This window comes from Actinocatenispora rupis (assembly GCF_016861975.1).
GTDB lineage: Bacteria > Actinomycetota > Actinomycetes > Mycobacteriales > Micromonosporaceae > Actinocatenispora > Actinocatenispora rupis.
Genome location: NZ_BOMB01000027.1, coordinates 1 through 103,209 on the forward strand (window position 1 = coordinate 1; position 103,209 = coordinate 103,209).

Sequence of the window (103,209 nt, forward strand, 5' to 3'; positions counted from 1 at the left end):
CGGTCCCCGTCACCAACCACTGTGGTCAGTACACCTAGGGCAAGCTGCCCTGCTCCGTTCGACGTTCCAGTATCTGCGCCAGGCTCCGGCGGCCGCTCAGGGTGGTTGGGTGCTCAGCGCCCAGAACCCGCGTACAGGTCTCGAGCTGGGCCCGTAGCTCGGCCTCGGCCTCATCAAACCGGCCCAACTCGCACAACACCATCGCCAAGTTGCCACGGCTGGTCAGTGTGTCAGGGTGCTCGGCACCCAACACCCGCGTACAAGTCTCCATTTCGGCGCGGTGCTCCGCCTCAGCCTCGTCAAACCGGCCCAGATCCGACAGCACCATCGCGAGGTTGTTGCGGCTGGTCAGAGTGCTTGGGTGATCAGGGCCCAGCAGTCGCGTACGTGCCTCCAAGACAGCGCGGTGCTCGATCTCCGCCTCGTCATACCGGCCCAACTCACACAAGACCGTAGCGAGGTTGCCGCGAGCGGTCAGAGTGTCAGGGTGCTCAGCGTTCAAGAGCCGCGCACATGACTCGACCACGGCGCGAAGCTCGGCCTCCGCCTCGTCATACCGACCCATTTGAAACCTCACCGTGGCCCGGCTGTCGCGGCCGGACAGAGTGTTCGGGTGGTCAGCGCCCAACAGCCGCGTACACGACGCCACCACGGCCCGAAGCTCGACCTCCGCCTCGTCATATCGACCCAGGTCAGACAACACCATTGCCAGATTGTGGCGACTGAGCAGGCTGTCTGGATGGTCAGCACCCACCAATCCTGTACGTGCCTCCACGACAGTGCGGTGCTCAACCTCCGCCTCGCCATACCGACCCAGGTCAGACAACACGACTGCTAGGCTGCTGCGGCTTGCCAGAGTGTTCGGGTGGTCGGCACCCAGCAACCGCGTGCTTGCTTCCACCACGGCGCGAAGCTCGACCTCCGCCTCGTCGTACCGGCCCAGCCGAGTCAACGCCGTCGCCAGGTTGTCACGGCCCGTCAGAGTGTTCGGGTGGTCGGCACCCAGCAGCCGCGTGCTTGCTTCCACCACGGCGCGAAGCTCGACCTCCGCCTCGTCGTACCGGCCCAGCTGGGTCAGCGCCATCGCCAGGTTGTTGCGACTGGTCAGGGTGTGCGGGTGCTCGGCGCCCAAGGCCCGCAAGCGTGCCTCCAGCACGGCCCGATGCTCAACCTCCGCCTCGCCATACCGACCCAGATTAGACAACGCCACTGCGCACCTGCTACGACCAGTCAGAGTCTCTGTGTGTTCGGGACCGAGAGCTTCGCGTGCATGCCGAAGGGCACGATCAAATGCGTCCTTGGCGAGGCGATAACGGCCCTGCGCTTGGGCAGTGTCTCCTATGGCGATGGCATCGCGATAGCTGGCTTTGCGCAGTGCGGCGTCGATTGTCACCTCCGGGACGTGGTTGTCGACAGGTCGGGTGCGTTGTGTGACGTCGACCAGGTAGTCGAAAATCTCGACCATGCCGGCGCCGTGGGGTTGAAGGAGCGCAGTGGTGGCACGGCGCGGCTGTGTGGCCCACTCCCATGCCTCCTCGAGAGGTTCGGGGCGCAGGACGTGACCGCCCAGGCGCTCGAGATTGGCGGTGTGGACAGTCTCTAGTACCGCTGTCGGAAGAGGCGATAGGTACCCGGCGCAGCGTAGGTCGATGGCGGCTGCGACAAGCGCTGCGCCACGGGGATGAGTGGGTCGCTTGGGGTCCGTGTTCGCGTCTTGGGCCGCCTCGTAGGCCGCCCACAGCTCCGGGCCGGCCGAGAGGTACTCGGCAATGCCGAACCGGTCGGCATGCTCCACCGCGTCCGCGATCCGCGGGTCCCACGCCCGGGAACGCGCTCGGTCAAGCTCGTCTGGGCTGAACCGGCGCGGCAACCGGATCCGGTATGCCTGGTCCAGGACTGCACGTGCGTCCTGCTGCAGCTCGCGATCGGCTTCATCGGTGGAGGTGGTCAGCCGGTCGTACTCGGCGGCCCGGAGCGTCGCGAGGACGACCCGATGCGCCTGCTTGTCGGTGAACAAGCTCGCAAGACTCGTTGCGGTCAGCTGTGTGCCGTTGAGAAATCGCTCCAGGTCATCGAGCCACACCACACACTTGCGCATAGACCGCGCTTCAGACAGTGCCGCGGTCACCGCGTCCGGGTTCATCGGGTCGGGCGCGAACAGCACGTGGTCTCGCAGGGTTGCGGTGATCGCCTCGAACGCCGTCCTGGACTTGCCGGCGGTGGAGTCGCCAACCAGCAGTACCAACCCGCCTCGAGCGAGCCGTTCCCGAAGGTGAGGGTCCTCATCGCGCGGCACGTACGGCGGCATACGTTCCTCGGACACATCCTCTGGATCGGCAAGCTGTTGGGCCGGGTGCACACCGAACTGCACCGGATCGGTGTACTGAGCCACCCGACCCAGTCGGCCCGACACGGTCACTGACCCATCCACCACCACCCGGCGTCGGTCAGCAGATGACCGCACCGCGGCCTTCCACCATTCCTGCGCCACCCCCGACCCCGCCACAGCCGCGGCGCCTACCGCACCCACTGGCAGCAGCACCCACCACTGCTTCCATCCCGCTGTGGCGGCCGACGCCGCCGCGCCTCCGGCCGCGGCCAGCACCACACCAGCCACCGCCACAACCGGCCTCGACAGCCCCCGCCCCATTGGCCACCTCCACACACGAGGGTCCCAACAGAACACAATCCCCCGCCATCCTCCGACGCTGCGTGTCGGCTACCCGACACGCACACGGGCTGTCAGCCTCTCCGCTCGCGTCATCCGTGCCAAGGAAACCAGGACTCGACGCCAGGACATCCATTAATAATGGATGTCGTTTTCTATAAGCTCCTGGCCTGGATCGTGGCAGCGTGCTTCGTGTTGCCGGTGTCCGTGCTGCTTACCGGTTGCGGACGGTCCCAGAAGGTGGCGACGGACCGCCTGCCGGTGGTCACGAACTTCTATCCGGTGCAGTTCCTCGCCAGGCAGGTGGGCGGCGGGACTGGGCCGGCTCCGCTCGCGTGATCAAAGCCAAGGACAACCAGGACTCCGGACGCCGGCTCGGCTCCCAGTTCTACCTGCCGAACCGGCTCCTTGAAGGCGATGCGTTCTACGTCGACGTGCAGCCCTAGCTGATAGCCTCGGGCCCGGTGTTTCACGACCCCACGTCGCACACCGGGCCCACCGGAACGACCGAGGGGACCGGCATGGCCACCCTGATCACCCGCCACAACATGTCGGTGTCAGCCGAAGACCCCGCCATCGCCCTGGACTCATACCCGCCACTGGACACCCACATCGGACCAGTCATCGGCAACGCCCTGCGCGACATCGCCGCCACCGACACCGGCGTGGTCTACATCAGCACCATCCAGAACATGGCCCACATCCTCGTCACGGTCGAAGTCTGGGACACCGAGCCCAAGTCCGACCCGGCCCGCGAAGGATGGCACGTGCTGCCCACCATGGATGTCGAGTGGCCGACCCGAGCGGTCATGCTCCGCGCGCCCTACGATGTCGCCGGTCCGAACGCCAGCATCGAGCTCCCCACGACCGGCCTCTACCGCGTCTCAGTCGCGCACCGGGGACGAGACGAGGCGTCCGAACGCGACCGGCAACTGAACCAGCGGCTGGACGCTCTCAGCCTCGCCGAGATTCGCCAAGTCACCAGCGAGTACCACGACCTGGAGCAGTACCTGATCCGGATGTGGCGCCATGCAGCCCACTAAGCCCACCACCTCGCGTCGACATCGTTCCCGTCGATGCATCCTCAGCGCGACGGGCGCGATCGTGCTCGCACTCGCCACTCCCACCGCATGCGCCGAACACCCACCGCACCCAGCAGGCCCCAGCCCACGACCGAGCCCCAGCCAGTCCTACGGCTGGTACGCAGCCTCACCCGCCCCGTCGACGGACCTGGACGGAGCGTTCGTGGACACCGCGCAAACAGTCATGCCCGGATCCCGACAGGCAGTCCTCGCCGTCGGCAAAAGCGTCTGCACCCAGCTGCGCACCACCACCATCACCCCCATCGCCCAACAGATCACCCGACGACACCACGTCCGCGGCGGCAACGGCGAATACGTCGTCAACGCCACCATCCGCTTCGTGTGCCCACCGCTGGACCGCACCGACGCCGACCGCGCCTACCTGACCGCCGCCGACCACCTCGACATCCAGCTCACCGCCCGACCCGAACTCGCCCTCTACCGAGGCCGCGACATCTGCTACCTGATCGACCACTCCAACGCCGACGGCGCAGTGACCATCACGCAACGACGCGAACCGACCAGCCACACCACCGCCGGCAAACTGGTCGCGATCGCGCACCAGACTCTCTGCCCCTCCTGACCGGCCTCGCCGCCGCGGACGGTTCAACACACTGTCTGCAGCGAAGGTTGCGTCGGCGCGGGACGGATGACGGTGTCTACGCTGCGGCACGCCGTTCCCCAGACCCGGCGGCTCGTACCCCCAGTCGGGAGACAGCCGACGCCGGCAGGGCCACGGTGCCAGCGCGCTCCGACCCTGATCCCGTTGCTACAGAACGAATCCACGAGAGCCGCGAGCCCCGCCGATACAGGCCGGCCAGGCCGAGCCCTCGCGCCGGCCGATCGGCCGGGACTTCAGAGCACGGTCCGAACCACCCTGGCGGGGGCACCACCCTCGACGACCATGGCAAGCCGGGCAACGCGCCACTCTCATGCTCTGCAGTCTCAACGTCAGTCGTGACAGCCGCGGTGAAAGGCTCGCCCGCTTGGGCGGCGTCCATCGCGCGCTGCGCGGTCCGCGCCGCCCGGCACGGATACACCTCCCCCGAACACAACAGGCTCCCGCAACTACCGGCACCCTCATCCTGATGCTCGGCCAGCACATCAACCGCCAACCGCCACAACAACACATCCGCCACACCATCCGGAACAGCAACCTGCTCCGACCGGCGCACCCTCGCCGTCCAGGCCACACTCCACCCCCACGTCCCGATGACCACCGGCCCGCAGGTGCAGGCGCAGTTGCCGGACCAGATGAGCGCTCCACTCGACGACGTCTGTCAAGGCGCCGTCGTTAGTGGATGGGTCGGACCACTCGTTGGAAGAGGGCGTGCCGTTTCGGTGTTGCGATGTGTGTGGTCCGTGATGACGTCGTTCGCGCTCTGCTAGACATGGGTGTCCCACCCAGCATCCTTGAGGACTTTCCCGAGGTGCCCTCGGAGGTCGAGGGGTTGATGGTCTACGGAAGCCAGGCGCGCGGGGATGCGGTGTCTGGCTCAGATCTCGACGTCCTTGCGCTGGTTCCCGCTGCCCGGCCCAGTACTTTCGCAGGCGACGTGAACATCAGCTACTACACCAACGGCCAACTCGCGACCGGCGTCGGCACCCTGTTCGGGTCCCACCTCAAGCGCGACGGCAAGATCATCTGGGATCAACACGGCCGCTTGACGCGCGCGGTCGGAGCCATGGGTGATGTCGACACCGACCGCCTCCTCACCCGCGCATGGCACATGTGTGAGCTTTTCACGAGCCCAGAAAGAGATCTTCCGAGGTACCTTCTCGGACTCTTGCGCGAAGCTCGATACTTGCTGCGCAGTTGTTTGTACGCCCGCGCGATCGCCGACGGGAATCCGTGCTTCTCTGTTCGTGAGCTCGCAGTACGACTCGACGACCCTCATCTGGCTGACCTGCTTGCCTCCCGACAGTCGACACCAGCTGCAGCTGGCGATTTGAAGGACTGCCTCTTGCGACTGCGCGCGATACTCGGCGAATTCCCGCCTAGTCGACACGGCTCTCTTGAGGCAACGATCGTCAACGACTGGGGGAGCCCAAGCGATCTTCTCTCCATGGGATTCATGGCCCTAGGGAGCACGGGGAATGGAACTGATTACGCGGAGGTAGAAAAGATTCTACTATGAAGACTAAAACAGCATTCGTTGGGGACGTACATGGGAATCTGACGGCACTTAACGCGATGCTTCGCATCCTTGCGGCACAGGACCTAGCACACGTGGTATTCCTTGGTGACTACATAAACAAGGGTAAGGAATCACGCGAAGTGTTGCAAGAGCTAATTTCGGTAGCGCGCTCCGGAACTGTCACACTTCTTCGAGGAAACCACGAGACCGCTTTGCTCGATGCCTTGGACACTGGCAACTTGGGACCCTTCCTGAAAATGGGTGGGGCAGTGACAATTCGGTCGTATGTCGGCGGCAGGAACGTGCGCGCTGACGTTCTATCGGACTTTCGAGAAAATCTCCCAAGGGAACATGTTGATGCGATACGGAATATGCCGGAAACTTATGAAACCGAGGACTTGATTGCTAAACACGTTCCGCCGCCTGTGTCGGGTTCGAAGTTCCGGATTAGCGCACATCTGCCGATCGGCGAACTCCCAGTAGTTCGAGAGGGTTCGGCCCAACTCGACACAGGATGTGACGGTACTGGCGGGCGACTGACGGCTCTACTCTGGCCCACCCTCGACTTCGTTCAAGTCGAATCCAGCGGAGATATCGTTAGGCCGTAAGGCCAGATGGTCGGCGCGACTCACCGTTGAAGTTCGTCTAGAATCCACTGCGCTTTACTCGCTCCTCTTTCGTCCTTCATTATTCCGTTCAGCTCACGGCAAGCGTACGCATACTCTTTCGCGTCGTCATTCTCGCCAATCGCACGGCAGCACTGAGCGAGTAAGAGTAAAGAGATAGCTTGGCCGCGCCGACTTGCGATTTTCTTGTTCAGAGATAGTGCCCGTTTCGCGTTCGATAAACCCTCTTCAGCCCTTCCCAAGCGGAGCCGCACCTGGGCGGCCAGTACCTCCGCATTAGCGGACAGTGCTGTCGGAGGAACGCGACGAAGGAGCTCCGATGCCTCGTCTGAATACTCAGCCGCTCGCTGCAAGTTGCCTGCACGGACTTCCAACCTGGCTAGATTGACGAGTGACTGACACAGATCCAGATCCTGATGGAATTCGCGTCGAAATCTGAGTGCGTCCTCGAAGTCTCGCCGAGCCGATTCAAGGTCGCCTGTGGCCTGGCGCGCGAGTCCGAGCTGATCGAGTATTTGACAACTGACCTTCATGGCGTATTGGTCGCGCTGTCCGTCAATGAGTGTTAACGCATGCAGCAATCGACCAATGGCGTCGTCATCGCGTCCCTGCAGACGCAGCACGCCTGCTTGGGCAGCGAAGGCTTCGGCCGCGGGTGGGGTGTACAACGACGATCCTCCATCAACGAAGGTATCAATCGCCTTCTGCGTTAGATCCCGTGCTCCGTCGAAATCGCCGTGCCGTGCAAGGAACCTCGCGTACGCCAGGTGTTCAGTCGGACCCCCTAATGCCGCTGCCTTCTCGAGCGAAGACTGACCCAATTCGGCCTGGCCGAGCTCGACGAGTTTCTCGCCATTCAAGCGTAGGTTCGCGGCGCTGAGCACATCTTTGCCGGAAGAGGGGAGCAGACTTATTCGCCGAACAACCTTGGCGCCTCCGAGTGCTTCCCAAGTCTCTAGTCGCTGAGCCAACTTGATCTTGAGTTCCTGGATGTTGGCGATGGTCTCGTACATCATCGAGTGCCGCTCGGACATCTGTTTGCGAAGCTGTTCAATCCGTTCATTGGGTGACGCATGATCAAGAAAAGCAACCCATATGTCCCTCATCGGTCGCTCAGCTTCGCCGAGCTCAAGAAGGGCCGTGAATAGTTCCTCCTCGGTGCCAGAGGTGTATCCCCATGGGCTACCTGGCTCACTGCCCCAAGATCCCTTGAACAAAGCAATAAGGAAATGACTCTCAGCGATCAGTTCGTTGATCGATTCCTGTGGTCGGCGAGCAGTTCCGCGCGTCTGCTCCCAGCCGATGACTTCATAGGTCATATTCGTCTCGCGCTCGCGCCGGGAATTGTGTTCATCGACGCAGGCGCGAACGGCCGCGCGCTCATCACGGGTGTCACCAGGGGATGCGAGGAAGATACGAAGAGGCAGCGCATCGTTCATGTTGCATAGGATAACCGATGCCCGGGTTTCTCACGATCCGTTGGTTCGGACTCGGAGTGCCTAGGGTGCCTTGTTCGCTCGCCAATTGCGAAGACACGTGCGAAACAGATCGCCCTTCCGCACTCAGAGCGCTGGGCTCGACGTTAACAGCTAGGTGGTCCTACATCCCAAGTTGGTTCTGGAGAGCGGTGCCGGCGATCTGGCCCGCGACGGTTATCCCGAGAGGAAGCAGTACATCCTTAAGGATCTTAGTCCACGCACTGCGCCGGTCTTCAGACGTTGATTCGTTGGCGGCGGCAAGGATGGCGCCGCCGAGCTCAGCGCTGATCGATCGCAGAGCGGATGTCCCGAACAGTTCGATCTCTTCAACCGCGTTGCGGGCCTCCTTGATGAGCGCGAGCACATATCGACGCAACGAGGGGCTAAGTCCTGTGTCTTCTCGCGCAAGATCCTCTGCCTCAGCCAGAGTTGACATGAGCGTTCGTGTGACATTCTCGCTGAGCTCAACGCCGAGGCCCATTGCGTCGATCTGTCCGCCGAGGGCCTTCAGAAAATACAGTGGATCTTCGGCGATCGCTGGCCGCGGCCCGTTCTTACCGCCATCGCGCCAAGGCACGGTGTATGAAAAGACTGCCTCATACCATCGAGGCAAGGCTCGTTGGAAGGGTGAAATGTCGTTTCCGAGGGCCTCCATGCCGGCTAACGTACGCTCGACGTCTCGGAGCAATGCAACGGCCATCGCTTGCTTCCGCCAGAAGCTGAGTTCCTGACCGCCTCGGAGGCCCCGCGACTGCTCGGGTGTGGCGCCCGAGGCGACCTGCCAGCTCTCGAGGAGCGCCGCGAGTTGGGAGGCTGAGTTGGGCATCCAGAGATCCTAGTTTGGGGCGGCCTGCCGAATCCTTCGGCCGTTCGGTCATTCACGGTCACAGCTACCAGCTTGTCGAGTTGGGCATAGATCCGCCACTAAAGGCTGTCCAGTGATCGTTGATCGGCCTGGTCGTTGATCTTGATGCGTAGCAGACGATCATGGCGGTCAGCTGCAGTGAATCCCGGTGCCAGGGGCTGTCGCCGCGGACGTCCGGCTGGCTGGTGGGCATCGTCACTGGTCGGGGTGGCGAGCAGCTGGTGCGGCTGACGGTGCCGGTTGGGGAATCCGTTTCCCGGCACACCACATGACTGCCGAGCGTTACCGAGTTGGGTGTCGACCAACAGCGGTAGGGCGCAGCGGTCATGGAAGACGGGACTCGGGTAAGCACACCACGTTTGCCGTTCCCGCACAGGACCGTAGAGAAGACGATCCAGAAACTCGCTACGCAGCGTAATGGTTCTGCGGACAGCAGTCAGACTCGTGATCCGAGCCAAAGTCCGGAGGTGCAGGCGTCGAGCACCCATCGAGCACCCATCACAAGATCACTATGTAACTAAGAGCTATAGATGCTGCTCATAGGCCCGGTCGCGTGGGGCTCTAACCCACAACCACGGATTAAAAGTCCGCAGCTCTGCCAATTGAGCTAGCACCCCGGCATCGACGCTACGTGCCGCCAGTGACCTCTCGCTGCCCGCAGCTATCGCCAGTCGGTCATACTAGCCGACAGCCGACGCACTCCGGACAGTGAGCAGCGCGGCAGGCAGCGGCAGCGACCGGCAGGTTCGCCCGGCATTGTCGCCCTTGCCGCAGCCACGGCGCTCCCCGCGATCGGGCAGCGGCGGGCTACGACCCGCCACCGGCGACCCGATCGACCGGGGGGTCGCCGGCGCAGCGCTGGCCACGGTGACCAGGAGGGTCGCCTACCATGACGGGCGCTCGCCGCCACGGCGCGGCTCATGCCCACCGCCGACCCGACCGCAACCAGGTGCCGCTGCGCGTCCCACGCCGACCTTCCAGACCTGGTACGGGCGGGAGCCGGCGGGATCGGGCGCGGATCCCGGCACGGCCATGGCGTCGGGCCGATGTGCGGCCGTCAGCCGCGGCGGGGGAGCTTCGCGACGTGCGCGGCGACGAGCCTGGCGATGGCCACGAGCGTCGCCCGGCTGGCGTCCGAGTGGCCCGAGTAGTTGATGACCACGGCCAGGTTGGCCAGCTGGACTCCCGCCTCGTACTGGCCGGCGATGGCGTTGTCCGTGCCCGGGATGTCGACGCTCGTCTCGTCGCCCCAGTAGCTCAGCCCCTGTACGAGCGACGCGGCGTCGTAGACGCACGAGCCGACCTCGCACGTCCCGGCGCTTTCGCTGAAGCGCTTGACCCCGATCTCCAGTGTCGCGGTTTTCTTCGGGTCCTTGTCGTCGCCCCATACGTACCCGGGGACGCTGAGGTCGCCGCCGTTGGACTTCACGGTTTCCTTGTGCGACCAGGCGACCGGTGACACGTACCTGCCGACCTCGGTCCTGGTGAGGAGCGAGGCGGGGTTGGGCGTGGTGGTGAACAGCGCCGGCGGACCGCTGGGAGACGGGCTCGCCGTCGGGCTCACCGACGCGCTCACCGTCGGACTCGTCGTCGACCCGCTCGCGCCCGCGGCTCCGCCGCCGTCGTTCCGGTTGCCCTTGTCCGCGAGCAACGAGGCCCCGATGACGGCCAGCACGAGGAGTACCACCGCACCGGCGACTGCCGGCAGCGCCCACGGTCGTTCCGCGGTCGGCCGTTGCGTCGGTACCTGCGGCGCGTACGCGGGTGGCACCGGCGCCGCCGAGTCCGGGTGATCCGACGTGGCGAATCCGGCCGGGGACACCGGTGGCGCCGCATCCGGCGGACCGGACGGCGGGGTCGGCATCGCCGAAGCCACCGGTGGTTCGACGACGAGCGGGGCCGGGGCGGGTGCGGCCGCCTGCTGCGGCGAGGCGTGCAGCGCGCCCTCCGCGACGACGAGTTCCGGCTGCTCCAGGACGGTCGGGGCGATGCGGGTGACCTGGTGCAGGACGGTGGCGGCCAGCGGTACCCGGGACGAGCCGCCGACCAGGAACAGGCCCGCGAGGGCGTCCACCGGTACGCCGGCCTGGCCGAGTACGGACGTGGTGAGCTGGGCGGCGCGGGTGAGGCGGGGCCGGGCGGCGGCCTCGAAGGACTCGCGGCTGACGACCGCGTCCCGGTCGACCAGCGGCAGCGGCAGCGCGGCGCTGGCGGTACGCGACAGCATCTCCTTGGCCGTGCGCGCGTCGTCCCAGAGCGCCCGGAAGTAGCGCCGGTCGGCGGGATCGGTGGGTGCGGTGATCCGCTGCCAGGTCGCGTCGTCCACGGCCGCGCGGGCCTGCTCGACCACGAGCGCGTCCAGGTCGAGGCCGCCGAAGTCGGGCAGCCCGTCGACCGCGACCACCTCGAACCCGGTCGGGGTACGCCGGACGGCGCTGACGTCCAGCGTGCCGGCGCCCATGTCGTACACGACGACGACGTCGCCGGGGGCGACCCGGTGGCCGAGCATCGTGGCGAAGTACGCGGCCGCGGCGACCGGCTCCGGTACGAGGGTGGGCGCGGGGAGGCCGGCGAGGGCGGCGGCCTCGACGAGCACGCCGCGGCGCAGTGCCGCCCAGGCTGCCGGGTACGTGATCGTCACGTCCAGCGGCGCCGGGCCCGCCGTGCGTACCGCCTCGTCGCGTACCCGGCGCAGGGTCGCCGCGACCGCCTGTACCAGTGGCAGGTCGTGGCCGCCGAGCAGCAGGCTGCCATCGCCGATGTGCCGCTTGGGATTCGGCTCGTACCGCGTCGGGTCCAGTCGGGTGCTGTGCTGCGCGTCCCGGCCGCACAGCAGCGCGCCCTCGGGTGTCAGGTAGACGGCCGACGGCAGCAGCGGCGAGGAGTCGAACAGCAACGGACGGGTACGCCCGTCCGGCCACCGCAGCATCGCGACGGTGGTGGAGGTCCCGTAGTCGACACCGAGCCGGAATCCAGACACGCGGGCAGGGTACGAGGTCGCGGCCACCGGAAGGCGGGCCGGACGGGGACGGCCTCGGACTGGTCGCCGGCGGTACGCGGTGGTTGACTGCGCGCATGGTTGCCACGCCGAAGGACGTACTGACGGGCTACCTGCAGGGCGCCCGGGACGTACTGCTGTGGAAGCTGGCCGGGCTCTCCGAACGCGACGTGCGGTTGCCGCGCACGCCGACCGGTACGAACCTGCTCGGCATCGTCAAGCACGCGCTGCACACCGAGGCGCTCTACTTCGGGCCGACGTTCGGCCGCGACTGGCCGACGCCCGACGAGCTCGTCCCGCCCGACGGCCCCGACCCGCAGGCCGACTGGTACGCGACCGAGAGCGAGACCGCCGCCGGCATCGTCGACCTGTACCGCCGGGTGTGGGCCTTCGCCGACCGGACGATCGACGACCTGCCGCTCGACGCGGTGGGGCACGTCGCGCACTGGGGCGGCGAGCAGGTCACCCTCCACCAGATCCTGGTACACGTGATCGTCGACCTGCAGCGCCACGCGGGCCACGCCGACATCCTGCGCGAACGGATCGACGGCGCCGTCGGCCTGCTTCCCGGTCGTGGCAACGTTTCCGACACCACCGACTGGCCCGCGTACACCCGGCGGCTGACCGCCATCGCCGACCGTTTCGCCTGAGTCCGGTACGAACCCGGCGCCGTCACGACCCGAGCGTGTGCCGTACGAGGTCGGTGCCGAGGTCGAACCGCACCCCGTCCGGGTTGGTGAGGTGGGCGTCGGCGTACCAGGTGCGGTCGGCTTCGGGGTGGGGGCCGACGACGCCGACGCGGCCGCTGCCGCACGGGGCGACGAGCGCGGCGACGGCGCCGGTGTCGTACCGCGCGAGGACGGTGGCCCGCGCGGTGACGCGGAACAGCGGGCCGTCCTGGAAGTACAGGTGGCGGCGGTGGCCGCGCCAGGAGACGGCGATGACGGTGTCGCGTTCGTCGGGGACGGTGGCGCCGGGCGACCCCACGTACTCGTCGCTGTCGCCGGGCAGCAGCGCGAAGCCCGGGTCCGCGCCGGCGAGGTACCCGCCGAGGCAGATGCCCAGGTAGCGGCCGCCGGTACGGACCCAGTGCCGCAGCGCCGGGGCGTACCGGCGGGTCTCGCGCCACGCCGGGTCGAGGTCACCGCCGCCGGGCTGCACGTACAGCACGGCGGAGGCGAGGGTCGCGGCGGTCAGCGGGCGCCGTTCCCCCGGCCCGCAGTACGCGACGCGCAGGTCCGGGCGCGCCCGCCGTACCAGGTTCGCGGCCGCTTCCGGACAACCCGGCAGCGACACCGGCCCCCGGTACACCAGCGCCAGCCCGCCGTGCCGTTCCCCGGGTCCGCAGCCGGCCGCCGCGACCGCCGCACCCACCGCCCCGAGTACCACCGCCCTGCGCCGCATCCCGACACTCTCCCACCGCCGCGGTCAGGCGGCGCGCGGGAGGAAGTAGTGCGGCTCGTCGAGGTCGGCGAGCAGGCCGGGCCCGGTGGGCCGCCAGTCCAGGAGGTCGCGGGTGAGGTCGGCGGAGGCCGGGACGTCCGCGCCGATCAGCATGCTGAGCCAGCCGAAGTGCGCGTCGACGTCGGCGGGCGCGACCGACCCGACCGGTACGCCGAGGTGGCGGCCGATGACCTCCGCGACGGACCGCAGCGGTACTCCCTCGTCGCCGACGGCGTGCAGGACGGAGCCGGCGGGGGCGTGTTCCAGCGCGAGCCGGAACAGGCGCGCGGCGTCGCTCCGGTGTACGGCGGGCCAGCGGTTCGCGCCGTCGCCGACGTACGCGGAGATGCCGGTGGCGCGGGCGACGCCGACGATGGCGGCCAGGAAGCCGTTGTCGCCGTCGCCGTGCACGGTCGGCGGGAGCCGCAGGACGGACGACCGGACCCCGCGCCCGGCGTACGAGAGGGTCAGGTGGGCGGTGGCCTGCCGGCCGCTCGGGCCGTCGGCGGAGGCGGGGTCGGGTGTGCGGCCGTCGGTTTCGGTGAGCACGCGGCCGGCGGCGAGCCCGGCGAGTCCGGACGCGAGGACGAACGGCCGGCCGGTGCCGGTGAGCGCGGCGCCGAGGGTCTCGACGGCGCGGCGGTCGGCGGTGACGGCGCCGGCGAAGTCGCCGGTGAAGGCGATGTCGTGCTTGAACGCCAGGTGGATCACGCCGTCGGCGTCGGCGGCCGCGTCCCGGAGGACGTCGAGGTCGTCGAGGCTGCCACGGCGTACGTCGGCGCCGGCGGCGGTGAGGGCGGCGGCCGAGGCGTCCGAGCGGGCGAGCCCGACGACGGTGTGCCCGGCGCCGATCAGCTCGGGTACGACGGCGGAACCGATCCAACCGGACGCTCCGGTGACGAATACGCGCATGAAGACCTCCAGGTGACGGCTCGCCGCGGTACCCGAGCGAACCGATGTCAGTGTCTGACATCAACGTAGCACTCGATGTCAGGCACTGTCATCACTATGATGCGGAGCATGGGCCGGTGGGAGCCGAACGCGCGTGGTCGCCTGGAGCGGGCGGCCCTCGCGCTGTACCGCGAGCGCGGGTACGAACGGGTCACCGTGGCCGAGATCGCCCGCGAGGCCGGCCTCACCGAGCGCACGTTCTTCCGGCACTACGCCGACAAGCGCGAGGTGCTGTTCGGCGGATCCGCGGCGCTGCAGGAGTTCCTGGTCGGCAAGGTCGCGGCGGCCCCCGCCGACACCTCCCCGATCGAACTGGTCGTCGCGGCACTCGCCGCCACCGGCGAGGTGTTCGACGAGCGGCGGGACCGGGCGCGGCAGCGGCAGACCGTCATCGACGCGCATCCCGAGCTGCGGGAACGCGAGCTGATCAAGCTGGCGACGCTGGCCACGGCGCTCGCCGGCGCGCTCCGCGAGCGCGGCGTCGAGGAGTCCGCGGCGATCCTGGCCGCGCAGGCCGGCATCGCCGTCTTCCAGGTCGCGTTCGTACGGTGGCTCGCCGACGGGGAACGGGACATGGCGGAGCTGGTGCGCGGGGCGTACGAGGAGCTGCGGACCGTGACCGCGGGCGGCTGAGCGGGGTCGGGCGTGCCCCGCGGCGCGCACCCCTCGTGTCCACTGTGGACAGTGGTACTCAGCCGGGCGGGCTCACCAGGCCCATCTCGTACGCGATGATGCAGAGGTGGACGCGGTCGCGCGCGTCGAGCTTGGTGAACAGGCGGGCCACGTGTGCCTTCGCGGTGGCGACGCTGATGTGCAGCTCGGCGGCGATCTCGGCGTTGGCGAGGCCGCTGCCGACCAGCGTCAGTACCTCGCGTTCCCGGTCGGTGATCGCCGCCGCCGACCGGTACGCCGGGGTGGTGCGCGGCCGGCCCACGAAGTCGGAGATGAGCCGGCGGGTCACGCTCGGCGCGATCAGCGCGTCGCCGGCGGCCACCACCCGGATCGCGCTCAGGATCTCCTCCAGCGCCATGTCCTTCACCAGGAACCCGCTGGCACCGGCGCGCAGCGCGCCGTAGACGTACTCGTCGTCGTCGAAGGTGGTGAGGACGAGGACGTGCGGCGGGTCGGGCTCGGCGGTGATCCGGGTGGTGGCCTCGATGCCGTCCATGCCGGGCATCCGGATGTCCATCACGACGACGTCCGGCGCCACCTCGCGCACCAGGCGTACCGCCTCGGCGCCGGTGCCGGCCTCGCCGACGACGTCCAGCCCGGGGTCGTCGGCGATGAGGACCCGCAGGCCGGCGCGGATCAGCGGCTGGTCGTCGGCCAGTACGACCCGGACGGTCACGCCGCCACCGCCGGCAGCGGCAGCGTCGCGGCCACCCGGAACCCGCCCTCCGGCCGCGCCGCCGCGCTGAACGTGCCGTGCAGCAGGCCGACCCGTTCCCGCATCCCGATGATCCCGTACCCGGGATCGCTGACGCCGGGCCCGATCCCGTCGTCGCTGACGTCCAGCGCCAGTACGGTGTCGCGCTGGTCGATGGTCACGGTGCAGCGCGCGGCACGGGCGTGTCGTATCACGTTGGTCAGCGCCTCCTGGACGATCCGGTACGCGGAGAGGTCGATCTCGGCGGGCAGCGGCGCGGTCTCCCCGGTGCGCCGTACGGTGACGCGGACGCCGGCGTGGGCGCAGCGCTCGACGAGCGTGTCCAGGTCGGCGAGTCCCGGGGTCGGGTCGAGCGGCGCGGATCCGGCGCCGGAGTCGGCGCCGCGCAACGTGACGAGCATCCGGCGCAGCCCGGCGAGCGTGTCCCGGCTGGTGTCCTCGATGGCGGCCAACGACTTCCGAGCCTCGGCCGGCTGGGTGTCGATGACGCGGCGGCCGACGCCGGCCTGGATGGCGATGACGCCGATGCTGTGCGCGATCATGTCGTGCAGCTCGCGGGCGATCCGCAGCCGCTCCGCCTGTACGGCCTGGACCTCGGCCTGTTCCCGTTGCACCGCAACGTACTGCCGGCGCTGGCGGACCATGCTGCCGATCGCCCAAGCGCTCGCCGCGACCAGCACCATGACCAACGCCTGCGTCTCCACCCGCCGGTACGGGAACGCGAACAGCAACACCAGTTGCGTCGCGAGGGTGGCCGCGGCGGCGGGGACGCTGGTGCGGCGCGGCCGGATCGCCGCGAGTACGCTGATGAGGGCGTCGGCGAGCAGTACCTGGATGTCGCGGATGTCGCTGACGAACCACGGCGTGAACGGGCTGCGGAACTGCGTGGCGACGACGAGCAGCCCGACGTTCATGAGTACCAGGGACATCACGGGTCGGCGCCGCACCACGACCAGCGGTACGAGCAGGACGAGCAGCGGCAGGCCGAACGGCGGCCCCACCGGGTCGCCCCCGTGCAGCACCTCGAACAGCAGCAGCGGCGACACGAACGCCACGAACCAGACGATCCCGGTGCCGACCGTCGACGACACGCGCCGTACTCGGGGCACACGGGGGGCGGCTGACATGCGGCGATGGTAGCCAGCGGCGGTCCGGGCGGGCATCGGCCCGCGGGCGTACGCCCCGGGGCTGCTCCGCCCACCGCACGACCCGACCCCGGGCAGACGCGGACGGCACGGGGGAAACGGCACCGTGGTCGGCATGAGCGAGACCGACACCCCGGCACGCCCGGCGTACGACGAGCCGCGGGCGCGGTTCCGGGACCTGCTGGCGGCGGAGTGGCTGCGGTTCCGGTCGCTGCGGTCGACCCGGTGGGGCGTCCTGCTGAGCGCCGTCGTCGTGATCGGCATGAACGTGAACGCCGCGTTCGCCGACTACCGCAACTGGCCGCACTACGACGCCAACCTCCGACACCAGTTCGTACCGGGCTGGGCGATGAACGACGCGTTCAGCAACGGTGCCGCGTTCGTGCTGGTGTTGACGGTGGGCACGCTCGGCGCGCTGACCATCGTCAGCGACTACGCCAGCGGGCTCGCCCGCACCACGTTCGCCGCGGTACCGGCGCGCCGGTCGGTCGTGGCCGCCAAGGCCGCCGTGCTCACCGCGATCATGACCACGTACGGTGCGGTCGTCTCGGTCGTGTCGTTCCTTGCCACGCAAGCGATCCTGGCCGGTCGCGGCGCCGGCCTGACCCTCGCGTACCCGGAGGCGGGGCGGGCGGTGGTCGCCTCGGCGCTGCTGGCGCCGGTGTGCGCGCTGGTCGGGCTCGGGCTCGGCGCGGTCGTCCGGCACACCGCGGGCAGCGTGGTCGCCGCGGTCGCCGTCCTTCTCCTGCTGCCGAACCTGATCGACCAGAAACACCGCGTCACCGCCGCGGTCGTACACGCGCTGCCGCTGTCCGCGTGGCAACGGCTGTCCGAGCCGGGCGTCGTACCGTTTCCCGGAAACCCTTATCCGGCAACGGTTCCGGCCTCATGGCTGGTGTACGGGGCGTGGGCGCTCGCCGGTGTCGTCGCCGCCGTCCTCGTCGTGCACCGGCGGGACCTGTGACGGCAGCGTCAGCGTGAGCCGCACGTCCTCCTCGACGTACCCGAGGGCGGCGTAGAAGGCGCGGGCGGTGGCGTTCGCGGCGCCCGTCTCCAGCGTCACCCGGCGCAGCCCCCGGCCCGCCGCCCACTCGTGTACGGCGGCCATCAACGCGCGCCCGACGCCCGTACGTCCCGCGTCGGCGGCGACCGCCAGCTCCCCCACGTACCCGTCGCGTTCGCCGGTGAAGTGCCGGCGTTCCGCGGCGTGCACGAACCCGACGAGCGCGCCGTCCCGTACGGCGACCCAGATCGGCTCCGTACCGGCGATCGCGTCGGCGACCCAACCGGTCACCGCGACCGCGACGGCCGCCTGGTCCCGCCACGGCGCCACCCCGACGGTCAGCCGGTACGCCAGCGCGCGCACCGCGTCGGCGTCGCCCGGTGCGTACCGGCGGACGGTGGTGGGCACGGTTCCCGGCATGGCCGCGAGTCTGGCACGGCGCCCGGCCGCAGGTAAATCGAACGCGTCACCGTCAGGTCATGCGGTGTTCGCCCTGGCCCGGTAGGACCGGGGACATGGCCGCACGGCGGCGATCCCCCACGTACGGAGGTTGGCGGTGTCTCAGCGGGACAGGGAGGCGACGGCGGTGAGTCGGCGCGCGCTCGTGCGCGGTGCGCTGCTGGCCGGCGGTGCCCTCGCGGTACCGGTGCTGGGCGGTCGGCGCGCGTCGGGCGCACCGGCGCTGGTCCGGTCGGGTCGACCGGTACTGACGCACGGCACGCAGGTCGGCGACGTCGAGTACGGCACCGGGACGGTGTGGACGCGGGCGGACAAGCCGGCGCGGATGGTCGTGGAGGTGTCGACCGACCCGGGGTTCCGGCGGGTGCGGCGGGTCCGCGGCCCGCTGCTCACCCCGGACACCGACCTGACCGGAAAGGCCGTGCTGCACGGCCTTCCGGACGGGCGCGACATCCACTACCGGGTCACCGCGGTCGATCCGGACGACGACACGCTCGCCTCGGAGCCGCTCACCGGCCGGTTCCGTACGGTGCCGGCGAAGCCGCGGGACGTCTCGTTCCTGTGGTCCGGCGACCTCGGCGGCCAGGGGTGGGGCATCGACCCGTCGCGCGGCGGGTACCGGATCTTCGACGCGATGCGGTCTCTCGACCCGGACTTCTACCTCTGCAACGGCGACAACGTGTACGCCGACGACCCGTTCGAGTCGCAGGTGACCCTGCCGGACGGCAGCCTGTGGCGGAACATCGTCACGCCGGAGAAGTCGAAGGTCGCGGAGACGCTGGCGGAGTACCGCGGCCAGTACAAGTACAACCTGCTGGACGAGCCGCTGCGCCGGTTCTACGCGCAGGTCGCGCAGGTGCAGCAGTGGGACGACCACGAGACCCACAACAACTGGTACCCGGGCGAGCTGCTCGACGACGACCAGTACACGGAGAAGCGCGTCGACGTGCTGAAGTACCGGGCGCGGCAGGCGTGGCACGAGTACACGCCGATCACGCCGAAGTACGACAAGGACGGCCGGATCTACCGGGTGCTGCACCACGGGCCGCTGCTCGACGTGTTCGTGCTCGACATGCGCTGGTACCGGGACGCGAACTCGACCGACCGGCAGGACTTCAACGACGGCGGCATCCTCGGCCGCGAGCAGGCCGAGTGGCTCAAGCGCGAGCTGGCCGCGTCGAAGGCCACCTGGAAGGTCATCTCGAACGACATGCCGCTCGGCATCGTCGTCAAGGACGGCACCGAGGGCAAGCCGAACTTCGAGGCGGTGTCCCAGGGGGACAACGGAAAGCCGCTCGGCCGCGAACTCCAGATCGCCGAGATCCTGTCGTTCCTCAAGCGCGAGGACATCCGCAACGTGGTGTGGCTGACCACCGACGTGCACTACACCGCCGCGCAGTACTTCGACCCGGCGAAGGCCGCGTTCACCGACTTCAACCCGTTCTGGCAGTTCGTGTCCGGGCCGCTCAACGCGGGCTCGTTCCCGGCCGGCGCCATCGACGGTACGTTCGGCTGCCAGCAGGTGTTCCTGAAGTCGCCGGCCACCGCGAACGCGTCGCCGGCCACCGAGTACCAGTTCTTCGGGCAGGTGTCGATCGACGCGGCCTCCCGCGAGCTGACCGTACGGCTGCGCGACAACTCGGGTGCGGTGCTGTGGACCCGGGCGATTCCGCCGCACCGCCGCTGAGCCGGGGTAGCCTGCGCAGGTGGCTGACGACGCGGTGACGACGGGTCCGGAGCACACCGACGAGCCCGTACGGGTGGGGCTGGTCGGCGCCGGCCCGTGGGCGACGATGACGCAGGCGCCGATGCTGACCGGCGGGCCGGAGACCCGGCTCGTCGGGGTGTGGGCGCGGCGGGCGGAGGCCGCCCGCGAGCTGGCCGAGCCGTACGGGGTGCCCGCGTTCACCGAGTACGGTGCGCTGCTCGACGAGTGCGAGGCCGTCGCGTTCGCCGTACCGCCGGACGTGCAGGCGCGGATGGCGACCGAGGCGGCCCGCGCCGGCAAGGCCGTCCTGCTGGACAAGCCGATCGGCCTGACGCTCGCGGAGGCCGCCGGGCTCGCCGAGGCGATCGACTCGGCCGGCGTGGTCAGCCAGCTCATGCTCAGCAACCGGTACCGGCCGCGGATCCGCGAGTTCCTGGCCCGGGCGGCGCGGTTCGACACGCTCGGCGCGCAGGCCCGGCAGATCACCCGGGCGTTCGTGGCGGGACCGTTCGCGTTCGGCTGGCGCCTGGAGTACGGGGTGCTGCACGACGTCGCGCCGCACTCGCTGGACCTGCTGGACGCCGCCGTCGGCAAGATCGACCGGGTGCACGCCACCGGCGACACGCGGCGCTGGGTGGCGCTCACCCTCGAACACACGAACGGCGCGGTCAGCCAGCTCGCCCTCACCGGCGAGGTACCCGAGGGCGGGTACACCGAGCTGGCCATGTTCGGCCCGGCGGGCGAGCTCCGCCTCGACTTCCGCGACCTGGCCGGCGACGAGGCCGACTCCGCCGCCGGCTGGGCCACGGTACGACGCGAGTTCGCGGCGGCGGTCCGCTCGGGCCGACCGCACGCGCTCGACGTACACCGGGGGCTGCACCTGCAGCGGCTCATCGACCAGGCCCTCGCCGGCCTGCGCTGACGCACCGCAGACGGCCCGCCCCGCGGCGCACCGGCCAGCGGCGTGCCAGCCGGGCCGTCCGCCAGCCGGCGTCAGGAGACGTCGAGGACGGCCTTGCCGCGTACCCGACGGGCGGTCAGCGCGTCGGCGGCCGCGCCGATCCGGGTCCAGTCGCCGCGCCAGTCGACCTGCGGGTCGATCGCGCCGTCCGCCAGCAGCCCCACCAGGTACGCCAGGTCGTCGGCGAGATCCGTACCGAGCTGGAAGGACTCCAGCCGGCGGCGTGCCGGGGCGCCGAGGGTCGAGCCGCGCGGGAAGACGGTGTCCTCGCCGGACGCGGCGCCGATCGACTGCACCGACGCGTCCGAACCGAGCAGCGCGAACGCCTGCGCCAAGGCCGGACCGCCGACGGTGTCGAGCGTGCCGCCGAGCGTACCGGTGATCTGGTCGAGGTCGGTGACGATCTCGTCGGCGCCCAGCTCGGTCAGGCCGGCGCCGCGGGCGGCACTGCCGACCTGCGCGATCACGTACGCCCCGGCGCGCGCGGCGAGCTGCACCGCGAACCGGCCCACCCCGCCGGACGCGCCGGTGACGAGGACGCGGCGGCCGACCAGCGGCCCGAGCCGGCGCACCGCGCGCAGTGCCGTACCGGCGGCGACCGGCAGCGCGGACGCGGCACCCAGGTCCACCCCGTCCGGTACCGGCGCGAGGTTGCTGGTGTCGGCGGCGCGCAGCTCGGCCCAGGCCGCGCCGTACCCGAAGGTGAGGACGCGGGTGCCGGCGGCGGGGCCGGTGCCGTCGGCGGCCGGGGCGACGACGACGCCCGCCGCGTCCCACCCGGGTACGGTGCCGGCCGGTCGGCCGGCGAGACCGGTGAGTTCGCCGCGGTTGAGCGACACCGCCGCGACCCGTACGAGGGCCTGGCCGGGAGCTGGTACGGGGTCGGGCGCCTCGCCGAGGCCGATGCCCGCCGCTGTCGAAGGATCCACCACGAGTGCTCGCATGCACCACCCAACCGACGACCGCGCGGATTATTCCGGGTAGGGGACGAGCCACGAACAGTCACGCGGCCGGGGTGATTTCGCACACCGGGCAACCCCGCCGCGCGGCCGGTGGCGCGTACCCGGTTCACTGTCGGCGTGTCCAACCAGACCCCGTACGTGGAGCTGAGCCGCGCGCAATGGCGCACGCTGCGCAGGTCCACGCCGATGCGGCTGACCGCGGACGAACTGAGCGGCATGCAGGGCCTCGGCGACGTCGTGTCGCTCGACGAGGTCGCCGACGTGTACCTGCCGCTGTCCCGGCTGCTGAACCTCCAGGTGTCCGCCCGGCAACGGCTCAACCAGGCCACGTCCGTGTTCCTGGGCGAGCCGCCGAGCCGGGTGCCGTTCGTGATCGGCATCGCCGGCAGCGTGGCGGTCGGCAAGTCGACCATCGCCCGGCTGCTGCGCACCCTGCTCGCGCAGTGGCCGGACCATCCGCGCGTCGACCTGATCACCACCGACGGCTTCCTCCACCCGAACGCCGAGCTGAAGCGCCGCGGTCTGATGGAGCGCAAGGGTTTCCCGGAGAGCTACGACCGGCGCGCGCTGGTCCGGTTCGTCTCGGACGTGAAGTCCGGCCGCCCCGAGGTGGCCGCACCGGTCTACTCGCACCTCACGTACGACATCGTGCCGGGGGAGAAGCGGGTCGTGCGGCAGCCGGACATCCTGCTCGTCGAGGGCCTGAACGTGCTGCAGCCGGCGCCCCGGCTCGCCGTCTCCGACCTCTTCGACTTCTCCCTGTACGTGGACGCGCACACCGACGACATCCGCCGCTGGTACGTGGAGCGGTTCCTGCAACTGCGGGAGACGGCGTTCGCCGACCCGGCCTCGTTCTTCCACCGGTTCGCGGTGCTGTCGGACGCGGAGGCGGTCGAGACGGCGACCGGGATCTGGGCCGCCATCAACGAACCCAACCTGGTCGAGAACATCCGCCCGACCCGCCCGCGCGCCACCCTGGTGCTCCAGAAGGGCCCCGACCACGCCGTCGCCCGGGTACGCCTGCGCAAGCTCTGACCGCCGCGCGAAAGCACGTTGTCCGCCGGTGCGGCGCGGCGCTAGCGTCGCCGGCGTGGACGAGCTGGCGGAGATCCTCGGCGCACCCGTCGTCCGGTACTCGACCGAGCCGGTGTCGAGCGCCGGCGCCGGCACCGTCGCGGTGGAGCGGGTGACCGGGACGACCACCGCCGGCCCGTTCCGCCTGGTACGCAAGCGGATCCGGCCGCCGGTGGGCGCCCGCGCCGCCGCCGCCGACGACCCCCACCACGTCACCTACTGGCGGCGCGAGGCCCACGCGTACCGGTCGGGGCTGCTGCCGGCGACCGGCCTCGTCGCACCGGAATGCGTTGCGGTACACGAGGATCCGGCCGAGATCCGGCTCTGGACGCGCGAGGTCACCGCACCGCCCGCGTACTCCTGGCCCGAGTCCCGGTACGCGCGCGCTGGCCGCCGTACCGATCGGGTGACCCGGGTGCCGGTTCGAACATGTGTTCGATATAGTCGCAGGTCATGACGGTAGTACGGGCCTGGTGGAACGGCCGGCACGACGGCGACGCGCGCGAGCAAGTCGCCATCCACGAGACCGGCGGACGCTGGCGCGTCGACCACCTCGGACCGCACGGCCGCTGCGAGTACGTGACGTGCCTGACCTCGGCGCAGGCCGACGCCGAGGCCGCCCGCTTCCTCGCCCGCGGCGCCGCCTGGCGACCCCTGTCGCACTGAGACGGCGCCGCGCGAGTACCACCGGACGACCCGCCGGGACGGTACGGCGGCCGGACGGCGCCGGCCGGTCCGGCACACGAGGTCGGGCGGCGCGGTCAGGTGGTGCGGCGCCAGTGGCCGAAGATGCCGGGCAGGGCGTCGAGGGTGCGCTCCAGCTCGGCGTACAGCGCGCGCGGGTCCAGTTCGCCCGGCTCGTTCCGCTGACACGTACTCGCCACCTGGAGCGCGGCGTCGAACACCGCGGCGGCGAGCCGGGGGCGCGGGTCGGCCACCGGGTCGACGCCCTCGCGTTCGGCGACGATCGCGGCGATCTGCGCCTCCCGGTCGGCGACCCGGCGCAGGTGCGTCGCGTGCAACGACGGCGTACGCACGATCAGGTCGAAGGTCTGGCCGAGCGCCCGCAGCCGGCGCGGCCCCGACTCGTCGTCGGCGTACCCGGAGAAGACGCTGCCCATCGCGGCGCGCATCGCGGTCATCGGCGTCTCCCGCCGGGGACGCGCGCGCAGTGCCGCGGCGAAGCTGTCCTGCGCCTCGTCGAGGGGCGCGAGGGCCACCTCGTCCTTGTTCGCGAAGTACCGGAAGAGGGTGCGCTGGGAGACGTCGACGGCCTCGGCAATCTGGCCGGTCGTGGTCCCCTCGTACCCCTGGGCGGCGAAGAGTCGCTGCGCCGACGCGATCAGCGCGTCCCGGGTCTGCTGCTTCTTCCGCTCGCGCAGGCCACTCACCGTTGCCGCTCCGACCACGTCGTCGCCACCTCCGACAGGCGAGTCTAGCCGTCAGCGACGGTCATCTGTCTCACATTGTCACTTGTCAGCGACTGACACTAAAATCCTCCCGGGGGTACGACTCGATCACCTGGGGGAGCACGTGAGCACCACGGTCGCCGGCGCGCCGGCAACGACAGGACAGGCGACCGGCCGCGGCGGTCCCTGGGCCACGCTGGTCGCCGTCGCGCTCGGCGTCGTCATGGTCGCGCTCGACGGCACGATCGTCGCCATCGCCAACCCGGCCATCGGCAAGTCGCTCGACGCGTCGCTCCCCGACCTCCAGTGGATCACCAACGGATACCTGTTGGCGCTGGCCGTCTTCCTCGTCACCGCCGGCAAGCTCGGCGACCGCTTCGGCCACAAGAGCACGTACCTCACGGGTGTGATCGGCTTCGCCGCCACCTCCGCGGTCATCGGCCTGTCCCACAACATCGGCCTCATCATCGCCTTCCGCGTACTCCAGGGCGTGTTCGGCGCGCTCCTCCAGCCGGCCGCGCTCGGCCTGCTGCGCAGCGCGTTCCCGGCCAACCGGCTCAACATCGCGATCGGCATCTGGGGCGCCGCGATCGGCGTCTCCACCGCCGCCGGCCCGATCGTCGGCGGCCTGCTCGTCGAGCACGTCAGCTGGCAGTCCGTCTTCTTCATCAACGTTCCGGTCGGTGTCGTCGCGCTCGCCGTCGGCCTGCTCGTCCTGCCGCGCAACCGCGCCGTCGACCGCGACTCCCGTACCGACGTGCCCGGGATCGCGCTGCTGTCGGTCGCGATGTTCGCGCTGGTGTTCGGCGTCATCAAGGCGTCCGACTTCGGCTGGTCGAGCTGGCGGACCATCGGGCTGTTCGCCGGCGCGCTCGCGTTCGGCGTGCTGTTCGTCATCCGCGAGCGGTACGCGGCGCACCCGTTGCTGCCGCTCAGCCTCTTCCGCTCGGTACCGCTGTCGATCGGCACCGCGCTGATGATGCTGATGGCGTTCGCGATGTTCGGCGCCCTCTTCTTCGTCACGTTCTACCTGCAACTCGTCGACGGGCTCAGCCCGGTCGAGAGCGGCGTACGCATCCTGCCGATGACCGCGGGCATGGTGTTCGGCTCACCGATCGCCGGCATCCTCATCGGCAAGGTCGGCCCGCGGTTCCCCGTCGCCGCCGGCATGGCGGGTGTGGCCGTCGCGCTGTTCGGCCTCTCCCGGCTGCCGCTCGACGCCGGCGCGGGCACCACCTCGATCTGGTTCGTACTGCTCGGTCTCGGCCTGTCCGTCGTCATGGTCGGCGCCACCGAGGTCATCGTCGGCAACGCACCGGTCGAACTGTCCGGCGTCGCGTCCGGGCTCCAGCAGTCCGCCATGCAGGTCGGCGGCGCCCTCGGCACCGCCGTACTCGGTGCCCTGATGACCGCCAGGGTCGGCAACGTCCTCAATGGACACTGGACCGACCAGCACCTGCCGAAGCTCACCCCCGACCAGGTCGACCAGGCCAAGAAGGCCGTCGCCGGCGGCGTCGCCCCCATCCCGGAGCACGCCGACGCCGGCCTAGCCGCCGCGATCACCAAGGCCACCAACCTGTCCTTCCTCGACGGGATGCACCTCGCGTTCACCGTCGCGGCGGCCGTCGGCGTGGTCGCGGTCGTCCTCGCCCTCTTCGTCTCCCGCCCCAAAAACCCCGCCACCACCCACACCCCGCACATCTGACCCACCGGGTACTCGCTGCGCATCGGCACGCGGGGTTGGTTGGTGGCGGGCGCGTACCGGGGCCGCACGGGTGTGGTTGAGCCGTTGCGGGAAACGAGCGCCGGTCGACCGCGGAACCCCGGCGCGCGTACGCCTCACTGCCAGGGGTCGAAGTCGACCTCCAGCTCCTCCTGCCCCGGCCGTTCCGCTTCCGGTACTCCGCTGAGGTTGATGCGGATCCGCGTCCACGTACTGGATCGGCCGCGCATCGAGTCGACGAGGACGTCGGACGGCGCGAGCAGCGGCCAGACGGCGGGATGCCGCGCCTTCCAGCGTTCGAGCCCGGCCATGGCCTCGTCCCTGGTGCGTGCCCGCGCGATCTCGATCAACGGCACCGTGGTACGCCGGCGTCCGGTGGGCCCGCTCGCCTTCCCCGGCGCCGGCTCCGGTACGGTCCCGGCGCGGCGCCGCGCGGACGGCCGTACCCGGGTGTCCTCGCCGGACTGCTTGGTGAAGTGCGGCGGCCAGGGCGCGTCGGCCAGGCCCGCCTCGGTGTCGTGCTCGGCGAGAGCGAGCAGCGCGTCGAGGGAGCCGGGGGCGTCGTCGATGCCGGCCCACGGATCGCCGATCTCCGCGTACCGTGCCGGCACCGTGCCCATCGTGTACGCCGCGGGATCGCAGCCGGGCACCTCGTCCCAGCGCAGCGGCGTCGAGACCCGGCCGTCCGGGGTCGGCCGCACCGAGTACGCGGCGGCGGTGGTGCGGTCCTTGGCGTTCTGGTTGTAGTCGACGAAGACGCCGTGCCGCTCCTCCTTCCACCACTTGCTGGTGGCGAGGTCCGGCGCGCGGCGCTCGACCTCGCGGGCGAGCGCCACCGCGGCCCGGCGTACGTCGGTGAAGGTCCAGCGGGGCGCGATCCGGCAGTACACATGGAATCCGCGGGAGCCGGACGTCTTCGGCCAGCCGGTGAGGCCGACGTCGGCGAGCACGTCGCGGACGACGAGCGCGACGGCGAGCACGTCGTCCCACGGCACGCCCGGTACCGGATCGAGGTCGACCCGCAGTTCGTCGGGATGGTCCAGGTCGCCCGAACGGACCGGGTGCGGGTGCAGGTCGACGCAGCCGAGGTTGACGACCCAGGCGAGCTGCGCGGCGTCGGTCAGTACGATCTCGTGCGCGGTACGCCCGGACGGGAAGCGCAGCTCGACCGTGTCGATCCACGGCGGACGGTTCTGCGGGGCGCGCTTCTGGTAGAAGGCATCGCCCTCGACACCGTTGACGTACCGCTTGAGGGCCATCGGCCGGTCGCCCACCGCCTGCAACGCACCGCCCGCGACGGACAGGTAATACCGCACCAGGTCCAGTTTCGTGGTGCCGGAAGCGGGAAAGAAGACCTTGCCCGGGTTGGTGACGGTCACCTCCCGGCCCGCGACGTCCAGAATCTCCTGCCGGGCGGCCATTCCCCCACCATACGACGCGCCCGGCCGGGCCGTAGCCCGATGCGTCAGGCGATCTCGCGCGCCAGCTCCAACAGCCGCAACACCGTACGCCAGTTGCGGCCCGTACCACCGGCGCGGTTCACCGCCGCCGCCAGTTTCGAGGAGTGCACACCGTTCGGCAGCCACAGGTAGATCTCCCGCCCGACCACCGCGTACCGCTCGGCTCCGGTCGCGGCGGCGGCCAGCGGCGCCGGATCCGGCGCGGTGTCGCGGAACTGCACCAGATACCGCGACGGGTCGGTCGCCGCGGACCCGAACGGATCGGCCGCCACGACGTCCGCCAGCTCGTCGACCGTGCGTACCAGAACGGGAATCGCCGCCCCGTACTCCCGCGCCAACTCGGCCGAGATCCGTTCCGCCGTATCGTCCGCGGCGGTGTCGGCGGTGAGCACGACGTTTCCACTCTGCAGATGAGTACGGACGGATCCGTATCCCGCGGCGGTCAGCAACTCGCGCAGCCGAGCCATCGCGACCCTGTTGTGCGCACCCAGATTGACGCCCCGCAACAGGGCGATCTGACTCTCCATCGTGGACTCCCGGGCTCCGACGCACGCACCCCCGAACGGCTGAATCCGGCTAGCCGGCAGGGTATTCGCGCTGTCCTGTTTGGTCAGTGGGATAGTGGTGTGCATACTTGCCTGCGAAAGCAGCGTATCGAGCGTTGAAATCCGAACAGGAGTCTGTTGTGAACAAGGCTGAGCTGATCGACGCACTGGCCGCACGGCTGGGCGACAAGAAGACCGCCACCACGGCGCTGGAGGCGGTGCTGGAGGAGATCCAGCGCACCGTTGCCAAGGGCGGCAAGATCTCCCTGGCCGGCTTCGGCGTCTTCGAGAAGCGGGCGCGTGCCGCCCGTACCGCGCGCAACCCGCGCACCGGTGAGGCCGTCAAGGTGAAGAAGACCTCGGTGCCGGCGTTCCGTGCCGGGCAGGGCTTCAAGGACGTGGTGACCGGCAAGAAGAAGATCGCCGCGGTCAAGAAGACCACCGCGAAGAAGGCCGCGCCCGCCACCAAGGCGACCACCGCCAAGGCCGCCGCCACCAAGGCGACCGCGAAGACCGCCGCCAAGAAGGCGACGGCGACCGCCGCGACCAAGAAGGCCACGGCCGCCAAGAAGACCACCGCCCGGTCGACCGCGGCGAAGAGCACCGCGGCGAAGTCGACCGCCGCCAAGAAGACCACCGCGGCCAAGAAGACGACCGCGGCGAAGAGCACGGCGGCGAAGAAGACCGCTGCCAAGAAGACCACCGCGCGCAAGACCGCCACCAAGTCCGCGGCCCGTCGGGCCCGCTGACGTACGGCGGGGCGTCCCACCGCCGCGGCCGCGAGGCGCGACGACGGGGCGACCGCCGGTGTTTCCGGACGGTCCCGGCCCTCCGGTGCGTACCACGATTGTGCCGGCCACCGCACAGGTGGCCGGCACGGTGCTGTTTCCCACCCGGCCCAAAGCACAGCACCAACGTTCCAGCGTCGTGTTGTTCATGCTGCAACGCAGTACCGGGGGCCGCGCCGTATCGCAGCAGCGGTGGCACCGTCCGCAATGGACGGTCCCGTCCGATCGGCGCCGTGCGTCCTGCTCCTAGACTGCGGCCATGCCCACCCCCGCCCTCGGCATCGACTTCGGTACCTCCACGACGATCGCGGTGCTCCGGCGCGCGGACGGCACGGCACGGCCGCTGCTGTTCGACGGCACGCCGCTGCTGCCGTCCGCGCTGTACCTGGAGACCGACGGCCGCCTGCTGTCCGGGCGGGACGCGGTGCACTCCGCACGCCTCGACCCGAGCCGGTACGAGCCGAGTCCCAAGCGCCGCCTCAACGACGGCAGCGTGCTGCTCGGCGACCGGGAGGTGCCGGTGGTCGAGCTGGCGACGGCGGTGCTGCGCCGGGTTGCCGTGGAGGCCGCCCGCGTGCACGGCTCGGCCGTACCGGACGTCACGCTGACGCATCCGGCGAACTGGGGCTCGTCCCGCCGTGACCTGCTCGTGGAAGCGGCCCGCCGCGCCGGTTTGGCGCATCCGCGGCTGGTGCCGGAGCCGGTCGCCGCCGCGCACTACTTCACCGACGTGCTCGGTCACCGCATCCCCGTCGGCTCCGCCGTCGTGGTGTACGACTTCGGCGCCGGCACGTTCGACGCCAGCGTGGTCATCCGCGGTACCAACGGTTTCGAGACCGCGGTCGTGGACGGCCTGGACGTCGGCGGGCTGGACATCGACGCGGCGATCGTCGACTGGCTCGGCACCCGGTACGGGGAGCGTGACCCCGCCGCGTGGCGCCGTCTCGGCACACCCACCGGTACGGCGGAGCGCCGCGCCCGCGAGCTGCTGTGGACCGACGTGCGTACGTGCAAGGAGCAGTTGTCGCGGTCGTCGTCGGCGCGCCTGGCCGTACCGCTGCTGGAGGTCGAGGCGCACCTCACCCGTACCGAGATGGAGGAGTTGGCGGGGCCGATCGTCGGGGAGACGGTGCGCACGACGGCGGGCGTGATCCGGCACGCGGGCGTGACGCCGGACCGGATCGTCGGGCTGTTCCTCGTCGGCGGGTCGAGCCGGTTGCCGCTGGCGGGATCGCAACTGCACCGCCGTCTCGGCATCCCGTCCACCGCGATCGAGCAGCCGGAGGTGGTGGTCGGCGAGGGCAGCCTGCGGGTGCCGACCACCGAGCAGGGCTTCTCGCACACCCGCATCCTTCCGGTCGTCGCCGGCCCGCCGTCCGGCCCGCAGGGCGCACCGGCCCATCCGATCGCGCACCAGTCGGGCTGGCAGCAGGCGGGTGGGTACGGGCCAGTGTCGGCGCCCGCCGGCCCGGCAGCGGCCGTTTCAGGTACTCCCGCGGCCGTCTCCGGTGCGCCGGACTCCGGTGGTCCGGTGTCCGACGCGCCGTCGTCGTACGCGGGGCACCAGCCGGCGGCGCGCAACGCCGTCGTACCGGCGCAGCAGCCGGCCGTCGCGCGCAACGCGCCCGCGGGGCAGCCGCTCAACGCTGTCGCGCCCGCGGGGCAGCCGCTCAACGCTGTCGCGCCGGCACGGCAGCAGACCAATGCTGTTGCGCCGGCACGGCAGCCGGCCGCGTCGCGCAACGCGGGCGTACCGGCGGGGCGGTCGGCGAACCGGTCCACGGGAGGCGGCGACCGTCCGGCGAGCGGGCCCGAGCGCCGACCCCCGGTGTACGGCGCGGGATCCGGCACGTACCGGAAGGGTCGGCGGTCGGGCCGGCGGGCGATGGTGCTGGCGGTGGTCGTGCTGCTGGCCGCGGTCCTCGTCGCCGGCGGGCTGTACGGCTACCACCGGCTCAACCGGCCGGACGGCACCGGCGCCGACGCGGCCGGCACGGACCGGCGGCCCGGCACGCCGACGTTCGTCCCGGCGTCGTGGCCGTTGACGGTGGCGGCGATCGGCGCGGGCAACGGCTGGCACGACAACACCAGCCGCGACCGCACCGGCACGTGCCGGCTCGCCGACGGTTCGCTGTCGGCCACGAAGACGAAGGCGAACCCGAACGGCACCGGCATGTTCGCCTGCAACGGCCCGTCCGCGACGTACGGCGACGTGGCGGTGCAGACGACGGTGTCGGTGGCGAGCGGCGACGCCGGCGTCTGGCTGCGTACCGGCGACACCGAGGGCTACTTCCTCGCCGTCACCGCCGACAGCGTCACGCTGTACGTGTTGGGCGAATCCGGCGATCCCGGCCCGGACACGCGGTTGAAGCGCTTCGCGCTGACCGGTTCGGGCGGCGACGTCAGGCTCGGCATCCTGGCGCAGGGCTCGCAGATCTCGGTGTACCAGCAGGACACGCGGATCGGCACGCTCACCGACGACCAGATCGCGTCCGGCCGGGTGGACCTCGGCGTGTTCGCCGACGGCGACCGGGCGAGCGCATCGTTCACGCGTACGCGCCTCTGGTCCCCCGCCTGACCGCCTCACGCGGGTCGGGACGGGCGGCTAGGTGAAAACAGGAACTGTCGCCGGCGGTGCGCGAGGCGACTGTTACCGTCACTCCCGCGGAGACCCAGCGACCCCGGGAGCGCACCCGATGACCAGGTACACGGTCGGCATCGACGTGGGCGGTACGAAGATCGCCGCCGGACTCGTGACGGGCGCCGGCGAGCTGCTCGCCCGGCACGCGATCCCGACACCCCGCACCACGGCCGCGGACCTCCTCGACGCCATGGCGTACGCGGCGCGCACGGTGGCCGCCGGGCGCCCGTTCGACGCGGTGGGCGTCGGTACCGGCGGGGTGGTGGACACGGCGACGGGCACCGTCACGTCGGCCACCGACCTGCTGCCGGCGGACTGGGCCAGCTGCGCGGTGGGTGCGCGGCTGGCCGAGCGCCTCGGCGTACCGGTGACGGTCGACAACGACGCGAACGCCCTCGCCGCCGGGGAACTCGACGGCACGCCCGGCGGCACCGTCCTCTACGCCGCGATCGGTACGGGCATCGGCGGAGCGGTCGCCGTCGACGGCCGGCTGCGGCACGGCCGGCACCACACGGCCGGCGGGATCGGCCACCATCCGGTCGGCACGGCCGGTACCCGGCGGTGCTCGTGCGGGCGGCGCGGGCACCTGGAGGCGGTGGCGAGCGGACCGGCGATCGCCGACGCGTACCGGGCGGGCGAGCGGGACCTGCGCGTCGTGGTCGCCGCCGCGGACGCCGGGGACGGGCGGGCCGCGGCCGTGATCGCCGACGCGGCAGGGCAACTCGGCCGGGTGCTCGCCGGCGCCGCGAACCTCCTCGACCCGGACCGGGTGGTCGTCGGCGGTGGCGTCGCCCAGCTCGGCGCCCGCCTCTTCGACCCGCTGAACGCCGCGTTCACCGCGGAACTCATGGCCCCGATCGCCGGTCTCACCGTCGAACCGGCCCGCCTCGGCCCGGACGCCTCCGTACTCGGTGCCGCCGCGTTGGCCGGCGACCCGTCGTACCGGCGGGTGTCGTGATCGGGGCGCTGCGCGGCGGGCTGATCGTGTCCTGCCAGGCGCGCGCGGGCAGCCCGTTGCGCGACGTGGACACGATCGTACGGCTGGCGCGGGCCGTGGTCGCCGGTGGCGCGGCGGCCGTACGGCTCAACGGCCCCGACGACATCGCCGCGGTACGGGCCGCGGTCGACGTACCCGTGATCGGGTTGTGGAAGGACGAGGCGCTGCGCGGGCCGGACACCGTGTTCGTCACCCCGACCGTGGCGCGCGCGCTGGCCGTCGTCGACGCGGGCGCGCACATCGTCGCCGCCGACGGTACGACCCGGCCCCGGCCCGACGGGCGGACGTTCGCCGACCTGGTCGCCGCCGTACACGAGCGGGGTGTGCCGGTGCTGGCCGACGTGGCGACCGTCGCGGACGCGCTCGCCGCGCAGGAGGCCGGCGCCGACTGCGTCGCCACCACGCTCTCCGGGTACACGACGGGAACGGCCGGCGGGGACGGCCCGGACCTCGACCTCGTCACCGAGCTCGTCGCGCGGCTGACCGTACCGGTGGTGGCGGAGGGGCGGCTGGCCACGCCCGAGCAGGTCGCCGAGGCGTACGCCCGGGGCTGTCTCGCCGCGGTCGTCGGTACCGCGATCACCAACCCGGCGTGGCTGACCGCCCGGTTCGCCGCGGTGGCACCGGCGGCACCGACCCCGTCCCCCGACGCCACCGCCCCGCACGGCCCCGCGACCGCCCCGTACGGGACGGCGGAACGGTCGTGACCGCGCGGCGGAGTGGACCGGGCCGGCGCTCCGGTACGAGCGGGAAACCGCACCGTGGCACCGTTTCCGTCCGGCGCCGCGACGGGGCCGGGTTCACCGCCGTGGTGCGTACCGCATTACCCGGGTTGCCGGCGCTGGCCCGGGGCGTCGCGCAGACGCTCCTCGACGACCCGGCCGGCTGCGCCCGGCTCAGCATCACGGAACTGGCCGACCGCGCCGGTACGAGCGAAGCCACGGTGGCGCGCACCGCCCGCCTCCTCGGCTACGACGGGTACCGGTCGCTGCGGCTGGCGATGGCCGCGCAGCCGGCCCCGGAACCGGCGGACGCGGCGCTGTTCGGCGGGGTGGGGCCGGACGACGACCTGCCGACGGTGGTGGCGAAGCTGGCGCACGACGAGCGGCGCTCGCTCGCGGACACGGCGGCGACGCTGGACGCGGGCGCGCTGGACGCGGCGGTCACGGCGATCGCCGGCGCCCACCGCGTCGACGCGTACGGGGTGATGTCGTCGGGACTGGTCGCGGCGGACCTGGCGCAGAAGCTGCTGCGGATCGGCCTGGCCGCCCAGTCGTACGCGGATCCGCATCTCGCGGTGACGAGCGCGCTGCGGCTCGGGCCGGGCGACGTCGCCGTGGGCGTCAGCCATTCGGGCACCACCGAGGAGGTACGCGAACCGCTGGCGCTGGCCCGCGCGGCCGGCGCGACGACGGTCCTCGTCACGGGCAACCCCCGCGGCGCGGCTGCCGACCACGTACTGCTCGCCGCGGCGGGCCGGGACACCGAGCTGCGGCCGGCGGCGCTGGCGAGCCGGATCAGCCAGCTGCTCGTCGTCGACTGCCTGTTCGTCGGGGTGGCTCAGCGCCGGCCCGGCAGCATCGACGCGCTGCACACGTCGCTCGCCGCGCTGGCGCCCAAACACCGCTCACCGCACCGGTCCTGACCGGCCGCGATCAGGCGGTGGTGGCGGTCAGCACCAGCCGCAGCGCGTCCACCGCGCGCGGGTCGCCGTCGGTCGCGACGGGCGCCGCGCGACCCCAGAGCCAGCGGTACAGGTCGGCCGGTGCGGCGGTCACCGTCGCGTCCGGACCGTCCACAAGGGAGCGTTCGACGGCCGGGCCGTCCGGGGTGAGCGTGACCGTCCACCCCGCCCCCTCGGTACGCAGGGCGACGCGCTCGCCGAGCCCCGCCAACCGCTCCGCCACGCCGAAGTACGCCAGCCAGCGTTCGAGTACCTCGTCGCAGCCGTCGATCGCGAACGCGTCGTCGACCGGGTCGGGCGGGACCGCCGCGGCCGCTTCCGCGTCGTACCGGTGGACGGTGAACTCGTGCGCCATCCGCCGGTACCAGAAGGCGACGGTGGTAGCGGGTGGCCACCAGGTGCCGGCGGGATCGTCGGGCCGGCGGTCGGACAGCGCGGTCAGCAGCGACCGGGACGCCTCGACGTACCAGTCGGTCACGGTGACCCAGCCGGGCGGGCGCGTCGCCCACCCGTCCGGCAGCCGGCCGGTACGCAGGCAGTCGGTGACCCGGTGGCTCACGGATCCCAGGTGCCGCACCAGTTCCCCGAGTGTCCATCCTGGACAGTCGGGTACCGCCGCGGCGAGGTCACCGCGGGCGAGCCCGGCGATCCGGTCCCGGGCGGCGCGCAGGGCGGCGAGCTGACCGGCGGGCGCCGGCGCGGGCGGGGCGGTGCCCACGGCCCGCGGCACCGACGCCACGTCCGGGTACAGCAGTTCGGGGTGGGTGCCGCGACCGCCGGGAGTCGTCACCCGGTGAGCATGGCACCACAGCCGACCCGGTGGGTACCCGCGAACGCGCGGCACACCCACCGGGGAACGGAGAAAGGTCGGAAAAGGTACCGGAAGGGTCAGGTGAAGATGCTGACTCCGCCAGGCCCGACCAGCAGGCCGACGATGATCAGCACGATGCCCCACAGGATCCGGCGCCGCAGCAGAGACACGACGCCCGCCACGACCAGCACCACGGCAAGTATCCACAGCAGAAACGTCAACATGCCCCTGTGGTTCCCCGGATCCGGCCGGTGGAAACGTCACTCCGGTACTCGCGGCCCCGGTTCGGCGAGCGGGGCGAGCAGGTCGCCGTCGGCGTCGATGCGGGCCAGAACGTCGGCGGGGCCACCGGTGACCGGTTCGCCCGACTCCACTTCGGCCCAGTGCAGCGGCATCGACACCATCGGCCGGTCCCCGGCGCGCAGCGAGTACGGGGCGACGGTGGTCTTCGCCGCGTTGTTCTGGCTCCAGTCGATGAAGACCTTCCCGGGGCGCAGCGCGCGCGCCATCCGGTCCACGATCCGGTCCGGGTACCGCGCGGCGAGCCGCCCCGCCAGCGCCTTCGCGTACGCGGAGACGGTCCGGGCGTCCTGACTGCCGGACACCGGGCACAGCAGCTGCATCCCCTTGCGCCCGCTCGTCTTCGGGTACGCGTCGATCCCGTCGTCGGCCAGTTCCGCGCGCAGCGCCAGCGCCACCGGCAGGCACTCGGCGAGCCCGGCCGGCGGCCCCGGATCGAGGTCGAAAACGAGCAGGTCCGGTGGCTGCGCGGCGTCCCCGCCGTCCACCCTCCACTGTGGAACGTGCAGTTCCAGCGCGGCCAGGTTCGCCAGCCACACCAGCGTCGGCAGCTCCTCCACCACCACGAAGTCCACGGTGTCCCGGCTCATCGTCGATCCGGGTACGGGCAGCCGCGCGGTGCGTACCCAGGGCGGGGTGTGGGACGGCGCGTTCTTCTCGAAGAACCGCTTCGCCGCCGCGCCGTCCGGGTAGCGGATGGTGGTCAGCGGCCGGCCGGCCAGGTGCGGCAGCAGCACCGGCGCGACGCGGGTGTAGTACTCGACGACCTCGCCCTTGGTGAACTCCGGGTACATCGGTTTGTCCAAATTGGACAGTTCGAGTTCGCGGTCCTCGACGCGGACCCGGACCCGGCCGCCGGCGCTCACCGCTCCACCAGCTTGTCCGTACGGATCCGGCGCAGCCGCGGGAAACGCAGCCGTCCGTCGCTCGTCCGGTTGCCGTACGCCACCTCGACCACCACCATCGGCTCCACCCACGTCGCGCCGCGCGCGTCCTCCCGCGGTACCGGCTCGGCGAACGGGGATGTCGGGCGCCGCAACGGATCCAGCAGGTCCAGCAGTTCGCGGTGCTGGTGCGCGGAGATCCCGCCCCCGACCCGCCCCCGGTACGCCAGCCGCCCGTGCTCGTCGTACTCGCCGACCAGCAGGGCGCCGAGTTCCCGCACGCCCGGCCGGTACCCGCCGACCACCAGGTCGTCGGTGACGACCCGCTTCACCTTCACCCAGTCGGGGCTGCGCCGGCCCGGCAGGTACGGCGAGTCGGTGCGCTTGGCGACGACGCCCTCCAGCCCGTTCTCCTCGGCCGCCGCCCACGTCGCCGCGCCGTCCGCGAACACCGGCGACACCGTCCAGTGCGGCCCCTCCGGTACCAGCTCGGCCAGGTCCGCGCGGCGCGTCGCGTACGGCCGGTCGCACTCGTCGACGTCACCCGCCCGCAGCAGGTCGAACACCAGGTACGTCACCGGGTGCCGGGCCGCGAGCCGCGCCGCCCGGCGGGCGTCCCGTACGTGCATCCGTTCGGCCAACGCCTCGAACGACGTACCGGTGGGTCCGAGCACCGCGATCTCCCCGTCCAGCACCACGTCCCCGGGCACCGCCGCCGCCAGCCCGGCCAGTTCCGGGTACGCCACGGTGATCTCCGCGCCGCTCCGGGCGAACAGCCGCAGCCGGTCCCCGACGATCTCCGCGACCGCGCGGACACCGTCCCACTTGAACTCGTACGACCAGCCGTCCCCGCTGGGCAGCGGCGCCGCCACCGCCAGCATCGGCCGGTACGAAGGACCCGCCACGGCCTCACGATAGGCGCCGTTTCCGTGCATGATGGAGAGATCGCCGGCCCGACGGAAGGTGCTGGCGGGGACCGCGCCGGGCGGGTCACGTTCCGGTGCCGCGGATGCCGGCGGTGTCCGCGGTGTCGCGCCGGGTCCGGCGGGTCCTTTCCGTCGTACCTCCGTGGGGGAGGGAGGGACATGCGAGCGATCTGGAAGGGCGCGGTCTCGTTCGGCCTGGTCTCCATCTCGATCAAGCTGTACGCCGCGACCGAGGAGAAGAGCATCCGGTTCAACCAGGTCCATGCCGCGGACGGCGGCCGGATCCGGTACCAGCGGGTCTGTTCCGTCTGCGGCGAGCAGGTCAGCTACGACCAGATCGCCAAGGGGTACGACATCGGCGGCGACGAGATGGTCGTGCTGACCGACGACGACTTCGCCGACCTGCCGCTGCCCACGTCGCACGCGATCGACGTGCTGGAGTTCGTGCCCGCCGACCAGGTCGACCCGATCCTGTACGGCCGCACCTACTTCCTGGAGCCGGACGGCGCCGCCGCCAAGCCGTACGTGCTGCTGCGTGACGCGCTCGCCGACTCCGAACGGGTCGCCATCGTCAAGATCGCGCTGCGCCAACGGGAGCAGCTCGCCACCCTGCGGGTACGCGAGGACGTGCTCGTCATGCACACGATGCTCTGGCCGGACGAGGTACGCCGGCCCGAGTTCGGTTTCCTCGACGAGGACGTGACCGTACGGCCGCAGGAGCTGTCGATGGCCACGTCGCTGATCGACTCGATGACCGCCGACTTCGACCCGGAGGAGTACACCGACGACTACCGGGAGGCGCTGCAGAAGGTCATCGACGCGAAGGTGGCCGGGCGCGAGGTGGCGCACGTACCCGAGGAGGAGCCGGCGCCGGCGAACACCATCGACCTGATGGCGGCGCTCCGGGCGAGCGTCGACCGGGCCAAGACCCGGCGCGGCGAGGCGCCCGAGGAGAAGAAGAAGCCGGCGAAGAAGGCCGCCGCGAAGAAGGCCGCGCCGCGCAAGACCGCCGGAAAGAAAACGGCGTCGGCGACGAAGCGTAAGACCGCCTGACCCCGCTCGGCCGTCACCCTGACGACGGTTCATGCCGATATGCCTGTGCACCAGCCCTTATCGGGCTAGCTTGAGCGCAAGGGACATATCGACGCGCGGTAACCGCCGCCCATGCCGCTCCGTCGGCGACGGTCGCCGAACCGAGAGGGGGGCCAGTGACCACGGATCTGGCGGTCAACGTCGGCAGCTCGATCACGAGCATGCTCACCACGATCGCGAACTTCATCCCGAAACTCGTACTGTTCGCCGTCATCCTGGTGATCGGCTGGATCGTCGCGAAGGTGCTCCGCAACGTCCTGGCGCGCGTCCTGGCGCGGGTCGGGTTCGACCGGGTCGGCGAGCGCGGCGGCATCAACCGGTACCTCGGCAAGTACACCGCCAGTACGGCCGTGGCCCTGCTGGTGTACTACGCCGTCCTGTTGTTCGCGCTGCAGCTCGGTTTCGGCGTGTTCGGCCCGAACCCGGTCAGTACGATGATCAACGGGATCGTCGGGTTCCTGCCGAAGGCGTTCGTCGCGATCGTCATCGTGATCATCGCCGCCGCCATCGCCCGGGTGGTCAAGGACATCATCGTGAACGCGCTCGGCACCCTGTCGTACGGCAAGGTGCTCGGCACGATCGCCCAGGTGTTCATCCTCGCGATGGGCATCATCGCCGCGCTGAACCAGATCCACGTCGCCACCTCGGTCATCACGCCGCTGTTCGTGGCCGCGCTGGCGATCATCGCGGGCGTCGCGATCGTCGGCGTCGGCGGCGGCCTGATCGGGCCGATGCGGGAACGCTGGGAGCGCATGCTGAACCGCGCCGAGAGCGAGGTCGGCACCGTCCGCGAGGTACGCAGCCGCTCCGCGCAGCACGACGTACAGCGGGAAGGCGCCCGGCCGGGGGTGAGCGGCGGCCAGCCGCAGCACGCCGCCGCGCCCACGTCCGCCGGCCAGCCCGGCATGGGCGGCCAGCCGGGCGCGGGACGGCCGGGCATGGGTCAGCCGGGCATGGGTGGCCAGACCGGAATGGGCGCCCAGCCCGGAATGCCGTCCGGCAACCCGCCGACCGACCCCGGGTACGGGAGGCCGCCGCAGCACTGAGTCCGGCGGTACCGGCACGACGCGGCCGGGTGGCGCGGGGGTGACCCGCCCACCCGGCCGCCGTACGTGGCGGGTCCGGTACCCGGGTCATGTCCGGACATGACGCCTTCACCCGGTACCTTGCCGACCGTTACCCGCTGCGAGAAAGGTCACGAACAGCGAGGTCGGGGCGTACCGTGCCGGGCGCGGTGGGCCGGCGCGGGTTAGGCTGACTCCCGTGCGACCGGACCTGGACATCTCGGTGCGCCACGAGCCGGAAGAGACCGTGGTGGCGCTCGCCGGCGAAATCGACATCCACACCGTGTCGCGGCTCGTCTCCACGGTCGAGGAGAGCCTCGAACAGCACGGGCCCGCGCGCCTGCTCCTCGACATGGGTCAGGTGACGTTCTGCGACTCGCAGGGTCTCGGCACCCTCGTCGTGCTCAACCGCACCGCGACGCGCGCCCGCAGTTCGCTGGTGCTCACCAACGTGGGGGCGTTCCTCACGCGCCTGCTGGAGGTCACCGGCCTGCGGCACGCGTTCACCATCCGCCCCTGACTCACCCGTTCCGGGGACATCGTCCCGGAAGCTCGGTGCGTCCGGGATCGCCGATCCTGGAACGCAACCCACCGCGTACGGTGTGGCGGCTCCGCGCGCGGCGGTGCCGGCGGGGCGGCCGGTAGCGTGGCGGCATGACGAGTGAGCGTGGCGAGCAGCCGCCGGTCGCGCGGCGGGTGCCGTCGGAGCGGACACAGCACGGGGACACGGTCGTCGACGAGTACGCGTGGTTGGCGGACAAGCAGGCCCCGGAGACCCTCGCGTACCTGCGGGCGGAGAACGCGTGGACCGAGCGGGTCACCGCCCATCTGGGTGATCTTCGGGAGCAGATCTTCACCGAGATCAAGGACCGTACGCAGGAGACCGACCTGTCCGTGCCGACCCGCAAGGCCGGCTGGTGGTACTACACGCGCACGGTCGAGGGGCAGCAGTACCCGATCCACTGCCGGGTGAAGGCGGGCGACGACCCGACGCCGCCGTCGGTGGAGCCGGGCGTACCGGTGGCGGGCGAGGACGTGCTGCTGGACCAGAACGAGCTGGCCGACGGGCACGAGTTCTTCGCGCTGGGCACGTTCACGGTGAGCGTGGACGGCCGGTTCCTGGCGTACGCGGACGACTTCGCCGGGGACGAGCGCTTCACGTTGCGGGTCAAGGATCTCGCGTCCGGCGAGCTGCTCGACGACGAGGTCCCGGACACCGCGTACGGCGCGGCCTGGTCGGCGGACTCGACGCACCTGTTCTACCTGACGGTCGACGACGCGTGGCGGCCGTACCGGGTGTGGCGGCACCGGATCGGTACGAAGGCGTCCGACGACGTCATCGTGTACGAGGAGCCGGACGAGCGGTTCTGGGTGGGGGTCGGGCTGACCCGCAGCGAGCGGTACATCCTGATCGACCTGCACAGCAAGGTGACCAGCGAGGTGCGGTACCTGCCGGCGGACGACCCGACGGCCGAGCCGACGCTGATCCGCGCCCGCAAGCAGGACGTCGAGTACGAGGTGGACCACCAGATCGTCCACAGTGGACCGGACCGGTTCCTGGTGCTGCACAACGATTCCAGCGTCGGCGGCGGGGTGAACTTCGCGCTCGCCGCGGCGCCGGTGGACGCGCCGGACGAGTGGACCACCGTCGTCCCGCACGCCGACGACACCCGGCTGCTGGACTTCGACGTGTTCGCCGACCACCTCGTACTCAGCCTGCGCCGCAACGTCCTCACCGGTCTGCGGGTGTACCCGCTGGCGGTGGACGGCGCGCTCGGCGAGGGCCACGACGTCGCCTTCCCGGAGCCGCTCTACTCCGTCGATCCGGACCTGAACGCGGAGTACGACACGGACACGTTCCGGTTGTCGTACACGTCGCTGGTGACGCCGCGGTCGGTGTACGACTACCTGTTCGCGACCCGGGAACTGGTGCTGCGCAAGCGAACCCCGGTCCTCGGCGGCTACGACCCGGAGCAGTACGAGCAGTTCCGGGAGTGGGCGGTCGCGCCGGACGGCACCCGCGTGCCGATCTCCGTCGTCGCGCGCCGCGACACCCCGCGCGACGGCACCGCACCGTGCCTGCTCTACGGCTACGGCTCGTACGAGATCTCCGTCGACCCGAGCTTCCAGGTCGCCCGGCTGTCCCTGCTCGACCGCGGCTTCGTGTACGCGATCGCGCACGTCCGCGGCGGCGGCGAGATGGGCCGCGCCTGGTACGACGACGGCAAGATGCTGCGCAAGAAGAACACGTTCACCGACTTCGTCGCGTGCGCCCGGCACCTGGTCGACGCGGGCTGGACGTCGGTGCCGAAGCTCGCCGCGTACGGCGGGTCGGCCGGCGGGCTGCTGATGGGCGCGGTCGTGAACGAGGCGCCCGACGCGTTCGGCGCGATCGCCGCGGTGGTGCCGTTCGTCGACGCGCTGAACTCGATCCTCGACCCGTCGCTGCCGCTCACCGTCATCGAGTGGGACGAGTGGGGCGACCCCCTCCACAACGCCGACGTGTACGCCTACATGAAGTCGTACTCGCCGTACGAGAACGTGGGCGACGCGTCCACGTACCCGCCGATCTACGTGGAGACCAGCCTCAACGACACCCGCGTGCTCTACCACGAGCCGGCGAAGTGGGTGGCCCGGCTGCGCGCCGCGGGCGCCCCGCACGTCACGTTCAAGACCGAGATGGAGGCCGGCCACGCCGGACCGTCCGGCCGCTACAACACCTGGCGCGAGACCGCCCGGCTGTACGCCTGGATCGTCGACACCGTCGGCTGACGCCCGGCGAGCATCGCAGCGAGCGCAGCGAGCGAGGAGCGGAACCGGGCGGAAGCCGACCAGCCAACACAGTCGGCTGACGCCCGGCGAGCACAGCGAGCGAGGAGCGGAACCGGGCGGAAGCCGACCAGGCCAGCACCGTCGGCTGATTCTCTCTGGTACGGCGGCGGGCCATGCGCCCGTCGCCACCCGGCCGCGGGGACGGGCAGGGGCGTACTACTGTCGCGCGGGTGACGAAACGGGGCAGAGCCGCGTGAGCGGCGCGAGGCTGGGCGTCGACTTCGGTACGTCGCACACGGTCGCGGTGCTGGCGTATCCGGACGGCCGGACCCGGCCGCTGCTGTTCGACGGCGGCGCACCGCTGCTGCGCTCCGCGGTGTACGCCGACGGCGGCGGCGACCTGCTGGTCGGGCAGGACGCGGTGCGCCGCGCCGGGCTCGACCCCACGCGGTACGAGCCGCACCCGAAGCGGCACGTGGACGACACGTCGGTGCTGCTCGGCGACCGCGAGTTGCGGGTGGTGGAGCTGATCGCCGCCGTGCTGCGCCGGGTCGGGGACGAGGCCCGCCGGGTGGCCGGGCCGCCCGCGGAGGTGGTCCTCACCGTGCCGGCCGCCTGGGGTCAGCCCCGTCGACAGGTACTGCTGGACGCGGCGGCGGTGGCCGCCCTGGCACCGACGCGCCTCGTACCGGAACCGGTGGCCGCCGCGACGTACTTCGTGGCCGTGCTCGGCGCGCGGATCGCGGACGGCCGGCCGATCGCGGTGTTCGACTTCGGCGGCGGCACTCTGGACGTCGCCGTGGTACGCCGGGCTGGGGCGGGGTTCGAGGTGCTGGCCACGGGCGGGCTGGACGACCTGGGCGGCGTCGACCTGGACGCCGCGATCGTCCGCCACCTCGGCGACGCGGTACCGGCCGGGCAGCGGGGCGCCTGGGGCACGCTCCTCGCGCCCCGCGACACGGACGAGCGGCGCGACGCCCGCCTGCTCTGGGACGACGTACGCACCGCCAAGGAGACGCTGTCCCGTACGAATCTCGCACCGGTCCGGCTGCCCCGGGTCGGCACCGAGCCGCACCTCACGCGGCACGAGTTCGAGGCGCTGGCGGCGCCGCTGCTCGACCGCGCGGTCGCCGAGACCCGCCGTGTACTGTCCACGGCCGGGCTCGCCCCGTCCGCGCTCGCCGGCCTGTACCTGGTCGGCGGCTCCAGCCGGGTACCGCTGGTGTCGCAGGCGCTGCACTCCGGCCTCGGCGTACCGCCGCTGGTGCTGGAACAGCCCGAGGTCGCCGTCGCCGAGGGTGCCGCGCGCCTCCCCGCCGCCGCTCCGCCCGGACCCGCCGCGCCGGCCGTACCAGCGGCGGTTCCCGTGCCGGCCGGCTCGGCGCATCCGGCTGCACCTGCGGCTGCTTCCCCGCTCGCCACAACGCATCCGGCCGCCGCGCCCGGATCACCGCGTACGGGGCACCCTGGCCGTACGGCGTCCGGCAGGCCCACGCCGGCACGGGCACCAGGTACGGGCCGGAGGCGGCGGCTGTGGCTGCTGGCGATCCCCGCCGGGATCCTGGCCGTACTCGCCGGCGCCGGCGTCTACGTCTTCGGCCTGCACCCCGGCCTGTCGATGCTGAGCATGCCGAGCAGCATGGTCGGGTTCGCGCAGAAGTGGTGGACGTCCACGTCGTCGTGCCGCAGCATCGAATCCCCGAACACCACCGGCTACACGCACCTGACCGAGCCGACCAACGACACGATGGTCAACGCCGAGATCGCCGGCCGCGGGTACGTCTGGCGCTGCGACATGACCGCCAGCGTCCGCGCCGCCACCACGGCCGACTACGTCGTGTTCACCGGCGTCGACAGCAGGTCCACGGCGGACGGGACCGAGGCGGAACACATCCAGAAGACGTGGGCGGCCGAGAAGCGCGACTTCGCGACCGTCGGCGGCAGCTACGCGTACGCCGCACCGAGCAGCCACGTCGACCCGCGCGCCAAGCTGTACTGGACGAACGACGAGTACCCGAGCACGGGCGAGGACGTGATCGACGGGTTCCTGGTGTCGACGAAGAACGGCGACGTCGACAAGCTCTACCAGCTGTGGCGCGACCACGCCTGACCGACGTGCCTGCCGCCACCTCGGGCGCGACGGCGACGGTCAGGCGGTGACGAGGTCGGCGAGCAGCTCGGCGGGCAGGTTCCCACCCGACACCACGGCGACGGTACGGCCGGTGGGCAGTTCGTCCACGTGGTACAGGTACGCGGCGGTCGTGGTGGCGCCGGACGGTTCGGCGACGAGGCGGCCCTGGCGGGCGAGAACGCCGACGGCGGCCCGGATCTCGTCCTCGGCGACGGTGACGATCCCGTCCAGGTGCGCGCTCAGGTGCGCCAGCGTCAACTCCGACAGCGCGGTACGCATACCGTCGGCGATCGACGCGTACCGCTGCTCGTCCGGGTACGGCACGAGCCGGCCGGCGGCGAGCGAGTCGCGGGCGTCGGGCGCGACGGCCGGTTCCACCCCGTACACCTTGGCGGTGGGGCGCAACGCCTTCACCGCGGTACTCACGCCGGACGCGAGACCGCCGCCGCCGACCTGGACGAGTACCACGTCGACGGCGGGCTCGTCGGCGAGGATCTCCAGCCCGACCGTGCCCTGCCCGGCGATCACGTCCCGGTGGTCGAACGGCGGCACGATCGCGAGCCCGCGCTCGGCGGCGATCCGCTCCGTGGTGTCGAGCCGCTCGGCCCCCGGTACGAGAACGACCTCGGCACCGTACGAGCGGATCGACTCGATCTTGGTGGCGGGCGCGACGTCCGGCACGACGACGACGGCGGGCACCCCGAACACGGCCGCCGCGTACGCCACGGCCTGGCCGTGGTTGCCGGACGAGTGCGTGACGACGCCGCCCCGGCGTACCTCGTCGGGCAGGGACGCGATCGCGTGGTACGCCCCGCGGATCTTGAACGCGCCGACCGGCTGGAGGTTCTCCGGCTTGAGCGACAGCGGGCGCTCGGGCGTGCCCCACGTCTGCGGCAGCAGCGGCGTACGCACGGCGATGCCGGCCAGGTTGTCCGCCGCCGCCCGGATGTCCTCGACAGTCACCAGCTCCATGCCGTCATCCTGCCGCGCCGACCGTACGCCGGGGCCGACCCGCGGCGCAGCTCACAACGCCCGGGGCCGGCCCGGTCAGGACCGGCGCAGGTCGGTGAGCGCGGCCCAGATGCCGTCGGCGAGCAGGCGGGCCTCGTCGTCCGACATCACGAACGCCGGCGAGATCTGGATGGCACCCGCGCCGACCACCCGGGTCGACACCGCCTGCTTGCGGAGCGCCTTGACCAGGTTCGGCGCGAGCGTCGGCTCGGTGAGCTGCACGGCGGCCAGCGCACCGGCGCCGGCGCGTACCTCCGCGACGAGGGAGTGCTCGGTGAGCCGGGCCAGCTCGCGTACCAGGGTCGACTCCAGCCGCTTGGACTCGGTGAGCAGGTGCTCGCGCTCCAGGATGTCCAGGTTGCGCAGGGCGACCGCGGCGGCGGCCGGATGCCCCGAGTACGTGTAGCCGTGGCGCCACCACACGCCCGCGCCCGGCCGGAAGAACGGCTCCGCGACACGCCCGGCGGCAATCACCGCGCCGAGCGGCAGGTACCCGGAGGTGATGCCCTTGGCGCAGGTGATCAGGTCGGGGTCCAGGTTGTACCGCCCGCTGGCGAACCAGTCGCCGCCGATGCGGCCGAAGCCGGTCACCACCTCGTCCGCGACGAACAGCACCCCGTACTCCCGGCAGATCCGGCGCACCTCGGTCAGGTACCCCTCGGCCGGCGGGTACACGCCGCCCGCGCCGATCACCGGCTCGCAGAAGAACGCCGCCACCCGGTCCGGCCCGATCCGCTCGATCGTGGCGCGCAGCTCCTCCGCCGAGTCCCGCGACACGACGGCGGTGTCCGGCATCAGCTCCCCGTACCCCTCGCGGTTGCCGGGGATGCCCGCCATCGCCGTCCCCGCCACGTGCATCCCGTGGTACGCGTTGGTGCGGGAGACGAGCACGGTGCGCTGCGGTTGACCCAGCTCGTGCCAGTACCGGCGGGCGAGCTTGGCGGCGGTGTCGACCGAGTCGGAGCCGCCGGACGTGAAGAACACCTTGGCGCCGGCGAGGGGCGCGAGCGACGCGACCCGTTCCGCCAGGTCCAGCGTGGTACGCACGGCGAAGTCACCGAACGACGAGTACGCGGCGAGCTTCTTCATCTGCTCGGCGGCGGCCTCGGCCAGCTCCCGGCGGCCGTGCCCGACGTTCGCGAACCAGAGGCCGGCGGTGGCGTCGAGGTAGCGCCGGTCGTTCTCGTCGAAGACCCAGACCCCGTCGCCGCGGTGCAGCACGAACTCACCCGACTCGCTGACCTCGCCCATGTCGGCGAACGGATGCCAGAACGCGCCCATCTACCCCTCCTCACACCGCCCGGCGGCCCAGGCGGGTCGGCCACGGCCTGCGGCCGACCGTACCCCGGGCGGACGCGCGGCGCCGGGCCAACCCCGGCGGGTCAGCGGGGACGGGTGGGGCCGGTACCGGCGCCGGAGCGTTCGATCGCCTCGGCGATCTCGTCGAGGTCGTCGGCGTCGAGGGTCAGCTCGGCGGCCGGCAGCCAGCCGGTGACCTGGTCGGGGCGGCGGCCGCCGACGATCGCGCCGGTCACACCCGGCCAGGACAGTGTCCAGGCGACGGCGACGGCCGGCAGGGTCAGCCCGCGCCGGTGCGCGACGCCGCCCATCCGCCGGGCCAGGTCCAGGTTGCGGTCGAGCGCCGCGCCGACGAAGTCGCCATCGGTACGCCGCCAGTCGTCGGCCGGCAGCGCGGCCACCCGTTCCCGGCTGAACGCCCCGGTCAGCAGGCCCGACTGCATCGGGCTGTACCCGATCACGCCCGTCCCATGCTCGGCGCACCACGGGATCTCGACGGCCGCGGCCGCCCGGTCGATCGCGGAGAACGGCGGCTGGAGCGAGTCCACGTGCCCGATCGCCTCGGCTTCGGCGAGCTGCTTGGCGTCGTGGTTGGACAGCCCGACCGCGCGGACCTTCCCCTCCCGCTTCAGGTCCAGCAACGTCTGCCAGTACTCGGCGAGCGGCGTGCCGTCCGCCGGCTCGTCGGCCGACTCCGCCGGCCAGTGCATCTGGTACAGGTCGATGCGCTCGACGCCGAGCCGGCGCAGCGAACCCTCGACCTCGCGGCGGATGCTCGCGGCGGCACCGACCCGGCGCGGCTCGACGCCGCGGTCACTCTCGTCGACCACCAGGCCACACTTCGTGAAGACGTACGGCCGCTCCTCCTCGCGGTACTGGGCGATCGCGGCGCCGACCACCTCCTCGGAGTGCCCGAGCCCGTACACGGCGGCGGTGTCGATCCAGTTGACGCCGTGCTCCACCGCGTACCGGACGGCGGCGGCCGAGTCGGCGTCGTCCTGACCGCCCCAGCCGTACCGCCAGCCGGCGCCGCCGATGGCCCACGCACCGAAGCCGACGCGCGTGATGTGCATGTCCGTCCGACCCAACCGCGCGGTGGGGAGATCGGTACTCGGCATCGCCGGCCACCTCCTTGCCTCTGCTCGTCGGGAGCCCGGCCCCGGCTCCTGAGGAGAACAGTGGCGCACGTCGCCTCCGCACGTGCGACATTGCGCGGATCCGTGGAACTTCCCACGGATCGCGGCGCCGGTGTGGGCAGTTCCACATCCGAGCGCGACGGTTGCGCGCGGCGGTCTGTCGCCGGCGACGGCTTTCCCTGGTGGCGCGCGGGATGCAGCCGGCCGTGAACCAACCTCTAACGTCGTCTTACGTAACGGCCGCATGCTCTCGTCGTTACCCATGGTGTCCGCACCCACGGGTACGGGTGTTCGCTGACCTGGCAACCCCGCCAGACGGGTCACGCAGGGTTGAACGGAACTCAGCGGCTTCCGTACTCTTGGGCGGTCCGGTCGGCAGTCGGTCACCAGCCGGGTGACCCCGACGGGACACCGCCGAGTCGCTCGGCGAGCCGGGGAACCAACCGGCTGTCGTTCACGACAGCCAACCGGGGTGAATCCAACGGCTCTCGTACGGGAGCCCGCGGTAGGGCGAACCCACTTCTTCCCGCCCGAACCCGTCAGCTAACCCGGTAGGCGGTAGCGGGAGAAGGAGTGGGCTACTGGTGTCAGTAGCGGGAGTCTTGTCGCGGCCACGCCGCGCTCTTGCTTTGGTCGCCGCCGCCGCTTGTGCCGCCGCGGGCATCGCTCTCACCGGCGGTGCCGCGTTCGCCGATCCGAACAGCACGACCCTTGAGAAGAACATGGACGCGACGTGGTCCAAGCTTGAGGCGAACGGCGAGAAGTACAAGGAGAACGCGTACCAGCTGCAGAAGAACCAGGCGCAGTCCAGGAAGCTCGCCAAGCAGCTCGTGCCGCTGCAGAAGAAGGTCGACTCCATGTACAAGGAGGTCGGCTCCTACGCCGCCGCCGCGTACAAGGGCGGCAACCTGTCGGCGGTGAACTCGATCCTGACGTACGGGTCGGCCTCGACGATGCTCGACCAGGTCGCCACGCTCGACCGGATGGCGGCCGACCAGCACCGCAAGGTCGCCAAGTACGAGAAGGCGAAGAACGACCTCGACGCGAAGAAGCGCAAGTACGACACGCTCGTCGCGCAGAACAAGAAGCAGCAGGTCAAGCTGGCCGCCGAGAAGAAGAAGCTCCAGGGCGACATGTCGACCATGGAGAAGCAGTACCAGCAGACCGCGGCCGGGCGTTCGCAGGGCGGCAGTGGCCTGCCCGACCTCGGCTACATCCCCGGTCCCGGCGGCAAGGCCGTGCGGTACGCGATCGACCACCTCGGCGACCCGTACGTGTGGGACACCGCCGGGCCGAACGAGTTCGACTGCTCGGGTCTGACGATGGCGGCCTGGGCGGCGGCCGGCGTCAGCATGCGGCACTACACGTACGACCAGTATTCGGCCTTCCCGCACGTCGGCCGGGACGAGCTGATGGCCGGTGACCTCGTGTTCTGGAACGGTGCGGAGCACGTCGGCATCTACATCGGCAAGGGGTACGTGATCCACGCGCCGCAGCCGGGTGAGGGCGTCAAGGTCTCCCCGGTCGACTACCCCGGCACCTGGTACGGCGCGGTCCGTCCGGGCTGACCGTTCCACCTGCCTCGTCGAGGGCCGGTCCACCGTCGCGGTGGGCCGGCCTTCGTCGTCCGTGCGTCGACCTGGCGGTTCAGCGGTGGTGTTCGGCGGCCAGCCGGGCGGTGATCGCGGCCGGGCCGGACGGTCGGGCGAAGTGCCAGCCCTGGCCGACGTCGCAGCCGATGGCGCGCAGCCGGGCGGCCTGCTCGTCGGTCTCGACGCCTTCGGCGATGACGGTCAGGTCCAGCGCGTGCGCCAGCTCGACCAGCGTCGCCACGATCCGTTCGTCCACCGGGTCGGTCGACGTACGCCGGGCCGTGGGGGTGCCGGACACGAACGAGCCGGCGATCTTCAGCGCGTGTACCGGCAGTTCCCGCAGGTACGCCAGGTTGGAGTAGCCGGTGCCGAAGTCGTCGATGGCGAGCCGTACGCCCATCTCGGCGAGGGTGTGCAGGGCGCGCAGCGGCTCGGCGGCCGGGCCCATGATGGCGCTCTCGGTCAGTTCCAGGACGAGCCGGTCGGCGGGCAGCCCGGTGTCCCGGAGTACGGCGGCGACCTCCTCGGTGAGGTCCTGCTCGTGCGCCTGCCGTACGGCGAGGTTGACGCTGACCCGGAAGTCCGGCCCGGCGATCGCCTGCCACGCCTGCGCCTGCGCGCACGCGGACTGGAGTACCCAGCGGCCGAGGGGGACGATCGCGCCGGTCTCCTCGGCCAGGTTGATGAACTGGTCGGGCGGCAGCAGCCCGAGTTGCGGGTGCCGCCAGCGCACCAGCGCCTCGACACCCCACAGCCGGTCCGACTCCAGCGACACCAGCGGCTGGTACTCGACGACGAACTCGCCGTGCTCGACGGCGGCGGGCATGGTCGCGGCCAGCGTGTACCGGGCGACCTCGCGGGCGTGCCGGTCCGGGTCGAACACCGCCCAGCGGCCCCGGCCGTCCGACTTCGCCCAGTACAAGGTGGTGTCGGCGGCCTGCATGAGGTCGGCGGTGGTCAGCCCGGCGATCGGCCGGTCCACGATGCCGATGCTGGCGGAGACGGTCAGCTCCCGCCCACCCACGCGTACGGCCGGGCGGAGTGCGGTGAGCGCCTGCTCGGCGCACCAGGTCAGGTCCATGTCGGGGGCGGTCGGCTTGTCCAGCAGGATGACGAACTCGTCGCCGCCCATCCGCGCGACCAGCCCACCCGACCGGCGTACGGCCAGGTCGAGGCGCTGCGCGACGGCCACGAGCACGCCGTCGCCGATCTCGTGGCCGAAGCTGTCGTTGATCACCTTGAACCCGTCGAGGTCCAGGTAGCAGAGGCCGACCCGGGCGTCCGGATCGGGCGTCGACAGCAGCTCGCCGAGCCGGGCGAAGAACAGCTCGCGGTTGGCCAGGCCGGTCAGCGGGTCGTGCCACGCCTGGTACTCCAGCCGCAGCTCCAGCAGCCGCCGCTCGGTGATGTCCTCGATCATGGCCACCGCGTACGGCTGGCCGGCGGGGGTCTCGATCGCGGACAGCGTCACGCGGCCCCACACGAGCGCGCCGTCGGCGTCCGCGAACCGCCGCTCGACCTGGACCGGCGCGGACCCGCCCGACAGCAGCCCGTCCACGGCGGACCGCACCGCGTCCGCATCCTCGGGATGCGCGTACTCGCCGAGGTCGTGGCCGGTGAGGTCGGTCGGCGCGTGCCCGAGCATGTCGGCGAGGGCCTGGTTGGCGTCGACCACGCGGCGCTGGGCGTCGAGTACGGCCATGCCGATCGCGGCCTCCGCGAACACCGCCTGGAACCGCGCCTGGCTGGCCGACAGCGCCTTCTCCGCCTGCCGCCGGGCGTCGACCAGCGCCAGCCGGATCGACTCCTGCTCCGCCAACGTACGGTCGCGCAGCGCGGCGGCGAAGCCGTCGGCCAGCGCGGACTGCACCTCCAACCGGCGCTTCGCCGTACCGGCGCGGGCGGTGAGCGGGTCGTCGGCGAGCAGCGCGAGCGTACGGCCGAGTCCGATGGGGCCGGTGATGTTGGCGTGGACGAGCGCGGCGCCGATCTGCCGCGCCTCCTCGGCGGGAAACTCGCCCGGGGCGTGCAGCGCGACGATCCGGTCAGCGAGGCCGGCAAGGTACCGGACGAGCTCATCCGATGACATCGGCACGTACGTCTCGTCGGTGACGGCCCGGGCCCACCGTTCGGCGAACCTGGTTCGCCTCCCGTCGACCGCGGAGCCTCGCGCCACGACGCCTTCTCCCCCCTAGCCCCGGGCCCGGACGGACCCGCGTCTGGATGAGGATACGACCGTCGCGGAGCGATTGAAGATCACAAGCCGTTACCGATCAAACCGTCGCTCTGCAAGTTGCTACTACAGGAAGTCACCTCGATCCGCAGCGGTACCGGGCTCACTGTGCGCGCGGTCCCCGGCGCGGAGAGCGTTCCGGTCAGAGCCGGCCGACACCGGCGACGGTGGGAAGCTTGGCCACGAGTTCATCCGATGGCTGAGCCATGTCGGGCCGCCACCGGGTCAGGTGCACGATGCCCGGGTCGACCAGCTCGAACCCGTCGAACAGCTCCGCCACCTCCGCCCGCCGGAACGTGTGGAAGTCGACCAGCAGCGTCTGCCGCTCCGCCCAGTCGAACCCGTCGCCGCTATCCCGCGTCGCCGCCGACACCACCAGGTGGCTGCCCGGCGCCAACGCCTCCCGGTACTTGCGGACCAGCCCCGGCGCGTCCTCGTCCGGCCCGATGTTGTGGAAGACGCCGACCATCACCAGCCCGACCGGCTCGCTCAGGTCGAGCAGGTCGCGTACCTCCGGGGAGCCGAGTACGCCGTCGACGTCGCGGAGGTCCGCGGCCAGCATCCGGGCCCGGGGTACGTCGGCGAGCATGGTGCGGCCGTGTGCGGCGGCGACCGGCTCGTGGTCCACGTACACGACGCGCGCGCCGGGTGCCGCCTCGTGCACGTTGCCCGCCGTGGGCAGGCCGGAACCGAGATCCAGGAACTGCCGCACACCTAGCCCGGTCAGGTACCGCACGGCGCGGCGCAGGAAGGAACGGTTGGCGCGGACGCCGGCGGCGAGGTCCGGCACCCGGGCGCTGAACCGCTCGGCCGCGGCCCGGTCCACCGCGAAGTTGTGCGAGCCGCCGAGCAGGTAGTCGTAGACCCGGGCGACGCAGGGCTCGTCGAAGTCGATCCCGTGCTCGCCCCGTTCGGCCACCATCCAACACCCCCGGTCGGTACTCGCCGACACGCTAGCGATCCGTACGTCGGGGCCGCGACCCCCGTACGGGCGGACCGGCGCACCGTTTCGGCCACCCGGGTACGGCGGATCCGGCTGGCGTGGGGGGTCGCACCGCGCCCGTTCGGGGTATCCGGGGTCCGCGGGTTTGGTAACGCTCCGGATACGAACCGGGGAAAAATCCTCCCCGTAGGGCGTTTCGCTTGAAGGTTACGTACCCGCGCGCAAGACTGGAATGGTCCGGGGGTGAGAGACACCCCACCGCGAGGAACATGGAGGAAGCCATGTGCCTCCACACGCCGGAATGCCCCTCGGCACAGGCACTTGACCGGGAGGCCGCACACGTCGTCTCGGCGCATCCGGAGCAGGGCTGGAGCCTGCTCTGCAACGGCGTCATCCTGTTCGAGGACGACGGAGAGATCCTCCCCGACGGCCACGCCGTCGCACCGCCCCAAACACGCTCAGTCACCACCAAGGCCGGGGTCTGACACCCGCCTCCGATGCTCTGCCGCGTGCGTGACGCACGCGAGTACCCCGCCGGAGGGGCGCGCTCCCCGGCCCCGGCGGGGGCCCTCACGGACCCACAGGTACGACACCCGACGCTCGGCCCGCGGCCGGGCGTTCTTTCGTGTCGGGGGGCTCCGCTAGCGTCGCGGGGGTGGGGGTCGAGGTCACGTTCCTGCCGGGGGATCCCGCGCGCGCCGGCCGGTTCGCCTGGTGGAGCGCGGACGACACGGTCCCGGGCGCGGACGCCGAGCTGGTCGTCGCGCTGCCGGGTACACGTGGGCCACGGCGCCGCCGGGTCGCCGCCCGCGTCCGCGGCGTCGCCGACGCCCTGCCGCACCTGCTGACCCCGACCGGTACCGCGTCGCAGCGCGCCTGGTCGGCCGCCGTACTCACGGGCCTGGGGCTCGTCGCACGCGGCCGGCTCGCCCCGGGACGTACCGCGGGCGGGGTGGCGGTGTGGCGGGCGCTCGCGGAACCCGCCGACGCGGACTGGTTGCGCCGGTGCGCCGCGGCGATGCCGCCCGAGGCGTACGCGGTGCCGGTGGCGGGTGCGGGGCGGATCCTGCTTCCGGCGCCCGAGTCGCTGCTCGCCGCGTGCTGGGACGCGCTCGCGGACACGCTACCGCGCGCGGAGACGGCCACCGTGGCGGCGGAGTACGCGGGGACGGAGGTGCGGTCGGCGGACCGGTACGCGGGCTGGCTCGACGCGGTCGACCGGGAGCTGGGCGGCCGGGTACGGCTGGTGGTGCGGCTGCTGCCGCCGGAGTCGGCGGACGACCCGTTCGCGGTGGTCCTGGCGATGCGCAGCGCGGCCGACCCGAGCCTGCTGGTGGAGCTGGCCGACCTGTGGCGGGCCCCGGCGGAGGTGCTGGCCCGCTTCGGCGCGGACGCCGAGACCGACGTACTGCTGGCGTTGCGGCGGGCGGCGCGGGTGTGGCCGGCGCTCGCTCCGGCGCTGCGCGGTACGACGGCGGAGTCGTTGCCGCTGGCGGACGAGGACCTGGACGCGCTGCTGGGCCCGGCCGCCGAGCAGCTCGCCGCGGCCTCCGTCGACGTACTGTGGCCGGCCGAGCTGACCGGCCGCGGCCCGCGCGTCGTCGCGACGACGCGGCGGCCGGCGGCGACCGGTCCGGCCGCGTTCGGGCTGGACGACCTGCTGGAGTTCCGCTGGCACGGCACGCTGGACGGGGCGGAGCTGACCGACGCGGAGGTCGCCGCGCTGGCCGAGGCGAAGCGCCCGCTGGTACGGCTGCGCGGTCGGTGGGTACGGGTGGACCGGGCGATGGTGGCGCGGCTGCGGGCCGGGCGGGACCGGATCGGGGCGGGCGCGGCGCTCGCCGCCGCCCTCACCGGCGAGCTGTCCACAGTGGACGGACTGGTCGAGTTCCGGCCCGGTCCGGTGCTCGCCGACCTGGTGGACCGGATCGGCGACCGGACGACCGACGTGCCGACGCCGGACGGGCTGGTGGCCACGCTGCGGCCGTACCAGCGGCGCGGGTTGGCGTGGCTGGCCGGGATGGCCGCGACCGGGCTGGGCGGCTGCCTCGCCGACGACATGGGCCTCGGCAAGACGGTGCAGCTCATCGCGTTGCACCTGCACCGGCGGTCGCTCCACAGTGGACCGACGCTGGTCTGCTGCCCGACCTCGTTGCTGGGCAACTGGGAGCGCGAGGCGCGGCGGTTCGCCCCGGACGTACCGGTGCGGCGGTTCCATGGCGCGGCACGGGATCTGACCGGGCTGGCCGACGACGAGATCGTACTCGCGACGTACGGGGTGCTGCGGTCGGACACGGCCGCACTGGCCGGTGTCCGCTGGGGGCTGATGGTCGCCGACGAGGCGCAGTACGTGAAGAATCCGTTGTCCCGTACGGCGAAGGCGCTGCGCGCGGTGCCCGCCGCGGCCCGCATCGCGCTCACCGGTACGCCGGTGGAGAACCGGCTCACCGACCTCTGGTCCATTGTGGACTGGACCACCCCGGGGCTGCTCGGCACGCTGGAGTCGTTCCGCCGCAAGGTCGCCATCCCCGTCGAGCGGTACGGCGACGCCGACGCCGCCGCGCGCCTCGCCGCCGTCACCCGGCCGTTCCTGTTGCGGCGCAGGAAGACCGACCCCGGCATCGCCCCCGAACTGCCACCCAAGACGGAGACCGACGCGCTCGTCGCCCTCACCCCCGAGCAGATCACCCTGTACGAGGCGGTCGTGCGCGACACGATGGCGGAAATCGCTGCGGCGCAAGGGATCGCGCGCCGCGGTCTGGTGCTCAAGCTGCTCACCGCGCTCAAGCAGATCTGCAACCACCCCGCGCAGTACCTGGGGGAGCCGGGGCCGGTCGCCGGTCGTTCCGGCAAGATCGCGGCGATCGACGACCTGCTCGACGTCATCCTCGCCGAGGGCGAGTCGGTGCTGCTGTTCAGCCAGTACGTGGCGATGTGCCGGCTGCTGGAGAGGCACCTCGCGGCGCGCGGCGTACCGACGCTGCTCGTACACGGTGGGGTTCCGGTACGGCAGCGGGAGGAGCGGGTGGCGCGGTTCCAGGCCGGCGAGGTGCCGGTGTTCCTGCTGTCGCTCAAGGCGGCCGGCACCGGGCTCAACCTGACCCGCGCCAGCCACGTCGTGCACGTCGACCGCTGGTGGAACCCGGCGGTGGAGGACCAGGCCACCGACCGGGCGTACCGGATCGGGCAGGACCGGGCCGTGCAGGTGCACCGGCTCGTCACCGAGAACACCGTGGAGGACCGGGTCGCGAAGCTCATCGCGGACAAGCGGGCGCTCGCGGACGCGGTCGTCGGCAGCGGCGAGACGTGGCTCGCCGACCTGTCCGACGCGGAGCTGACCGACCTGGTGGCGCTGGCATGACCGGGCCCGGCGGTACGGAGGAGCTGGTGGTGGCGCGGCGTGCGCCGGAGAGCCGGCGCCGCTTCGGGAACACCTGGTGGGGTCGCGCCTGGCTGGGCGCGCTCGAACGGCAGGCGGAGCTGGACCCGAACCGGCTGCCCCGCGGCCGGACGTACGCCAGGTCCGGGGCGGTCGGCGACACGGTCGTACGGCCGGGGGCGGCGACGGCGCGGGTGCGCGGCTCGCGGCCGGAGCCGTACCGGGTGGTGGTGCGGGTGGCGGTGTTCACGGACGCGGAGTGGGACGGGGTGTTCGCCGCGATGGCGGGGCGGCTGGGGCACGCGGCGGCGCTGCTCGACGGGGAGCTGCCGCCCGAGGTCGTGGACGACGTGGCACGCGCCGGCCTGTCGCTGCTGCCAGGGCCGCGCGACATCACGGTCGGGTGCTCGTGCCCGGACCGGGCCGTCCCGTGCAAGCACGCCGCCGCCGTCTGCTACGTGCTGGGCGACGCGATGGACGCCGACCCCTTCGCCGTACTCCTGCTCCGGGGCCGGGGTCGCGACCGCGTGCTGTCCGCCCTGCGTACGTTGCGGGGCAACGGTTCCGGCCCGCCGGCGGCACCGGCCGCGACGGCGACGGTGCCGGCCGCCGAGGCGTACGCGCGGCAGCCGGCGCCGCTGCCGCACCCGCTGCCCCCACCGCCCGCACCGGGCACGCCGGTACCGCTGCCGGAGTCCGACGCCGTCGACGTCGCGGCGCTGACCGCGCTCGCCGCGACCGCGGCCCGGCGCGCCGCGACCCTGCTCACCGACGGGAGTTAAGAGGTCCTGACAGAAAGGACTGTCGGCGCCTGGCGGACTCAGGACGACGCTGCCGACGTTGTCGGCACAGTCGCATACAACACCGGTATGCGACCGCACCTCCGCCTGGGCAGCCCCGCCCTGAGCCGCGCCAGCCATCCGACGCCTTTCTGCCAGGACCTCTAAAAGCCCTGCACGGGTGCGGCGGCGTGGCTGACCTGCACCTGGTGCGTGACGCAGGTGGTACCGGTCAGGTCGTGCAGCAGGAACGACGTGGGCTCGTGCACGTACCCGAAGGGGGCCTCGACCCGGGTGCACAGGTCGATCTGCCGGTACGTGCTGGGCGCGACGGACATGACCGTACCGGCGAGGTTGACGGTGACGGGACGGTGCAGGTGCCCGGCGAGCAGGCGTACCACGTGGGGGTGGCGGGCGAGCACGTCGAGCAGCTCGGCACCGTCGCTGAGCCGGATGCCGTCCATGAACGGGATGCCGACGGCGACCGGCGGGTGGTGCAGGCACACCATCGCCGGCACGTCGGCGCGCCGGGACAGCTCGCCGTCCAGCCACGCCAGCTGGTCCGCGCCGAGGGTGCCGGCCGGGGTGCCGGGCACCCGCGAATCCAGCACCACGAACGTCACCTCCGGGTACTCCACCGTGTAGCGCGCGGAGTCGCCGGTGCCGCCGACGTGCGTACCGCCGAACTCGGCGACCAGGTGGGCGGGGTCGTCGTGGTTGCCGGCGACGAGGTGCACGGGCAGCGGGAAGCGGCCGAGGATCTGGCGGAGCGCCGCGTACTCCTCGGGTCGCCCGGTGTCGACGAGGTCACCGGTGACGACCACGCAGTCCGGCCACGGTTCGAGGGTGAGGACCCGGCCGAGGGCCCGGTACAGGCCGGTCGCCGGGTCCGCGGCGAGCGCGCCGGTGGTGATGTGCGGGTCGGACAGATGGGCGATGAGCACGCTTTTCCTCCCGAGCGACGGTCCCTTCGCGGACAGCATGCCGCACCGGCTAGCGTGATGGCGTGCGTGCGAGCCGCCTCATCTCGTTGCTGCTGCTGATCCAGTCACGACACCGGCTCACCGCCCCGCAGCTCGCGGCCGAGCTGGGCGTCTCCGAACGCACCGTGTACCGGGACGTGCGGGCGCTGTCCGACGCGGGCATCCCGATCTACGCCGAGCAGGGCGGCCGCGGCGGATACTCGCTGGTCGACGGGTACCGGACGCGGTTGACGGGGCTGACGCGGGCGGAGGCGGAGGCGCTGTTCCTGTCCGGGGCGCAGACGCCGGCGGCGGCGCTCGGGCTGTCCGACGCGCTGGCCGCCGCGCAGCTCAAGGTACTGGCCGCGCTGCCCGGCGAGCTGCGGGACGTCTCCGACCGCGTCGGCCGGCGGTACTTCGTGGACGCGCCGCGCTGGTTCCGCCCCACCGAGCCCCCGCGGTACCTGTCGGAGCTGGCCGGCGCGGTGTGGACGGACCGCGTGGTGACCGCGACGTACGACAAGGAGCGGGGTCGGCCGGGCGCGGCGGGCCGCCCGGTGCGCCGCCGGATCGAGCCGTACGGGCTGGTGTTGAAGGACGCCGTCTGGTACCTGGCGGGGCGGGTCGGCGAGTCGGTGCGCACGTACCGGGTGGACCGGTTCGCCGAGGTGGCGGCGACGGAGGAGACGTTCGAGCGGGACGCGGCGTTCGACCTGGGCGAGTTCTGGACGGCGCGGGCGGTCGAGTTCGAGCGGACCCTGCTCGCGGGGACGGCGACGGTGCGGCTGACGGCGGAGGGCACCCGCGCCCTCTGGTACGCGGTGGACCGGGTCGCGGCGGAGGACGCGCTGGCGTCCGCGGGCGAGCCGGACGAGGACGGCTCGGTCGTCGTACGGCTGCCGATCGAGTCGGTCCAGATCGCGCACCGTGACCTGCTGCGACTGGGCACCGACGCCGAGGTACTGGCCCCGCCCGAGCTGCGCGAGCTGGTCGCCGGCACCGCGCGCACGCTGGCGGAACGGTACGGCTGAGTACCACCGTTCGGGGCAGCTTCGACGATGTAGCCTCCGTGATCATGGTTCTCACCGGCATGACGTACAACCTGAAGAACCCGGTGGACGCCGACGCCCGCGCGTGGCCCGCGCGCCGCCCGCTGCTGGCCGAGCTGCTGCGCAGCGCGGCGCCCGACGTCGTCGGCACCCAGGAGGGCCATCACGCTCAGCTCCTCGACATCGCCGCCGACTCCGGCCGGTACGAGATCCTCGGCGCCGGGCGGGACGCCGACGGCGGCGGCGAGTGGTGCGCCGTGCTGTACGACCCGGCGGTGCTGACGCCGGTCGAGCAGCACCACTTCTGGCTGTCCGACACGCCGGACGTACCCGGCTCGGCGTCCTGGGGCAACGAGGTCGTACGGATGGCGACCTGGGCGCGCTTCCGTACCGCCGGGGGCGGGGAGCTGGTCTGGCTCAACACCCACCTGGACCACCGGTCCGCGGCGGCCCGCCGGCGCGGCGCCGCGCTGATCGCCGAGCGGCTCGCCGGCGTCGACGGCCCGCTGGTCGTGTCCGGCGACTTCAACTGCGAACCCGGCAGCGAGCCGTACGCGGTCCTCACCGGCGCCGGGCTGGCCGACGCGTGGGTCGCCGCCGAGGGCCGCCGGTTCCGTACGTCGGGCGCCGGGCGGGTCGCGGCACCCGCCGGGCAGGGCACGTACGGCGGGTGGCGGGCGCCGCGTCCCGATTCCGGCCGGATCGACTGGCTACTCACCCGCGGCCCGATCGTTGTGCACGGTGCCGAGATCTGCGAAGACCATGACGGCGGGCAGTGGCCGTCGGACCATGTACCGGTGCGGGTCGAACTCGGCCTGCCCGCCGCGACCCCAGGGACCTGATGTGGCCGTCACCGCCCGCACCCGCACGCTGGCGTTCCTGCTCGCCGTGTTCGCCGCGGCGGCCGTGCTGGTCGCCCCCGGCACCGCGCACGCCGATCCGGTACGCGCGGACGAGTGGCAGCTCCCGCTGCTGCACGCCGACCAGGCGTGGAAGTACTCGACGGGGTCGGGGGTGGAGGTCGCGGTGCTGGACTCCGGCGTCGACTCCTCGCACCCGGACCTGTCCGGGCAGGTGGAGCCGGGCATCGACCTGGTCGACGGTTCGACCGACGGCCGCAAGGACTTCGTCGGGCACGGTACGTCGGTGGCCGACCTGATCGCCGGGCGGCGCAGCGGCGACGGCGTGGTGGGGCTGGCGTACAAGGCGAAGATCCTGCCGGTACGGGTGCTCGACGCGAACAACCGGTACGGCGACGCCAGCATCGTCGCGTCCGGCGTACGGTGGGCCGTCGACCACGGCGCCCGCGTGATCAACATGTCGCTGGGCGGGGCCGCCGAGTCCGACTCGCTCGCCGCCGCCCTGCGGTACGCGTTCGACCACGACGTGGTCGTCGTCGCCTGCGCCGGCAACGTGGCCGACAACGCCGGCAAGGGCGTCTGGTACCCGGCGCGCGCCTCCGGCGTGGTCGCCGTCTCCGGCCTCAACCCGGACGGGACGTTCTGGTCCGGTTCGGTGGCCGGGCCGCAGGTGGCGGTGTCGGCGCCGGCCGACGGGCTGATCGGCGCCCGCCCCGGCGGGTACTGGCACGTCCAGGGCACCAGCTTCGCCGCGCCGCTGGTCGCCGCGACCGCCGCGCTGATCCGTTCCCGCTGGCCCACCATGTCCGCGGCGAACGTGGTCAACCGGCTCATCGCCACCGCCGTCGACCGGGGCCCGCGCGGCCGCGACCGGGAGTACGGCTACGGCCTGGTGGATCCGGAGGCCGCGCTGTCGGCCACGGTGACCGAGGTCGGCGGCAACCCGCTGGACACCGCCAGCCCGCACTCGTCCTCGGCCGGGCGGGCCGGGTCCGCGCCGACCCGCCGGGTCACCGTCTCCCGCGCGCCGCGCGCGAGCTCCGCCGGCAGCGACACCCGCACCGCCGTACTCGTCGGCTTCGGCGCGGTGATGATGATCCTCATCGCCGCGTTCCTGGCGCTGGCGCTGCGTCGTACCCGGCCGCACTGAGCGGCGGCGTCAGGTACAGGAGCCGGTACCGACACCGGCCGTGGCGGACCGGCCCTTGGCGGCGACCGGGGCCGCCTCGTTCGCGGTGAGCGCGAAGCCGGTCTCCGGGTCGTCCGCGGCCGCCGCGAAGATCACCCCGTAGACGGTGCCGGACGAGGAGACGAGCGGGCCGCCGGAGTTGCCGGACCGTACCTCGGAACGGATCGTGTAGACCTCGCGGACGACGGTGCCGTCGTTGTAGATGTTCGGGCCGCGGATCTCGCGGTGGTCCCGGACCCGCGCCGGCGACGCCGTGTACGGCCCGTCCAACGGGTAGCCCAGCACGATCGAGTTCGCGCCGTCCGCGGCGGGCGTCGACGCGAACGGCAGGACCGGCGCGGACAGGTCCGGCACGTACAGCACGGCCAGGTCGCGCTGCGAGTCGTACGCGACGACGGTGGCGCCGAGCCGCTCGCCTTGCTGCTCCACCACCACCGACCGGGTACCGGCGACCACGTGCGCGTTGGTCAGCACGTGGTGCGGCGCGTACACGAAACCGGAGCCCTCGATGCGGCGCGAGCAGGACGGCGCGTCACCGACGATCTTGAGTACGGACTGGTGCAGGCGCCGCACGGTCGGCGAGTTGGCCAGCTCCGGGTCCGGCGGCGGGACGGACCGCACCTCGGTCGGGGTCAGGCCGCTGAACACGTCGGGGAAGTCGCTGGTGCTGACGCTGTCCCGGAGCCGGTTGTACAGCACCCGGGCGCCGGACGGCATCGCCTCGTCGACCCCGTGCACGATCGCCGACGTCCGTACGCCCTTGGCGAGCCACGGCACCGACGACGACGCCAGCGGTACGGCGATCATCCAGCCGACGACCAGCACCGCGAGTACGGAGACGGCGGCGCCGCCGAGGTCGTCGAGCACCTGCGCGCCGCGGCTCTCGATGGACCGCCGGATCTTCGAGCCGAGCACCGCGGCCAGCGCCTGCAACAGCACCGCCGGTACGAGGACGGCGGCCAGCGACACCACCACCCGCATCGTCGGCGTGTCGAAGTACGTCGCCAGCGACGGCGCGATCTGCAGGCCGACCAGCGCCCCGCCGATGAACCCCACGAACGACAGGGCACCCACCACGAAGCCCTGCCGGTACCCGTTGACCGCGAACCCGATCGCCAGGACCACCAGTACGACGTCGACAAAGCTCCCGTACACCGACATCCCCCAACTCGGCCGCGGTCAGGAGACCTCGATGACTCCGGTCATCCCCTGCTTCACGTGGTACGTGCACACGAAGTCATACCGGCCGGGGGCGGAAATCTCCACCTCAACGCTGGCGGACCGGCCCTTCATGACCATTCCGGTCGTGGCGTGGAACTTGTCGATCTGGAGGTCGTGCGGCGTCTGGCCGGTCGTCTTCAGCGTGATGCGCAGCTTGCCGGTGTGCGCCTTGATCACGTTCGGCGTGAAGCGCATCCGCTCGTCCCCGGTCACCGTGATCGTCTGCACCCCGCCGGCACCGGTCTTCGCCGTACCGGTGGTGTCGGGGCCGTGCGTCGACGCGTCGTGCTGACCGACGAAACCGCAGCCCGCGGACGCGAGCACGGCACCCGCCGCGGCCACCGCCGCCAGCCGCCGGACGGACGGCACCCGACGCCGCCGACCCGGTACCGGGGTCGTCGTGGTCGCCGGAGGTCGGAGCGAGTCAGCACGCATGACCCCAGCCTACGAACCCCCCGACGGCCGTACGCCGCGCCCCGGTCGCGATGTGGCGCGGTGCCGGAGCGGCGCTCAGCGCCACCCCGCGCGGTGCCGCAGCGCCACCACAGCGGTGCTCAGCGCGACCCCGCGCGGTGCGCTCAGCGCCACCCCGCGGTGCCTCAGACGTCCGGCGGCAGCGGCTCGACGCGCGACTCGTCCCACGGCCGAGACCAGCCGGCGAGGTCGAGCAGCTTCGCCACGATGCCGCCGGTGAAGCCCCACACGAGCATGTCGTCCACCCGGAACGCCGGCCCGACGTACCCGCTGCGGTGGCGGACCCGGAACCGGTTGGCCGGGTCGGCGAGCGCCGCGATCGGCAGCCGCGCCACCCGGGCCACCTCGCCCGGGTCGAGCGCCGTCACCGGGTGCGGCTCGCGCCACCAGGCGAGTACCGGAGTGACGTTGAAGCGGGAGACCGACAGGTACAGCTCGGGCAGCACGGCGACCACCTCCGCCGTCTCCGGCCGCAGACCGATCTCCTCCGCCGCCTCGCGCAGCGCCGTACCGGCGGGGCCGTCGTCGCCCGGCTCGGCGCCGCCGCCGGGGAACGCGCACTGGCCGGCGTGGTCGCGCAGGGTCGCCGCGCGTTCGATCATCACCAGGTCGGGCCCGGACTCGCCGGCGCCGAGCAGGACGAGTACGGCGCCGTCCCGGCCGGCGCCGTTCGGCCGCACCGTACGGGGAAAGTCGGTGGCGCGCAGCGGCGTCACCCCGTCGGCGAGGGTGCGGAACCAGTCGGGCAGCTGTGTCGTCACGGCTTCAGCTTCCCCGTCACCATGCGGTCCAGCGAGTCCGCCGTCAGCGCCGTCCCGTTGTACGTCTCGACCAGCCGGCCGCGGCCGTCCACCAGCAGCGTCACCGGCAGCGCGGAGCGGCCGACGCCGGTCAGCAGCGCGCGGTCCGGGTCGAACAGCGTCGGCAGCCGTACCTTCGCGTCCCGGGCGAACGACAGCCCCGCGGTCCGGGTGTCCTTGGTGTCGACGGTGAGGACGACGACGTCGGGGTGGGCCGTGGCGTACCGCTGGATCTCGGGAAGTTCGCGGCGGCACGGCTCGCACCAGGACGCCCACAGGTTGACGACCGTCGGCTTCCCGTACGCCCGGTTCAGCGGGACGGACGCGCCGCCGGTGAAGCAGGGCAGGGTGACCGCCGGCGCGGTGGGCTTCGCGGTCGCCGGCCCGGACGGCGTGGGGCAGCGGGCGAACCAGACGGGCTCGTGGCTGGGCCTCGCCTGCGGGGTCGCCGAGGTGCCGCAGCCGGCGAGCAGGAGCAGAGCCGCGAGCACCACCCAGGTACGTCTCACGGCAGCGGCGCCCCGGCCGCGGCGGCCAGTTCCGCGACGCGCGGGCCCTTGAGCAGCTTCGCGGCGACCGCCTTGTCCGTCGGCCCCGCCCCGTACGACGGGCAGAGGCTGGCGAGGGTGCACGCGCCGCACGCCGGCTTGCGGGAGTGGCAGACCCGCCGGCCGTGGAAGATCACCCGGTGCGACAGCATCGTCCAGTCGCGCTTCTCGAACAGCGCGCCGACCGCGTGCTCGATCTTCACCGGGTCGGTCTCCGAGGTCCACCCCCACCGCTGTACCAACCGGGAGAAGTGGGTGTCCACGGTGATCCCCGGTACGTCGAACGCGTTGCCGAGGATCACGTTCGCCGTCTTGCGCCCCATCCCGGGCAGCGTGACCAGGTCCGCCAGCCGCCCCGGTACCTCGCCGTCGAAGCGCTCGACCAGCGCGGCGCCCAGCTTCAGCAACGAGGTCGTCTTGTTCCGGTAGAAGCCGGTGGGACGGATCATCTCCTCCAGCTCCGTACGGTCGGCGCCGGCGTAGTCCGCCGCCTTCGGGTACCGCGCGAAGAGTGCCGGAGTGACCTCGTTGACCTTCTTGTCCGTGCACTGCGCGGACAGGATGGTCGCGACGGCGAGCTGGAGCGGGTTCTCGTGGTCCAGCTCGCAGTGCGCGTCGGGGTGCGTCTCGGCCAGGATCCGCTGCATCCGCCGGGCCCGCCGCTTGAGCGCCAGCGGGCTCTCCGCCCCGGCCGCCGTCGTCTTCTCACGAGTCACGGACCCGAGCCTACGTCGCCCTCCGGGTACGTCCCGGGCGGATCCTGGGACGGGGGTTCCGTTCCGGTCGGGTACACAAGTAGCGTCGGTCCTCGTGTCCTCACCTGTTGATCCGCGGCCTCCGCGGCGGGAAGTACGTCGGCCGGTCACTCTTGCAGTCGTCGGCGCCGGTGGGCGCGGCACCGGGTACGCGCGGTGGGCGCGGGAGCACCCGGACCGGGCCCGGGTGGTCGCCGTCGCCGAGCCCCGGGACGTCCGCCGGGAACGGTTCGCCGCGGAGCACTCGATCCCGCCGGAGAACGTGTTCGCCGACTGGGAGTCGCTCGCGTCCCGCCCCCGGATCGCCGACGCGGTGCTGGTCTGCACCCAGGACCAGATGCACACCGAGCCGGTACTCGCGCTCACCAAGCTCGGCTACCACGTGATGGTGGAGAAGCCGATGGCGCCGACCGAGGCCGAGTGCCGGCAGATCGTCGCCGCGGCCGAGGCGGCCGGCGTGGTCTTCGCCGTCGGCCACGTCATGCGGTACACGCCGTACACGCGGGCGTTGAAGGAGGTCGTCGACTCGGGCGTACTCGGCGACATCGTCAGCGTGCAGCACCTGGAGCCGGTCGGCTTCTGGCACCAGGCCCACTCGTACGTGCGGGGCAACTGGCGGCGCGAGGACGAGTCCAGCTTCATGCTGATGGCGAAGTCCTGCCACGACATCGACTGGCTGCAGTACGTGCTGGGCGAGCCGCCGACGAAGGTGTCGAGTTTCGGCCGGCTGTCGCACTTCCGCCCGGAGAACAGGCCGGCCGGCGCGGCGGACCGCTGCCTGGACTGTTCCGTCGAGTCCACCTGCCCGTACTCGGCGAAGCGGTTCTACTTCGACCGCCTCGTGCAGGGCAACACCGGTTGGCCGGTCGACGTCCTGGTCGACGAGTACACGGCGGACGCGCTGGGCGAGGCGCTCCGCACCGGACCGTACGGTCGCTGCGTGTACGCGTGCGACAACGACGTGGTCGACCACCAGGTGGTGAACATGGAGTTCGCGTCGGGCGCGACCGGCGTGTTCACGATGACCGCGTTCACCGAGCAGGGCGACCGCCAGACGAAGCTGTTCGGCTCGCACGGCCAGCTCGTCGGCGACGGCGAGACCATCGACGTGTACGACTTCCTCACCGGCACGCACCGTACGGTCGAGCCGGCCACCACGGGGGACATGACCGCGGGCGGCGGGCACGGCGGCGGCGACGCCGGCCTGATGGACGCGTTCGTCGCGGCGGTCGCGGCCGGCGACTCGGCCCGCGTCTCGTCCGGCCCGCGCGACTCGCTGACGAGCCACCTGACGGTGTTCGCCGCGGAGCGGGCGCGCCGGCAGGGCACGGTGGAGCCGGTACCGCCGCCGCTCGACCTGATCACCGGCTGATTCCACAGCACGGTCGCCGCCCGGTGGGGGTACGTCCCACCGGGCGGCTTTCGTCTGCCCGGAAACCGTGTGGCCGCCACCGATGCGGTACTCGGCGGGTCTTGCCCACCACGACACACGATGTTAACTTTTCGTGATCCCAACGGTTTCTCATGTTAGAAGTCTCAAGGGGCCGCTCCGCGAGGGCGGCTTCCCGTCTGCTCGGACACTCACCACGGAGGGCATCGCATGGCAGCGGTTGACGCCCGGGTCGACACCGGACCCCGCGCCGACGGCACCCGGGCCACGCCGGCCCGCCGGGGCCGCCACCGCCGGCACCTCCGCGAGTACCTGCTGTTCCTCGCGTTCATCGTGCCGAACTTCTTCTTCGTCCTCACGTTCGCGTACTGGCCGGTCGTCTACAACGCGTACCTGAGCCTGACGAGCTGGAACATGCTGGCGCCGGTGAAGGACTTCGTCGGCCTCGACAACTACGTGGACCTGTTCACCGACCCCGACTTCCTCGGTACGTTGCGGGTCACGGTGGTGTTCGTGGTCGGCATCGTCGTCGGCAGCATGGTGCTGGGACTGGCGATCGCGGTGCTGCTCAACCAGAAGCTCGTCGGCCGCGGCTTCGTACGGACCATGTCGTTCGCCCCGCACATCCTGTCCGGGGCGGCGATCGGCACGATCTGGCTGTTCATCTTCGACCCGAACTACGGGCTCGTCCGCCCGCTGTTCGCCGCCGTCGGCGCCGACTCGCCGAACTGGATGACCAGTACGACGTGGGCACTGCCCGGCCTGATCATCGTGTACCTCTGGAAGAACATGGGCTTCATCGCCACCGTCTACCTCGCCGGCCTGTCGAACGTCCCGCGCGAGCTGTACGAGGCGGCGGCGCTGGACGGGTCCGGCGCGTGGACGACGTTCCGGAAGATCACGTTCCCGATGCTGTCGCCGGTGACGTTCTTCCTCGTGATCACCACGACGATCGGCACGTTCCAGGCGTTCGACGTGCTGGCGCTGATGACGGCGGGCGGTCCGGGCAGTTCGACGACGACGCTGAGCTGGTTCATCTACCAGCAGGCGTTCAAGGCGTTCGACGCCGGACACGCCGCGGCCGGCGCCATGATCATGTTCGTCGTCCTCATCATCATCACCGCGCTGCAGGCCCGGTTCCTTGAGCGGAAGGTGCACTACCGGTGACGACCTCCACTGTGGACAGTCCACTTCGGACCCGGTCGCCGCGCGGCCGCGCCGGCCGCGTCCTCCGATACGTGCTGCTCGTCGTTCTCGCCTGCGTCGTACTCGGCCCGCTCTACTGGCTGGCCTCCTCGGCCCTCAAGCAGAACGCCGACATCTACACGTACCCGCCGACGTGGATCCCGACGCACCTGCGCTGGTCGAACTTCGTCGACGCGTGGCACGCCGCGCCGTTCGGCCGGTTCTTCCTCAACTCCCTGATCGTCACCTCCATCGGTACGGTCGGCGAGATGCTGTGCGCGACGCTCTGCGCGTACGCGTTCGCGTTCCTGCGGTTCCCGTTCAAGAAGGTGCTGTTCGGGGTGCTGCTCGGCGCGATGATGGTGCCCGGCCACGTGACGCTGCTGCCGAACTACCTGACCATCTCCGACCTCGGCTGGATCAACACGTACCCGGGGCTGATCGTGCCGGGTCTCGGCTCGGTCTTCGCCACTTTCCTGCTGCGGCAACACATGTTGACGCTGCCGGGCGAGATCATGGACGCCGCCAAGGTGGACGGCGCCGGGCACCTGCGCACCATGTTCCGCGTCGTACTCCCGCTGTCGCGGCCGATGCTCGTCACCGCCGGCGTCATCACGATGGTGGGCAAGTGGAACGACTTCATCTGGCCGCTGATCGTCACCAACTCGACCACCATGCGCACCGTCCCCATTGGACTGTTGTTCCTCAAGACCCAGGAGGGCTACAACAACTGGGGCGCGATCATGGCCGCCACCGTACTCGTCGTGGTCCCGGTCCTGGTCGTCTTCTTCTTCGCTCAGCGGCAGATCGTGGCCGGCCTGACCCAGGGCGCCACGAAGGGCTGAGCCAACCGTCCACATCGGACACATCCTCTCGCAACAGCTTGCGGTACAAGGAATGGAGTGCACCATGGTTGCTCGCGCCAACCTGAGCCGGCGCTCGCTGCTCGCCGCCACCGGCGGTGCCGCGCTCGCCCTCACCCCCCTCGCGTGCGGTGGCGGAAACGGCGGCAGCGGATTCGCCCAGGCGTCCGGCGACAAGGTCCCCGACCAGTACGCCAAGCGCACGCACGTCGTCGTGTGGCACGCGTACGCCGACATCCCCGGCAACGCGCTCGCCGCGCTGGCGAAGAAGTTCAACGAGTCGCAGCAGGACGTGTACGTCGAGGTCCAGTTCCAGGGCAGCTACGACGAGACGGCGCAGAAGGTGACCGCCGCCGTCCAGGCGAAGAAGATCCCGGACCTGGTCACCTTCTCCGAGGTGAACTGGCACAACTTCTACCTCAACGACCTGCTCGAACCGCTCGACGCCTACTTCGGCTCCGGCCTCAAGAAGTCCGACTACAACCAGAAGCTGCTCAACGAGGGCGTCCTCAAGGGCAAGCTCTGGTGGCTGCCGCTGGCCCGCTCCACCCCGATCATGTACTTCAACAAGACGCTCTTCCACAAGGCCGGCCTGCCCACCGACCGCGGCCCCAAGGACTGGGACGAGTGGTACGGCTGGACCAGGCAGCTCAAGGGCATCAAGGTCAAGGGCAAGCAGGTGCGCATGGAGGCGTACCAGAAGATCGACGGGGACTGGCAGTTCCAGGGCTCGGTGTGGCAGTGGGGCGGCGCCTACTCCAACGGCCTCGACGTGACGATCGACCAGGCGCCGGCCGTCGCCGCCGGCGAGTGGCAGCGCAAGCTGATCTTCACCGACAAGATGGCGTACATGGCGGACAGCCCCTCCGTCGACTTCCAGAACCAGCTCATCGCCACCCTCGTCACCTCCACCGGCGGCCTGCGCGGCATCACCGAGGCGGCGCAGAAGGGCGGCTGGGAGGTCGGCACCGCGTTCGTACCGGGGAAGGAGAAGCAGGTCGTCCCGACGGGCGGTGGCGGCTTCGGCATCCTGTCGTACGCGCCGAAGGACCGGAAGGAGGCGGCCTGGAAGTTCGTCGAGTTCGTCGGCAAGCCCGAGAACTCCGCGTACTGGACGGTCCAGACCGGGTACCTGCCGGTCATCGAGGCCGCCAAGGAGCAGCCCGACCTGAAGAAGCTCCTCGCCGACAACCCGAACTTCTCCACCGCCGTGAAGCAGCTCGACATCGTCCGCAAGGAGGACGAGGTACGGCTGATGGTGCCCAACGCCAACATCCTCATCTACACCGGCCTGCAGAAGATCTGGACCAACAACCAGCCCGCGCAGCAGGTCTTCACCGACGTGGCCGGGCAGATCAGGAAGGCGACCGACAAGGTGCGGAAGAACATCGAGAAGCATGTCTGAGTTCCCGGTCCGGGTCATCGGACACCGCGGCGTCGCGGGCTCCGAACCGGAGAACACGCTGCGCTCGTTCGTCCGCGCCGAGGAGGTCGGCGCGGACGAGATCGAGCTGGACATCCGGGTGTCCGCCGACGGGCACCTGGTCGTCGTGCACGACGCCACCGTCGACCGCACCACCTCCGGTACGGGCGCCGTCGCCGACCTGCCGCTGTCCGAGCTGCAGGCCCTGGACGCCGGACTCGGCGAGCGGATCCCCACGTACGAGGAGGTCCTGGCGGCGGTGGCGCTGCCGATCCAGACCGAGATCAAGGTGCTGTCCGCCGTCCGCCCCTTCGCCGAGCTGGTACGCCGGACCGGGGTGGCGGACCGCCTCACGGCGACGTCGCACGACGCCGAGATCGTCGCCGCCGTACGCGAGGCGCTGCCGGAGGTACCGCGGGCGCTGATCCTGCCGAAGTCGCCGGCGGACGCGGTCGACCAGGCCCGCGCGGTCGACGCGGAGTGGCTGGCGCTCGGCCTCGCCGACCTCACCGAGTCCCTGGTGGCGAAGGTGCACGACGCGGGCATCCGCATCGACGCCTGGCCGGTCGGCGACCCGGAACGGCTCGCCCGCGCCACCGCGCTCGGCGTCGCCTCGGTGACCACCGACCACGCCGACCGGATCCGCTCCTGGTGACGTCCCGGTCAGCGTGGGCGTACCAGCCAGGCCCTGGTCCCGTCGCGTACGGCGGCGTGCACGGCCCGGGCCAGGCGGGCACCCCACACCGACCGGGGCCCGGCGTACGGCTCGTCCCGGCCTTCGGTCGGGCAGTGCACCACGATCGCGTCGCTCGCCGTACCGGTGGCGCGGACGCCCAGCTCGACGAGCGCCTGCGTCTTCGCCTCCGTCGCGGTGAGCACCGCGTTCACCAGCGCCCCCGGCCCCAGCGGTACGGGGACCGCGACGACGACGTTGATGGTGCCCGGCGCGTACCGGAGCCCGGCGGGGTCGGGCGGGACGTGGGCCGGGAGTTCGCGGCGGAAGTCGCCGTCCGGCGCGGCCGCCCACGCCGGGCTGCTGATGCCGACGGTGGCGGTGGCGTGCACGCCGCCGTCCGCCGCGCCGTGGTGCCGGGTCACGTCGACGGCGGTCAGCAGGCCCGCCCCGGTACCGGCCAGGCCGAGTCCCGCGGCGATCTCGGCCGCGTGCCGGTCCGGGTCGCCCCGGGTGTACGCCAGCGGCACCGTGGCGTTCAGGATCCAGTGATGCTCGCCGATCCCTCCCCCGAGTACGGCGGAGGAGATCGTGCGGCGGGGCGCCGGCAGGCGCCACACCAGTACCGGGAGGGGGTGGCCGTCGTCGGTCCGCTCGGTCAGCGTCGGGTCCATGCGGACATGATGGGTCGGCCCCCTGTGCCGCGTGAACTGGTGGTACGGCAAGATCGGTGGTAGACCGGGTGCTCGGGGCACAACCCCGTGGCCGGTTTGACCATGAAGCTGACGGCTTATCGACGTTGTGCGTACCTGTGCAGCGTTGGTACGCCTAGACTCAACCGCGCAGCGCCGGCTGCGGGGTGGAGGTGCGCGATGGAAGATGTACTGGCACGGGCTGGCCTTTTCCAGGGCGTGGACCCGGAGGCCGCCGAGGCGCTCGCCAAGGACCTCGAAATCCTTGAGGTACGCAAGGGCGACATCGTCTTCACGGAAGGCGAGCCGGGCGACAGCCTCTACATCGTGCTGTCCGGCAAGGTGAAGCTGGGCCGGCGCGCCGCCGACGGCCGGCAGAACCTCATCGCCATCATGGGCCCGAGCGACATGGTCGGCGAGCTGTCGCTGTTCGACCCCGGCCCGCGTACGGCGACCGGCACCGCGGTGACCGACCTGCGCCTGGCCCGGCTCCGTAAGGCGGCGCTCCGGCCGTGGCTCACCAACCGCCCGGAGATCGCCGAGCAGTTACTGCGCGTCCTGGCCCGCCGGCTCCGGCGTACCAACGACTCGCTCGCCGACCTGATCTTCACCGACGTGCCCGGCCGGGTCGCGAAGAACCTGCTCCAGATGGCCGGCCGGTTCGGTACCCGGGACGGCGGCGTCCTGCGGGTCACCCACGACCTGACCCAGGAGGAACTGGCGCAGCTCGTCGGCGCGTCCCGCGAGACCGTGAACAAGGCGCTCGCCGACTTCGCGTCCCGCGGCTGGCTCCGCCTCGACGGCAAGAGCGTCATCATCCTCGACCCCGAGCGGCTCGCCCGCCGCGCCCGCTGACGCCAGCGACAGACGTACCACGACGGCCCGGGACACGTTCCCGGGCCGTCGTGCTGCGTACCGGACCGCGGTGGGCCGGACCGCGGTGGTCCTGGGGCGTGCGGTGCCAGGCGGTCGCGGGGTATGCCGGTCCGGGCCGTAGCGGTCCCGGGGCATGCGGTCCCGGGGCATGCGGTCCCGGGGTATGCGGTGCCAGGTGGACGCGGGGCATGGTGGTGCGGGCTGGCCGGGGGCCGTGGAAGCGTGGCGGGATCGGTGCTCTGGCAACGGGTCCGGTCGCCGTGGCGGGTCAGGACGTGACGGGCTCGGAGACCGGCAGGGTGTTGAGCAGGTCGCGGAAGTCCGCGGCGGCCGGCCGGTCGGCCGGATCGGTGGCGAGCGCCCGGCGCAGCACCCCCAACAGCTCCGGCGGTACGCCCGGCAGCGCCGGCACGGGCTGCCGGTACAGCTCGACGAGGGTGGCGGTGGTCGGTACGCCCGGGTCGGGCAGCCGCGGCGGGTGGCCGGCGAGCAGCGCGTACATGGTGGCGGCGAGGGAGTAGACGTCGCCGGAGGGCAGCGCCTGGGCCAGTTCGACCGACTCGGGCGGCGCGTACGCCGGGGTGAGCGGGTCGAGGCCCTCCCGGCCGTCCCGCTGGTCGAGCAGGACGGCGAGGCCGAAGTCGGCGAGCACCGGTGACCCGAACCGGGTGCGGAGGATGTTGCCCGGCTTGACGTCCCGGTGCAGCACGCCGGCGGAGTGCGCGGCGGCGAGCGCGTCGGCGATGCGGGTGCCGATCACCCGCACCTCGGCCGGCGACGTCCGCCCGGTCCGGTCCGTGTACGACCCGGTGCACAGCTCCATCACCAGGTACGGATGGCCGTCGGTGCTGACGCCCGCGTCGAACAGGTCGATCACGTGTGGGTGGCCGGAGACCCGGCCGGTGGCACGCGCCTCGTACCGGAAGCGGCGGCGGTCCAGCTCGGTGTCCAGGGTGCGGTTGTCGATCTTGACGGCGACGGCGCGGCCGACGGTCGGCTGGTCCGCGCGGTACACGGTGGAGCAGCTGCCGTGCGCGATGGGGACCAGGCCGGTCAGGTTCGGACCCAGGTCGGGCGGTTTCGGTACGGGGTTCGTCGAACTCACCGATTCCTCCCGTACCGTCTGGGTCGACATGCGCGGTCCGAGCGTACGCCGCGGGTCCGACGTTCCGATGTCACGAATCCGTCAGCCCGGACGGGGCGTACGACGACCGCCTGGTGCGCCCGGCCGTCCTGGTCACGGGGCGTCGAGCTCGCTGTCGGCGCCGACGGCCGCGGTACACGGGTCGATCCCGCTGAGCGCCTCCACCTCGGCGGCGAGGGCGTCGACACCGGGCCGGTCCGCGGTCTGCTCCGTCGCGTACGCCGCGTCCACGGCCTTGCGCGCGGCCGCCCGTGCCGCGTCCCCGTCCCCGGCCGCCAGCAACGCCTTCGCCAGCGCCCAGTACGCCAGCACGGTGCTGCGGACGTCCTCCGCCGGCGCCTCCACCGCTGCGGCCGCCCGCGCCACCGCGTCGTCCGTACGCCCGGCGCAGAGCAGCGCCAGCGCGTGCACGGCCCCGGCCTGCCGGCGGGACAGCAGCAGCGCCGGCCGTTCCGGGTCTTTGTCGACCTCGTCCAGCAGCGCCAGCGCACCCGGCAGGTCGCCCTGCGCCCGCCGCGCCTCCGCGAGCAGTACGGTCGGGCCGACCCGCGCCGCATCGAGCACGTCGTACGGCTCGACCAGGTCGAGGGTGGCGCGGGCGTCGCGCTCGGCGGCCACCGCGTCCGACCGGTCCAGCTGGCAGAACCCGCGCACCGTGCGCGCCATGCCCAGCAGCAGCGGGTGACTCGTCTTCTCCCCGTACCGCTCGGCCTCGGTGAGCAGGTCGACCGCCCGGTCGGTACGGCCGAACCCGCGCGCGACCATCGCCCGCGCCACCAGCGCCAGCCCGCGGCCCCAGTCCTCGCCCATCACCTCGAAGTCCCGGTACGCCCGGTCGGCCGCGCGTTCCGCCTCGGCCAGCCGGCCCAGCTCGGCGGCGGCGAACGCGGCGACGCTGCGCAACGTACCGACGGCCCAGGTGTCGCCGACCCGCTCGCCGAACGGCAGGAACGCCCGCGCCAGCCCGTCCGCCTCGGCGAGCCGCCCCGCCAGCAGCCGGCCGAACGCCGTCGTCCCGCGCACCCACGTACGCCCGGTGTCGTCGTCCAGCTCCGCGAACAGCTTCGCCGCCCGGCCCAGCGCCGCGTCCGCCCCGGCGAAGTCGCCGCGGCTGGTCGTCACCCAGGCCAGGTGCTGCAACGCCCACGCCTGGTTGCGCTTGTCGTCCGCCTGCACCGACACCCGGTACGCCTGCGCGATCTCCTCCTCGGCCTCCACGAACCGGCCCGACAGGTAGTCGCTCATGCCGAGCTTGCACAGCGTCGCGGCGCGCTGCTGCGGCAGGTCCGCGCTCTCCGCCGCCTGGAGCGCCCCCCGCCACGAGGCCCGCGCCTGCTCCCGGTTCCCGAGCGTCCGGTACGCGTCGCCGGCGAGCAGCAGCCCGTCGATCCGTACCGGGTCGCTGATCGCGCCCGCGGCGACCTCCTCGGCCTCCGCCCGCGCCTCGCCGGCCCGACCCAGCTGGAGCAGCGCCCTCGCCCGTACCAGCCGGTCCGCCGCCGGCAGGCTGCCCCCACCGGTACCGCCGGCGACGCGGGCGGCGCGCCCGGCGAGCTCGACCGTACGGCTGGGTTCGCCGTCGGCGAGGGCGCGCGCGGCCATCCGCGACAGCGCCGCGGCACCCAGCGGGGCGACCGACCGCGCGTCCGCGTCGTCGCGCAGGTTCACCTCGTCGGCCAGCAGCACCGCCTTCTCGGCGTGCTCGGCCACGAACGCGTCGTCCCCGCCGACCTCGCCGTCGAGCGGCCCGTACGTCGACTCGGAGTGCACCCGGCGCGACGCCCAGCGGGCCAGCCGGGCATGCCGGTCGGCCAGGTCCGCCTTCCCGATCCCCGCGTACGCCGCCTCGCGCATCAGCGGCGTCGCGAACGTGTACTCCTCCCGGCCGGCGCGGCGCAGCATGTTGCGCGCGACCAGGTCGTCCAGCGCCTTGTCCAGGTCCGTCTCGGTCAGCGACGGCGACAGCGACGCCAGCGCCGACGTGGGCACCGTGTCACCCACCACCGCCGCGTCCCGCAGTACGGAGCGGCCGGTGGCGGTCAGCGCGTCGATGCGGGCCGCGAGTACGGCGGCGAGGTCGCGGGACAGCAGCTGCGCGCCGAGCGAACCGTCCGCCAGCGACCAGCGCACCCGGTCCCCGTCGCCGGGCTCGCTCTCCTCCACCAGCCGGCCGCGCTCCATCAGCAGCGTCACCAGCTCGGCCAGGTAGAACGGGTTGCCCTGGGCGGTGGCCAGCAGCCGGCTCTCGTCGCCCGCCCCCAACCGCCCACCACTCAGGTACGCCCGCAGCAGCCGGCCCGCGTCCTCCCCGCGCAGCGCGGGCAGCGGGGCCAGCTCCGCGTCCGGGATCCGGGACAGCAGCCCCGCCGTACGGGTCAGCTCGGGGCGGCCCATCAGCAGCACGAGCACCGGACCGGTCAGTCGGGAGATCATCGCGCCGAGCGCCTGGAGCGTCTCGCCGGTCGCGTCGTGTACGTCGTCGACGATGACCACCAGCGGCGACTCGGTGGCCAGCAGGTTGAGCAGGTCGGCGACCGCGGCCGGGACCGCCTCGCCGGTGTCGCCGCCGGTACCGGCGGGTCGCTCCAGCCGGCCGGGCAGCTCGCCGTGCCCGAGCAGCGCCAGCAGCAGCTCGACCGGCAGCCGCGGCGCGTCGCCGGTCTGCTTGGCCGCCAACCGGTTCAGCCGGGCCTGCGCGGTGGACCGGCCGCCACCGCGGTGGTTGCCGTCCTCGCGCGACAACCCGGCCGCCTGCCGTACGAGGTCGGCGAGCGGCGCCAGCCGCCGGCGCTCCCCGTACGCCTCGCAGCGGACGGACAGTACGCGGGCGCCGTGCTCCGCGGCGCGACGGCCGGCCTCCGCGGCGAACCGCGACTTGCCGACACCCGCCTCCGCCGTCATCACCAGGACGCGGGGCTGGCCGCGGTCGATGACCTCGTTCAGCCGACCGTCGAAGCGGCCCGCCTCCGGCTCGCGGCCGATGAACGGCGCCTCGTCGCCGAGGCCGGACCGGGTGCCCGGCGCGTCCCGCAGCCCGAGCAGCTCGTACGTCTCGACCGGCTCGCGCTTTCCCTTGAGCCGCAACGGGGGCAGCCGCCGCCACGCCGCCCGCTGCCGGGTCGCGTGGTACGTCGTGGAGCCCGCGTACACGGTGCCGACCTGCGCGGCGTCGGCCAGCCGGGCGGCCGTGTTCACCGCGTCCCCGATCACCGTGTACTCCAGGTTCGCCTGGACGCCGGCGACGACGGTGCCGGTGTTCAACCCGACCCGCAGCCCCAGCGGTACGCCACCGCCCTGCTCGGCGTCCAGCACCCGGCGTACCGCGCGCTGCATGGCGAGGGCGGCGCGGACGGCGCGGTCGGGGTCGTCCTCGTGCGCGACGGGCGCGCCGAACACGGCCATGATCCCGTCGCCGGTCAGCTTGTCCACGTGCCCGCCGAACGTGGTGACCGCGCCCGCGAACGCGGCCAGCACCCGGTCGGTCACCGAACTGACCCGCTCCGGGTCCAGGTCCTCGGACCAGGCCGTGAAGTCGGACAGATCGCCGAACAGTACGGTCACGACGCGCCGCTCGGTCAGCGGCGCGGTCGCCACGGTCGGCAGCCGGCTGCCGCAGTGATGGCAGTAGCGGGCGCCGGGTACGGCGACGGTTCCACACACCGGGCAGGTCACGTGCGGTCCAACGGCTCGGGGGGCCGAATGTGTTCCCGGTCACCCAGGTACGCCAGCTGTGCGCGCACCGTCAGCTCGGCCGCCGGCCGTACGCCGGGGTCGACGTCCGGGTAGACCGCGTCGACCACGCCGTCCACCCCGGACGCGCCGGCCGCCAGCGCGGCACGTACCTGGTCGAGGCGGGCGGTGCGGTGCGCGAGGTAGAAGTCGGCCGCGGCGGCGCAGTCGGCGAGCGCCGGCCCGTGCCCCGGCAGCGCCGGTACGCCGGCCAGCGCGCCCAACCGGGCCAAACTCGCCAGGTACGCACCGAGGTCGCCGTCCGGCCACATGACCACCGTGGTGCCGGCACCCAGCACGGTGTCGCCGGTCAGGACGCCCACCGGCGCATCGGCGCCGACCACGAAGCACAGCGAGTCGCGGGTGTGGCCGGGCGTGGCCAGCACCCCGATCCGCAGCCCGGCCGCCTCGACCACCGCGCCGTCCACCGGCGACTCGTCGGCCAGCGCCGGATCGGCCGCCACCACCCGCGCCCCGGTACGGTCCCGGAACCGCGCCAGCCCCTCGACGTGGTCCGGGTGCCCGTGCGTGACGAGTACGAGGGAGGGGTGCTCGGCGGCGAGCGCGGCCAGGTGCTCCTCGTCGGCCGGGCCCGGATCGACCACGACGCAGTCCGCGGCGCCCGGCGCGCGCAGTACCCACGAGTTGGTCCCGGTGAGGGTCATCGGGCCCGGGTTCGGGGCCAGCACCCGGGTGGCCCAGTCCGGCAGATCGGACAGGACGGCGCTGGCCGGGTCGGTCAGGCGGGCCCCCACCCGGGGGCCGACCGTACGATCCTCCGTGCCCACGGCAGTGATCGTACGGCGCGAGACGCCGATCACCCACAGCCCGTCCGACATCCGACCACCAGGCGGGGGTACCGGTCGCCGGACGGTGCGGTGGTTCGTCCGGTCATTCCGGACGGGCCCGGCGATCCCACCCTGCGCCGGGCGCGCGCTGTGCATCCGCTCCGGGTTTCCCGACCGCCGGAACGGTTCAGCCCGCGACGCGGACGATCAGCTCGACCTCGACCGGCGTGCCCTTCGGCAGCTCCGCCACGCCGACCGCGCTGCGGGCGTGCCGGCCGGCGTCGCCGAACACGGCGCCCAGCAGCTCGCTCGCCCCGTTGATCACCGCCGGCTGGTCCGTGTACCCGGGCGCCGAGGCGACGAACCCGGTCACCTTCACGACCTGACGTACGGAGTCGAGGTCGACGACGGAGGCGACGGCGGCGAGGCCGTTGAGCGCGCAGAGCCGCGCCAGCTCGGCCGCCCGCTCGGTACTCACCTCGGCGCCCACCTTGCCCGTGGCGGGCAGCACGCCGTCGACGAATGGCAGCTGACCGGACACGTACACGTGGTCGCCGTCGACGAGGGCCGGCACGTACGCCGCGACCGGCGCGGCCACCTCGGGCAGCGTCAGGCCCAGCTCGGCCAGCCGGTCCGCCACCGCCATCAGGACTGCTCCACCGGACGCTTGAGGTACGCGACGAGGCTCTCCGGGTTGGGGCCCGGGATCACCGCGACCAGCTCCCACCCGTCCGAGCCCCAGTTGTCCAGGATCTGCTTGGTGGCGTGCACGAGCAGCGGCACCGTCTGGTATTCCCATTTCTGCATGGCGCCAGCTTAGAGGTCCTACCAGAAGGGCGTCGGATGGCTGGTGAGGCTCAGGGCGGGGCTGCCAAGGCGGAGGTGCAGTCGCATACCGGTGTTGTACGTGAGCGACTGTGCCGGCAACGTCGGCAGCGTCGTCCTGAGTCCGCCAGGCGCCGACAGTCCTTTCTGTCAGGACCTCTCAGGACGTGCCCGGCGGCCCCTCCGGCCGACCGCGCCACCCCGCCCGGCGTCGGGGCCGGACCGCGTCGCGCCGAGCGCTTAGGGTGTTGACCATGGCCACCGACGTACCGCCCGCCCCCCAGTTCGGGTACGGCACGCCGCACCCGCCGGCACCCCCGCGTACCCGGGGCGGCACGGTGACGGTGGTGGTGCTGATCGGCGTCATCCTGCTGTGCCTCGGCCTCGGTACGACGGGATACCTCCTGGTCGGGCGGGTGCCCGCGGGCGGGGCGAGCCCGGCGGCGGCGGCGAGCGGGCTGCTGGACGCCGTCTTCCACGAGCAGAACGTCGACACCGCCAACCGGTACGTGTGCGCCCAGCAGCGCGACGCGAACTCGGTCAAGCAGCTCATCACCGAGGCCGCCCGGTACCAGGGCAAGGGCAGTGGCGTGACGTGGACGGCGCCAAAGCAGACCAGCCACGACGACGACAAGGCCCAGGTCACGTCGACGCTCACGCTCAAGCGCACGGTGGACGGCCAGTCGCAGAGCGCGCACCAGACGTGGACGTTCCAGACCGTGGACGAGCACGGCTGGCGGGTCTGCTCCATCCGTACGCGCAGCTGAGGGCGCGCGGCGGGCGGCAGGTGGCCGTACCCGCAGGCGACCCACGGGTACGCTCGGCAGCGTGCCGCGATCACCCCAGCCTCCCGGGCAGTCCGGTGCCCCGGGCTGGCCGCGGGCCCGGCTGCACGTCGTGACCGGCAAGGGCGGCACCGGCAAGACCACCGTCGCCGGCGCGTTGGCGCTGGCGCTGGCCGCCGACGGCCGCCGCACCCTCGTCGTCGAGGTCGAGGGCCGGCAGGGCCTGGCGCAGCTGTTCGACACCCCGCCCCTGCCGTACCAGGAGCGGCGGATCGCGGTGGCGCCCGGCGGCGGCGAGGTGCGCGCGCTGGCGGTGGACGTCGAGGAGGCGCTGCTCGACTACCTCGACATGTTCTACCGGCTGGGCGGCGCGGGCCGGGCGCTCCAGCGGCTCGGCGCGGTCGACTTCGCCACCACGATCGCTCCCGGCCTGCGGGACGTACTGCTGACCGGCAAGGTCAAGGAGGCCGTCACCCGCACCACGCGGACCGGCGACCGCACCCGGGCGTACGACGCGGTCGTGCTGGACGCGCCGCCCACCGGCCGCATCGCCCGGTTCCTGAACGTCACGGCCGAGACGGCGAAGCTGGCCAAGGTCGGCCCGATCAAGACGCAGAGCGAGGGTGTCTCGGCGATCCTGCGGTCGCCGATGACCGCGGTGCACGTGGTCACGCTGCTGGAGGAGATGCCGGTACAGGAGACGGCGGACGCCGCGGCCGAGCTGGCCGGGCTGGGCCTGCCGGTCGGCGCGGTGATCGTCAACGGCACCCGCCCGCCGCTGCTGTCCGGCAGGGTCACGCAGGCGGAGATCCGCCGCGGGCTGGTCGCCGCCGGCCTCCCCGCCGACCGTACGACGGTGGCCGGGCTGGCCGCGGAGGCCGGTGCGTACCGGACGCGGCTGGCGCTGGAGTCCCGGCTCCGCGACGAGCTGACCGGCCTCGGCCACCTGATGCTCGAACTCCCGCTGCTGCCCGACGGCATCGACCTCTCCGGCCTGTACTCGCTGGCCGCGTCCCTCACGAAGCAGGGGGTCGTCGCACCGTGAGTACGGAGGAGAAGACCGAGGGCGCGGTGTCGAGCCGCCCGGTCGGGCCGCCGACGCTGGACGTCGACGCGATCGTGAACGACCCGTCCATCCGGATCGTGGTGTGCTGCGGCGCGGGCGGCGTGGGCAAGACGACCACGGCGGCGGCGCTGGCGTTGCGCGCGGCGGAGGCCGGCCGGCGCACCGTCGTACTGACGATCGACCCGGCGCGCCGGCTGGCGCAGTCCATGGGCCTGACCGAGCTGGACAACGCACCACGTCCGGTACCGGACGTGGACACGTCGGCCGGCGGCGAGCTGTACGCGATGATGCTGGACATGAAGCGCACCTTCGACGAGGTGGTGCTCGCGCACACCGACCCGGCGAAGGCGGCGGAGATCTTCGCGAACCCCTTCTACCAGGCCATGTCGTCCACGTTCGCGGGGACGCAGGAGTACATGGCGATGGAGAAGTTGAGCCAGCTACGCGCGACGGACCGGTGGGACCTGATCGTGGTGGACACCCCACCGTCCCGGTCCGCGCTCGACTTCCTGGACGCGCCGCAGCACCTGGCGAAGTTCCTGGACGGCCGGATGCTGCGGCTGCTGCTCGTCCCGGCGCGTACCGGTGGGCGCAGCGTGCTGCGGCTGATGACCGCGTCGTTCTCGCTGGTGGGGCGGGCGTTCACGAAGGTGCTCGGCACGGAGCTGATCTCCGACGTGTCGACGTTCGTGTCGTCGCTGGACTCGACGTTCGGCGGGTTCCGGCAGCGGGCCGAGCGCACGTACCGGGTACTGCAGGCCCGGGAGACCGCTTTCCTCCTGGTGGCCGCGCCCGAACCGGACGCCATCCGGGAGGCCACGTACTTCGCGGAGCGGCTCGCCGCCGACCACATGCCGCTGCACGGCCTCGTCCTGAACCGGGTGCACGAGGTCGCCGCACCCGCGCTGTCGGTCGAGCGCAGCCTCGGCGCGGCCGAGTCACTCGACGACGACGCCGCGACCACCGCGGCCGTCCTGCGCATCCACGCCGCGCTCCGCCGCCGGGTCGAACGCGAGCGCCAGGTCGCCGACCGCTTCGCGCACGCCCACCCGTCCGTACCGCTGTCGGCGGTGCCGGCGCTGGCCGAGGACGTCCACGACCTCACCGGGCTGCGCGCCGTCGGCGCCGCCCTCGCCGACGCGCACTGACCCGCTTTCCCTTACGTACCAAGGGATCGGTGGTGGGCAGGGAAACGCCCGGCCGGGTCGCCGGCCGGGCGTCGTGTACGTCGTGTCGGCCGCCGGGTGGCAGCTCCACGGTCCGTGACGATTCCCCCCGTACGGACCGGTGTGGTTCGCGTCCGACACGATCTCCGGTGTGTCCCCCGCCGTACCGTCCGGTGTCGGGCCCCCTGCCCGGCAGCGTCCGGTGCGGCTCGTCAGCCGGCCAGTGCTGCGGTGACCGGCGTCCGCTGGTTCTTCAACGCCGCTTCGAATACCGATCGCCAGCTTCGTACCTGCGGGTGTCGGCGCAGCAGTGCCCGCCGCTCCCGCTCGGTCATGCCGCCCCACACGCCGAACTCGATCCGGTTGTCGAGTGCGTCCGCGAGGCACTCGAACCGGACCGGGCACGACCGGCAGATCCGCTTGGCAATGTTCTGTTCCGCCCCCTGTACGAACAGTGCGTCCGGGTCCCCATCCCGACACGCGGCACTAGTTGCCCATTCGGCGTTCAGCCCCATAACCCAAGACCCCCCTCTTGGTCCCCCTGACGTGACCCTGACGGGCCCGCTGGTGTGGGTTGGAGCTGCCCCCGTGCGCAGACTAAGTAGTCCACGGCCCCAACCACAACAGCACGTACGGACTTCGTCGCTCTCAAGCGTGAGAGATCGCGATGCCCGCCGCCGCAGTCATGATCCTCCGTAGTGGAGCCATTACGCAACGTCGTCAGGCGAAATAGTTCCACCGATCGGGGGTTCACCCGCCCGTGAGATGTGCAACGCTTCGCCGAGCCGCCGCAACCTGGCCGCAAGCCGTCGCGTCTTCTGGTACGGGCACCCGCGGAGCCGGGTGCGTCCTGCCCACGGCCCGACCCCCCGGTGAGGGCCTGCCCCGCGGCACCGAGCCGCGGGAGCGCGCAACCTCGTCACGTACCCTGGGACGGTGAAATCCATGCGCGAACGTTCCCTCCTGTCCAGTGCCGCGTCATTGCTGATCTGCGGCCTGCTGGCGGGCGTTGTCGTCGCCGCTGCCGCATTTCCCGCCGTCGCCTTCACCGGGCTGACCGCCAAGGCCGGGTCCGACTCGTTCGAGAACCTGCCGGCCGACCTGAAGATCCCGCCGTCCAACCAGATCTCGTATCTGTACGCGAAGGACGGCAAGACGCTCATCGCGCAGCTGTACGACGAGAACCGCAAGGACATCCCGATCGCGGACGTCGCGCCGATCATGCAGAACGCGATGGTCGCCGCCGAGGACACCCGCTTCTACCAGCACCACGGCGTGGACCTGAAGGGCGTACTGCGCGCGCTCGTCGCCAACGGGCAGAGCGGCCAGGTCTCCCAGGGCTCCTCGACCCTGACCATGCAGTACGTGCGGAACGTGCTCAAGAACAACCCGAACGCGACGCAGCAGGAGCGTAACGAGGCGCTCGCCGACACCCCGGCCCGCAAGCTCAAGGAGATGCGGTACGCGGTGGCCCTGGAGAAGAAGCTCAGCAAGAAGCAGATCCTGGAGCGCTACCTCAACATCTCCTTCTTCGGCCACCACGCGTACGGGATCTACGCGGCCAGCGAGACGTACTTCTCGAAGCCGCCGAGCAAGCTGACGCCGGGCGAGGCCGCGATGATCGCCGGCATGGTGCAGACCCCGTCGAACGACCCGACGGTCAACCCGAAGTACGCCACGTCCCGGCGCAACTACGTGCTCGGCGCCATGGCCAAGCTGCACTACATCAGCCCCGAAGAGGCGAAGAAGGAGCAGGCGAAGCCGATCACGCTGCACGTCAGCGAGGCGCCCGAGGGCTGCTCCAGCGTTCCGGACAACCACAAGGACTGGGGCTTCTTCTGCGACTACGTGCAGCAGTGGTGGTCGCAGCAGAAGGCGTTCGGGACGAACGCGAGTGACCGGGTCAAGAACCTCAAGCAGGGCGGCTACAAGATCGTCACGTCGCTGGACCCGAAGGTCCAGAAGACCGCGATGACCGAGTCCACCAACGTGTACTCGAAGGACAACCCGCTCACGCTGCCGATCGCCGCGGTCGAGCCCGGCTCGGGGCACGTGCTGGCGCTCGCGGTCAACCGCAACTACAGCTACGACAAGAACCCGTCCGGCCAGAACAACTACCCGAACACGGTCAACCCGCTGATCACGGGCTCGGGCGACTCGGTGCACGACATCGGGTACCAGACCGGTTCGACGTACAAGATGTTCACGATGCTGGCGGCGCTGTCCGCCGGTAAGCCGCTGGACACCGGGTTCAACGCGCCGGTGCGCTACACGACGCACTACCCGGTGGGCCAGGGCCCGGCCGGCTGCCCGAACGGCCAGGGCGGTTACTACTACTGCGTCACGAACGACAACAACAGCAGCTACATGGTCGGCTACCGGAACATGTGGACCGGCTTCGCGCACTCCGTCAACACGTACTTCGTGTGGCTGGAGGAGCAGGTCGGGCCGCAGAAGGCGGTGGCGATGGCGAGGAAGCTGGGCATCACGTTCAAGGGCGACCCCAAGCAGGGGTACGACAGCCCGAGCGGCAACGCCAGCGACGCGTACCTGGCGAACAACGCCGACCAGTGGGGCGCGTTCACCCTGGGTGTCGCCGGCACGTTCCCGCTGGAGCTGGCGAACGCGTACGCGACGCTCGGCGCGGACGGCAAGTACTGCAAGCCGCTGCCCGTACTGAAGATCGTCGACAACCAGGGCCGCAGCGTGCCGGCCGCGAAGCCGGACTGCCACCAGGCCATCGACCCGGACATCGCCCGGGCCGCCACCGACGGCGCCCGCTGCACCGTCAACGACACCCCGTACTACGGCAGCTGCAACGCGGTCGGCGGCAGCAACGGTACGGCGTCCGGCCTGGCCGGGATGCTCGGCGACCACCAGCTCGCCGGCAAGACCGGTAGCTCGGAGAACAACGCGACCGAGACGTTCGCCGGCTTCACCACACAGGTCGCGGCCGCAGGGGTCGCGGTCGACCCGGCCAACCCGCACAACTACGTCGGCGGCGGCGTCTCCGCCTCGGTCGACCTCGCCGTCGGACGGACCATGAAGGCGGCGCTCGCGGGCAAGAAGCCGATCGACTTCAAGAAGGAAAGCGAGAAGATCGCCTACGGCGACAAGGGATACCTGCGGCAGCCGCCGGCGCAGAAGAAGCCCGACAAGAAGAAGGACGGCGGGCACCACGGCGGCGGCAACAACGGTGGCGGGACCAACGGCGGCGGCGGTGACAACGGCGGCGGCATCCCGTGGCTGCCGGGCGGCGGCACCGGCACCGGCCCCCGCCGCAACTGACCCGGTACGTACGACGAAGGCCCGGTGATCCGCCGGGCCTTCGTCGTGTCCGGGTGCCGGTCAGCCGGCGAGCTGGCGCTTGACCTCGGCCGCGACCCGCTTGCCGTCGGCCCGGCCGGCCACCTTCGGCTGGACCTGCTTCATCACCTGGCCCATCTGCCGCGGCTCGGTGAACCCGCCCTCGGCCAGCACGCCGCGGACCAGCTCGGCCAGTTCGTCGTCGGACAGCTCCGCCGGCAGGTACCGCGCGAGTACGCCGGCCTCGGCCCGCTCCTTCGCCGCCGACTCGGTACGCCCGGCCGCGTCGAACGCCTCCGCCGCCTCCCGCCGCTTCTTCGCCTCCTTGATCAGCACGGCCACGACCTCGTCGTCGGACAGCTCGCGAGGCGCGTCACCGGAGACCTCCGCGTTACGTACCGCGGTCATGGTCATCCGGAGGGTGTCGCGGGTCAGCTCATCGCGAGCCTTCATCGCCTCGGTCATGTCGGCGCGCAGCCGTTCGCTGAGAGAACTCATGCCGACAATGATCGCCCCGTACCGGCGCGGGCGCCTCGGAGATTGCGCGGTGGCGGACGAAACTACGCTGTGCCCATGCGGACCCGTACAGCCCTGACCCTCGGCATGCTCGGCGTCGGCGCGGCCACCCTCGCGTACGCCGGCCTCATCGAGCGCAACCGCTTCACCCTGCGCCGGTACGACGTGCCCGTGCTGGCACCCGACACCGAGCCGCTGCGCGTCCTGCAGATCTCCGACCTGCACATGATGCCGGACCAGCGGCGCAAACAGGACTGGGTGGCCGGGCTGTCCGCGCTCGACCCCGATCTGGTCCTGCTCACCGGCGACAACATGGCACACCCTGGCTCCCTCCCCGGCGTCGTACGGGCGCTCCAGCCGCTGCTGTCCACCGCGCCCGGCGCGTTCGTGTTCGGCTCCAACGACTACCAGGGCCCGGTCCTCAAGAACCCCTTCACCTACTTCAACCCCAACCGCGTTTACCGGCAAGGCGTGCACCTGCCCGTCGAAGACCTTCGGGACGTACTCGCCGCCGCCGGCTGGGTCGACCTCAACAACGCCCGTACCGCGATCAAGGCCGGCGGCCGCACCGTCGAACTCGTCGGCGTCGACGACCCCCACATCGAACGCGACGACTACGCCGCCGTCGCCGGAGCCGTCGACGGCGCCGCCGACGTGCACGTCGCGCTCACCCACTCGCCCGAACCGCACGTCCTCGACCCCATGGCCGACGACGGCTTCGACCTCCTCGTCGCCGGCCACACCCACGGCGGCCAGGTCTGCCTCCCGTACGTCGGGGCCCTCGTCACCAACTGCGGCCTCGACCGCCGCCGCGCCTCCGGCCTCCACCGGTACGGCCCCAGCTGGCTGCACGTCTCCGCCGGACTCGGCACCAGCCCGTACGCCCCCGTCCGGTTCGCCTGCCCGCCCGAAGCGACCCTCCTCACGCTCGTACCGCGGTCCTGACCCCGCCGTCGCGTACCACCCGGCCGGTCCGCTACTATTGCCGAGCACACCTCGGGGTGTGGCGCAGCTTGGCAGCGCGCTTCGTTCGGGACGAAGAGGCCGTGGGTTCAAATCCCGCCACCCCGACGCATGGTTGAGGCAGTTCAGAGGCCCTGTCGGAGCAATCCGACAGGGCCTCTGAGTGTCTGTACAGCAGTGAAGTACAGCAGCGGGATCTAGCCCGCCTTCCGGCCGTCGCCGGCGGCTTCCAGGCTGTCTCCGAGCCGCTTGAGCGCCGAGCGGGTCTTCGTGGACGACACCTGGGAGTAGACCTCCATCGTCACCGCGAAGTCCGCGTGCCGGAGGATCTGCATCACCGCCCGCGGGCGTACGTCAAGATCCACGAGCAGCGCCGCATGTCCTGTCGCCACCCAGCCCTGGTGCCCTACAGCCCTTGGGTTGGCGCCAAACGGAGCCGAGCGCCGCGGCCCCGCCGGAATGTAGCCGGCGGGGCCGTGGGGCGCGGGTCAGGCGCCGAGCGACTTCGGGCCGAGGTAGCTGCCGCCGGTCGCGTCGATGGTGTTGGCGGTGATCCACCCCGCGTCCTCGGAGGCGAGGAACGCCACGACGGAGGCGATGTCCGCCGGCATCCCGACCCGTTCGATGGCCTGGCTGGCGGCCATCATCGCCTGCGCCTCCGGCCGGTCGAACACGAACGCGGTCCGCTCGGTACGCGTCGGCCCAGGGTTGACGGTGTTGACGGTGATGCCGCGCGGACCGACCTCGTTCGCCAGGTTGCGGCTGAGCGTGGTGACCGCCGCCTTGCTCATCGCGTACACCAGCTCGCCGGGGAGCGCGATGCGGGTGACCGCCGAGCCGATGTTGACGATGCGGCCGCCGGCGCCCATGAGCGGCAGCAACCGCCGGATCAGGAAGTACGGCGCGCGGACGTTGACCGCGAACAGCCGGTCGAAGCCCGCCACCGACTCGCCCTCGGGACCGGTGTCGCCCAGCGCCGCGTTGTTCACCAGGATGTCGAGCCGCGCCTCCCCCGTGTACTCGCGCAGTCCGGTCTCCAGCGCCGTGGCCAGCGTCTCGACGTCACCGTCGACGCCGAGCGCGGCGCGGATCGCGAACGCCCGGCCGCCGGCCGCCTCGATCGCGGCGACGGTCTCCTTCGCGGCTGAGTCGTCGCTGCCGTAGTGCACCGCGACGAGTGCGCCTTCGGCGGCGAGCCGCTCGGCGATGCCGCGGCCGATGCCGCGCGAGCCGCCGGTGACCAGTGCGGTGCGGTTGGTCAGTCGTGCCATGATGCCCGTCCTCTCGGAAACTGTTTATGTCCTAAGCAGTTCTGTTTATGTTATACACAGTTCCAGGCCGGACTGTCAACCGAACCGAGGACACCGCGATGACCAGCGAGAACGGCGGGCTCGCCAGCCGCATGGACCTGCTCTGGGGGCGCCGCGCCCAACCCCGCCGCGGCCCCAAGCCCACCCTCAGTCCGGAACGCGTCGCGCGCGCGGCCGTCGGCGTCGCCGACACCGAGGGGCTCACCGCGGTCTCCATGCAGCGCGTCGCGGCCGAGTTCGACGTGACCGCGATGGCGCTCTACCGGCACGTACCGGGGCGGGCGGATCTGCTGGACCTGATGACGGACCTGGCGCTCGGCGAGGCACCCGCGCTCGACACGTCCGGCGGCTGGCGGCCCGCGCTCACCGACTGGACCCACCACGTGTACGAGGTGTTCCGGCGGCACCCGTGGATCGTCGAGACCACCACCCGGGTACGGCCGACCGGACCGTACGAGCTGACGTGGATGGAGCGGCCGGTCGCCGCGCTGGCCGGCACCGGCCTCACCGGACCCGAGCAGGTCGACGCGGCCGTACTGCTGCTCAGCCACGTACGCAGCCAGATCCAGTACGCGCCGGTCGACGCGGCGTCCCGTACGCCGGAGGTGGCCGACGGGCTCGCCGCCGTCCTGCGCGAGCATGCCGACGAGTACCCCGGGCTGGTTCGTGCGGCGGGGGACGGCGCGTTCGGGCCGGACGACGACGGCGGCTTCGAGTTCGGCCTGCGCTGCGTACTGGACGGGATCGCGGCGATCGTCGCCGGTCGTACCGGGGGTGGCGGGGACGGGTGATGCTGGGGCGGACTGGTTCGCTTCCGGGAGGTTCGATGTCGGTGGGTGTGCGGTTCCGGGCCGACGAGGCGCGGCGCGGAAGTGCCTGGGCTGCCGCCCTGCTCACGCTGGCCGGGTTCACCCAGGTCGCGGCCGGCATCCTGGAGGGGATGCTGTCCGACAGCGTCGCCCTGACCGGCATGTACCTGGTGGCCGCGGTGCTGTTCTTCGGCAGTGCCTGGCAGTCGTGGCACGTGGTGCACCACGGCTACACGGAGCCGACCCCGGCGGGGCTGGTGGTCCGGCGGGGTGGCGCGGCCCGGCTCGTACCGTGGCGGGAGATCACCGAACTGCGGCCGCAGCAACGCGGCCGGTACCTGCGGGTGCGGTTGCGGCGGACCAGCGGGCGGGACATGTGGCTGGTGGCGCCGCTGACCCGGGCGAGCCGGCCGAGTCCCCGGTTCGGCGACGAGCTGCGGACGTTGCATGCCTGGTGGCGCGCGCCGCGGCCGTGACCGCCGCATCGACCGCGATCATGCCGCGCGGAACCGGTGGCAGCACACAGGATCCATCCAATGAGTGATCTTGTGGGTACTGGTCGTGACCTTCGCCGAGCGGCTGCGTTGACCCCTGTAGCACCCAGCAAGTTGCGGCGGGGGAATGGCGCGAATCTCGTGGCTCTCCCCGCATGACCGAGCAGGGAGGAACGATGTTGGACCGGATCCGCCGTCGACTGCTTGTCTGGCCGTACCGCGGCGCGGACGCCGCGCCGGTGGCCGACCCGTACGAGTCCGCGCAGCGCCTCGCCCAGCAGCACCGCGCCATCCGTCGTACCCTCGCCGACCTGCGCGCCGAGAGCGTGACGGGCACGCACTGACGACCCCTCGACCAGACGAGAATGCCGCGGCGCCCCTCCGGGTGCCGCGGCATTCGTGGTTCCGCTTGCGGTTCCGCGGGGCCGCGCCGTACCCGCGGCCCCGGATCAACGACGGACGAGCAGGCCGGCGGCGCTGACGAGTACGCAGCGCTCCACCCGGTGCCGACGGTTGCGGTCCAGCTCCCACCCCGTCAGGTACAGCCAGCCCGCGGCGGCCGTGGACCGGCCCCGGCTGGCGTCCACACTGGACGGTTCGACCTTGGTGACCTGCAACAGGATCGAGTCGTGGGCGAACTGCGGGGACGCCCGACCGGTCAGGTGGACGATCTCGCCGACGTCGGGCACCTGTCCGGCCGGTAGTGGCTCGTAGCGGGGAAGTGGATGGGACAACAGAGTGTGCGCGGCAGTACTCACCTGCGTCATCTTGCCGTGCCGCGGGCACCGGCGGGGACCAGCCGCCCCCCGAACGAGTGTGTCCACCACCACTACGCTCCGACAACGGGACGGCGCTCGATCGAGGGGATCAACCCGGCGACCGGCCACCGTTCTGATGACGGTACGTAGACTTGAGGAAGACGGGGAGTACGACCGGAAGGCTTGGCCGCGGGACGTGAGCATCGATCAGGGGCGGCTCACCGACGCGCTGACCACCACGGTGGCCACCGCGCCGTCGGTACCGGACGCCTGCCAGGCGACCGTCACCGCGCTCGCCGACCAGCTGTCCGGCACCGTCGCCGTACTGCTCGATCTCGGTGGGCGGCTGCGCTGCTTCGCCGCGGCCGGCGCCTGGCAGGTCTTCGACGGCGTACCGGCGGACGCGGGTGTCGTCGGCCGGGTGTTCCGCACCGGTACCACCGCGGCGGTCGCCGACGTGCGGTCGGACCCGGACTACATCCCGCTCGGGCCGGGCGTCGTCAACGAGGTGTGCGCGCCCGTCCCCGGCGCCAACGGTACGCCGGTCGGCGTGGTCAACATCGAGTCGACGAACGGCCCGCCGCTTGCCGAGGTACGCGCCGCGCTGGAGCAGTCGGCGCAGGTGCTCGGCGCCCGCGTCGCCGCGCTGGGCGGCGTACCGCGGGAGAACGGTGGGCAGCGGCTGCTGCGACACGCGCTGGCGTTGAGTTCGGCGACCGACGAGCCCGAGGTACTCGACCGCTGCCTGGAGGCGGCGCGCGACATCAGCGGGCTGTCGTCGGCGGCGATCGCGATGGGCAGCGGGCCGGACATCCACGTCAGCGCCGCGCGCGGCCCGCTCGCCGGCCTGCTCGTGATGGCCGACCGGAACGCGTTGGCCCTGCTCGCCGCGCGTACCCGGCGGCACGGCTCCACGTACAGCCTGGGGGATCCGGCGGCGCTGGACGCCCGCGGCTTCGAACGGCTGACCGCGGCCGGCATCCGCACCATGATCGCGGTACCGGTGGGCGGCCGGCACGACGACGGCGGCGTCCTGCTCGTCGTCGACCACAAGGTCGTACGGCCCGGCACCGGCACGGTGTCGCTGCTGGAACTGCTCGCCGCGCAGTCGCTGGTGTGCCTGGAGCGGGTACGGCTGGTGGTGCAGCTGCGGCTGCGGGCGAGTTCCGATCCGTTGACCGGGCTCGGCCACCACGGCCGGTTCACCGAGCGGCTGACCCGCGCCCGGCCCGCGCACACCGCCGTACTGGCGATCGACGTCGACCAGTTCAAGGCCGTCAACGACACGTACGGGCACCAGGAGGGCGACCGGCTCCTGGTGGAACTCGTCCGCGCGCTGCAGTCGACGCTGCGCGCCGAGGACGACCTGTACCGGATCGGTGGTGACGAGTTCGCCGCCGTGGTGGAGGTCGGGCACGACAGCGAGGCGCTGGCCGTGGCCGAACGGCTGGTCGGCGCCGCCCGCCGGGTCGGCCGGACGATCAGCGTCGGCGTGGCGCTGCGGGAGGCCGGCGAGACCGCCGAGAACACGCTGCGCCGGGCCGACGACGCGCTCTACGCGGTGAAGCGCTCCGGCCGGGACGGTGCCCGCCTCGCCGAACCCGGTACTGTCGCGCAGCCGCTGATGGTGCTGCCCCCGACCATCACCGGTACCGGCTGATCAGGCAGGTCAGACGGCGAACGTGTCGGCCGGGGTGGTGGTCGGCTCGGCCGGTCGGGCCGGCCAGAGGCGGGTGGCCTGCGCGGTCAGCCGCGCCAGGTACGCCGGGTTGAGGATCAGGTAGCGCCGCCAGAGCCGTTTCGGTTCGAGACCGAGGCGCCACAACCACTCCAGCCCGCGCTGCTGCATCCACGGCGGCGGTTTGCGCAGGTCACCGGCGTGGTAGTCGAACGCGGCGCCGACCGCCATCATCGGCAGCGACACCAGCGGACGCATCGCGTGCACGAAGATCTCCTGGCGCGGGCAGCCGAGCCCGACCAGGACGACGCGGGCGCCGGAGTCGGTGATGCGCCGGGCGATCGCCTCGGGCTCACCCGGCTCGTTCGGCCGGAACTTGGACGGCTCGGAGCCCGCGATCGTCAGCTTCGGGAACCGTGCGGTCAGCGCGGCGGTGAGCCGGTCGAGTACCGGCTGGGTCGACCCGTACAGGTAGATGGGGAGGTCCTCGTCGGCGCAGCGCTCGACGACCTTCATCGTCAGCGTCGGCCCGTACGTCCGGTCGGGGAGCTGCGCCTTGTGCAGCAGGTTGAGCGCCCAGCGGACCGGCTGCCCGTCCGGCGTCACCACGTCGAACGAGTTGAGCCGGGCCTCGTGCGCGCGGTCCTGCACACCCGTCATGACCCCGTGTACGGCGAGCGCGGTCAATGCCAGCGGCCGGCGGTCCCGCGCGGCCTCGATCACCTTGTCGGTGGCCGCCGCGTAGTCCACGGCGTCCACGTAGACGCCGAGGACGTTGCTCTTTCCCTTGTCTATCAACGCATCCACCAGTCGCTCGGGATCCGCGGGGGCTCAGGGCTTCCAGCGGTCGACGTTGGCGTCGTGGATCTCCTGGAGGATCGCCGGCACGTCGTACGTCAGCTTCCAGTCGGGGTAGTGCTCCTCGAACCGCGCGTTCGACCCGATCCACCACTGGTGGTCGCCGACCCGGTTCTGCTCCGCGTACGCCGTCTTCATGGGAATGCCGGAGATCTTCTCGGCGATCGCGAACGCCTCCAGGTGCGAGGCGTTGGAGTGCCGGCCGCCGCCGATGTTGTAGATCTCGGCGACCCGCGGCGCGCGGAAGAACGCCTCGAACGCGCTCACCACGTCGTTGCAGTGGATCGCGTCGCGGACCATCTTCCCCTTGTACCCGTAGATCGTGTAGACGCGGCCCTCCATGTTGCACCGCATCAGGTACGCCAGGTAGCCGTGCAGCTCCGCGGCCGAGTGCGCCGGCCCGGTGAGCGTGCCGCCGCGGAACACGGCGGTCTTCATGTCGAAGTAGCGCCCGTACTCCTGGGTCATCACGTCGGCGGCCACCTTGGAGGCGCCGAAGATCGAGTGCAGGCACGCGTCGATCGACATGTCCTCACGGATGCCGTCCACGTACGTGTGCGACGGGTCGATCTCGTACCGCGTCTCCTGCTCGACCAGCGGCAGCCGGTTCGGCGTGTCCCCGTACACCTTGTTGGTGGAGGTGAACAGGAACGGCGCGTCGATCGCGTGCTGCCGGGTGTTCTCCAGCATGTTGAGGGTGCCGACGGCGTTCACGTCGAAGTCGGTGAACGGCTCCTTCACCGCCCAGTCGTGGCTGGGCTGCGCGGCGGTGTGGATCACCACGGCGATGTCCCTGCCGTACCGCGCGAAGACCTTGGCCAGGGCGTCGCGGTCCCGGATGTCGATGTCGTGGTGCTCGTACCCGGCACCCAGCTCGCTCCGGAGCTGCTGGACGTTCCACGCCGTGGAGCCGTCCTTGCCGAAGAAGTAACCACGCATGTCGTTGTCGATGCCCACGACAGTCAGGCCCAGCCTGGCGAAGTGCCGCGCGGCCTCGGAACCGATCAGGCCACCCGAACCGGTGACGAGTGCGACGCTCATCGGCGCTCCTCCTCCGTCGGAGCGCCGATGAGGCACGACGCGCAACGCCGATGATCCGCTCGCTCACGCTCGCTCATCGAGCTCCCTCGTTCGCTTGAGTGGTCCTCACGTCCGCTGAAGAACACACACAGTCGATTGACCCGGCCATGGTAGCCACGGGCCGTGTCGCGGCTACCGCCGACTGGGCGACGCGGACGGCGAGGAGGACCGCGACGGACTCGGCGACGGCGACGGGCTCGGCGACGTCGTCGGTACGGCCTGGCCACCGGTCACCGGGCCGGCCAGCTTGACCGTCGCCGGGGCGCGTCCGGGCGTACCGGACAGGGCGAGGCGGCCGATCCCGAGCCGGGCGCCGGTCACCGTACCGGTGGAGTCCAGGCAGTAGATGCCGGACGGTACGGGCGAGGACAGCGAGGCGGCGGTCGGCTCGATGGAGAAGCACGTGCCGGTCGTCACCCCGGACGGTCGCGGCGCGGTGTCCACCGACAGCGGCGCGTTGCGGTCGCCGAGCCGCCCGATCCAGTCCGTGAACACCTTCTCCACCTGCGGGTCGAACCGCGCCGGTACGTGCCCGCCCGGCCCGGCCACCCGGACGCACGACGGGCCGGCGCCCAGGCCGCACTGGTACACCCCGGCCTTCGTGCCGGCGACCGACACGTCCTTGCCACCCCCGAGCCCACCCCCCGGTACGTCCAGACGCCAGCTCGCGTCGTCCGCCAGCGTCACGGTGACCTGGCGACGCGACGAACCGGCCGGCGTCCAGTCGTACGGCGCGGTGTAGTGGCGGTCGGCGGCCGCGGCGACCAGCCCGGCGAGCTGGTCGGCCGGGCTGCCCCCGTCCGTGGCGACGGGACTCGGCGACGGGGCCGGCTGCTGCGCGGCGGCGTTCCCGCAGCCGGCGAGGACACCGCCGGCGACGGCGAGCAGGACGGTGGACACGGCCACCCGTGGGATCGGACGCACCCGTCCATTCTGGGTTTCCCGATACCACGGATCGCGCTCCGCCACGCGGGAGTACGGGTGTGAGCCTGTCGTCGCATGCTGGGACGTGGGGTGGCCGGTACCGGCCCGGCCGGTACCCTGGCCACCGCCAGGCCGGGAAGGGGCTGTTGTCGTGACACTCGTCGTCCAGAAGTACGGCGGCTCGTCGGTCGCCGACGCCGAGCGCATCAAGCGGGTAGCCGAACGCATCGTCTCCGCCCGCAAAGCCGGGGACGACGTGGTCGTGGTGGTCTCCGCGATGGGCGACACGACGGACGAGCTGCTCGACCTGGCGCACCAGGTGAGCCCGCTGCCACCCGGGCGCGAGCTGGACATGCTGCTGACGTCCGGCGAGCGGATCTCGATGGCGCTGCTCGCCATGGCCATCCACAACCTGGGGTACGAGGCGCGGTCGTTCACCGGTTCGCAGGCCGGCGTGCTGACCACCTCGTCGCACGGCAAGGCCCGCATCATCGACGTGACGCCCGGCCGGATCCAGGGCGCGGTGGACGAGGGCGCGGTCGCGATCGTCGCCGGATTCCAGGGCATCTCCCAGGACACCAAGGACATCACGACGCTGGGCCGCGGCGGTTCGGACACCACCGCCGTCGCGCTCGCCGCGGCGCTGCACGCCGACACGTGCGAGATCTACACCGACGTCGACGGGGTGTACTCCGCCGACCCGCGCATCGTCCCCGACGCGAAGCGCGTCGACCGGATCACGTACGAGGAGATGTTGGAGCTGGCCGCGTGTGGCGCCAAGGTGCTGCACCTGCGTAGCGTCGAGTACGCCCGGCGTTTCAACATGCCGATCCATGTCCGCTCGTCGTACTCGACCAAGCCCGGCACGATCGTTTCCGGCTCGATGGAGGATCTTCCCGTGGAGCAAGCACTCATCACCGGCGTCGCGCACGACCGTAGCGAGGCCAAGATCACGGTGCTGTCGGTCCCGGACGAGCCGGGCCGCGCGGCGAAGATCTTCCAGGTCGTGACCGACGCCGAGATCAACATCGACATGATCGTGCAGAACGTGTCGACCCAGGCCACCGGCCGTACGGACATCTCGTTCACGCTGCCGAAGGACGACGGCGCGGCGGCGATGACGGCGCTGCAGAAGATGCAGCAGACCATCGGGTTCGAGGGCCTGCTGTTCGACGACCACATCGGCAAGGTGTCGCTGATCGGCGCCGGCATGCGGTCCAACCCGGGTGTCGCGGCGGACTTCTTCGAGGCGCTGGCCGAGGCCGGGGTCAACATCGAGATGATCTCCACCTCGGAGATCCGGGTCTCCGTGGTGTGCCGGGACACCGATCTCGACGACGCGGTGCGTGCCCTGCACAGCGCGTTCGACCTCGGCGGTGACGAGGAAGCCGTGGTCTACGCCGGCACCGGCCGGTGAGGTCCGTGGGCGCTCTCCCCACCCTCGCGGTCGTCGGCGCCACCGGCGCGGTCGGTTCGGTGCTGTGCGAGCTGTTGTCGTCCCGGAAGAACGTCTGGGGCGAGGTCCGCCTGATCGCCTCGGCGCGGTCCGCCGGCCGGCGGGTCCTGGTCCGCGGCGAGGAGCTGGTCGTCCGCGAGCTGTCCGCCGAGGCGTTCGACGGCGTGGACGTGGCCGTGTTCGACGTACCGGACGACGTGTCCGCGACCTGGGTACCGGTGGCGACCGAGCGCGGCGCGGTGGCGGTGGACAACTCCGCCGCGTTCCGGATGGACCCGGACGTGCCGCTCGTCGTACCGGAGGTCAACCCGGAGCGGATCCGGGACCGCCCCAAGGGCATCGTCGCCAACCCGAACTGCACGACCCTCGCGATGATCGTCACCGTCGGCGCGCTGCACCGGGAGTACGGGCTGCGCGAGCTGATCATCTCGTCGTACCAGGCGGCCTCGGGCGCGGGGCAGGCCGGCATCGACGCGCTGCACGACCAGCTGGCGAAGGTGTCCGGCGACCGGACGATCGGCACCCGCGCCGGCGACGTACGACAGGCGGTCGGTGACGAGCTGGGCCCGTTCCCGGCGCCGCTCGCGCTGAACGTGGTGCCGTGGGCCGGTTCGCTGCGCGACCACGGGTGGTCGTCCGAGGAGCTGAAGCTGCGCAACGAGTCGCGCAAGATCCTCGGCCTGCCGGACCTCAAGGTCTCCGCCACCTGCGTACGGGTGCCGGTGGTGACGGGTCACTCGGTCGCCGTGCACGCCGTCTTCGGTGCCGAGGTCGACGCGGACGACGCCGCCGAGATCATCAAGCAGGCGCCCGGCGTCGTCCTCGTGGACGACCCGGCGGAGGGCGAGTTCCCGACGCCGGCCGACGCCGCCGGCACCGACCCGACGTGGGCCGGCCGGTTGCGCCGCGCGCTGGACGACCCGCGCGCGCTGGACGTGTTCGTGGTCGGCGACAACCTGCGCAAGGGCGCCGCGCTCAACACCGTACAGATCGCCGAGCAGGTCGCGGCCGAGCTGTCCACCGCCTGACCGACCGCCGCGCTGGCGGTGCCGTTTCGGTTGCGCCGCAACGGTTTCGTGGTCAGGTGGTCGACGGCGTGCGACGGTAGCGGTCGGCCATCGTGTGGAAGACGGCCTTCGGCTCCCAGCGGGTGTCGTCGAGCATCCGGACCACGCCGTACGAGCCGAGGTCGGCGGCGCCCGGCTTCGTCCACTGCGCGAACGTGAACCAGAAGGCCACGTCCACGCCGAGCCGCTCGTACGTGTCGAGCAGTTCGGTGAGGTAGGTGACCTGCTCGGACTCGTCGCGGACGGCGCCGTCGGGCACCACCCAGGCGTTGCCGCCGAGCGCGCCGGCCCCCCGGTACGCGCAGGTGCCGAACTCGGTGACCGCGACCGGCTTGCCGTGCCGGAAGTGCCCGCGCACCTCGTCGACGAACCCCGCCGCGTTGTACGCCGCGCGGTAGGCGTCGACGCCGACGATGTCGTACGGCTGCCAGTCGACCGGCTCCCACGGACCCGCCGCGTACGTCACGGGGCCGTGGAAGCGTTGCCGCACAACGGAAACCACGTCGGCGAGGAAGACGTTCAGCCGCTCGACGACGGGGCCGAGCGACAGCCACCAGTCCAGGTCCGCGGTGGCCATCGCCCGCAGCCGCTCGCCGTACGTGTCGCCGGGGATGAAGCCGGCACCGAACGCGCTGATCTCGCAGCCGGTGACGAGCACGACCTCGGCGCCGCCGGCGCGCAGCCGCTCCGCCCGCCCGGCGCAGTCCGCGAACAGCTCGCGCATCGCGTCGACGGCCAGGTCCACCGGGAACGGCGAGTACCAGACCTCCAGGCCACGCTCGGCGGCGCAGCGCGCGGCGACGTCGATCCGGTCGGGGTCGCCGCCTGTGATGCGGACGGCGTCGCAGTGCAGCTCGCCGGCGATGACCGCCATGTCGCGCCGCACCCCGCCCGGGTCGTACGCCGGGCGGCTGGCGGTGCCGGGCAGGAAACCCGTGTCGTACGTGATGCCGCGGGCGCGCACGTCAGGCCCCCGCCACGCCGCGCTCGACCAGGTCGAACGCCAGCGTCACGTCGTCGGCCAGCCCGCGCCCCGCGGCGACCGGGTCGGCGCCGTCGACCAGGCGCCGGAAGTACCGCTCCTGGATGGTCAGCACCGCGGCCGTCACCTCGGCCGCCACGATCGCCGCGACCCGCTCCCCGTACTCCTCGGCGAGGGCGGCGGCGAGCCGCTCGCGCTGCCGGTACAGCAAAGAGTTGGCGGCGGCGCTGAGCGCGGGACTGGCGAAGATCACCCCGAGCCGGGTGACGGTGGCCTCCCGGTCCAGCTCGGCGATCGGCCCGGCGGCGAGGTCCCGGTAGTAGCCGCGGAGGGCGGCGAGCGGCGTACTCCCGGCGGGCCGCGCGGTCACCACCGCGGCCAGGTCCTCGGCCCCGACATCGGCCAGGACCAGGGACTCCTTGGTCGGGTAGTAGCTGAACAGGGTGGCGCGGGAGACCTCGGCCGCGTCGGCGATCTCGGTCATCGTGACCGCGGCGAAGTCGCGCTCGGCGAACAGCCGCAGCGCGACCTCGGCGATCCGGCGCCTGGTCTGCTCCTTCTTGCGTTCGCGAAGTCCGGCCATGCCACTCACCATATCTGGACCTGGTCGAAAAACAAACCCAGTCCAATTTTCTGGGGTACGACGCGGCCCCGGTCAGGTTGGCCGGGGGTCGCGTCATCCGGGACTCGGGTCGATCGGGGGCCGGGTCATTCGGGATTCGGGTCGGTCGGGGTCGGGAGCAGCACCGGGCAGCGCGCGCGCCGGGATCCCGGTGCGCCGCAAGGGATTCAGGTCGCCGTCAGGCGACGGCGACCGCGGCGGCGACGCCGAGGTACAGGATCTGTTCGAGGGTGCGGGGGACGAGGCGGGAGGGCAGGCCGACGTGGTGCCGGGCGGCGTACACGTTGGCAGGGAAGACGGCGATCAGCAGCAAGCCCAGCAGGAACGCCGCCAACCGGTACGTCGCCGGCAGCAGCAGCCCGACCGCGCCCGCGACTTCGAGTACTCCGGTGAGGGCGACGAGCAGCGCCGGCCGGGGCAGCCGCGGCGGGACCATGGCGACCAGCGCGGCGCGCGGCGGCCCGACCCGGCCCGAGGCGGCGATCAGGAACAGCAGGAACAGCCCGCCGCGCAGCGCCGTCTGCGACCCGGCGAGCGCGGGGACGACCAGCCCGAGGCCGGCGGTCACGAGCGCGCCGAGCACCAGCGCGGTCAGCGTGACGTTGCCGAGTACGAACCGGACGAGGCGCGGCGGGCGACGTCGAGGTGCCGGTGCCGGGTCGTGCGGTGGCAGTGGGCGAGTCGGCGTCGACGACGAGCGGGTGCGCGGGTCCGTGGCGGCGGTGTGGCGATCGGTGGCGGTCATCGGTGGCTCCTTCGCCGAAGTACCCGGTGGAACTTGTCAGTGCCTAGATTGCCTCGGGGTTCCCATCTTGTCAATGGCTAGATGTGGGTTAGGCTTGGCCGCATGGCGTACCACCACGGACAGTTGCGCGAAGCGGTGCTCGCCGCCGCCGTCGAGGTGATCGAGACGGGCGGGCTCGGCACCCTCAGCCTGCGCGACCTCGCGCGGCGCGCCGGCGTCTCGCACGCCGCCCCCGCGCACCACTTCGGCGACCGCGCCGGCCTGCTCACCGCGCTCGCCGCCGAGGGATACCGGCTGCTCGCCGACGCGCTGACCGCCGCGGGCGACGACTTCCGCGAGGTCGGCGTGGCGTACGTGCGGTTCGGCGTGACGCACCGCGCGCACTTCGAGGTGATGTTCCGCCCCGACCTCGTCCGGGCCGACGACCCCGAGCTCGTCGAGGCCCAGGCCCGCGCCTCCGCCATCCTGTACGGCGGGGCAGCCAGCATCCGCGCCGACGCCCGTACGACCGGGCTCGCCGCCTGGTCGCTCGTGCACGGCTTCACCACGCTGTGGAACGCCGGGATGCTGCCCGACGACCTCGGCGACGTCGACGCCGCCGCCCGCCGGATCGCCGCCACCCTCTTCCCCGACCCGCACCTCAGCCGCTGACGACCCGCCCGGCCCGGTGTCCGTCCACAGTGGACATCACCGCCCACTGGGTACGGGCCGTGTCGAGCAGCGCGGTCAGCGCCGGCGACGGCGCACGCCGGGTCAACCGCACCGCCTGAGTACGCAGGCCGAAATCGTTGCGGGACAACGCATCCGGGCGTACCCACGGGAGGGTGACCAGCTCGCCGCGGGCCAGCTCGGCCTCGACCGCCACCGCCGGCAGCGCCGCCACCCCGAGCCCCGCGACCGCGCAGCGCTTCACCGCCTCCAGGTTCGCGAACTCGGCGAGTACCGGCGGGTCGATGCCGGCGGCGCGCAGCTCCCGGTCGACGACCTGGCGGTGCGCGCAGTCCTCCTCGACCTGGATCACCGGCTCGGTGGCCAGATCGGCGGCCGTCACCCGGTCCGCGGCGGCGAGCCGGTGGTCCGGCGCCGCCACGAACAGCACCGGCTCGGCGCACAGCGTCTCCACCGTCAGGTCCGGCGCCGAGACCGGCTCCTCCAACAGCAGCGCGGCGTCCAGCCGGGCCGCGGACAGGTCCGCCAGCAGCGCCGACCGGCTCGCCGGCCGGAACACCACCCGCAGCCGCGGAAACCGGGCACCCAGCGACCGCAGCACCGCCGGCAACCGGTACGCGCAGAGGGTCTCGGCGGCACCGATCCGCAGCGTGCCCGCCACCTCGTCACCCGCGCTGCGCAGTTCCTCGGACGCCTCCTCGGCGAGCCGCAGGATCCGCTCCGCGTACGGGAGGAGGCGGCGGCCGGCGTCGGTGATCACGATGCGCCGGCCCAACCGCTCGAACAGCGGGGTGCCGACCTCCCGCTCCAGCGCCTTGATCTGCGCGGTGACGTTCGACTGCACGTACCCGAGGTCGGCGGCGGCGCGGGTGAAGCTCCCCGCCGACGCCACCGCCCGGAACGTGCGCAGCAGCCGCAACTCCATCCATCAACCGTAGCGATGGGTGGGATCAGCGACCTTCGTTGGACGTGATCGCCCGGAGCGCCTAGACATGACCAGGTGACCCGCCACCCGATGCCGATGCTCGTCGTCGCCACGTTCGCCGCGTTCGCGAACTATGCCGTACTCCTGCCCGTCGTGTCCGCCTGGGCCGCCCACGGCGGAGCCGGCGCCGACGGAGCCGGCCTCACCACCACGGCGTTCATGGTCACCACCGTGCTCACCCAGGCCGCCGTACCCGCCGTCGGCCGCCGCGTCGGCTACCGCGCCACGTTCGCGCTCGGCACCGTCGTCATGGTCCTGCCCACCCTCGGGTACGCCGTCAGCGCCGCCATCACACCCCTCGTCGTACTCTCCGCGCTGCGCGGCATCGGGTTCGGCCTGCTCAGCGTCTCCGGCAGCGCCCTCGTCGCCGAACTCGCCCCACCCTCCCGCCGCGGCCGCGCCAGCGGACTCTACGGACTCGGCGTCGCCCTCCCCAACGTCCTGCTCGTCCCCGTCGCCGTCGCCACCGTCGACACCCTCGGCTACCCGGCCCTGTTCGTCACCGTCACCGTCGTTCCCCTCGTACTCGCCGCCGCGATCCTCGCCCTCCCCCGCGTACCGGCCGCGACCGCCGACCCCGTCGAGCCCCGCGTACCGGTCGCCCGCGCCGCCGTACCCGCTGTGGAGACGGATCGGCGCCCGGCGACATGGTTCGACCTGGGTACGGCCTCGCACACGGGTCCGGCCTCGGTCACGGGTACGGACCCGGTCACGGGGCCGGGCCCGGTCACGGGGCCGGGCCCGGTCACGGGGCCGGGCTCGCTCACGGGTACGGACTCGGTCACGGGTACGGCCTTCGGGATGGGCAACCGCCTGGAGCCTGACCGTGGTGTGGGGACGGGTGCGGGCCCAGGGGCCGGTCAGGGCTTGGGGACAGGCTTCGGGACGGACAACCGTCTGGGGACAGACCGTGGTGTGGGAACGGGTCGCGGTGTGGGGGTGGACCGCGGTGCCGGTACGGACCTCGGCCTGGGGTCGGAGCGTGGCTCGGGGACGGGTGTAGTCGGTGGGACTGGCCATGAGGTGGGGCGAAGCCATGGCGTGGAAACGGGTTCCGGCGGTGAGCCGGGCCACGACATGGGGCGAAGCCGTGGCGCGGGCACGGGTTTCGGCAGTGGGGCGGGCCACGACACGGGGCGAAGCCGTGGCGTGGGAACGGGCTTCGGCAGTGGGGCGGGCCACGACATGGGGCGGGGCCGTGGCGTGGGGACGGAACTTGGCGCTGTCGTCGGTCGCGAGGTCGTCGTGGGGCCGCCCGCGGGTTGCGACCTGCTCCCTGACACGGCGGTTCCCGGTGTGGCTGTCGACAGCGGCGTGGGCGGTTCCGGCGTGCCGGCGGACGCGACGGTGCCGGATGCGGCGACTCCCGACACCGGTGCCGCCAGAGCCGGCGCGGCGGGCTCCGGCGTGCGGGCGAGCGCCGGCACGGTACGGGCGCGCGGCGGGATCGTCCGGTACGTCGGGCCCGTGGCGGTGATGCTGCCCGTAGCGGTGGCAGCCACCGGGATCATCACGTTCGCTCCGCTCGCGCTGCCCGGATCCGCACCCACCGCGCTGCTCGTCTTCGGCGTCGCGGCGCTCGCCGCACGTTGGGCCGCCGGGCACCTCGCCGACCGGTACCCGTCCATGCGGGCACTGCTGCCCGTCGCCGTCGTCACCGCCGCCCTCGGACTCGGCACCCTCGCACTCGCCGCGCACCAGTCCGGGTCCGCGGTCCTCGCCGTACCCGGATCGTTCCTCCTCGGCGTCGGATTCGGCACCGCCCAGAACCAGACCCTCGTCGTACTCTTCCGGCGCGCCGGCACCGGACGGCACGGTACCGCCAGCGCCGTCTGGAACATGGCGCTCGACGCGGGCACCGGTGTCGGCGGCGTACTCCTCGGCGCGCTCGCCGGACACGCCAGCTACCCGTACGCCTTCGCGATCACCGCCGCGGCACTGGCCCTCTGCGTACCGGTCGCGGTCGGCGCCGCCCGCCGCGACACCGCCGCCACCTGACCGGCTGGCGAGCGCGTCCAGACGGGCGGCGAGCGTTCGCCGGGGTGAACGCAGCGGGTCAGGTCGCGAGCGCGTCCAATCGGGCGGCGAGCGTTTGCCGGGGCAACGCGGCCGGTCAGGTGGCGAGGGTGCTGCGGGCACGCATCAGCGCGAACCCCAGCAGGTTCGTGCCGCGCCACCTCGCCGGGTCCGCAGCGCGCGGATCGGTTGCGGCCAAACCGATCCCCCACACCCGGTCCCGCGGGCTCGCCTCCACGAGCACCCGACCCCGCGTCGCCAGCAAGTACTCCCGGAGATCGTCGTGCTGACCGAACTTCGCCACGTTCGCCGCCGTCACGATGCCCGAACGGTGCTCCCGCCACACCTCCTCCACGAACCCGCGCACCCGGCCGCCGAACGCCTTCGCCTGCGCCGGCGACGTCGCGGCCAGGATCCGCGGCAGCATCTCCACGTCACCGAACAGCCGCGCCTTGCCGGCCATCATGAAATGCTCGGCGCTCGTATACCGCACACCGTCGACCGTGAACGCCGCCGGCCACCACTGACTCAGGCAGCCGCGCCCGACACCGCCGCCCCGCTCCGGCCGATGCCCCCAGAAATAGAGGTACCGCAGGGAACGGCCGGCGCGCGTCGCCCGGCACAGGTCCTCGACGGAGCGGAATTCGATCATGGGGGTGATGGTGGCACGCACCTCCGACAGCGACGAGCGGGTTTCGATGGGGTCCGGGGGTGACGGCGTGGGCTGGGCACAGCAGCATTGATAGCCCGCCGCGGAGTACCGGAATCGGTTGTCCACAGCCACTCTCGCTCTGTCCACAGGCCCACGCACCAACGCCCCGGGCGGACTAGACTTGACGCCGGGGTGCCCCCCTTTGGGAGGGCGGGGTTCGTTCACTGCGTTCGTTCACTGCGTTCGTTCACTGCGTTCGTTCACTGCGTTCGTTCACTGCGTTCGTTCACCGCGTTCGTTCACCGCGCC

95 protein-coding genes, 2 tRNA genes, 1 pseudogene and 1 riboswitch are annotated in these 103,209 nt (G+C 72.1%); of the genes and pseudogenes, 50 read left to right on the top strand and 48 right to left on the bottom strand.

What is annotated here, in order from left to right:
- Positions 1 to 34 precede the first annotated feature (34 nt).
- A complete protein-coding gene (locus tag Aru02nite_RS23300; protein ID WP_203661205.1) occupies positions 35 to 2,617 on the bottom strand; it encodes a tetratricopeptide repeat protein in 2,583 nt (860 codons plus the stop codon).
- A gap of 572 nt (positions 2,618 to 3,189) precedes the next feature.
- On the opposite strand from Aru02nite_RS23300, the gene Aru02nite_RS23305 reads away from it, so the two are divergent.
- The 4 genes from Aru02nite_RS23305 (at position 3,190) to Aru02nite_RS37620 (ending at position 6,496) form a co-directional block, all read left to right on the top strand.
- Complete coding sequence (locus Aru02nite_RS23305; RefSeq protein WP_203661207.1) at positions 3,190 to 3,711, top strand: hypothetical protein; 522 nt, start codon at positions 3,190 to 3,192, stop codon at positions 3,709 to 3,711.
- 202 nt (positions 3,712 to 3,913) lie between these two features.
- A complete protein-coding gene (locus Aru02nite_RS23310; protein ID WP_203661209.1) occupies positions 3,914 to 4,333 on the top strand; it encodes a DUF732 domain-containing protein in 420 nt (139 codons plus the stop codon).
- Between the two features lie 766 nt (positions 4,334 to 5,099).
- The gene (locus Aru02nite_RS23315) at positions 5,100 to 5,888 is read left to right on the top strand and encodes a nucleotidyltransferase domain-containing protein (protein ID WP_203661211.1); all 789 of its coding nucleotides are present in this window, start codon (positions 5,100 to 5,102) and stop codon (positions 5,886 to 5,888) included.
- Positions 5,885 to 6,496 (top strand): metallophosphoesterase, encoded by a 612-nt coding sequence (locus Aru02nite_RS37620; protein ID WP_203661213.1) that lies wholly within the window; start codon positions 5,885 to 5,887, stop codon positions 6,494 to 6,496. Before Aru02nite_RS23315 ends, Aru02nite_RS37620 begins: the two co-directional genes overlap by 4 nt.
- A gap of 20 nt (positions 6,497 to 6,516) precedes the next feature.
- On the opposite strand, the gene Aru02nite_RS23325 is transcribed toward Aru02nite_RS37620, so the two are convergent.
- From Aru02nite_RS23325 to Aru02nite_RS23340, 4 genes are all read right to left on the bottom strand, one after another.
- A complete protein-coding gene (locus tag Aru02nite_RS23325; protein ID WP_203661215.1) occupies positions 6,517 to 7,953 on the bottom strand; it encodes a tetratricopeptide repeat protein in 1,437 nt (478 codons plus the stop codon).
- A gap of 160 nt (positions 7,954 to 8,113) precedes the next feature.
- The gene (locus Aru02nite_RS23330) at positions 8,114 to 8,818 is read right to left on the bottom strand and encodes a hypothetical protein (protein ID WP_203661217.1); all 705 of its coding nucleotides are present in this window, start codon (positions 8,816 to 8,818) and stop codon (positions 8,114 to 8,116) included.
- Between the two features lie 583 nt (positions 8,819 to 9,401).
- A tRNA-Lys gene (locus tag Aru02nite_RS23335) sits at positions 9,402 to 9,476 on the bottom strand.
- Between the two features lie 438 nt (positions 9,477 to 9,914).
- On the bottom strand, positions 9,915 to 11,837 hold the full coding sequence (locus Aru02nite_RS23340) for an Hsp70 family protein (RefSeq protein ID WP_203661218.1): 1,923 nt from the start codon (positions 11,835 to 11,837) through the stop codon (positions 9,915 to 9,917).
- 95 nt (positions 11,838 to 11,932) lie between these two features.
- Here Aru02nite_RS23340 and Aru02nite_RS23345 point away from each other — a divergent pair, with 95 nt between their 5' ends.
- Complete coding sequence (locus Aru02nite_RS23345; RefSeq protein WP_203661220.1) at positions 11,933 to 12,505, top strand: DinB family protein; 573 nt, start codon at positions 11,933 to 11,935, stop codon at positions 12,503 to 12,505.
- 22 nt (positions 12,506 to 12,527) lie between these two features.
- On the opposite strand, the gene Aru02nite_RS23350 is transcribed toward Aru02nite_RS23345, so the two are convergent.
- Together Aru02nite_RS23350 and Aru02nite_RS23355 are read right to left on the bottom strand one after the other, a co-directional pair.
- Positions 12,528 to 13,259 (bottom strand): BPL-N domain-containing protein, encoded by a 732-nt coding sequence (locus tag Aru02nite_RS23350; protein WP_203661222.1) that lies wholly within the window; start codon positions 13,257 to 13,259, stop codon positions 12,528 to 12,530.
- 24 nt (positions 13,260 to 13,283) lie between these two features.
- A complete protein-coding gene (locus tag Aru02nite_RS23355) occupies positions 13,284 to 14,210 on the bottom strand; it encodes an SDR family oxidoreductase (RefSeq protein WP_203661224.1) in 927 nt (308 codons plus the stop codon).
- A gap of 108 nt (positions 14,211 to 14,318) precedes the next feature.
- Here Aru02nite_RS23355 and Aru02nite_RS23360 point away from each other — a divergent pair, with 108 nt between their 5' ends.
- Positions 14,319 to 14,882 (top strand): TetR/AcrR family transcriptional regulator, encoded by a 564-nt coding sequence (locus tag Aru02nite_RS23360; protein WP_203661226.1) that lies wholly within the window; start codon positions 14,319 to 14,321, stop codon positions 14,880 to 14,882.
- Between the two features lie 58 nt (positions 14,883 to 14,940).
- Here Aru02nite_RS23360 and Aru02nite_RS23365 read toward each other — a convergent pair whose 3' ends face one another.
- On the bottom strand, positions 14,941 to 15,597 hold the full coding sequence (locus Aru02nite_RS23365) for a response regulator (protein WP_203661228.1): 657 nt from the start codon (positions 15,595 to 15,597) through the stop codon (positions 14,941 to 14,943).
- Positions 15,594 to 16,763, bottom strand: coding sequence for a sensor histidine kinase (locus tag Aru02nite_RS23370; protein WP_203661230.1), 1,170 nt, complete (start codon positions 16,761 to 16,763; stop codon positions 15,594 to 15,596). The genes Aru02nite_RS23365 and Aru02nite_RS23370 overlap by 4 nt, the downstream gene beginning before the upstream one ends.
- 133 nt (positions 16,764 to 16,896) lie before the next feature.
- Here Aru02nite_RS23370 and Aru02nite_RS23375 point away from each other — a divergent pair, with 133 nt between their 5' ends.
- Positions 16,897 to 17,745 (top strand): ABC transporter permease, encoded by an 849-nt coding sequence (locus Aru02nite_RS23375; protein WP_203661231.1) that lies wholly within the window; start codon positions 16,897 to 16,899, stop codon positions 17,743 to 17,745.
- Here the strand turns inward: Aru02nite_RS23375 and Aru02nite_RS23380 are convergent.
- A complete protein-coding gene (locus Aru02nite_RS23380; RefSeq protein ID WP_203661233.1) occupies positions 17,668 to 18,204 on the bottom strand; it encodes a GNAT family N-acetyltransferase in 537 nt (178 codons plus the stop codon). The genes Aru02nite_RS23375 and Aru02nite_RS23380 overlap by 78 nt on opposite strands.
- 166 nt (positions 18,205 to 18,370) lie before the next feature.
- Here Aru02nite_RS23380 and Aru02nite_RS23385 point away from each other — a divergent pair, with 166 nt between their 5' ends.
- Both Aru02nite_RS23385 and Aru02nite_RS23390 read left to right on the top strand, forming a co-directional pair.
- On the top strand, positions 18,371 to 19,930 hold the full coding sequence (locus tag Aru02nite_RS23385) for an alkaline phosphatase D family protein (RefSeq protein ID WP_239076891.1): 1,560 nt from the start codon (positions 18,371 to 18,373) through the stop codon (positions 19,928 to 19,930).
- Between the two features lie 19 nt (positions 19,931 to 19,949).
- On the top strand, positions 19,950 to 20,873 hold the full coding sequence (locus Aru02nite_RS23390; protein ID WP_203661237.1) for a Gfo/Idh/MocA family protein: 924 nt from the start codon (positions 19,950 to 19,952) through the stop codon (positions 20,871 to 20,873).
- A 71-nt stretch (positions 20,874 to 20,944) separates the two neighbouring features.
- Here the strand turns inward: Aru02nite_RS23390 and Aru02nite_RS23395 are convergent, their stop codons facing one another.
- Positions 20,945 to 21,841 carry a zinc-binding dehydrogenase gene (locus Aru02nite_RS23395; protein ID WP_239076892.1) on the bottom strand — a complete coding sequence of 299 codons (897 nt, stop codon included), beginning with the start codon at positions 21,839 to 21,841 and terminating at the stop codon, positions 20,945 to 20,947.
- 150 nt (positions 21,842 to 21,991) lie between these two features.
- Between Aru02nite_RS23395 and coaA the strand changes: the two genes are divergently transcribed.
- The 3 genes from coaA to Aru02nite_RS23410 are packed head-to-tail and all read left to right on the top strand — an operon-like array spanning position 21,992 to position 23,614.
- Entirely contained in the window at positions 21,992 to 22,909 is a 918-nt protein-coding gene (gene coaA / locus Aru02nite_RS23400; protein WP_203661242.1) for a type I pantothenate kinase, read from the top strand.
- A gap of 55 nt (positions 22,910 to 22,964) precedes the next feature.
- Positions 22,965 to 23,405, top strand: a complete 441-nt coding sequence (locus tag Aru02nite_RS23405; RefSeq protein ID WP_203661244.1) for a hypothetical protein — start codon at positions 22,965 to 22,967, stop codon at positions 23,403 to 23,405.
- Positions 23,402 to 23,614: a hypothetical protein gene (locus Aru02nite_RS23410; RefSeq protein ID WP_203661246.1), complete on the top strand. Its 213-nt coding sequence runs from the start codon at positions 23,402 to 23,404 to the stop codon at positions 23,612 to 23,614. Before Aru02nite_RS23405 ends, Aru02nite_RS23410 begins: the two co-directional genes overlap by 4 nt.
- Positions 23,615 to 23,709: 95 nt before the next feature.
- Here the strand turns inward: Aru02nite_RS23410 and Aru02nite_RS23415 are convergent, their stop codons facing one another.
- Positions 23,710 to 24,357 carry a TetR/AcrR family transcriptional regulator gene (locus Aru02nite_RS23415; protein ID WP_203661248.1) on the bottom strand — a complete coding sequence of 216 codons (648 nt, stop codon included), beginning with the start codon at positions 24,355 to 24,357 and terminating at the stop codon, positions 23,710 to 23,712.
- A 124-nt stretch (positions 24,358 to 24,481) separates the two neighbouring features.
- Between Aru02nite_RS23415 and Aru02nite_RS23420 the strand changes: the two genes are divergently transcribed.
- Entirely contained in the window at positions 24,482 to 26,062 is a 1,581-nt protein-coding gene (locus tag Aru02nite_RS23420) for an MFS transporter (RefSeq protein WP_239076893.1), read from the top strand.
- Between the two features lie 443 nt (positions 26,063 to 26,505).
- On the opposite strand, the pseudogene ligD (Aru02nite_RS23425) reads toward Aru02nite_RS23420, so the two are convergent.
- Together ligD (Aru02nite_RS23425) and Aru02nite_RS23430 are read right to left on the bottom strand one after the other, a co-directional pair.
- Positions 26,506 to 27,501: pseudogene (ligD, locus tag Aru02nite_RS23425) on the bottom strand (non-homologous end-joining DNA ligase); the annotation flags it as partial.
- Between the two features lie 44 nt (positions 27,502 to 27,545).
- Positions 27,546 to 28,067 (bottom strand): DUF1697 domain-containing protein, encoded by a 522-nt coding sequence (locus Aru02nite_RS23430; RefSeq protein WP_203661250.1) that lies wholly within the window; start codon positions 28,065 to 28,067, stop codon positions 27,546 to 27,548.
- A gap of 158 nt (positions 28,068 to 28,225) precedes the next feature.
- On the opposite strand from Aru02nite_RS23430, the gene Aru02nite_RS23435 reads away from it, so the two are divergent.
- From Aru02nite_RS23435 to Aru02nite_RS23455, 5 genes are all read left to right on the top strand, one after another.
- Positions 28,226 to 28,834: an HU family DNA-binding protein gene (locus Aru02nite_RS23435; protein ID WP_203661254.1), complete on the top strand. Its 609-nt coding sequence runs from the start codon at positions 28,226 to 28,228 to the stop codon at positions 28,832 to 28,834.
- A gap of 298 nt (positions 28,835 to 29,132) precedes the next feature.
- Complete coding sequence (locus Aru02nite_RS23440) at positions 29,133 to 31,451, top strand: Hsp70 family protein (protein ID WP_203661256.1); 2,319 nt, start codon at positions 29,133 to 29,135, stop codon at positions 31,449 to 31,451.
- 118 nt (positions 31,452 to 31,569) lie between these two features.
- On the top strand, positions 31,570 to 32,472 hold the full coding sequence (locus Aru02nite_RS23445; protein WP_203661259.1) for an ROK family protein: 903 nt from the start codon (positions 31,570 to 31,572) through the stop codon (positions 32,470 to 32,472).
- A complete protein-coding gene (locus Aru02nite_RS23450; protein WP_203661261.1) occupies positions 32,469 to 33,218 on the top strand; it encodes an N-acetylmannosamine-6-phosphate 2-epimerase in 750 nt (249 codons plus the stop codon). Before Aru02nite_RS23445 ends, Aru02nite_RS23450 begins: the two co-directional genes overlap by 4 nt.
- A gap of 104 nt (positions 33,219 to 33,322) precedes the next feature.
- Entirely contained in the window at positions 33,323 to 34,156 is an 834-nt protein-coding gene (locus Aru02nite_RS23455) for a MurR/RpiR family transcriptional regulator (RefSeq protein WP_239076894.1), read from the top strand.
- Between the two features lie 10 nt (positions 34,157 to 34,166).
- Here the strand turns inward: Aru02nite_RS23455 and Aru02nite_RS23460 are convergent, their stop codons facing one another.
- The 4 genes from Aru02nite_RS23460 to ligD (Aru02nite_RS23475) form a co-directional block, all read right to left on the bottom strand.
- The gene (locus Aru02nite_RS23460) at positions 34,167 to 34,985 is read right to left on the bottom strand and encodes a maleylpyruvate isomerase family mycothiol-dependent enzyme (protein WP_203661264.1); all 819 of its coding nucleotides are present in this window, start codon (positions 34,983 to 34,985) and stop codon (positions 34,167 to 34,169) included.
- A 98-nt stretch (positions 34,986 to 35,083) separates the two neighbouring features.
- Complete coding sequence (locus Aru02nite_RS23465; protein ID WP_239076900.1) at positions 35,084 to 35,227, bottom strand: GPGG-motif small membrane protein; 144 nt, start codon at positions 35,225 to 35,227, stop codon at positions 35,084 to 35,086.
- Between the two features lie 39 nt (positions 35,228 to 35,266).
- Entirely contained in the window at positions 35,267 to 36,172 is a 906-nt protein-coding gene (ligD, locus tag Aru02nite_RS23470) for a non-homologous end-joining DNA ligase (RefSeq protein ID WP_239076895.1), read from the bottom strand.
- Entirely contained in the window at positions 36,169 to 37,095 is a 927-nt protein-coding gene (gene ligD, locus Aru02nite_RS23475) for a non-homologous end-joining DNA ligase (RefSeq protein ID WP_373324956.1), read from the bottom strand. Before ligD (Aru02nite_RS23475) ends, ligD (Aru02nite_RS23470) begins: the two co-directional genes overlap by 4 nt.
- Positions 37,096 to 37,275: 180 nt before the next feature.
- Here ligD (Aru02nite_RS23475) and ku point away from each other — a divergent pair, with 180 nt between their 5' ends.
- The 5 genes from ku (at position 37,276) to Aru02nite_RS23500 (ending at position 44,154) form a co-directional block, all read left to right on the top strand.
- Positions 37,276 to 38,169 (top strand): non-homologous end joining protein Ku, encoded by an 894-nt coding sequence (gene ku / locus Aru02nite_RS23480; RefSeq protein ID WP_203661267.1) that lies wholly within the window; start codon positions 37,276 to 37,278, stop codon positions 38,167 to 38,169.
- Between the two features lie 200 nt (positions 38,170 to 38,369).
- Positions 38,370 to 39,254 carry a mechanosensitive ion channel family protein gene (locus Aru02nite_RS23485; RefSeq protein ID WP_373324965.1) on the top strand — a complete coding sequence of 295 codons (885 nt, stop codon included), beginning with the start codon at positions 38,370 to 38,372 and terminating at the stop codon, positions 39,252 to 39,254.
- A 217-nt stretch (positions 39,255 to 39,471) separates the two neighbouring features.
- Positions 39,472 to 39,792 carry an STAS domain-containing protein gene (locus tag Aru02nite_RS23490; RefSeq protein ID WP_203661269.1) on the top strand — a complete coding sequence of 107 codons (321 nt, stop codon included), beginning with the start codon at positions 39,472 to 39,474 and terminating at the stop codon, positions 39,790 to 39,792.
- Between the two features lie 134 nt (positions 39,793 to 39,926).
- Positions 39,927 to 42,044, top strand: coding sequence for a S9 family peptidase (locus Aru02nite_RS23495; RefSeq protein ID WP_203661272.1), 2,118 nt, complete (start codon positions 39,927 to 39,929; stop codon positions 42,042 to 42,044).
- A gap of 253 nt (positions 42,045 to 42,297) precedes the next feature.
- Complete coding sequence (locus Aru02nite_RS23500; RefSeq protein WP_203661274.1) at positions 42,298 to 44,154, top strand: Hsp70 family protein; 1,857 nt, start codon at positions 42,298 to 42,300, stop codon at positions 44,152 to 44,154.
- A gap of 39 nt (positions 44,155 to 44,193) precedes the next feature.
- Here the strand turns inward: Aru02nite_RS23500 and Aru02nite_RS23505 are convergent, their stop codons facing one another.
- The 3 genes from Aru02nite_RS23505 to Aru02nite_RS23515 form a co-directional block, all read right to left on the bottom strand.
- Entirely contained in the window at positions 44,194 to 45,147 is a 954-nt protein-coding gene (locus tag Aru02nite_RS23505) for a threonine ammonia-lyase (protein WP_203661276.1), read from the bottom strand.
- A 75-nt stretch (positions 45,148 to 45,222) separates the two neighbouring features.
- Entirely contained in the window at positions 45,223 to 46,467 is a 1,245-nt protein-coding gene (locus tag Aru02nite_RS23510) for an aminotransferase family protein (protein ID WP_203661278.1), read from the bottom strand.
- Positions 46,468 to 46,568: 101 nt separating this feature from the next.
- Positions 46,569 to 47,603 (bottom strand): aldo/keto reductase, encoded by a 1,035-nt coding sequence (locus Aru02nite_RS23515; protein ID WP_203661280.1) that lies wholly within the window; start codon positions 47,601 to 47,603, stop codon positions 46,569 to 46,571.
- A gap of 420 nt (positions 47,604 to 48,023) precedes the next feature.
- A riboswitch (cyclic di-AMP (ydaO/yuaA leader) is annotated at positions 48,024 to 48,194 on the top strand.
- Between the two features lie 149 nt (positions 48,195 to 48,343).
- Here Aru02nite_RS23515 and Aru02nite_RS23520 point away from each other — a divergent pair.
- Positions 48,344 to 49,189, top strand: a complete 846-nt coding sequence (locus Aru02nite_RS23520; RefSeq protein ID WP_203661282.1) for a C40 family peptidase — start codon at positions 48,344 to 48,346, stop codon at positions 49,187 to 49,189.
- A 79-nt stretch (positions 49,190 to 49,268) separates the two neighbouring features.
- Here the strand turns inward: Aru02nite_RS23520 and Aru02nite_RS23525 are convergent, their stop codons facing one another.
- Both Aru02nite_RS23525 and Aru02nite_RS23530 read right to left on the bottom strand, forming a co-directional pair.
- The gene (locus Aru02nite_RS23525) at positions 49,269 to 51,389 is read right to left on the bottom strand and encodes a putative bifunctional diguanylate cyclase/phosphodiesterase (protein ID WP_239076897.1); all 2,121 of its coding nucleotides are present in this window, start codon (positions 51,387 to 51,389) and stop codon (positions 49,269 to 49,271) included.
- A 199-nt stretch (positions 51,390 to 51,588) separates the two neighbouring features.
- The gene (locus Aru02nite_RS23530; RefSeq protein ID WP_203661284.1) at positions 51,589 to 52,368 is read right to left on the bottom strand and encodes an SAM-dependent methyltransferase; all 780 of its coding nucleotides are present in this window, start codon (positions 52,366 to 52,368) and stop codon (positions 51,589 to 51,591) included.
- A gap of 302 nt (positions 52,369 to 52,670) precedes the next feature.
- Here Aru02nite_RS23530 and Aru02nite_RS23535 point away from each other — a divergent pair, with 302 nt between their 5' ends.
- From Aru02nite_RS23535 to Aru02nite_RS23545, 3 genes are all read left to right on the top strand, one after another.
- A complete protein-coding gene (locus tag Aru02nite_RS23535) occupies positions 52,671 to 52,874 on the top strand; it encodes a DUF5999 family protein (RefSeq protein WP_203661376.1) in 204 nt (67 codons plus the stop codon).
- A gap of 170 nt (positions 52,875 to 53,044) precedes the next feature.
- Complete coding sequence (locus Aru02nite_RS23540; protein WP_203661286.1) at positions 53,045 to 55,750, top strand: SCO1167/SCO6262 family helicase; 2,706 nt, start codon at positions 53,045 to 53,047, stop codon at positions 55,748 to 55,750.
- Positions 55,747 to 56,550, top strand: a complete 804-nt coding sequence (locus Aru02nite_RS23545) for an SWIM zinc finger family protein (protein ID WP_203661288.1) — start codon at positions 55,747 to 55,749, stop codon at positions 56,548 to 56,550. The genes Aru02nite_RS23540 and Aru02nite_RS23545 overlap by 4 nt, the downstream gene beginning before the upstream one ends.
- Before the next feature lie 161 nt (positions 56,551 to 56,711).
- Here Aru02nite_RS23545 and Aru02nite_RS23550 read toward each other — a convergent pair whose 3' ends face one another.
- Positions 56,712 to 57,491 (bottom strand): phosphodiesterase, encoded by a 780-nt coding sequence (locus Aru02nite_RS23550; protein WP_203661290.1) that lies wholly within the window; start codon positions 57,489 to 57,491, stop codon positions 56,712 to 56,714.
- Positions 57,492 to 57,553: 62 nt separating this feature from the next.
- On the opposite strand from Aru02nite_RS23550, the gene Aru02nite_RS23555 reads away from it, so the two are divergent.
- The 3 genes from Aru02nite_RS23555 to mycP are packed head-to-tail and all read left to right on the top strand — an operon-like array spanning position 57,554 to position 60,568.
- Positions 57,554 to 58,540, top strand: a complete 987-nt coding sequence (locus tag Aru02nite_RS23555) for a helix-turn-helix transcriptional regulator (protein WP_203661292.1) — start codon at positions 57,554 to 57,556, stop codon at positions 58,538 to 58,540.
- Between the two features lie 44 nt (positions 58,541 to 58,584).
- Positions 58,585 to 59,400, top strand: a complete 816-nt coding sequence (locus tag Aru02nite_RS23560; protein WP_203661294.1) for an endonuclease/exonuclease/phosphatase family protein — start codon at positions 58,585 to 58,587, stop codon at positions 59,398 to 59,400.
- A 1-nt stretch (position 59,401) separates the two neighbouring features.
- Complete coding sequence (mycP, locus tag Aru02nite_RS23565) at positions 59,402 to 60,568, top strand: type VII secretion-associated serine protease mycosin (RefSeq protein ID WP_373324958.1); 1,167 nt, start codon at positions 59,402 to 59,404, stop codon at positions 60,566 to 60,568.
- Positions 60,569 to 60,577: 9 nt separating this feature from the next.
- On the opposite strand, the gene Aru02nite_RS23570 is transcribed toward mycP, so the two are convergent.
- The 5 genes from Aru02nite_RS23570 to nth all read right to left on the bottom strand — a co-directional run bounded on the left by Aru02nite_RS23570 (position 60,578) and on the right by nth (position 64,366).
- On the bottom strand, positions 60,578 to 61,762 hold the full coding sequence (locus Aru02nite_RS23570; RefSeq protein WP_239076898.1) for a MarP family serine protease: 1,185 nt from the start codon (positions 61,760 to 61,762) through the stop codon (positions 60,578 to 60,580).
- 24 nt (positions 61,763 to 61,786) lie between these two features.
- Positions 61,787 to 62,263: a cupredoxin domain-containing protein gene (locus Aru02nite_RS23575; protein WP_203661298.1), complete on the bottom strand. Its 477-nt coding sequence runs from the start codon at positions 62,261 to 62,263 to the stop codon at positions 61,787 to 61,789.
- A 164-nt stretch (positions 62,264 to 62,427) separates the two neighbouring features.
- A complete protein-coding gene (locus Aru02nite_RS23580) occupies positions 62,428 to 63,063 on the bottom strand; it encodes an NUDIX hydrolase (RefSeq protein ID WP_203661300.1) in 636 nt (211 codons plus the stop codon).
- Complete coding sequence (locus Aru02nite_RS23585; RefSeq protein ID WP_203661302.1) at positions 63,060 to 63,611, bottom strand: TlpA family protein disulfide reductase; 552 nt, start codon at positions 63,609 to 63,611, stop codon at positions 63,060 to 63,062. The genes Aru02nite_RS23580 and Aru02nite_RS23585 overlap by 4 nt, the downstream gene beginning before the upstream one ends.
- Positions 63,608 to 64,366 (bottom strand): endonuclease III, encoded by a 759-nt coding sequence (nth, locus tag Aru02nite_RS23590; RefSeq protein ID WP_275408703.1) that lies wholly within the window; start codon positions 64,364 to 64,366, stop codon positions 63,608 to 63,610. The genes Aru02nite_RS23585 and nth overlap by 4 nt, the downstream gene beginning before the upstream one ends.
- A 94-nt stretch (positions 64,367 to 64,460) precedes the next feature.
- On the opposite strand from nth, the gene Aru02nite_RS23595 reads away from it, so the two are divergent.
- The 5 genes from Aru02nite_RS23595 (at position 64,461) to Aru02nite_RS23615 (ending at position 69,921) form a co-directional block, all read left to right on the top strand.
- Positions 64,461 to 65,777: a Gfo/Idh/MocA family protein gene (locus Aru02nite_RS23595; RefSeq protein WP_203661304.1), complete on the top strand. Its 1,317-nt coding sequence runs from the start codon at positions 64,461 to 64,463 to the stop codon at positions 65,775 to 65,777.
- A gap of 228 nt (positions 65,778 to 66,005) precedes the next feature.
- Positions 66,006 to 66,962 (top strand): carbohydrate ABC transporter permease, encoded by a 957-nt coding sequence (locus Aru02nite_RS23600; protein WP_203661306.1) that lies wholly within the window; start codon positions 66,006 to 66,008, stop codon positions 66,960 to 66,962.
- Positions 66,959 to 67,825 (top strand): carbohydrate ABC transporter permease, encoded by an 867-nt coding sequence (locus Aru02nite_RS23605; protein WP_203661308.1) that lies wholly within the window; start codon positions 66,959 to 66,961, stop codon positions 67,823 to 67,825. Before Aru02nite_RS23600 ends, Aru02nite_RS23605 begins: the two co-directional genes overlap by 4 nt.
- A 64-nt stretch (positions 67,826 to 67,889) precedes the next feature.
- Positions 67,890 to 69,248 (top strand): ABC transporter substrate-binding protein, encoded by a 1,359-nt coding sequence (locus Aru02nite_RS23610; RefSeq protein ID WP_203661310.1) that lies wholly within the window; start codon positions 67,890 to 67,892, stop codon positions 69,246 to 69,248.
- Positions 69,241 to 69,921 carry a glycerophosphodiester phosphodiesterase gene (locus Aru02nite_RS23615; RefSeq protein ID WP_203661312.1) on the top strand — a complete coding sequence of 227 codons (681 nt, stop codon included), beginning with the start codon at positions 69,241 to 69,243 and terminating at the stop codon, positions 69,919 to 69,921. The genes Aru02nite_RS23610 and Aru02nite_RS23615 overlap by 8 nt, the downstream gene beginning before the upstream one ends.
- An 8-nt stretch (positions 69,922 to 69,929) precedes the next feature.
- Here Aru02nite_RS23615 and Aru02nite_RS23620 read toward each other — a convergent pair whose 3' ends face one another.
- Positions 69,930 to 70,613, bottom strand: a complete 684-nt coding sequence (locus tag Aru02nite_RS23620; protein ID WP_203661314.1) for an adenosylcobinamide amidohydrolase — start codon at positions 70,611 to 70,613, stop codon at positions 69,930 to 69,932.
- A gap of 198 nt (positions 70,614 to 70,811) precedes the next feature.
- Here Aru02nite_RS23620 and Aru02nite_RS23625 point away from each other — a divergent pair, with 198 nt between their 5' ends.
- Entirely contained in the window at positions 70,812 to 71,486 is a 675-nt protein-coding gene (locus tag Aru02nite_RS23625; protein WP_203661316.1) for a Crp/Fnr family transcriptional regulator, read from the top strand.
- 289 nt (positions 71,487 to 71,775) lie between these two features.
- On the opposite strand, the gene Aru02nite_RS23630 is transcribed toward Aru02nite_RS23625, so the two are convergent.
- The 5 genes from Aru02nite_RS23630 to sp36 form a co-directional block, all read right to left on the bottom strand.
- Complete coding sequence (locus Aru02nite_RS23630; protein ID WP_203661318.1) at positions 71,776 to 72,642, bottom strand: serine/threonine-protein kinase; 867 nt, start codon at positions 72,640 to 72,642, stop codon at positions 71,776 to 71,778.
- Positions 72,643 to 72,744: 102 nt separating this feature from the next.
- A complete protein-coding gene (locus Aru02nite_RS23635) occupies positions 72,745 to 76,323 on the bottom strand; it encodes an adenylate/guanylate cyclase domain-containing protein (protein WP_203661320.1) in 3,579 nt (1,192 codons plus the stop codon).
- Entirely contained in the window at positions 76,320 to 77,135 is an 816-nt protein-coding gene (locus Aru02nite_RS23640) for an MBL fold metallo-hydrolase (protein WP_373324966.1), read from the bottom strand. Before Aru02nite_RS23640 ends, Aru02nite_RS23635 begins: the two co-directional genes overlap by 4 nt.
- Before the next feature lie 220 nt (positions 77,136 to 77,355).
- The gene (locus Aru02nite_RS23645; RefSeq protein ID WP_203661324.1) at positions 77,356 to 77,814 is read right to left on the bottom strand and encodes a RidA family protein; all 459 of its coding nucleotides are present in this window, start codon (positions 77,812 to 77,814) and stop codon (positions 77,356 to 77,358) included.
- Positions 77,814 to 77,975: a Sp36 family protein gene (gene sp36, locus Aru02nite_RS23650; protein WP_157035221.1), complete on the bottom strand. Its 162-nt coding sequence runs from the start codon at positions 77,973 to 77,975 to the stop codon at positions 77,814 to 77,816. Before sp36 ends, Aru02nite_RS23645 begins: the two co-directional genes overlap by 1 nt.
- A 272-nt stretch (positions 77,976 to 78,247) precedes the next feature.
- Between sp36 and Aru02nite_RS23655 the strand changes: the two genes are divergently transcribed.
- From Aru02nite_RS23655 to bagB, 3 genes are all read left to right on the top strand, one after another.
- On the top strand, positions 78,248 to 78,760 hold the full coding sequence (locus tag Aru02nite_RS23655; protein ID WP_203661326.1) for an Rv0361 family membrane protein: 513 nt from the start codon (positions 78,248 to 78,250) through the stop codon (positions 78,758 to 78,760).
- Between the two features lie 61 nt (positions 78,761 to 78,821).
- On the top strand, positions 78,822 to 79,823 hold the full coding sequence (bagA, locus tag Aru02nite_RS23660) for an ATPase BagA (RefSeq protein ID WP_203661328.1): 1,002 nt from the start codon (positions 78,822 to 78,824) through the stop codon (positions 79,821 to 79,823).
- Positions 79,820 to 80,992: an ArsA family ATPase gene (gene bagB, locus Aru02nite_RS23665; protein WP_373324960.1), complete on the top strand. Its 1,173-nt coding sequence runs from the start codon at positions 79,820 to 79,822 to the stop codon at positions 80,990 to 80,992. The genes bagA and bagB overlap by 4 nt, the downstream gene beginning before the upstream one ends.
- Positions 80,993 to 81,222: 230 nt before the next feature.
- On the opposite strand, the gene Aru02nite_RS23670 is transcribed toward bagB, so the two are convergent.
- The gene (locus tag Aru02nite_RS23670; RefSeq protein WP_203661329.1) at positions 81,223 to 81,525 is read right to left on the bottom strand and encodes a WhiB family transcriptional regulator; all 303 of its coding nucleotides are present in this window, start codon (positions 81,523 to 81,525) and stop codon (positions 81,223 to 81,225) included.
- Between the two features lie 430 nt (positions 81,526 to 81,955).
- Here Aru02nite_RS23670 and Aru02nite_RS23675 point away from each other — a divergent pair, with 430 nt between their 5' ends.
- Entirely contained in the window at positions 81,956 to 84,298 is a 2,343-nt protein-coding gene (locus tag Aru02nite_RS23675) for a transglycosylase domain-containing protein (RefSeq protein WP_203661331.1), read from the top strand.
- A gap of 60 nt (positions 84,299 to 84,358) precedes the next feature.
- Here Aru02nite_RS23675 and Aru02nite_RS23680 read toward each other — a convergent pair whose 3' ends face one another.
- A complete protein-coding gene (locus Aru02nite_RS23680; RefSeq protein WP_203661333.1) occupies positions 84,359 to 84,814 on the bottom strand; it encodes a GatB/YqeY domain-containing protein in 456 nt (151 codons plus the stop codon).
- Between the two features lie 75 nt (positions 84,815 to 84,889).
- Between Aru02nite_RS23680 and Aru02nite_RS23685 the strand changes: the two genes are divergently transcribed.
- Together Aru02nite_RS23685 and Aru02nite_RS23690 are read left to right on the top strand one after the other, a co-directional pair.
- Positions 84,890 to 85,777, top strand: a complete 888-nt coding sequence (locus Aru02nite_RS23685) for a metallophosphoesterase (protein WP_203661335.1) — start codon at positions 84,890 to 84,892, stop codon at positions 85,775 to 85,777.
- A gap of 52 nt (positions 85,778 to 85,829) precedes the next feature.
- Positions 85,830 to 85,903, top strand: a tRNA-Pro gene (locus Aru02nite_RS23690).
- Between the two features lie 89 nt (positions 85,904 to 85,992).
- Here Aru02nite_RS23690 and Aru02nite_RS23695 read toward each other — a convergent pair.
- Both Aru02nite_RS23695 and Aru02nite_RS23700 read right to left on the bottom strand, forming a co-directional pair.
- Complete coding sequence (locus Aru02nite_RS23695; RefSeq protein WP_373324962.1) at positions 85,993 to 86,187, bottom strand: site-specific integrase; 195 nt, start codon at positions 86,185 to 86,187, stop codon at positions 85,993 to 85,995.
- Positions 86,188 to 86,283: 96 nt separating this feature from the next.
- Positions 86,284 to 87,066 carry an SDR family oxidoreductase gene (locus Aru02nite_RS23700; RefSeq protein ID WP_203661337.1) on the bottom strand — a complete coding sequence of 261 codons (783 nt, stop codon included), beginning with the start codon at positions 87,064 to 87,066 and terminating at the stop codon, positions 86,284 to 86,286.
- Positions 87,067 to 87,164: 98 nt separating this feature from the next.
- On the opposite strand from Aru02nite_RS23700, the gene Aru02nite_RS23705 reads away from it, so the two are divergent.
- From Aru02nite_RS23705 to Aru02nite_RS23715, 3 genes are all read left to right on the top strand, one after another.
- On the top strand, positions 87,165 to 87,896 hold the full coding sequence (locus tag Aru02nite_RS23705) for a TetR/AcrR family transcriptional regulator (RefSeq protein WP_203661339.1): 732 nt from the start codon (positions 87,165 to 87,167) through the stop codon (positions 87,894 to 87,896).
- A gap of 35 nt (positions 87,897 to 87,931) precedes the next feature.
- Positions 87,932 to 88,390, top strand: a complete 459-nt coding sequence (locus tag Aru02nite_RS23710; RefSeq protein ID WP_203661342.1) for a PH domain-containing protein — start codon at positions 87,932 to 87,934, stop codon at positions 88,388 to 88,390.
- 194 nt (positions 88,391 to 88,584) lie between these two features.
- Positions 88,585 to 88,752 (top strand): hypothetical protein, encoded by a 168-nt coding sequence (locus Aru02nite_RS23715; RefSeq protein ID WP_203661344.1) that lies wholly within the window; start codon positions 88,585 to 88,587, stop codon positions 88,750 to 88,752.
- 105 nt (positions 88,753 to 88,857) lie between these two features.
- Here Aru02nite_RS23715 and Aru02nite_RS23720 read toward each other — a convergent pair whose 3' ends face one another.
- Positions 88,858 to 89,166 (bottom strand): hypothetical protein, encoded by a 309-nt coding sequence (locus Aru02nite_RS23720; protein WP_203661345.1) that lies wholly within the window; start codon positions 89,164 to 89,166, stop codon positions 88,858 to 88,860.
- Between the two features lie 196 nt (positions 89,167 to 89,362).
- Between Aru02nite_RS23720 and Aru02nite_RS23725 the strand changes: the two genes are divergently transcribed.
- Entirely contained in the window at positions 89,363 to 90,826 is a 1,464-nt protein-coding gene (locus Aru02nite_RS23725; RefSeq protein ID WP_373324964.1) for a diguanylate cyclase, read from the top strand.
- A 9-nt stretch (positions 90,827 to 90,835) separates the two neighbouring features.
- Here the strand turns inward: Aru02nite_RS23725 and Aru02nite_RS23730 are convergent, their stop codons facing one another.
- The 3 genes from Aru02nite_RS23730 to Aru02nite_RS23740 form a co-directional block, all read right to left on the bottom strand.
- Positions 90,836 to 91,654, bottom strand: coding sequence for a WecB/TagA/CpsF family glycosyltransferase (locus Aru02nite_RS23730; protein ID WP_239076905.1), 819 nt, complete (start codon positions 91,652 to 91,654; stop codon positions 90,836 to 90,838).
- A 21-nt stretch (positions 91,655 to 91,675) separates the two neighbouring features.
- On the bottom strand, positions 91,676 to 92,743 hold the full coding sequence (locus tag Aru02nite_RS23735) for an NAD-dependent epimerase/dehydratase family protein (protein ID WP_203661349.1): 1,068 nt from the start codon (positions 92,741 to 92,743) through the stop codon (positions 91,676 to 91,678).
- 171 nt (positions 92,744 to 92,914) lie between these two features.
- Entirely contained in the window at positions 92,915 to 93,706 is a 792-nt protein-coding gene (locus Aru02nite_RS23740; protein ID WP_203661351.1) for a hypothetical protein, read from the bottom strand.
- 151 nt (positions 93,707 to 93,857) lie between these two features.
- On the opposite strand from Aru02nite_RS23740, the gene Aru02nite_RS23745 reads away from it, so the two are divergent.
- Both Aru02nite_RS23745 and Aru02nite_RS23750 read left to right on the top strand, forming a co-directional pair.
- Positions 93,858 to 95,123: an aspartate kinase gene (locus tag Aru02nite_RS23745; protein WP_203661353.1), complete on the top strand. Its 1,266-nt coding sequence runs from the start codon at positions 93,858 to 93,860 to the stop codon at positions 95,121 to 95,123.
- Between the two features lie 5 nt (positions 95,124 to 95,128).
- The gene (locus tag Aru02nite_RS23750) at positions 95,129 to 96,190 is read left to right on the top strand and encodes an aspartate-semialdehyde dehydrogenase (RefSeq protein ID WP_203661356.1); all 1,062 of its coding nucleotides are present in this window, start codon (positions 95,129 to 95,131) and stop codon (positions 96,188 to 96,190) included.
- Between the two features lie 52 nt (positions 96,191 to 96,242).
- Here Aru02nite_RS23750 and Aru02nite_RS23755 read toward each other — a convergent pair whose 3' ends face one another.
- The 3 genes from Aru02nite_RS23755 to Aru02nite_RS23765 all read right to left on the bottom strand — a co-directional run bounded on the left by Aru02nite_RS23755 (position 96,243) and on the right by Aru02nite_RS23765 (position 98,578).
- Positions 96,243 to 97,193: a glycoside hydrolase family 113 protein gene (locus tag Aru02nite_RS23755; protein WP_203661358.1), complete on the bottom strand. Its 951-nt coding sequence runs from the start codon at positions 97,191 to 97,193 to the stop codon at positions 96,243 to 96,245.
- 1 nt (position 97,194) lies between these two features.
- On the bottom strand, positions 97,195 to 97,794 hold the full coding sequence (locus tag Aru02nite_RS23760) for a TetR/AcrR family transcriptional regulator (protein ID WP_203661360.1): 600 nt from the start codon (positions 97,792 to 97,794) through the stop codon (positions 97,195 to 97,197).
- Between the two features lie 217 nt (positions 97,795 to 98,011).
- The gene (locus Aru02nite_RS23765) at positions 98,012 to 98,578 is read right to left on the bottom strand and encodes a DoxX family protein (protein WP_239076899.1); all 567 of its coding nucleotides are present in this window, start codon (positions 98,576 to 98,578) and stop codon (positions 98,012 to 98,014) included.
- 102 nt (positions 98,579 to 98,680) lie between these two features.
- On the opposite strand from Aru02nite_RS23765, the gene Aru02nite_RS23770 reads away from it, so the two are divergent.
- Positions 98,681 to 99,229, top strand: a complete 549-nt coding sequence (locus Aru02nite_RS23770; protein ID WP_203661362.1) for a TetR/AcrR family transcriptional regulator — start codon at positions 98,681 to 98,683, stop codon at positions 99,227 to 99,229.
- Here the strand turns inward: Aru02nite_RS23770 and Aru02nite_RS23775 are convergent.
- Positions 99,219 to 100,172 carry a LysR family transcriptional regulator gene (locus tag Aru02nite_RS23775; RefSeq protein WP_203661364.1) on the bottom strand — a complete coding sequence of 318 codons (954 nt, stop codon included), beginning with the start codon at positions 100,170 to 100,172 and terminating at the stop codon, positions 99,219 to 99,221. The genes Aru02nite_RS23770 and Aru02nite_RS23775 overlap by 11 nt on opposite strands.
- Positions 100,173 to 100,247: 75 nt before the next feature.
- On the opposite strand from Aru02nite_RS23775, the gene Aru02nite_RS23780 reads away from it, so the two are divergent.
- Positions 100,248 to 102,230, top strand: a complete 1,983-nt coding sequence (locus Aru02nite_RS23780) for an MFS transporter (protein ID WP_203661366.1) — start codon at positions 100,248 to 100,250, stop codon at positions 102,228 to 102,230.
- Positions 102,231 to 102,345: 115 nt separating this feature from the next.
- On the opposite strand, the gene ybiA is transcribed toward Aru02nite_RS23780, so the two are convergent.
- Positions 102,346 to 102,900: a riboflavin biosynthesis intermediates N-glycosidase gene (gene ybiA, locus Aru02nite_RS23785; RefSeq protein WP_203661388.1), complete on the bottom strand. Its 555-nt coding sequence runs from the start codon at positions 102,898 to 102,900 to the stop codon at positions 102,346 to 102,348.
- Positions 102,901 to 103,209 lie beyond the last annotated feature (309 nt).

Coding starts and splice junctions, on each gene's coding strand:
- Aru02nite_RS23430 (WP_203661250.1), bottom strand. CDS start 28,067: ATGGAGAGTCAGATCGCCCTGTTGCGGGGCGTCAATCTGGGTGCGCAC.
- Aru02nite_RS23600 (WP_203661306.1), top strand. CDS start 66,006: ATGGCAGCGGTTGACGCCCGGGTCGACACCGGACCCCGCGCCGACGGC.
- Aru02nite_RS23530 (WP_203661284.1), bottom strand. CDS start 52,368: ATGGTGGCCGAACGGGGCGAGCACGGGATCGACTTCGACGAGCCCTGC.
- Aru02nite_RS23680 (WP_203661333.1), bottom strand. CDS start 84,814: ATGAGTTCTCTCAGCGAACGGCTGCGCGCCGACATGACCGAGGCGATG.
- Aru02nite_RS23575 (WP_203661298.1), bottom strand. CDS start 62,263: ATGCGTGCTGACTCGCTCCGACCTCCGGCGACCACGACGACCCCGGTA.
- Aru02nite_RS23735 (WP_203661349.1), bottom strand. CDS start 92,743: ATGAGCGTCGCACTCGTCACCGGTTCGGGTGGCCTGATCGGTTCCGAG.
- Aru02nite_RS23710 (WP_203661342.1), top strand. CDS start 87,932: ATGTCGGTGGGTGTGCGGTTCCGGGCCGACGAGGCGCGGCGCGGAAGT.
- Aru02nite_RS23410 (WP_203661246.1), top strand. CDS start 23,402: ATGACGGTAGTACGGGCCTGGTGGAACGGCCGGCACGACGGCGACGCG.
- ku (WP_203661267.1), top strand. CDS start 37,276: ATGCGAGCGATCTGGAAGGGCGCGGTCTCGTTCGGCCTGGTCTCCATC.
- Aru02nite_RS23760 (WP_203661360.1), bottom strand. CDS start 97,794: ATGGCCGGACTTCGCGAACGCAAGAAGGAGCAGACCAGGCGCCGGATC.
- Aru02nite_RS23315 (WP_203661211.1), top strand. CDS start 5,100: ATGTGTGTGGTCCGTGATGACGTCGTTCGCGCTCTGCTAGACATGGGT.
- Aru02nite_RS23485 (WP_373324965.1), top strand. CDS start 38,370: ATGCTCACCACGATCGCGAACTTCATCCCGAAACTCGTACTGTTCGCC.
- Aru02nite_RS23350 (WP_203661222.1), bottom strand. CDS start 13,259: ATGCGGCGCAGGGCGGTGGTACTCGGGGCGGTGGGTGCGGCGGTCGCG.
- Aru02nite_RS23775 (WP_203661364.1), bottom strand. CDS start 100,172: ATGGAGTTGCGGCTGCTGCGCACGTTCCGGGCGGTGGCGTCGGCGGGG.
- Aru02nite_RS23355 (WP_203661224.1), bottom strand. CDS start 14,210: ATGCGCGTATTCGTCACCGGAGCGTCCGGTTGGATCGGTTCCGCCGTC.
- Aru02nite_RS23305 (WP_203661207.1), top strand. CDS start 3,190: ATGGCCACCCTGATCACCCGCCACAACATGTCGGTGTCAGCCGAAGAC.
- Aru02nite_RS23515 (WP_203661280.1), bottom strand. CDS start 47,603: ATGCCGAGTACCGATCTCCCCACCGCGCGGTTGGGTCGGACGGACATG.
- Aru02nite_RS23685 (WP_203661335.1), top strand. CDS start 84,890: ATGCGGACCCGTACAGCCCTGACCCTCGGCATGCTCGGCGTCGGCGCG.
- Aru02nite_RS23765 (WP_239076899.1), bottom strand. CDS start 98,578: ATGACCGCCACCGATCGCCACACCGCCGCCACGGACCCGCGCACCCGC.
- Aru02nite_RS23675 (WP_203661331.1), top strand. CDS start 81,956: ATGCGCGAACGTTCCCTCCTGTCCAGTGCCGCGTCATTGCTGATCTGC.
- Aru02nite_RS23645 (WP_203661324.1), bottom strand. CDS start 77,814: ATGGCGGTGGCGGACCGGCTGGCCGAGCTGGGCCTGACGCTGCCCGAG.
- Aru02nite_RS23495 (WP_203661272.1), top strand. CDS start 39,927: ATGACGAGTGAGCGTGGCGAGCAGCCGCCGGTCGCGCGGCGGGTGCCG.
- Aru02nite_RS23770 (WP_203661362.1), top strand. CDS start 98,681: ATGGCGTACCACCACGGACAGTTGCGCGAAGCGGTGCTCGCCGCCGCC.
- Aru02nite_RS23345 (WP_203661220.1), top strand. CDS start 11,933: ATGGTTGCCACGCCGAAGGACGTACTGACGGGCTACCTGCAGGGCGCC.
- Aru02nite_RS23370 (WP_203661230.1), bottom strand. CDS start 16,763: ATGTCAGCCGCCCCCCGTGTGCCCCGAGTACGGCGCGTGTCGTCGACG.
- Aru02nite_RS23700 (WP_203661337.1), bottom strand. CDS start 87,066: ATGGCACGACTGACCAACCGCACCGCACTGGTCACCGGCGGCTCGCGC.
- Aru02nite_RS23375 (WP_203661231.1), top strand. CDS start 16,897: ATGAGCGAGACCGACACCCCGGCACGCCCGGCGTACGACGAGCCGCGG.
- Aru02nite_RS23325 (WP_203661215.1), bottom strand. CDS start 7,953: ATGAACGATGCGCTGCCTCTTCGTATCTTCCTCGCATCCCCTGGTGAC.
- Aru02nite_RS23615 (WP_203661312.1), top strand. CDS start 69,241: ATGTCTGAGTTCCCGGTCCGGGTCATCGGACACCGCGGCGTCGCGGGC.
- Aru02nite_RS23670 (WP_203661329.1), bottom strand. CDS start 81,525: ATGGGGCTGAACGCCGAATGGGCAACTAGTGCCGCGTGTCGGGATGGG.
- Aru02nite_RS23620 (WP_203661314.1), bottom strand. CDS start 70,613: ATGGACCCGACGCTGACCGAGCGGACCGACGACGGCCACCCCCTCCCG.
- Aru02nite_RS23445 (WP_203661259.1), top strand. CDS start 31,570: ATGACCAGGTACACGGTCGGCATCGACGTGGGCGGTACGAAGATCGCC.
- Aru02nite_RS23545 (WP_203661288.1), top strand. CDS start 55,747: ATGACCGGGCCCGGCGGTACGGAGGAGCTGGTGGTGGCGCGGCGTGCG.
- Aru02nite_RS23360 (WP_203661226.1), top strand. CDS start 14,319: ATGGGCCGGTGGGAGCCGAACGCGCGTGGTCGCCTGGAGCGGGCGGCC.
- Aru02nite_RS23440 (WP_203661256.1), top strand. CDS start 29,133: ATGCCCACCCCCGCCCTCGGCATCGACTTCGGTACCTCCACGACGATC.
- Aru02nite_RS23655 (WP_203661326.1), top strand. CDS start 78,248: ATGGCCACCGACGTACCGCCCGCCCCCCAGTTCGGGTACGGCACGCCG.
- Aru02nite_RS37620 (WP_203661213.1), top strand. CDS start 5,885: ATGAAGACTAAAACAGCATTCGTTGGGGACGTACATGGGAATCTGACG.
- Aru02nite_RS23610 (WP_203661310.1), top strand. CDS start 67,890: ATGGTTGCTCGCGCCAACCTGAGCCGGCGCTCGCTGCTCGCCGCCACC.
- ybiA (WP_203661388.1), bottom strand. CDS start 102,900: ATGATCGAATTCCGCTCCGTCGAGGACCTGTGCCGGGCGACGCGCGCC.
- Aru02nite_RS23560 (WP_203661294.1), top strand. CDS start 58,585: ATGGTTCTCACCGGCATGACGTACAACCTGAAGAACCCGGTGGACGCC.
- Aru02nite_RS23630 (WP_203661318.1), bottom strand. CDS start 72,642: ATGTCGACCCAGACGGTACGGGAGGAATCGGTGAGTTCGACGAACCCC.
- Aru02nite_RS23510 (WP_203661278.1), bottom strand. CDS start 46,467: ATGGGCGCGTTCTGGCATCCGTTCGCCGACATGGGCGAGGTCAGCGAG.
- Aru02nite_RS23715 (WP_203661344.1), top strand. CDS start 88,585: ATGTTGGACCGGATCCGCCGTCGACTGCTTGTCTGGCCGTACCGCGGC.
- Aru02nite_RS23505 (WP_203661276.1), bottom strand. CDS start 45,147: ATGGAGCTGGTGACTGTCGAGGACATCCGGGCGGCGGCGGACAACCTG.
- Aru02nite_RS23705 (WP_203661339.1), top strand. CDS start 87,165: ATGACCAGCGAGAACGGCGGGCTCGCCAGCCGCATGGACCTGCTCTGG.
- sp36 (WP_157035221.1), bottom strand. CDS start 77,975: ATGCAGAAATGGGAATACCAGACGGTGCCGCTGCTCGTGCACGCCACC.
- Aru02nite_RS23625 (WP_203661316.1), top strand. CDS start 70,812: ATGGAAGATGTACTGGCACGGGCTGGCCTTTTCCAGGGCGTGGACCCG.
- Aru02nite_RS23330 (WP_203661217.1), bottom strand. CDS start 8,818: ATGCCCAACTCAGCCTCCCAACTCGCGGCGCTCCTCGAGAGCTGGCAG.
- Aru02nite_RS23520 (WP_203661282.1), top strand. CDS start 48,344: ATGGACGCGACGTGGTCCAAGCTTGAGGCGAACGGCGAGAAGTACAAG.
- Aru02nite_RS23380 (WP_203661233.1), bottom strand. CDS start 18,204: ATGCCGGGAACCGTGCCCACCACCGTCCGCCGGTACGCACCGGGCGAC.
- Aru02nite_RS23535 (WP_203661376.1), top strand. CDS start 52,671: ATGTGCCTCCACACGCCGGAATGCCCCTCGGCACAGGCACTTGACCGG.